The following is a 111,374-nucleotide window of genomic DNA, read 5'->3' as shown; positions in this document are numbered from 1 at the left end:
CATGGAGGTGAGCAGGACGACGGTCAGGAGCGCGTTGAACCAGTACAGCTCGGGGCGCAGCGTCTCGCGTGCGGAGTCGAGCCCCTGGAAGTCGTCGTCCCCCTCGGGGGCGTCCGCACCGGCGCCGCCGCCCGGGGCGCGCGGGGTCTCGCCGGGACCCCCGGCCCCGACGAGCACCGTCTCGGTCTCCGGCTCCAGGACCTTGTCGAGGGACAGGTAGCCCACGCGCTTGCGCTCGCGCATGCCGAGTACGTACGACAGGACGAGGACGGCGACCAGGCCGGTCGCGAGCGCGGGGATCATCGGCACGAAGATGTCGGAGGCGTCCAGCTTCAGGGCGGTCGCGGCACGGGCGGTGGGGCCGCCCCAAGGGAGCGTGTTCATCACGCCGTTGGCGGTCGCCGCCACGCCGGTCATCACCACGAGGCTCATGCCGAGCCGCTTGTACAGCGGGTACATCGCCGAGACGGTGATCATGAACGTGGTGGAGCCGTCGCCGTCGAGCGAGACGATCGCGGCGAGCACGGCGGTGCCGACGACCACCCGCATCGGGTCGGCCTTGCAGAAGCGCAGGATGCCTCGCACGATCGGGTCGAAGAGGCCCACGTCGATCATCACGCCGAAGTAGATGATGGCGAACATGAGCATCGCGGCGGTCGGCGCGAGCGAGCCGACACCGCTGATGACGTAGTCGCCGAGATGGGCTCCCTTGCCGACGAGGACGCAGAAGAGAGCGGGGATCAGAACCAGCGCCGCGATGGGCGACATCTTCTTCAGCATGATCAGGACCAGGAAGGTCGCGATCATGCCGAAGCCGAGGATGGTCAGCATTCAGGACACCTAACGTTCACCCTTGAACTGGCGCCGGGGGCCGGCGGTGCGGATGACGTTAGGTCGCCGTTTCAATCCTTAACAAGATGTTGACACCTGAGCAATACGAGCAAAACTCCAGGTCACGATAGGGGTACGAGTTCGACGGGGAAGCCGTTGAGCACGGCGGTGCCCGACAGCGGGTCGAAGCGCGAGCCGTCGAGGAGCTGGTTGACGTTGACCCCCGGCCGGTCGGCGGCCACCGCGAGCCGGCTGCCGGGGCGGCTGTGGCCCCAGCCGTGCGGCAGGCTGACCACGCCCCTGCGCACGCTGTCGGTGATCTCCACGGGGGCCGCGACCGCACCCCCGTCCGCCGTGATCCGTACGCCGGCGCCGTCGGTGAGGCCGAGCCGGGCCGCGTCCTCGGGGTGGATCTGGAGGGTGCAGCGGTTGGAACCCCCGTTCAGCGCGGGGATGTTGTGCAGCCAGCTGTTGTTGGAGCGCAGATGACGCCGGCCCACCAGGACCAGCGCGGCGGGCCGTTCGTCGAGGGCGGCGCGCAGCCGGGGCAGGTCGGCCGCGATGGGCGCCGGGAGCAGTTCGATGCGGCCGCTGCGCGTCCTGAGCACCTGCGGCAGACGCGGCTTCAGCGCGCCGAGGTCGATGCCGTGGGGGTGCGCGAGCACGCGGTCCAGGGTGAGCCCCTCGGGGTCGGCGCCGAATCCGTCGCCGTAGGGGCCGAGCCGCAGCATGAGGTCCAGGCGGCGCTCGGGGCCGCTCGCGCCGGTGAGTTCCGCGGCGAGCGCCGTCGCGTCGCGGCCGTGCACGGGTGAGTGCGGGTCGGCGACGGCCTTGGCCAGGGTGCGCTCGACGACCATCGCGTCCACGGCGGCGGGTTCGGCGCCGTGCAGGCCGCTCACGGCGAGCACGAGCCGGGCGTGGATCTCGCACTCGTCCATGCGCCCCTCGGCGAGCGGCACGGCGGGCCGGGTGTAGCGGACCTGGTTGCGGACGGCGAAGCCGTTGAAGGCGAAGTCGAAGTGGGCGCTCTGCGAGGGCGGCGGCGGGGGCAGCACGACATCGGCGTGCAGCGAGGTCTCGTTCAGGTAAGGATCGATGCTGACCATGAAGTCGAGCCCGGCAAGGGCCCGGTCGAGCCGGTCTCCGTCGGGCGCGGAGAGCACCGGGTTGGCGGCGGAGGCGATGAGCGCGCGGATCCGCCCCTCGCCCGGCGTCTCGATCTCCTCGGCGAGGGCGGCGAGCGGCAGTTCGGACTTCACCTCGGGGTGGCCGCCGACCCGGCTGTGCCAGCGCCCGAGCGCGAAGCCCTTGCCGGGGCCTGCCGGGCCGGGCGCCCGGTCGGTGGCGGAGAGCGGGAAGAGCGCGCCACCGGGCCGGTCGAGGTTGCCGGTCAGCACGTTGAGTACGTCGACGAGCCAGCTGGCCAGGGTGCCGTGCTCGACGGTGCAGCTGCCGATCCGGCCGTATACGGCGGCGGTGGGGGCGGCCGCGAGTTCACGGGCGATGGCCCGGATGGTCTCCGGTTCCACATCGCAGACCGGGCCGACCGCCTCGGGCGTGAACTCCCTTGTGGCAGCGGCCACTTCGGGCACGCCCTGGACCTGCGCTTCGAGCGTGCCGAGTGCGGTGAGCTTCTCCTCGAAGAGCACCTGGGCGATCGAGGCGAGCAGCAGGGCGTCGGTGCCGGGCCGGATCGCCACGTGCCGGTCGGCGAGCTTCGCGGTGCGGGTGCGGCGCGGGTCGACCACGGTGAGGGTGCCGCCGCGCCTGCGCAGGGCCCGGAGCTTTCCGGGGAAGTCCGGTGCCGTGCACAGGCTGCCGTTGGACTCCAGCGGGTTGGCGCCGAGCAGCAGCAGGTGGCCCGCGCGGTCGAGGTCGGGCACCGGGATGGCGAACGGGTCGCCGAACAGGAGCCCGCTGGAGACGTGCTTGGGCATCTGGTCGAGGGTGCTCGCGGTGAAGAGGTTGCGGGTGCGCAGCGCGCCGAGCAGGGCGGGCGGGTAGAGAGCGCCGGCCATGGTGTGCACATTGGGGTTGCCGAGGACCACGCCGACCGCGTCCGGCCCGTGCTCCTCGACGATCGCCGGCAGGCGGGCCGCTATCAGGTCGAAGGCCTCGGCCCACGTGGCCGGCACCAGCTCGCCGTCGCGGCGCACGAGGGGCGTCGCGAGCCGGTCGGGGTCGGCGTCGATCTCCCCGAAGGAGGCGCCCTTGGGGCAGACGAACCCCTGGCTGAACACGTCGTCCGCGTCCCCCCGGGCACCGGTGACCCGCGTGCCCTCCACGGTGAGGCTCAGCCCGCAGGTGGCTTCGCAGAGCGGGCAGATACGCAGGGCGGTGCGGGACATTCGTCCTCCCGGGGCGACGGCGCGCGAGCCCTTGGAGCATACCGACCGGTAGGCATGTCCGGGAGGTCCCGGCCGGGGTCAGTCCAGGGTGCGGGCGAGGTAGGCGTGAAGGAGCTGCCGGGTCTCCGCCACGATCTTGGGGTCGCCCTGCGGGTCGGTGCGGAAGGCCAGGCGCAAGGTGGCGTCGGCCGCCTCCACCGCGACCAGGATCACCCGGCGCAGCTCCGCGTCCAGGGTGCGGCCGAACTGGGCCGGAAGCAGCTCGGCGAGGCGGGCGGCGAGGAGGTGGTTGGCGTCCGCGTCCGGGTCGGGCACCGGCTGGGGGCCGCCGAAGTCGACCAGGTTGAACCCGGGCACCGTCTGCTTCAGGACGAGGTACTCGTCCAGGACCGCGTCGACGGCGCCCCGCCAGTCGGCCGCCTCGATCGTTTCGAGACGGGCGTTGATCATGCCGGCGTAGCGGTCGAGGTTGCGGGCCGCGAGGGCCTCGGCCATGGCGCGCTTGTTCCCGAAGAAGCGGTAGACCGAGCCGATCGGCACCCCGGCGCGCTGGGCGACGGCCCGCGTGGAGAGGTCTTCGTAACCGGTCTCGTCGAGGAGTTCGGCACAGGCGTCGAGTATCCGGGAGAGCCGCTCGGCGCTGCGCTGCTGGACGGGCGCCCGGCGGAGATTGGCGTGGAGATCAGGAGCAGGAGGCACCCGACCATCATCTCCCGCCCGGCCGGTTTTCCCGTTGACGCGACCGCATCGTAATCCTACGGTTGACCATAGGATTCCGGCACGGGAGCAGGAGAGCGCACGATGACGACAGCTAGCGGCGGCCAGGCGGGGAAGATCGCGGAGGGCCTCGGCTACTCCCGTGGATTCGGCAATGAGCACAGCTCGGAGGCCGTCCCCGGCGCTCTCCCGCACGGGCGCAACGCGCCGCAGCGCGCCCCGCTCGGCCTGTATGCGGAACAGCTGAGCGGCTCCGCCTTCACCGAGCCGCGCGCCACCAACCACCGCTCCTGGCTGTACCGGATCCGGCCATCGGCCGCGCACCCGCCGTTCACCCGCACCGACAACGGGCACCTCCGCTCGGCCCCCTTCACCGAGTCCGTCCCCGACCCCAACCGGCTGCGCTGGAACCCGCTGCCCGAGCCCCCGGCGGGCACCGACTGGCTGGCGGGCCTGTGGACGCTCGGCGGCAACGGCGACGCCGCCCGGCGCACCGGCATGGCCGTGCACCTCTACCACGCCAACTCCTCGATGGAATCGAGGGTGTTCAGCGACGCCGACGGCGAACTCCTGATCGTGCCCGAGCACGGCGGGCTGCTGCTCCGCACCGAGCTCGGCCTGCTCGCCGCCCGCCCCGGCGAGGTCGCCCTGATCCCGCGCGGCGTGCGCTTCCGCGTCGAGCTGCTCGACGCGAGTGCCCGCGGCTACGTCTGCGAGAACTACGGCCGCCCCTTCGAGCTGCCCGAGCTCGGCCCGATCGGCGCCAACGGCCTCGCCAACGCACGGGACTTCCGGGCGCCGCTCGCCGCGTACGAGGACGTCGAGGGCCCGGTGGAGGTGGTCAACAAGTTCTGCGGCAACCTCTGGACCGCGACCTACGACCACTCCCCGCTCGATGTCGTCGCCTGGCACGGCAGCCACACGCCGTACGTCTACGACCTGCGCACCTTCAACGTGATCGGCAGCATCAGCTACGACCACCCCGACCCGTCGATCTTCACGGTGCTCACCTCGCCGTCGGACACCCCGGGCCTGGCCGGCGTGGACTTCGTGGTGTTCGCGCCGCGCTGGCTGGTCGGCGAGGACACCTTCCGGCCGCCGTACTTCCACCGCAACGTGATGAGCGAGTACATGGGCCTCATCGAGGGCGCGTACGACGCCAAGACTGCCGGAGAAGGGGGCTTCGTGCCCGGCGGCGGCTCGCTGCACAACATGATGTCGGCGCACGGCCCGGACCGGGAGACCTTCGACCGGGCGAGCGCCGCCGAGCTGAGGCCGCAGAAGATCGACGACGGACTGGCCTTCATGTTCGAGACGCGCTGGCCGGTCACCGCCACCGAGCAGGCGGCGAGCGCCGGACACCTCCAGCCGGGCTACGACGACGTGTGGCAGGGTCTTCAGCGCCACTTCCGCTCATGAAGCGCCCCTTCCGCTCCTGAGCACCACCTGATACGGAATCCCTGTGACCTCCTCCTTCGCACCCGACTCCCTGGTCCTGAACCGGAAGCTGCCGCTCTGGTACCAGGTCTCCCAGTCGCTGCGCGCCTCGATACTGGGCCGCTCCCCCGACGCCTCGCTGCGGCTCCCCACCGAGGAACAGCTCGCGGCGCACTACGGGGTGAGCGTTCTGACGATGCGTCAGGCCCTCAAGGAGCTGGAGGAGGAGGGCCTGATCAGCAGGCACCGGCGGCGCGGCACGTTCATCGAGCCGGCCGCCCGGCGGGCCTCCCCGGTCCGGCTGCTCGGCTCGATCGACGCGATCGTGGCCCAGCAGTCGGGCGAGCGCACCACGGTCCTGGGCCACGGCCCGGAGCAGGTGCCGGGCGACCTCGCCGAGTACTTCCCCGGCTGCGCCGAGGTGGTGGCGTACCGCAGGCTGCGGTGCGACGACGAGAGCGGCGAGCCGACCAACTGGGCGCACAACGCGGTGCGTCCGGAGGTGGCCGCCGCGATCGACCTCGCCGATCTCACGCGCTGGCCGATGACGAAGGTGCTGCGGGACGCGGTCGGGGTGGACATCGCGCGCATCACGGACACCGTGGAGGCCCGGCTCGCCGATCCGGTCACCGCCGAGCTGCTGCGGGTCCCGCTGCTCTCGCCGATCCTGCACTACACGGGCGTCACCTACGACGGGACGGGCCAGGTCGTCGACGTGGCCCGCATCCACTACCGCGGCGACCGCTTCTCGTTCTCGGTGACGGTCGAGGCCCGCTGAGCGTTCTCACTAGCATGCTGGCTGTGAGCGATGACGTGCCTCTCCTCGACGATCTGATGCCCTGGTCGGTGGCCCCGCTGCGGCTCGGACGCCCCTGGGTGGTGGCGCCGGACGAGCGCACCCTGCGCGCCCGCTGGGACCTGCTCGTACGGTCCGAAGGGGCCGAGCGGGAGCGGCTGTTCGGCCCGAGCCGGGCCCGCACCCTGCGCTCCGCGGTGGCCGCCCTGCCCGGCAGCGCCCGGGGCACCGGCCCGTTCGCGCGGGAGCGGGGCGCGTGCCCGGATCCGGTCCGCGTCCAGCACGGGCCCTTCGACGAGCAGTGGCTGATACCGGACCAGCGCCTCATCGACGCCGCCCGGCCCGAGCTGTGGCGGGTCGCCGACGGGCACCAGCTCTTCGTGGTCGAGCAGGGATACGTGCCCAAGGCCGCCGGGCCCGCCCTGACCGTCTCGGCCGTGCTGCCCGACGGCCGCTCCCCCGCCGGGCGCCCGGGCCGCGTCCGCCCGCTGTACCGCCGCCCCGGCGGCCTCGAACCGAACCTCGCCCCGGGCCTGCTCGCCTTCCTCACCGAGGCGTACGGCCACGCCGTCGCCCCGCACGATGTGGCCGCCTGGGCCCTGGCAGCGGGCCGCCCGAGCGCGGCGGGATGCCTGGTTCCGCTGCCGGAGGATCCCCGACTCTGGTCCACGGGCGTGGAGTTGGGGCATCGGATGAGTGCGCTGATGACACGCGGGGCACACGGCGGCGAGAAGCCGCGGCTGCCCGGCGGACGGCGGCCCTATGTGCGCGCGGCCGTACCGGCCCGGCCACGGGAGCTGCGCTACGACGCCGCCGAGGAGACCCTGCACATCGGCGACGGCGGCCGCATCGCGCCGGTGCCGCCCGAGGCCTGGGAGTTCCAGGTGGGCGGGGTGCGGATGCTGGAGCTCTGGTTCGAGCGGCGCACCGAGCCCGCCGAGGCGGACACGCTCGCGGCGATCGGCCCGGCCGGCTGGCCACAGGAGTGGACCTCCGACCTCCTTGAGCTGATCACGGTCCTGGCCCTGCTCGGCGAACTGCGCCCACGGCAGGCCGAGTTGACGACCGGCCCGCAGGTGACGCGCGCGCGGCTCACGGCAGCCGGGGTCCTTCCGGTGCCGGACGGGGTGCGCCGCCCGGCCTCCGTGTTCGACCACCACGAGGAGGGGCCCGGGGGCCAGTTCGCCCTGGTGTGAACGCGGGGGCGGGCTGACGTGAGGTCAGGCGGCGTACTCCGTGAGGTCGATGGTGTGGATGTGCAGCGGGGTCTTGTGCTCCGGGTGCGTGGTCTCGCTCGCGAGGTCCATGCCGAGCTTGCGCGAGACGTTCTCGGACGCGGTGTTGCTCAGGTGGGTGATGCTGATGACCCCGTCGAGGCCCCGGTCCTGGAGGGCGAACTCCAGGACGGCGTGGGCGGCTTCGGAGGCGTAGCCCTGGCCCCAGAACGGGCGGCCGAGCCGCCAGCTGATCTGCACGTCGGGCACGCCGGAGGGCTGGAACTCGGGGACGGAGAGCCCGGCGAACCCGATCAGTTCACCGGAGGCGAGCAGTTCGACGGCGAACAGGCCGAAGCCCTCGTCGCCCCACTCCTCCTCCCAGTTCTCGATGTCCTCGGCGGTCTCCTCCAGGTCGCGCACCGAGCCGTCGCCGATCCAGCGCATGACCTCCGGGTCGGCGTTGATGTCCGCCAGGGGGACGAGGTCGTCGTCGGTCCAGCGGCGCAGCAGGAGGCGGGGGGTGCGGATCTCGGTCATGGGGCCATCCTGCCCGGACCAGGGGCCCAGCCGGAAATCCGCCGCCCGCGCCCCCGCTATTCGCCGAAGGCGTCGAGCGTCCTGGTCAGGGCCCGAACGAAGACCGCGTCCAGGTCGATGGGGCCGGAGTCCTCGGCGAAGGCGGCGGCCAGCCGCGGATAGCGGCCGGTGGCGACCTGGCTGAGGAGGTAGGCGATCCGCACGCTCTGCTCCTGCTCGGGCGACCAGGGCAGCGAGCGGGTCCGCTCGGCGGTGGCGATCTCGTTGGCGACGTAGGTGGTGACGACGCCGTTCACCGAGGCGATCAGCTCCATCTTGGCGCCGTACCTGGCCTCCAGCGGGTCGAGGCAGGTCATGCAGTGCTCCAGGTACCGCAGGGCGTTCGGGCTGAAGCCGTACACCGGGGACATCAGGCGCGGCACCCAGGGATGGCGGTGCATGAGCGCCCGGGTCTGGTGGGCGAGGCCGAGCATGTCGGCCCGCCAGTCGCCGGTCGGCTCGCTCAGGTCGTACTCGGCGCTGACCGCGTCCACCATCAGCTCGTACAGGTCCTCCTTGCGCGGCACGTAGTTGTACAGCGACATCGTTCCGCAGCCGAGTTCGGCCGCGACATGGCGCATGGACAGCGCGTCGATGCCCTCCGCGTCCGCGATGCGTACGGCGGCGGCCGCGATGTCGGCACGGCTGAATGCGGGCCTGGGGCCCCGTCCGGCGCGCTCGGGGCGCGCCCAGATCACTTCTGGTTCAGCAGGTCGCCCCGCCATGGATCATCACCTCGCCCCCCATCGTAGTTACGTACACCGTACGTAGTGCGCTATGGTGAGCCACATGACGACTACGTACGCTGTACTTAGTGAAGGTCTGGAGAAGCGCTTCGGCGCTGTCCACGCCCTGCGCGGGCTCGATCTGGCCGTGGCCGAGGGCACGGTCTGCGGGGTGCTCGGGCCCAACGGCGCGGGCAAGACGACGGCCGTACGCCTGCTGACGACGCTGCTCGCGCCGGACGCCGGCTCCGCCCGGGTGGCCGGGCACGACGTGGTGCGCGAGCAGGACGCGGTCCGCCGCGCCATCGGGGTGACCGGCCAGTCCGCCTCCGTCGACGTCGAGCTCACCGGGCGGCAGAACCTGTGTCTCTTCGCCAAGCTGCACGGCATGCGCGGCGCGGCGGGCCGCGAGCGGGCCGGTGAACTCCTGGAGCAGTTCGAGCTGACGGACGCGGCCGACCGGGCCGCGAGCACCTACTCCGGCGGCATGCGGCGCCGCCTCGATCTCGCGGCGAGCCTGCTCACCCGTCCCCGCGTGCTGTTCCTCGACGAGCCCACCACCGGGCTCGACCCGGCCAGCCGCAACCAGATCTGGGCCGCCGTGCACGCCCTGACCGCCGAGGGCACCACGGTGCTGCTCACCACCCAGTACCTGGAGGAGGCCGACCGGCTCGCCGACCACATCGTCCTCGTCGACCAGGGCCGCGCCGCCGTCACCGGAACCCCGGCCGAACTCAAGTCGCGGATCGGCTCCTACGCCCAGGTCGTCGTCGCGGACGAGGGCTTCCTGCCTCAAGCAGCCGCGATCCTCGACCAGTTGACGGGCGCCCGCCCCCAACTCGACCCCGCCACCGGGACGGTGGGTGCCGTGTCCATGGACCCGACGCTCACCCTGCCCCGCCTCGTGCGCGAGCTGGACGGCGCCGCGGTGCCGATCCTCGACGCGAGCCTGCGCCCGCCCACCCTCGACGAGGTGTTCCTGCGCCTCACCGCCGCCCCCAACTCCCGCAAGGAGCTTGTGACATGACCTCGCTCGCGTACGACAGCACCGCCATGCTCGGCCGTCAGCTCCAGCGCATCAAGCACGCGCCCGGCGTGCTCATCCTCACCCAGACCATGCCGATATCGATGCTGCTGTTCTTCGGCTACGTCTTCGGCAGCGCGCTCGCCATGCCCGGCGAGGAGTACCGCGCCTATCTGGTGCCCGGCCTCCTCGTCGCCACCGCCGCCAACGGCCTGATGACCGGAATGTTCCACGCCGCGCAGGACTCGCACCGCGGCGTGATGGACCGCCTGCGCACCCTGCCGATGAGCCGGGCCGCGGTCCCGGTGGGCCAGAGCGCGGCGGACCTGCTGACCACCGCGCTCGGCATGGTCCCGCTGATGCTCGTGGGGCTCGCGGTGGGCTGGCGGATCGACTCCGGGCTCCCCGGCGCGCTCGGCGCCTTCGGGCTCCTGATGCTGCTGCGCCTCGCGACGACGTGGGCGGGCCTGTTCCTCGGCCTGCTGACCCGCAGCGAGGAGGCGGCCGGGCAGCTGGGCTCGGCCACCTTCATGCTGCCGCTGCTCTCCAACGCCTACATCCCCACCGACCACCTCCCCGGCTGGCTGCGCACGATCGCCGAGTGGAACCCCATCAGCGCCGTCGCCTCGGCCGTCCGCGACCTCTGCGGCAACGCGTCGCCCGCCGCGGACGCCGCCTGGCCGGTGGCCCATCCGGTGGCCGGCTCGCTCGCCTGGTGCGGCCTCCTGCTGCTGGTCTTCGTGCCGCTCGCGGTGCGCCGCTACGCCAACAACGGCCGCTGATCAGCGCCGCGAGGTGACAGGAGCCGCCCGTACGCGATAAGTACGGCCATGAGCACTCAGCCCCTGCCCCTCGAAGGCATCACCGTCGTCGCCGTCGAACAAGCCGTCTCCGCACCCTTCGCCACGCGGCAGCTCGCCGATCTGGGAGCCCGCGTCGTGAAGGTGGAGCGCCTCGACGGCGGCGACTTCGCGCGCGGCTACGACACCGCGGCGCGCGGCCTCGCCTCGCACTTCGTGTGGTGCAACCGGGGCAAGGAGTCGGTCGCCCTGGACCTGAAGGACCCGCGCGGCCTCGACGTCCTGCGCCGGCTCGTCGCGGACGCCGACGTGTTCGTGCAGAACCTCGCGCAGGGCGCCGCCGCCCGGCTCGGCCTGGACGCGGCCACGCTGTGCGCGGCGCACCCCCGGCTCGTCGCCGTCGACATATCGGGATACGGCGCCGGCGGCCCGTACGCCCACAAGCGGGCCTACGACATGCTGGTGCAGTGCGAGGCGGGCCTGGTGTCCGTCACCGGGACGCCCGAGCGGGCCGTCAAGGCGGGGATCCCGGCCGCCGACATCGCGGCCGCCATGTACGCCTTCTCGGGCGTCCTGGCGGCCCTCGTGCGGCGCGGCACGACCGGCCGCGGCGGACCGGTGGAGATCTCCATGCTGGAGGCGCTCGCCGAGTGGCTCGGGCATCCGCTGCACCACGTGATGCACGGGGGCACCGAACCGGCGCGCACCGGCGTCGCGCACGCCGTGATCGCGCCGTACGACGCCTACGACACGGCGGACGGCGGGCAGGTGCTGCTGTCGGTGCAGAACGACCGGGAGTGGCGGCGGCTCGCCGAACTGGTCCTGGGGCGACCCGAGTTGGCACACGATCCGGACTTCGCCACCAACGCGGCGCGGGTGGCGCACCGGTCGAGGACGGACGAGGCGGTGGCGCGGGCGATGGCTGCCTTCACGGCGGACGAGGCGGTCGCCCGGCTCGAAGCGGCGGGGATCGCGTGCGCCCGGATCAACACGGTCGCGGACGTCGCCGCGCATCCCCAGCTGGCGGCACGCGGCCGCTGGCGGGAGGTGGAGTCACCGGTGGGGCCGCTGCGGGCACTCCTGCCGCCCATCAATCTGGGCGGCGGTCAGGAGGCGTACATGGGTGCGGTGCCCGCGCTCGGCGAGCACACCTGCGCAACGCTGCGGGCCCTGGGAATGACGGACGAGCAGTTGGCAGAGTTGCGCCGGGACGGCGTGATCGCCTGAACGCGGGGCGCCTGGTGTCGGGAGTGGGTTCAGCCGCGGCTGCCGAAGAGCGAGCGGCGCAGCCGCCGCAGCGGCGCGAAGAGCGAGACGCGAGCGCTCTTGCTCCTGCGGGTGTGTGCGATGTCACGCGAGGTCAGCTCGCGCATCAGCAACGTCGCCTCGGCCGCCTCGCGCTGCGGGACGGCAGGACCGCCGAGCACCGAGAGATGGCGGTCGAGCCGCGAACTGGTCGCACTGCTCCCGCAGGTGATGGCAGGCACTCGCGCCCTGCTGTGCATCGTTATCTGTTCCATGTCACTCCCCACCCGTACGAGGGCACCCGGCCCCGGGCAGGGTAACCCTATCGCCCCCGCGTCACACTCGTGAATCCGGTGGCAGGATTCACCTTCAGGGGGCCCGGGTTGACGACTACGCTCCGAATACATCTGATTCCAGGGCGAGTTGGACACATTCCTGACTGGCCATCACGCAGAGTCGCGACCCATGTTCGCACGCGCTGTGCAATGCCGTTCAAGGGGGCGGCAGCGGCGCGGCCCTGAGCTAACTTGGAAGGGTTTCTCCGCCGCGGATGGGGGGCTCGCCAGTGAGCGAAGTGCCGGGCAGTGAGCAACGTCTGATCGCGGGGCGCTACCGGCTCCTCTCCTCGCTCGGCCGGGGCGGCATGGGCATCGTGTGGCGCGCGCGGGACGAGGTCCTGGGGCGCGAGGTGGCCGTCAAGGAGGTCCGGGCCCCCGCCTCGCTCGACTCCCCCGAGGTGGTCCGCCTGTACGCCCGCCTGGAGCGCGAGGCCTGGGCCGCGGCCCGGGTCTCGCACCGCAACGTCGTGACCGTGTACGACGTGGCCACCGACGAGGGGCGGCCCTGGATCGTCATGGAGCTGGTCCGCGGCCTCGCCCTGTCCGACGTCCTGGACGCCGAGGGGCCGATGCTCCCGCAGCGCGTCGCGCGCATCGGCGCCGAGGTGCTCGCGGCGCTGCGGGCCGCGCACGACGCGGGGGTGCTGCACCGCGACGTCAAGCCGGCCAACGTGCTGCTCGCCAACGACGGCCGGGTGGTCCTGACCGACTTCGGCATCGCGACGGTGGCGGGCAGCCAGACGCTCACGATGACCGGCGAGGTCGTCGGCTCACCCGAATTCCTGGCTCCCGAGCGGGCGTTGGGCCGCACGCCCGGCCCGGCGTCCGACCTCTGGTCGCTCGGCGTGCTCCTCTACGCGGCCGTCGAGGGCAACTCTCCGTTCCACCAGGACACCCCGCTGTCCACGCTGCGGGCGGTGGTGGACGATCCCCTGGAACCGCCGCTCCGGGCCGGCCCGCTGACGCCGGTCATCGAGGGGCTGCTGCGCAAGGAACCGGGCGAGCGGCTGCCCGCCGAGGAGGCGGAGCACCAGCTGCGGCTCGTCGCGGCGGGCGGCACCGTGCGCTCCCCGATGGACCGGTACGAAGCCACCACGGTGCCGGGCGGGGCGCCCGTCCTGCCGCCCACCTCCGTGCTGCCGCCCGCGGCCGCCGGGGGTACGACCACGACGGCGCCGGGCGCCGGGCGTTCCCACACCGGGGCGGTGGTGCTGGCCGGGGTCCTGGTGCTGCTGCTCGCGCTCGGCCTGCTGCTGTACATGCTGCTGCGGGACAACGGGCAGGGGGATCAAGGGGGTTCGTCGGCCACCGGCGCACCCGCGCCCACCCCGCCGCACTCCTCGACGGCTCCGGGGACGAGCGGCGCCACGCCCAGGAGCAGTCCGCCGACCGCCTCGGCGTCGGCCTCGGCCTCGGCCTCGGCGAGCAGGAGCGCCGGCCCTTCGCCGACACCCGAGCAGTCGGTGTCCGTCAACGTCCGGGTGGTACGCGGGAGTTACCGGGGCGCGTGCCCGGCACCGAACACCTCGGCGCCCTCGATGGTCGCCGTCTTCACCGTGGGGCGCGCGCCGGCGGAAGTGGAGTACCGCTGGGTCACCCGGGACGGCCAGTCGTCCGACCCGGAGTGGAAGACGCTCTCGTTCGCCTCGGGCGGGGCGCGGACCCGGCAGGTCGTGCACACCGAGTCGCCGGCGCGCGGCGGCTCCAACGAGGTCCACGTCGAGGTGCGCGGGCCGGCGAAGGCGGTGTCCGACCCGGTGGCGTACGAGGTGACGTGCGAGGAGGAGACACCGACGGGCGGGGCCTCCTCCCCCGGGTCACCGACGGGCTCCTCCTCGCCCTCCGGCTGAGCGGTTTCAGGCCGCGCGGGTGAAGGTGGGCAGGTAGGCGCCCGACTGTCCGGCGGCGGTGGGGTGGTAGGACTCGCCGATGTTGGTCCACACGACGCTGTTCAGCCACGGGCTGCTGGAGCAGATTTCGTGACCGGTGAAGCCCGCCACCACGTCCGCGAAGCTGAAGCCGTGGTCGGCGGCGCGCTTGGCGGTCACCGAGTTGAGCTCGTCGGCAGCGCCGTTGATCGCCGAGCGGGAGTTCTCGCTGAGGCCGGCGATGCAGCTGCCGCCGATCTTGTAGAAGTGCGGGTAGCCGATGACGACGACATGCGCGTTGGGCGCCTTGGATCTGATCGCCGAGTACACCGAGTCGAGCAGTCCGGGCAGCGTCGAGTCGACGTAGGCGCGAGCCGACGCCACCTTGCTGAGGCAGGTGGACTCGGAGTACAGGACGCAGTTGGTCATGACGTCCGAGAAGCCGGCGTCGTTGCCGCCGATGGTGATCGAGACGAGGTCGGTGGTCGAGTTCAGCGGGCCGAGCTGGCTCGACGTCACATCACCCGTACGAGCGCCGGAGCACGCGGTGAAGTTGAACGAAGCGGGTGAGTGGGCTGCCGCCCACAGGGCCGGGTAGGCCTTCGTGGAGCGCTTGCAGCTGCCGCTCGAGCTGTCGTAACTCCCGGAGCCGACGCCGGACGAGTACGAGTCGCCGAGGGCCACGTAGTGGGATCCGGCCGCCTGGGTTGCCGCCGATGCCACGCCGGCCCCGGTGAGGGAAAGCGCGGTGGTCAGCACGAGCGCCCATGCATATGCCGCGATTCGGGACAGTTTCATGGAACCTCCTTGTAGCGGGTTTTCCGCCACGGCAGTGGTACCAGCCCCCACAGGCCGCGGGAAGTGTCCATGCCAAGAACAACCGACGGACATCTGCGGCTATCTGGCGATCCGTCAGTAACTCGCGAGTAATCCTTCACCGGAGCACCACACTCCGCTGACGGTGCGTCAACCTCCGTTCACCGCAAGCGAGTCGGCGTCTTGACGGGACTGTCCGAACTGCGTCACATTGAAGCCTCGCATCCGGCGCATCGGGGGGAACCGTCGCCAATGCAGACCATCAGTGACAGATCGGCAGCGGGCGTGCCCGTCTCCGCCGATCTGGTGCCCGTCCTCGCGGGAGCGGTCTTCGCCGCCTCCGCCGTCGGCGCCGCCCTGGCGTACACCGGCCTGGACTCTCCGCTGCGCGCTCCGCTCGCGCTCTTCTATCTGGTGGCCGCGCCCGCGGAAGCGGCCGCATTCTCCCTGCGTCGACTGGAACCGCTCGACCGCATGGTGGCGTCTTTGTCGGGAGCGGTACTCATCGATCTGCTGACCGCCGAAAGCATGGCAGGTCTGCACCTTTGGTCGACCCGGAACGGCGTTACGGCGGTGGGCGCGATCAGCCTTCTCCTCTTCCTGTCGGGAACGGGGGTGAATCACTCCGGAGCCGGCCGTGAAAGAACGGTCAAAAACAGCGAAACGTGAGGCCTCGGCCGAGGTCTTGCCCTACAGTCCCCATCATCAATAGCGTCTTACATCCACCCGCAACGGTCCATTGGCAAGCGGCACTGGGGGAGGGCTCAAGCGTCGCGATGGATACCGGTGCGGGGCGCGGTAGGGGGGTGCCGTGGTCGGTCTTCGCCTTGCGGGGACCGGAGCACGGGCCGCGCGGCCAGCAAAGCCAGCTCACCCGGAGAGTGCGGTGTGCCATGCCGTCATGACCGGGGCGAGAACCCCCCTTTCGTAACCGGAAACTCATCCGGACCGCCCGGGGGCGGGCGGTCCACCGGACGAGAGGGACAAGAGACTCATCATGATTCCTTCCGTGCGCCCGGCCGTTCCGGGCCAAGATCAATTAATTGCGGATTCGCCGAACAGTCATTCGGAATCCGTCACCGCCGGTCGAATATCCGGGGCCTATCGACCGGTTTCGGCGAATCTTGCCATTGCGCCGCCGGTGAGCGTCGTCATCCCGGCGATGAATGAGGCAGAAAACCTTCCGCACGTCTTCAAGACGCTTCCCGACTGGATCCACGAAGTCGTCCTGGTCGACGGGAATTCCACCGACGACACCGTGCAGGTCGCCCGCGAACTGTGGCCCGACGTCGTGGTCGTCAAGCAGGTCGGCAAGGGCAAGGGCGACGCGCTGATCAGCGGCTTCGCCGCCTGCACCGGCGACATCATCGTCATGGTGGACGCGGACGGCTCGGCGGACGGCGACGAGATCGTCAGCTATGTGTCCGCCCTGGTGGGCGGCGCCGACTTCGCCAAGGGCTCCCGCTTCGCCAACGGCGGCGGCACCGACGACATGACCCCGATCCGCAAGCTCGGCAACGCCGTCCTGTGCGGCATCGTCAACCGCAAGTTCGGGGCCCGTTACACCGACCTCTGCTACGGCTACAACGCCTTCTGGAAGCACTGCCTCGACAAGATCGTGCTCGACTGCTCGGGGTTCGAGATAGAGACGCTGATCAACATCCGGATCGTCAAGGCGGGCCTGCGCGTGCAGGAGGTCCCCAGCTACGAGTACAACCGGATCCACGGCGTATCCAACCTCAGCGCGGTGCGCGACGGCATCCGGGTCCTGAAGGTGATTCTCAGAGAGAAGGCGGTGCCCCGAGCCCGTCGGCGCACCCAGGCCGTCTTCCTCAACGCACGGCGAGGAGAGGTGACTTGACGGAGCGTCAGTTCTCCGTGGTGATCTGCGTGTACACCGAGGAGCGCTGGGAGGACATCCTGGCGGCGGTCTCCTCGGTGCGCGCGCAGTCGCTGCCGGCCCTGGAGACGCTGCTCGTGGTGGACCACAACGAGCAGCTCCGGGAACGGCTCACCCGGGAGTTCAAGGAGTACGCGGCGTCCGGGGAGGTGCGGGTGCTCGCCAACGCGGGCCCCCGCGGCCTCTCGGCCGGCCGCAACACCGCGATCGCGGTGGCGCGGGGCGCGTTCGTGGCCTTCCTCGACGACGACGCCGTGGCCGAGCGGGACTGGCTGCGGCACTTCGCCGAGGGCTACGACGACCCGCGCGTGATGGCGGTCGGCGGCCGCACCATGCCCGCCTGGGCCTCGGGACGCAGGCCCGCCTGGTTCCCCGAGGAGTTCGACTGGATCGTCGGCTGCACCTACCGCGGCCTGCCGCCCGGCCGGGTCGAGGTGCGCAACGTCCTCGGCGGCAACGCCTCCTTCCGCACGGCCGCGTTCGACGCGGCGGGCGGCTTCGCCACCGGCATCGGACGCGACGGCGACAAGAGGCCGCTCGGCTGCGAGGAGACGGAGCTGTGCATCCGGCTCAGCAAGGCGCTGCCGGGCGCCGTCCTGCTCATCGACGACCGCTCGGTGATCCACCACCGGGTACCGGCGGCCCGTGAACGCTTCGGCTACTTCCGCGAGCGGGCGTACGCGGAAGGTCTCTCCAAGGCGCTGGTCGCCCGAAGCGTGGGCTCCGGCAAGGGACTTGAGTCCGAGCGCCGCTATACGAGCCGGGTCCTGCCGGCCGGTGTGGCGCGCGGTGTGCGGGACGCGGTGCTCGGCCGGGCCGGGGGCGCGGGCCGGGCGGGCGCGATCGTGACCGGGGTGGCGGTGGCGGCCGGCGGCTATCTGCTCGGCACCGTACGGGCGCTGCGCGGCGGGGTCACCTTCAGCGTGGCCCCCATCGAGCGCACGGGCTCCGCCCGGCCGGGCGAGCGGGGGGAGGCGGCATGAACGCGCCCGGGCCCGTGCCGATCCTCATGTACCACTCGGTGGCGCACAGCCCCACGAAGGAGGCGTTCGGCCTCTCCGTCTCGCCGGACGCCTTCGCCGACCAGATGGAGCTCATCGCCGAGTTCGGGTGCACTCCGGTCACCACGGCCCAGCTGGCGCACGCCTGGCGCACGGCGGGGGCGCTGCCGCGCCGTCCCGTGCTGATCACCTTCGACGACGGCTACGAGGGCGTGCACCGGCACGCCCTGCCGGTGCTCTCCAAGTACGGCTTCGCCAGCACGCTGTTCGTGTCGACGGGCTGGCTGCGCGGCCCGCACGACGAGGGGGGCGCCCTGGACACCATGCTGGACTGGAACCAGGTGCGCGACCTCGCGGCGGCCGGAACCGAGATCGGCGGACACAGCCACAGCCACCCGCAGCTGGACCAACTCCCCGACGAGCGGCTCTGGTTCGAGACGCTGCGCTGCAAGGAGATCATCGCCGACGAACTCGGCGCGCGCCCCGTCTCGTTCGCCTACCCCTACGGCTACTCCAGCCGCCGGGTGCGGCGCACGGTGCGCTCGGCGGGCTTCGCGCAGGCGCTCGCCGTGGGCAACGCGCTCGCCGAGCGGCGCCAGGGCCCGTACGCCCTGGAGCGGGTGACCGTCCGGCGCTCCACCGGCCTCGACGAGTTCGAGCGGCTCCTCGTCGGCACCGGCCGCGACATCGCCCGCACCTTCGCCCGCGACCGCGTCCTGACCAAGGGCCATGCCGTGATCCGTGGGGCCCGCCGAGCCGGGCGCGGGCTCGGCGGCGACTGACGGACGACCAGAAGGCGAGCGGTACCCGTGACCGAGGTGAGCACCGCCCAGGACGCAAGCACCCCACTCCCGGACGAACGCCGGGGCACCCCGCTGTTCCGCAACGCCTACGCCCTGATGCTCAACACCGGCATCAGCGCGGTCCTCGGGCTCGGCTTCTGGCTGCTCGCCGCCCGGTACTACACCGACGACGCGGTGGGCCAGGGCTCGGCGGCGATCGCCGCCATGAAGTTCCTCGCCGGGATCACCGCGCTGACCCTGACCGGGGCGATGGCACGCTTCATCCCGGTGTCGGGCGCCGCCACCGGCCGCCTGGTGCTGCGCACCTACGCGCTGAGCGCCTGCGTCGTGGGCGTGGCCGCGCTCGTCTTCATGGAGACGCTGGACTTCTGGGGGCCCTCGTACCGCTTCCTGCACGGACCGCTCAAGGGCCTCGGCTTCATCGCGGCGGTCATCGCCTGGTCGGTCCTCACCCTCCAGGACGGGGTGCTGACCGGGCTGCGCAGCGCGTTCTGGGTGCCGGTCGGCAACACCGCGTTCTCCGCCGTCAAGCTGCTGCTCCTGGTGCTGATCGCGGCCTCGCTGCCGGCCAGCGGCGTCTTCGTGTCGTGGGTGGCGGCGATCTCGGTGTCCGTACTGCCGCTGGGCTGGCTGGTGTTCCGGCGGCTGGTCCCCCGCCATGTGGCGCTCACCGTGCACACCGCGAGGCCGCCGGGCTTCCGGGAGGTGGGCCGCTTCCTGGCCGGTGACTGCACGGGTTCGCTGTTCGCGCTCGCCGTGGTCTACCTGGTGCCGGTGGTCGTGGCCTCGCAGATCAGCTCGGCCGACAACGCGTACTTCTACATCGCCGCGACCATCGGCGGCACCGTCGAACTGCTCGCCATCAACATGGGCGCCTCGCTGACCGTCGAGGGCGCGCACGACCCGGCGCGCCTCGGCCGCAACGCGCGGGCCGCGCTGCTGCGCATGGTCAAGATCGTGCTGCCGATCTGCGCCTTCCTCTTCGCCTGCGCGCCGTACATCCTGAGCGTGTTCGGCGAGGGGTACGCCGGCCATGCCACGGCGCTGCTGCGCTGGCTGGTGGCCGGGGCGCTGCTGCGGGTGGTGATCGAGCTGTACTTCGCGGTGCTGCGGGCGCAGAGCCGTACGGCCGGACTCGCCCTGCTCCAGGGGCTGTTGTGCGCTCTGGTGCTCGGATCCACCCTGGCGCTGCTGCCGCCCCTCGGCCTGACCGGGGTGGGCATCGCCGAGGTCGCCAGCCTTGCGGTGATCGCGGCGGTCGCCGCGGTGAAGCTGTTCGGGGTGCTGCGCCCGGCCTCGGCGGAGCCTCGGCGGGGCGGCCGGCGCGTCTCATAGGCGGGGCGTGGCGCCGCAGCGGGCCGGCCGGCGTGCCTCGCGGGCGGGGCGTGGCGCCTCAGCGCCTGAGCCGGTCAGCGGGTCAGCGGGTCAGCGGGTCAGCGGGTCAGCGGGTCAGCGGGTCAGCCAGCGCACCTCGTAGGCGGCCATCGGGAACGACCTGCCGTCGACCTTCGCGTCGATGGCCCGGCCGAGGGTGTTGACCACCAGCAGGTCCTTGGCGCTCGCGAGCACCCGGACGTTCGGCACGTCGTCGGCGGCGATGTCGACGGTGGTGAGGCGGGTGCCCGGCGGAAAGGCCTTCGCGAACCTGGCGATGAGCGCGTACATCGGCAACTCCCGCCCTCCGTCGCTCTGTTGGGTCGGCGTCCAGAGACACCCGGGGCACGGGCCGCCGCGCTGCTGCGGGCTCCAGTACAGGGCGGTGCCGGTGCCGCCGCGCGCCAGGGCCATCAGGCCCGCGGCCTGGGTGGCGACGCGCTGCCGCTCGCTCCAGCCGGACCTGTCGGGCTCGACGTAGTACTCGGCCCACCACAGCGGCAGACCGCTCCGGTCGCGCACCCACTCGCTGACGGCGGTGAACTTGTCGGTGGCGGCGAACGCGTCGGGGATGAGCTGGTTGGTGCGGGTGAAGCTGGCGCCGTCGACGACCACGAAGTCGGCACCCTCCTTGTGCTTGTTCCAGTAGGTGAAGGCGTCGAGCACCCGCTGGTCGACCGAGCCCCAAGGGCCCTTGAGCGAGGACGCGAAGGACTGGTCCTGGGGGCCGTAGCTGTCCATGACCAGATAGGGGCCGCCGACGAGATTGCGCCGGTCGGCCTTCTTCAACGCGTCGTAGACCTGGTTGTAGAGCCGGGTGTAGCCCTCGTAGTTCCAGCGCTGGGCGCCGTCGTCGAAGAAGCCCTTGAACTCGTTCCAGACGATGAAGTGCCGCACGTCCGGATAGCGGCGGGCGATCTTCGCGGCCAGGGCGGCGAAGTCCGCGTAGTGCTCGGGCAGCGGCGCCGACTCCAGGGACCGCACGCTCCAGTCCGTACCGCTCGCCCCGGCCCGGCCGCCCTTCATCCAGTCGGGCGCGCAGCACAGGGTGATGACGGGGGTGGCGCCGGTGGAGCGGATGTAGTTGACGCGCCGGTCGAGGTCCGAGAAGTCGTAACTGCCCGGCGACGGTTCGGGGTTGCCCGCGCCCCAGCCCATCATCGCCTGGTCCTGTGGCAGGCCCTGCGCCGAGAGCAGCTCACGGGCACGCGCGACCGCCGCGTCGTCGCCGGTGTCGGCGCTGTACTGGGTGTGGGTGAAGCCCCAGCCGAGCGCGGCGGCGGTGTTGCTCGCCCCGGTCCGCCCGGGTCCCGCCCCGCCCTCGTTCCGGCTCGTGCAGCCGCTCGCCGCCAGGAGCAGGGCGAGCGTGGTGAGCAGGACCGCGGCCAGGGTCGCGGCGGTCCTGTGCCGGGGCGCCCTGCCGGGCGGCCCCGCGCTCCGGACGGCCATTCCGCGGTGACGTTCCATCACGAGGCAGCGTACGGGCGGTAGTTGACGTTCCGGCCGGTTTTTCCGGAACGGGTACAGAACGTCCCCGGCCGTCGTGTCGGCCGCCGTGTCGGCCGCCGGGCGGGCCACGGGCCCGTCGACCGGGCGAGGCGACCGGGCCGTCGACAAGGTCATTGGCCGGGCCGTCGGCGGGGCCGCTGGCCGGGCCGTCCATCAACGGGACAAAACACGTGCGCGTGTGGACGTGTTGCCGGATCATGGGCGGCATGTCCGCGAACCCAGAGGCCACGCTGCCGATTCGGCTGACCATGGACGACAGCGATTCGCCGTCCGACGTCGTCGACGCCCTCTTCCTCGGCCGCTTCGCCACGGGCGAGCAGCCGTTCTCGCACAGCTCCTCCATCGACCGGGTCAAGAAGGGCCTCACCCTGCTGCCGCCCGCCGCGAAGGTGCTGCGCGCCGCCCGCGACGACGACCGCAGCGCGACGCTCGCCGAGGGCCCGGGCTGGACGCTGCTCGTGTCGCGCTGGAACCGGGGTGCGGACGTGACCGTGACGGCGACCAGCGAGGAGCTGGCCGAGCAGGTACTGAAACAGGCCACCGACGGGGCCGAGGACGAGCCGGAGCCGCAGCCCGAGAACGTCACGATGGGCTTCTGGTACGTCTCTCCCCGGCGCGGCCCGCACCGCACGACACGACAGATCGCGGCCGGCACCTGGGACGAGGTGCGGCCCAACTACACGGCCCCGGTGGCCGATGCGATGGACCGCCTGATGAAGGTGACCCCGGACGACATCGCGGGCCGGCTGCTTCTGCTCCACGGTCCGCCGGGCACCGGCAAGACGTCGGCGCTGCGCACGCTGGCCCGGTCCTGGCGCGACTGGTGCCAGGTCGACTGCGTGCTCGACCCGGAACGGCTCTTCAACGACGTCGGCTATCTGATGGACATCGCGATCGGCGAGGACGACGGCGGCGCGAAGGGCCGCTGGCGGCTGCTCCTCCTGGAGGACTGCGACGAGCTGATCCGCGGCGAGGCCAAACACACGGCGGGCCAGGCGCTCTCCCGGCTGCTCAACCTGACCGACGGCCTGCTCGGCCAGGGCCGCAACGTGCTGGTGGGTGTCACCACCAACGAGGACCTGGAACGCCTGCACCCCGCGGTCGTACGCCCCGGCCGCTGCCTCGCCCGCATCGAGGTCGGCCCGCTGACCCGGGCGGAGGCGGTCGGCTGGCTGGGCACGGAGGAGGGCATCGGACGCGAAGGCACCACCCTGGCCGAGCTGTTCGCCCTGCGCCGCGGCACGTCCCCGACCTCGGTCCCGGACCAGCGCCCCGGGGCGGACGAGGGGCTGTACCTGTAGCCCGGGCCCCGCAGGGCTGTACCTGTAGCCCGGCCCGCGCAGGGCTGCACCTCCAGCCCGGGCCGCGCGCGGCCGCCCGGGGGTGCGGGCTCGTGGTCCTGGCTCGCCGCGGACCCGGCGCCGCGGCCCCTACTTCCCGTACGCGGCCCGCAGCGCGTCCTCGACCGCGGCGCGGGCGGCCTCCCGGCCGAGGCCGAGCCTGCGGGCCTCCCCCGCGTAGGTGGCCGCGGCGGCCGCGGCCAGCCGCTCCGAGGCGTCCCCCGCCGCCGCGACGAACGTGCCGTTGCGGCCCCGGGTCTCGATGACCCCGTCCGCCTCCAGGGCGCGGTAGGCCTTGGCCACCGTGTTCGCGGCGAGCCCGAGGTCCTCGGCGAGGCCACGGACCGTGGGCAGTTTGAAGCCCACCGGCAGCTTCCCGGAGCGGGCCCGGTCGGCGATCTGGGCGCGCAGTTGCTCGTACGGCGCGGTGGCCGCGCCCGGGTCGATCACGATCTTCAGGGTCACGGGCCGATTCTCCCCCGCGCCGGAGCCTGCCGAGAACACGTGGGGCGCGGGTCCCGGAATTCGAAGCAGCCGGAAATTCGAAGGCGCCGGCCCCGGCGTCCCGCGTACCGTGCGGCGGTCACCCCGGGCTCCGCCGTCGACCCGGGCTGCGGTTACGAGCTGTGTGCCATGGAGGTACGTCATGTCCGCGATGTCCGCGCGTTCGGCCGGGGCCGGCACCCGTATCGAGATCGTCCTGGTCAAGGCCGGGCGTACGAAGCTGCGTTACCCGGCGTCGGTGGTGTCCGACGACGGGACCCGGCTGACCGTCCGCGCCCCCTGGGCGGCCGAGGGCGTGCGCGACTTCGGGTTCGTCCGGTTCGAGCCGGGCGATGTGTTCACCGAGCACTACTGGCGCGACCGCTGGTACGCGGTGAAGGAGGTCCGCGATGCCGACTCGGCGCTGAAGGGCTGGTACTGCGACATCGCGCGGCCCGTGGTGGCCCGGGACGGCGAGCTGATCTCCGAGGACCTGGACCTCGACCTCTGGGTGTCGGCCGACGGCGCGACCGTACTGCGCCTGGACGAGGACGAGTTCACCGAGAGCGGGCTCACCGAACGCGACCCCGAGGCGGCGGCCCACGCGCTGGCCGCCCTGGAGGAGCTCGAACTCCTGGCGAAACTGGGCCAGTTCACCGCGCTGATCGATTGAGGGCGGGTCGGCTGAGGGCTGGCTGACTGAGCGCTGGTCGGCTGAGGGCTGACCGGCCGAGCGCTGGTCGGCCGAGCCCCTCCCCCCCCGTCGCCGCCCGCCGCCCGACGCCCGGCGTCAGGCCGCGGCCGCCGTGGCGACCACCACGTACCGTTCATCGTCGACCTCGCGTCCCCACAACCGGGCGTCCCCCGACAGCCGTTCGTAGCGCGCCTCCGCGCCCAGCGGGGTGAGGGCGGCGGTGAGGCGTTCGGCGGGTATGCCCGTGCCGCCCCACACCCCCTCGACCAGGATCAGCCGGCCGCCCGGACGCAACAGGGACCACCAGTGCCGCAGCGCCGCTTCGTGGTCGGGCAGGGCCCACACCACATGGCGGGCCAGGATCACGTCGAAGGTGCGGCCCTCGACGGGCGGCCGCGCCGCGTCCCCGGTCAGCACCTCGGCACCGGTGCCGGCCAGCTTGGCGCGGGCCCGCTCGGTCATCCTGGGCGACAGATCGACCGCCGTGACGCGGTGACCCCGGGCCGCGGCGAGGAGCGACAGGCTTCCGGTGCCGCACCCGAGGTCCAGGAACCCGCCCGCGCGCTCGGGCAGCCAGCCCGCGAGGCGCTCGTCCCACGCGGCCCGCACCAGGGGATCGAGCAGGCCGTGATCGGGCTCCTTGTCGAAGGTGGCCGCGGCTTCGTCCCAGTCGATGTCCATGCCCCGATCGTGCCAGCCGCCACTGACAACCGGCCGGGCGATCAGCCCCGGCCCGCCTCCCCGCCGGGCCGGGAGCCGAGCAACTTGCGGTAGTGCAGGCGGTCGTAGGGCCCCTGGACGCGCCGCTCCACGAGCTCGTACCCGTACCGCGGATAGATCTTCTGGTTCTCCCACATCATCGCGTTGGTGTAGAGCCGGACCTCCGGCAGGCCGAGCGCCCGCGCGTGCTCGTCCACGAAGCGCAGCAGCCGGCCCCCAAGTCCCGTGCCCCGTACGTCCGGATGGACGGAGATCGAGTCCAGGAAGAGGTGGTCCGGCTCCGCGACGAGCACCAGGACCCCGACGACCGGGTCACCCGCGACGAAGACGCGCCCCGCCGCGACGTCGGCCGCGTGGTCGGCCTCCATGGGGGCGGGCACGACGCCGATGCGTTCGATGTAGTGGTGGTAGGCGGCGTCGGTGACCTCCTTCACCCGGGGCACGTCGTCGGCGTTCGCGAGCCGGATCACATCGTTCATGGGGTCACCGTACGTCGCGCGCGGGCCTCGTTCTTAATCACTTCTGAGTGGGTCCTTAAACGCACCATAAGGATCGCCACCACCCGCTCCCAGCAGGGGATTTCACGGTTTCTTGGGGCTAGCGTGCTGATCGCCGGACGGGACATCCGGCCGTCGGAAACCCCCACGCCCCCCCATGCCCGTGCACCATCGAAGGAGTACGTCACGATGACCTTCCCCCAGCTCTCCACCGCGTTCGAGCAGCGGGGTCCCCGTCGGCGCAGGGCCGCCGTCGTCGCCGCTGTCGGCTTCGTGCCGCTCGCTCTGACCGGGCTCGCGGCCGGGCCCGCCGCGGCCCACGGTTCCATGACGGACCCGGTCAGCCGGGTCTCGGCCTGTTACGCGGAGGGGCCGGAGAGCCCGAAGTCGGCCGCGTGCAAGGCCGCCGTCGCGGCCAGCGGCGCGCAGGCCTTCTACGACTGGGCCGCGGTGAACATGGCCAACGCCGCGGGCAAGTCGAAGGAGATCATCCCGGACGGCCAGCTGTGCAGCGGAGGCAACGACAAGTACAAGGGTCTCGACCTGGCGCGCGCGGACTGGCCGGCCAGCAAGCTGTCGGCGGGCAACCACACCTTCCACTACAAGGGAACGGCCCCGCACAAGGGCTCGTTCGAGCTGTACATCACGAAGGACGGCTACGACCCGTCGAAGCCGCTCAAGTGGTCGGACCTGGAGGCGACTCCGTTCGTCAAGGTCACCGACCCGCCGATGCAGGGCGGCGACTACGTCTTCGACGGGAAGATCCCGGCCCGGTCCGGCCGCCACCTGATCTACTCGATCTGGCAGCGCTCGGACAGCCCGGAGGCCTTCTACACCTGCTCCGACGTGGTGTTCGGCAAGGACAGCGGTACGGCGGGCGCCCCGGCGCCGGCGCCCTCCGCACCCACCGACCAGGAGATCGCCGACGGCGCGGACAAGTCGTCGGTCCAGCACCACCACGACGCCGCCACCCCCGGTACGCAGCCGGGCACCGCACCCGCGGCGGAGCCGGAGGCCGCCGGCAACCAGCCGCAGCCGGACGGGGCCGCGGCCAGCACCCCGGTCACCACCACGGGCGGGACCGGCACGACCGGCACGACCGGCACCACCGGTACGCAGAACCTCGCCGAGACCGGGGGCAACAGCAGCACCCCGTACCTCGCCATCGGCGGCGCGGGCGCGATCGCCGTCGGTGCGGCGGCGTTCTTCGGGACGCTCCGCCGCAAGGCGGTGGCCACCGGCCGGCACGGCCGCTGACCCCCTTCTCGCACGGCACACCGCCCCCTCCCGGATCCCGGGAGGGGGCGGTCGCGTGGGGGCGGGCGGCCCGACGGCGGGTCAGCCGACGGCGGAGGCGCAGGTGGTGGGGGTCGCGTGCGCCGGATCCAGCGCGTTGGTCACCTCGTGGTAGGCGACGCGGTCGGTCAGACCGATCGCCACGTGCTCGGAGAGGTCGAGCGCGCACTTGTCCTGGAGGAGGACGTTGTGGACGTCCGGGCCGTCGAGGAACTGCGTGCGGTAAGGGGTGACCACCTCGTCGTACTTGGTCGCGATGACCGTGTAGTGAACTCCGGGGACGGTGTCGCCGCCCTGGTTCAGCTTGGTGACGAAGGGCGATCCGGCGATCTGGTCGGCGAGCCCGGGGGTGGCGAGCGTCAACAGGTCCTGGGCGCCGGGGAAGTAGGGCAGCAGCTGGGTGAGGCCGTCGAGGGTGGTGCCGTGGTTGTCGGGGGCGATGCCGACGAGCGCGTTGACCTTGGAGGCGCCGCCGAGGAACTTCAGGTACCAGCGCGGCATCATGCCGCCCTGGGAGTGGCCCACCAGATCGACCTTGGACTTGCCGGTCGCGGCGAGCACCTTGTCGACGAAGGTGGAGAGCTGGGCCGCCGACTTGTCGATGGGGCCGAGGCCGTCGAAGAGCGGGACGCCGGGGAGCTGGCCGTAGTCGAGGGAGAAGACGCAGTACCCCCGGCCGACCAGGTACGGCGCGAGGGCCAGCCAGTTGTCGGTGCCGTTGCCGAAGGTGCCGTGCACCAGGACGACGGGCCGGGGGTGGGCGGCGGACGGCTTGCAGGAGTAGTCGTTCCAGCCACTGCTCGGAGCGGACTGGGCGTGCGCGGCGGTGACCGGGGCGAGCGAGGCCGCGGCGGCGAGCAACAGCGCCGACAGCGGTCTGAGCACACGTTTCCAGGGCAGCATCGGGTGATCTCCTTGCGGCTCAAGGGAGTTGCGATGGGGGATTCGCCCTGCGGCCCGGACCACAAGTGAGTGCCGTACTGGGTATGTACGGGGCGTGCTCACGCCAAATTACGCACGGGTAGCCGAGGAGAGAAGTTACGCGTCAGTAAAAACTGTCGTGCCGCGTCGTCAACACCCTCCCGGTGGTGCGGGACGGCCTCTGTCCTGCGCCTCCCGCGCCGCCTCGCGCCCCCGCCCTTGAGACGCACGGGGCGCCCTCCGCACGCCGCCCTCCACCCTCCCCGGCCCCGGGGCCCCGGCACCCGGCACCCGGCACCCGGCACCCGGCACCCGGCACCAGCACCAGCACCAGCACCAGCACCAGCACCAGCACCAGCACCAGCACCAGCACCAGCCGATTGTGTACGTCAGCGGCGCGGCGCGGCCTCGCTTCCGAGGAGCGGGCCCAGCGCGGCGGCGATCTCCTCGGCGAGGGGGCCGTCGACCGGGGCGTGGCCGCTGAGGAGGCGGTACCACATCACGCCGAAGGCGAAGTCGACCGCGAGGTCGAGGGAGGCGGGGCCGTCCTGCCTCAACTCGCCGCGCGCCACGCCCCGTTCGAGGATCTCGCGAAGGGCCGCCCGGCGCGGGGCGATCACCTCCGACTGGAGCCTGCGCGCGAGCGAGGCGTCCGCCTGCGCGTCGGCCATCAGGCCGACGACGGCCCGCCCGATGGCGCCACGGGTCAGGCGGAAGGTGTGGCCGAGGAGCTCCTCGATGTCCCGGTACACGTCCCCGGTGTCGGGGAAGAGCTCGGCCGGGCTGCGGTGCGGAAGCTCGGTCAGGACTTCGAGCAGCACGTCCTGCTTGGTGGGCCACCAGCGGTAGACCGTCTGCCGGCCGACCTGGGCCTCGTCCGCGATGCCTTTGATCGTCAACTCCTGGTAGCCGTCGCGCCGGCAGAGCTCGAGGGCCGCGTCGAGCACCGAGCGCCTGGCCGTCTCGCTGCGGGGGCGGCCGCGCGGCGGGGAGCCGTCGACGGGCTCGCCGCCCGATCCGTTCTCGATTTTCTTCATGCGGACAGTTTACAAGACACCCTGCCTCGGAATACTCTTTACGAGACAGCGAGCCTCGAAAAGCACGGAGGCCCGTACGAGAGGGCCTGGAAGGACAGCACCATGAATGAGCGAGTTGTGATCGTCGGCGGCACCTCCGGCATCGGCCTGGCTACGGCGCGCCACCAGCTCGGGGCGGGCCGGGACGTCGTGGTCACCGGCCGCGACCCCGAGCGGCTGCGGGCCGCGCTTGCCGATCTGACCGCGATCGAGGGTGCGTCGGGCACGGCGAGCGGCTCGGTCGTCGACGCCCGGGACGAGACGGCCACGCGGGAGTTCTTCGCCGGGCTCGGCCGGGTCGACCATGTGGTGGTCGCCGCGACGGGCTCGACGGCCGCCGGGCCGTTCCGCTCGGTGACCACGGACGCCCTGCGCGCGGCCTCCGAGGGCAAGTTGATCGCGCACAGCCTCACCGCGCGGGCCGCGCTCGACGTCCTCTCCCCCACCGGGTCGATCACCTTCGTGACCGCCGCGTCGGCAGGCGCCGCGATGCCCGGCACGGCCGGCCTGGCGGCGGTCAACGCCTCGGTGGCGGCCATGGTCCCGGTCCTGGCGGTGGAGCTGGCCCCGGTCCGCTTCAACGCGGTGTCGCCCGGGGTGGTGGACACCCCTTGGTGGGACTGGATGGACGAGGACGCCAAGGCGGAGACCTTCGCGGCCTACGCCAAGTCCACTCCCGCCGGCCGCTGCGGCCGCCCCGAGGACATCGCGGACGCGATCTCCTTCCTGGTGGGCAACAGCTTCACGACCGGCGTCGTACTGACGGTGGACGGAGGTGCCCGCCTGGCCTCGGGAGCGTAAGGAATCCGGGCGGGCGATTCCTCTCAACTACGGTCCAGTTGTCGGGAGTTCGCAACGACAGGGCGCCCGTTCGTCCCAGTCCGGTCACTTCACGCTGGGTGCCCCCTCCATCGCGGTACGTTCGCGACGAGTGCCAATGCCTTGGGGGGAACCATGCGCAAGACCCTGCTCGTGACCACTGCCACCGCCGCCGCCACCGCCTGCCTCGCCCTGACCGCCTGCGGCCCGGGAGGAGGCAGCTCCGAAGGCAAGCCGTCCACCGGCGGAGCCGCCGCCGGGCTTCCGTCCGCCACCGCGCCAACGGCCGCCGCACCCACGGCCGCCGGCCCCTCGGGGAGTGGCTCGGCGACGCCGAGTGCGGACCCCGGAGCCGGGCAGACCGCCCTTGAGCTCGGCGTGCCGTCCCGGACCGTCGGCACCAAGCTCGTCGGCATCCTGGAGATCACCCCGACCACCGTCGTCTACACCAAGGAGGGAAATGGCACGACTTCACGGTTCGGCACCTTCGCCGTCATCACGACCAAGGACGCGTCGCTGACCGCGAACGCGGCGGACGAGGAGCCCGCGAGCGCCAACGGCACCAAGGGAGGCTGGCGTTGGATCGCCGCCGACGGACAGCGCGTCGCCGAGAGCAACGGGAGCGCGTACAAGGTCCTGGTGCGCGGATACGACGGCACCGGCAAGATCGAGCCGGGCACCTCCCAGTTGCGCTCCGAGGTCTTCGACCTGACGCCGCAGCAGGCCAAGGGAGGCGGCACGCTCGTCTACACCGACGCCACCGGGGCCGAGAACCGCTGGAAGATCCCGGCCGTCGACGCCGGGCCCCAGGTGGCGGACGTCAAGAAGCGGCTGGCTTCCTGAGGCACGGTCGCCGCTCGGGACGGACGAGCGGCACGGGTGCCCCTCGGTTCGGGCCGAGGGATCCCCCTCTCGGCTCAGGCCGGTTCAGGCCCGGCTCAGGGCTACCTCAGGCCCGCCTGAGGCCGCCTCAAGTCCGGTTCAGGCCCACCTCAGGCCGCGTCGGACAGGGAGCCCGGGACGATGGCGCGGGGGCCGAACTTGGCCCGGGCCCGGTCGGCCACCGCCTCGATGCGGCGGGCCCGCTCGTCCTCGGGGGCGAACGTCAGCTGGTGGGCGGTGTGTTCGGCCGCCAGCAGGCCCTCGGCCCGCAGCGAGATGCCACGCACCCTGGCCCGTTGCAGACCGAGCGCCGCATGGAGGGCGCGGGCCAGGTCGGCCAGCGCGGGCGAGTGGGCCGAAGGCTCGCGCAGGGCGCGGGTGCGGGTGGTGGTGGACCGGTCGGCGTAGCGCACGGTGAGGGTGAGGGAGCGGCACGCCTGACCGGAGCCGCGCAGCCGGACACCCAGCTCCTCGGCGAGGGAGAGCAGCGCCCGGTGATGGCGCACCGGGTCCAACTCATCGCGGGGGAAGGTCCGTTCGGCGGCCAGCGAGCGGGCTGAGGCGTTCGGCACGACAGGCGTGCGGTCGATGCCCCGGGCGCGCTCCTGGAGGTCGCGGCCCTGCCGGGCGCCGAGGATCCGCTGGACGGTGCCCGGCGGCGCCCCGGCGAGGCGGCCCACCGTGTCGAGTCCGTACGCGCAGAGGCGGCCGGCGGTCGTGCGGCCGACGCCGTCGAGCGCGCGGACCGGCTTCGCGGCCAGGAAGCGGTCCACCTCGTCGGGCCGCACCGTGCGGGTCGTGCCGGGTCCGGCGTCCCGCGCGGCCATCCCGGCCAGCATCGGGTTGGGTGCGAGCCCGATGGCGCAGTCCAGGCCGAGATGGGCGAGCGCGCGGACCCGCAGGACGGCGGCGAGCTGCCCGGCGTCCTGTCCGAAGTACTTCTCGGCGCCGCCCAGGTCGGCGAGGAGGCCGTCGGGCGGGAGTGCCTGGACGACCGGGGTGAGGTTCTCGGCGAGGGCGACGAGTGCGAGAAGCATCGTTCCGGCGTCGTCCGCGAGGCCGAAGTGCGCACAGAGGATCATCCCGCGCTCCCCGGGCTCGAATGCCACAACTTCCGCCCGGTGGCGGCCCGTTCGCCTGCGGGTTGCAGGTCGGCCCAGGGGTTCAGTTCGTAGCCGGTGGACAGATGGATGCGGCGGCCGTTGTCGGCGGCGGGCCCGGTCACGCCGTCGGGCGCGGGCCCGGTCGCGGTCGCACCCCCGGCCGCGTCCCCGGGCGTGGCCCCGGGCGTGGCCGTCGGTTCGGGCGGGGTCGCGAGGCGGGCCGAGACCGCGTCCAGGCCGCCTTCGCGGCGCAGTTCGACGAGTTCGGCGAGGTTCCAGGCGCGGGCGCCCACGACGCTGAGGCTGCGTGGGCCGCGTCGCTGCACCACGCCCCGTACGAGGAGGAGCCAGGAGTGGAAGACCGTGTAGGCGCAGGCGTCGTGGCTGTCGTCGAAGAAGGCCAGGTCGACCAGGCCCGTGCCGTCGTCGAGGGTGCTGAAGACGACCCGCTTGCCGGAGCGGATCGGCGGGGTCTGGGTGGCGGCCTTGGCGCCCGCGACCAGAACGGTCTGGCCGTGCTTGGCGTCGCGCAGCCGCTTGGCGGAGACGACACCGAGTTCGTTCAGGAACGTGGTGTGGTCCTCCATCAGGTGGCGCGAGGCGTCCATGCCGAGGACGCCGAGTTCGGCGCTGAGCCGCTCCGCGTCGTCGAGGTCGGGCAGCCCGGCGCGCGCCGTCAACATGCCGCCGTCCAGCGGCAGTTGACCGCCGGTGGCGCGGCGGGAGCCGTGCAGTTCGGAGAGGTGGAGCAGCAGGTCGCGGCGGTTGGCGCCGAACGCGTCGAGCGCGCCGATCCGGGCGAGCCGTTCGGCGACCGGGCGGCCCGGCCTGGCCCGCTGCCAGAAGTCGCGCAGCGAGGCGTAGGGCCGGCCGGCCTCGATGCGGGCGCTCTCGGCCTCGCTGATGCCGTGGACGTCGGCGAGTGCGAGCCGCACTCCCCATTTACCGGACACCAGTTCGATTATGTGTGCGACCGAGGACCGGTTCACATCCACCGGCAGGATCGGCACCCCGCGGCGGCGCGCGTCCGCGAGCAGCAGGCGCTTCGGATACATCCCGGGGTCATGGGTGAGCAGCCCGGCGTAGAAGGCGGCCGGGTGGTGCGCCTTGAGCCAGGCCGACTGGTAGGTCGGCACGGCGAATGCGACGGCGTGCGCCTTGCAGAAGCCGTACGACCCGAAGGCTTCGACGATCTCCCAGGTGCGGGCGATCACCTCGGGCGAGTAGCCGCGCTCCTGGGCCAGTTGGGCGAACCAGACCTTGATGCGCGCCTGCGACTCCGGGTCGGAGAGCCCGCGTCGCACCCGGTCGGCCTCGCCCCGGCCGCAGCCGGTCATGACGTTCACCATCTCGATGATCTGCTCGTGGAAGACGACCACCCCGTAGGTGTCGCGCAGCGCGTCCGCCAGGTCGGGGTGCGGGAAGCGGACCGGGGCGCGGCCGTGCCGCGCCTCGATGAACGGGCGCACCATGTCGGCCGCGACCGGTCCCGGGCGGAACAGCGAGATGTCGACGACGAGGTCGTGGAAGGTCGACGGCTGGAGCCGGCCGACCAGGTCGCGCTGGCCGGGCGACTCGATCTGGAAACATCCCAACGTCTCGGTGGAGGTGATGAGTCGATAGGTCTTCGCATCGCCCGGCGGGACCTGTGCCGGGTCGTCGATGTCGAGTTCCTCGCCGGTGGCCCGGCCGATCTCGGCGACCGCGTGGGCCATCGCGGACTGCATCCGCACCCCCAGGACGTCCAGCTTGAGCAGCCCCAGGTCCTCCACGTCCTCCTTGTCGAACTGGGACATGGGGATGGGGGCACCTCCCTGGCCCTTGAGGCCCAGGGGGATCTCGCCGCTGGTGGGCATCACCGGGGTGCGGCGCAGCAGGGAGGCGTCCGAGAGGAGCACGCCGCACGGGTGCATGGCGATGCCGCGCGGCAGGGCGTCCAGCGCCTCGACGAGCTCCCAGAGCTTGCCGTACTTCTCCATCTCCCCTGCCAGGGAACGCAGTTCGGGGAGTTCCCGCAGTGCGGTGCGGGCGTCGCGGGCCCGGATGTGGGGGAAGGACTTGGCGATCCGGTCGGTCACCGCCGGGTCCATGGACAGGGCGGCGCCCACGTCCCGGATGGCATGCCGCACCCGATAGGTCTCGGGCATGGCGACGGCGGCGACCCGCTCGGTGCCGAAGCGGTCGATGATCGCGCGGTAGACGTGGAGCCGGCGGGCGGACTCCACGTCGATGTCGATGTCGGGCAGCACCGGCCGCCGCTTGGACAGGAAGCGCTCCATCAGGAGCCCGTTCTCGACCGGGTCGGCGTGCGCGATGCCGAGGAGGTGGTTGACGAGCGAGCCCGCGCCGGAGCCGCGCGCGGCCACCCGGATGCCCATCTCCCTTACGTCGTCGACGACTTGGGCGACGGTGAGGAAGTACGAGGCGTATCCCCAGTGCGCGATGATGTCCAGCTCGTGGTGCATCCGCTCCCAGTACGCGCGCCGCCCCTCGTAGCCGCGCAGCACCATGCCGGCCGCGGCCCGGGAGGCGAGGACCCGTTGCGGGGCGCGGTGGGCGGCGCCGACGAGATGCGGCTCGGGGTAGCTCGCGGTGCCCATGCCGAGGTCGTCCTGGGGGTCGACGAGGCACTCGGCGGCGGTTTCCTCGGTCATGGCGAGGAGCCGGTGGGCGACGTCGCGCCGCCACCCGGCCGCCTCGGCGACCCGCTCGGCGATCTTGAACATGGCGTCCGGGTCCTTGAGCCAGCGCTCGCCGCTGTCGAACGGCGCCCGCACCGGCACCAGGCGGCGCGCGGCGTCCAGCACGTCGGCGACGGGGCCCTGCCCGGGGTCGGCATAGCGAGCGGCGTTGGTCAGGACGGCGCGCACGCCCTGTTCGGCGGCGAAGCCGACGGTGCGTGCGGCCAGCCGCAGTGAGCCGGGGCCGGTGCCCCGGAGCCCGTGGTGGACGGCTTCGAGGCGGAGCGCGTCGCCGTAGATCTCCCGCCAGGGCGCGAGCAGGCGCGCGGCCCGGTCGGGGCGGCCCGCGCTCAGGGCGCGGCCGATCTCGGAGGCCGGGCCGAGCAGCACGGTGAGCCCTTCGGCGGGCAGGTCGGCGTGGGCCAGGAGCGGGCGGCCCCCGGCGGTGTGGGCGGCGCTGACCAGGCGGCAGAGCTCGGCCCAGCCGGCCGCGCCGTCGCGGGCGAGGAAGGTGACGCGGGGGGCGGACTCGTCGACGAAGGCGCCGCCGCGCACCGGGGTGCGCCGGGCGGGGCCGTGGGCGTGCCCGGCGCCCCCGAGGTGCTCCGGCACGGCGAGTTCGGCCCCGAACAGCGGCCGGATCCCCGCCTTGGCGCAGGCCTTGGCGAAGCGGACGGTGCCGGCCAGGGTGTCCCGGTCGGTCAGGGCCAGGGCGTCCATACCGCGCTCGACGGCACGTTCGGCCAGCCGTTCCGGGTGGGAGGCGCCGTAGCGGAGGGAGAATCCCGAGACGGTGTGCAGGTGCGTGAAGCCTGGCATCCGCGCCTCCTGCCGATCACCGATCCGTTTCTCACCCCCTCGCTTCCCACCATAGACCAGTTCGAACGTGCGTGCGACACGCCTGTTCGAATACCCGTGTCTGCGGTCCCGGCGCTTCGGGAAGGTCAGGCCCTGGCGCTGGTGATCACCGCGAACGCGGCACCGAACGGGTCGAGCAGCATCGCGATCCGCCCCACGCCCGGGGCGTCCATGGCCGGGATGATCACCGCGGCGCCGAGCTCCTGGGCACGGGCCGCCGTGGTGTCGCAGTCCTCGACCTCGAAGTACGGATGCCATTCGGAGGTCGAGCCGGCGTCCAGGTTCGCCTGGGGCAGCTGCATGATGCCGCCGTGCATGGTCCGCTCTCCCCCGCCCGCGGGCCCGGCGATGACGTAGACGAGGCCTTCGCCCATGGGCATGCCACGGGTCTCCCACGACAGGACGGAACCGTAGAACGCCTCGACCGCTGCCGCGTCGGTGGTGTACAGCTCGATCCAGCTGACGCTGCCCGGCTCGTTGACGATCTCGATGCCGTCGGTGTCCCCGGGTTCCCACACCGCGAACTCGGCACCCGTCGGGTCGGTGAACCCGGCCATCCGGCCGGCCGTGAAGACCTCCATCGGCGGGAAGCGGACCGTGCCGCCCGCCTGTTCCACCGCCTTGGCGGTGGCGTCGGCGTCCACGGTGCGGAAGTACACCGTCCAGGCGGAGCTCGCGCCCTCGTCGGTCAGCGGGCCGACGGCACCCAGCGTCCTGCCCCCCTTCCGCAGGAAGCCGTAGCCCCCGGCCTCCGGCCCCGCGGACTGGAACTCCCAGCCGAACAGACCGCTGTAGAAGGCGACGGCCGCGTCGATGTCGGGGGTGCCGAGGTCGAGCCAGTTCAGGCCGCCCGGTACCTGGGTGGAGGTCAGCATGGAAGTGCTCCTGTCACGTGCGTCCACCGCGCGGGGCGACGGCCCCGGCAGTCCGTTCCCAGCGTGGCAGCAGCTGCCCCGCCCCGACAGCCGAACGCCACGGGTCAGCCGTTCGGCCCGCCCCAACTGCGTGAACGCGCAGGGCGGCAGAGCGTGGGGGCATGACATTCGTCGACGAGGTGAAGAGCGCCGTCTCCGTACGGGCCGCCCTGCTGGTGATCGGCGTACTGGGGCTGATGGTCGCCTTCATCGCGTCCTACGCCGGCGCCTTCCACAGCCCGAAACCGAAGGACATCCCCTTCGCGGTGGTCGCCCCCGCGCAGATCAGCGGGCAGCTCACCCAGCAGCTGGGCTCGCTGCCCGGCGATCCGCTGGACGTGCGGACGGCCAAGGACGAGGCGGACGCCACCCGCCGGCTGCGCGACCGCAGCATCGACGGGGCCCTGCTCGTCGACCCCCGGGGCACCACCGACCGGCTGCTCGTGGCGAGCGGCGGCGGGGCCTCGCTCGCGCAGGCCGTGGAGGCCATCACGACGGCCGCCGAGAAGGCCCAGCAGCGCACCGTCACGGTGACCGACGTCGCCCCGGCCGCCGCGGGCGACTCCCGCACGCTGTCCGCGTTCTACCTCGTCGTCGGCTGGTGCGTGGGCGGCTATCTGTGTGCCGCGATCCTGGCGATCAGCGCCGGTGCCCGGCCCGCCAACACCCACCGCGCGCTGATCCGGCTCGCGGTGCTCGCGGTGTACTCGATCGCCGCCGGACTGCTCGGCTCGCTCATCATCGGGCCGGTGCTCGGCGCGCTGCCGGGCAGCTACCTCGGCCTCGCCGGGCTCGGCGCGCTCGTCGTGTTCGCGGTGGGCGCCACGACCCTCGCCTTCCAGGGGCTCGCCGGTGTCGTCGGCATCGGCCTGGCGATCCTGGTCATCGTGGTGCTCGGCAATCCGAGCGCGGGCGGCGCCTACCCGTATCCGCTGCTCCCGCCGTTCTGGCGGACGATCGGCCCGGGGCTGCCACCCGGCGCGGGCACGTGGGCGGCCCGCTCGATCGCGTACTTCAGGGGCGAGGCGGTCACCGGCCCGCTCCTGGTGCTCTCGGTCTGGGCGGTGGCCGGCGCCGCCGTCACCATGGTCCTCGCCGGTCTGCGCCGCGACCGCGGTGAGCGGCCGGTGGGCGCATGAGCATCCCCCGCCGCTCCGGCCCGGCCGAACAGGCCTTCTCCGTAAGGCGGATGGAGCCGAGCGCGCAGGCGCAGCTCGGTCCGCTCGGCCTGACCGGGTTCATCGTGGTGACCACCATCGCCACCGGCATCGACGCCGGGGTCTTCCCCGAGAAGCTCGCGTCGTCCGTGGTGCCGCTGGTCGGCTTCTTCATCGGCGGCCTGGCCCAGCTGCTCGCCGGGCTCTTCCAGGCCCAGCGCGGCGACACCTGGCACGCCACGGTGTTCGGGGGCTTCGGGGTGTTCTGGATGGCGAAGGCGCTGATGCTCCAGTGGGTGGTGCCGGGGCTCGATCCGTCGCTGCGCGGCGACGCGATGGGGCTGTTCACGCTGCCCTGGGTGTTCGTGGTGTTCGTCCTGTGGCTGGGCAGCTTCCGCATCCATCTGGCGCTGCTCTCCACCTTCACCTGCGTGCTCGTCGTCTTCGTCGGGCTCGTCTGCAACGGGTTCACGGGCGAGGTGGTCTGGAACCGGATCGCCGGGTGGGCCGGGCTGTGCGCGGCGCTCGGGGCGACCTACCTCCTCGCCGGCCAGATCCTCGCCTCGACCTGGGGCCGGCCGGTGCTGCCGATGGGCCGCTTCCTGTCGCCGCCCGAGCACCCGGAGACCTGACCGGCCGGCCGGAGACATGCGGCGGGGCCGCCCGGCGAAGGGCGGCCCCGCATGCGGCGGACCTGTGGGACGCGGGGGCCTACTTGCCGTAGTACGCCCGCGTCATCAGCTCCAGCATGTCGTCGATCATCGGCATCCGCGGGTTGGCCGGGGCGCACTGGTCGGCGTAGGCGTTCATCGCCTGGACCGGCAGGGCCTCGATGAAGGCGGTCTCGTCCACGCCCTCCTCCTGGAAGGAGGAGGGGATCCCGCACTTGGCGCGCAGTTCCTCGACGGCCCGGGCGTAGGACTCGACGCCCTCCTCGGGGGTCGCGGCCGGCAGGCCCAGCATCTTGGCGATCTCCTGGAAGCGCTCCGGGGCCCGGTAGACCTCGGCCTTCGGCCACGGGGTCGCCTTGCCGGACACCTGGCCGTTGTGCCGGATGACGTGCGGCAGGAGCAGCGCGTTGGTGCGGCCGTGGGCGACGTGGAAGGTGTTGCCGAGCGTGTGCGCCATGGCGTGCACCAGACCGAGGAAGGCGTTGGCGAAGGCCATGCCCGCCACCGTCGAGGCGTTGTGCATCTTCTCGCGCGCCTCGGGGTCGGCCGCCCCGTCCACGACGCAGCGCTCCAGGTTCTCGAAGATCAGCTTGATGGCCTGGAGGCAGAGGCCGTCGGTGTAGTCGTTGGAGTAGACCGAGACGTACGCCTCGGTGGCGTGGGTCAGGGCGTCGAAGCCGGAGTCGGCCGTCACGGTGGCGGGCAGGCCCATGGGGAGCACCGGGTCGACGATCGCGACGTTCGGGGTGAGCGCGTAGTCGGCGAGCGGGTACTTCTGGGCGGCCTCCGGGTCGGAGATGACGGCGAAGGGGGTGACCTCGCTGCCCGTTCCCGAGGTGGTGGGGATGGCGACCAGCTGGGCCTTCTCGCCGAGCGCCGGGAACTTGTAGGCGCGCTTGCGGATGTCGAAGAACTTCTCCTTCGTGTCCGCGAACTCGACCTCCGGGTGCTCGTACATCAGCCACATGATCTTGGCGGCGTCCATGGCCGAGCCGCCGCCGAGCGCGACGATCGTGTCCGGTTCGAAGTCGCGCATCATCGCGGCGCCGGCCCGTACCGTCGACAGCTCCGGGTTGGGCTCGACGTTGTCGATGACCTGGAGGACGACCGAGCCGGGGCGGGCCTGGAGGATGTCGGTGACCTTCTGGACGAAGCCGAGCCTGCCCATCGTCTTGTCGGTGACGATCGTGACCCGCTTCAGGCCGTCCATCTCGCCGAGGTAGCGGATGGAGTTGCGCTCGAAGTAGATCTTCGGCGGGACCTTGAACCACTGCATGTTGTTGTTGCGCCGTCCGATCCGCTTGACGTTGACGAGGTTGACCGCGGAGACGTTGTTGGACACCGAGTTGTGTCCGTAGGAGCCGCAGCCGAGGGTGAGGGAGGGCAGGAAGGCGTTGTAGACGTCGCCGATGCCGCCGAAGGTGGAGGGCGCGTTCACGATCACGCGGATCGCCTTGACGCGCTTGCCGAACTCCTCGGCGAGCTCGTCGTCCTCGGTGTGGATGGCGGCGCTGTGGCCCAGGCCGTGGAACTCGACCATCTGCGCGGAGAGTTGGAGGCCGTGCTCGGTGGAGTCGGCCTTGAGGGCGGCCAGGACCGGGGACAGCTTCTCGCGGGTGAGGGGTTCGCCCTCGCCGACCTCCGCGCACTCGGCGATCAGGATCGAGGTGCTCTCCGGCACCTCGAAGCCGGCCTGCTCGGCGATCCACCGGGGCGACTTGCCGACGACCGCTGCGTTCAGCTTGGCGCCCGCGCAGTTGCTCGCGAAGGCGGTGGTGCCGAAGACGAACTCCTCCAGCTTGGTCTTCTCGGCCGCACTCAGGACGTACGCGCCGAGCCGCTCGAACTCGGCGAGGCCCCGCTCGTACACCTCCTGGTCGAGGATGACGGCCTGTTCGGAGGCGCAGATCATGCCGTGGTCGAAGGACTTGGAAAGCACGATGTCGTGCACGGCCCGGGCGAGCTTGCCGCTCCTGGTGACGTACGCCGGTACGTTGCCCGCGCCGACGCCGAGGGCGGGCTTGCCGCAGGAGTAGGCGGCCCTGACCATCGCGTTGCCGCCGGTGGCCAGGATGGTGGAGACGCCCTCGTGGTTCATCAGGAGGCCGGTGGCCTCCATCGACGGGGTCTCGATCCACTGCACACAGCCCTCGGGCGCCCCGGCCGCGATCGCGGCGTCGCGCACCACGCGGGCGGCCGCGGCCGAGCAGTCCTGCGCGGAGGGGTGGAAGGCGAAGACGATCGGGTTACGGGTCTTCAGGGCGATCAGCGCCTTGAAGAGGGTCGTCGACGTGGGGTTGGTGACCGGGGTCATCGCGCAGATGACGCCGACCGGTTCGGCGATCTCGGTGATGCCGTTCAGCTCGTCGCGGCTGATCACCCCGGCGGTCTTCAGGCCCCGCATCGAGTTGACGACGTGCTCGCAGGCGAACAGGTTCTTGACGGCCTTGTCCTCGAAGAGGCCGCGGCCGGTCTCCTCGACGGCGAGCCGGGCCAGTTCGCCGTGCTCGCCCAGCGCGGCCAGGGAGGCCTTCTTGACGATGTGGTCGACCTGCTCCTGGGTGAACGTCTCGAACCGGCCGAGGGCCTCCTGGGCCCCTCGCACCAGTGCGTCGACCATGGCCCCCGCGGTCGTGACGTCCTCGGCGTTCTTGGCCTCCATGGCAGGAACTCCTTCTTGTCGAGCGCTACGAGCATTGCGAGCGTTGCGATGCTTTTCCGATGTCTCAATTCGACACCTGTTCGCCGCACTCGCGGGCCCGACAAAGCCCTGTCCTCAGGGGTAGAACGTCCTTTCAGGTGACCTGACGTCATCAAAAACACGCCTCTGAGCTGCATGGATATCTGGGGACTTAAGACCCATGCGCGCTTGTGAAAACTTTCACAAGTTTTTCGGAGATTCGCTTTCGCCGCCCTCTCCCACGATCTCCGAATGTGCCTGCGCCGGGGGAATCTCCGCTGCGGCCGGTTCTTCCGGAGGCGTCACGGACGGCACTGCGGGCGCGGCCGGCGTCTCGGCGGGCGCGGCCGGTGACGGCTGGGCGCGTTCCAGGAACCTCAGGAGTTCCACCGGGAACGGCAGGACCAGCGTGGAGTTCTTCTCGGCGGCCACCGCCACCACCGTCTGCAGCAGCCTCAGCTGGAGTGCGGCCGGCTGCTCGGACATCACGCCCGCCGCCTCGGCCAGCTTCTTCGAGGCCTGGAGCTCGGCGTCCGCGTTGATGACCCGGGCCCGGCGCTCGCGGTCGGCCTCCGCCTGGCGGGCCATCGAGCGCTTCATCGTCTCCGGCAGCGACACGTCCTTGATCTCGACGCGGTCGATCTGCACGCCCCAGCCGATGGCCGGGCTGTCGATCATCAGCTCCAGGCCCTGGTTGAGCTTCTCCCGGTTCGACAGGAGGTCGTCGAGGTCGCTCTTGCCGATGATCGAGCGCAGCGAGGTCTGCGCCATCTGCGAGACCGCGAACTGGTAGTCCTCGACCTGGATGACCGCGTCCGCCGGGTCGATCACCCTGAAGTAGATGACCGCGTCCACCCGGACCGTGACGTTGTCCCGGGTGATGCCGTCCTGGGCGGGCACCGGCATCGTCACGATCTGCATGTTCACTTTCCGCAGCCGGTCGACGAAGGGGACGATCAGCGTGAGGCCGGGCCCGCGCACCGAGTCCTTCAGCTTGCCGAGCCGGAGCACCACCCCGCGCTCGTACTGCTTGACGACGCGTGCCGCGGCCAGCGCGTAGACGACCCCGCCGGATCCGACGGCGATGCCGGCCGCCACCAGTGCCTCGACCATCACGGCCCCCAAGGGTCCGAATCGGACGTGTACCTCGACGGTAACTCCGCATCACCCCCAGGGGGAGACCCCTGCCGGGCCCCCTGCCCGCGAGTAGGCCGCGGCCGGACGGGCTGGAGCGTCGGTCAGGGCCCTGACCGGGTGAGGGGGCCGCGGTGCGCACGGCCGGCGGCCGGGTGCTCGCGGTCGAGCGGTTCGGCGACCCGCTGGGCAGCCCGGTGTTCCCGCTGCCCGGCACCCCCGGCAGCGGACTCGGCCCCGCGCCCCGCGGCGTGGTGCTCCACCACAGCGCTGCCCGGGGGTGCCCGCGCCGCCGCCGGCGGGGGCGCGGCCGGGGAAAGAAGTACGGGCCGTCGCTCACGGGCTCCCACCGCCCTTCGCGGTTGCCGGTCAGTGCCGGTGCCGGACCATCCAGGCGGCCGCGTGCTCGACGGCCACGCCGATCGGGAAGAGCCGGGCGGTGCGGCGTCCCAGCGGGCCGTGACACACGTGCGCGGCGGGGAAGTCGGCGCCGATGCGGGCGAAGTCGCTGTCGTCGAGGGCGGCGTCCTGGTACTCGAACCACATCGCGGTGCCGGCCTCGTCCCTGATCACCGCCCGGTAGCTGCGCGTCGGGGCGGCGGGCACCAGGTATTCGGCGTGGTGGAAGGCGGAGCACACCGCGAAGCCCACGTTGACGAGCAGGACCTGGGCGTCGGCCGCGACGAGCTTGGCGAGGGGCGACTCCGGGCCGAAGTGGCAGTCGAGGGCGTGGCCCTTCATGAGCTCGGCGGCGCGGGCGCCGAGCGCCGCGAAGGAGGTCTGCGGGTGGTCGCTGCGGACGGCTCCCCCGGTGGTCCTGACCCGCTCGGCGAGGCGGCCCGTCCCCGGGGACGGGGTGTGGTCGGGGTCGAAGGGCGGCATCGCGGCCCGGAACGCCACCGGGTCGGGGGCGTCCCGCACGAGCGCCAGATGGGCCGGGGACGTGTCGGAGTTCTCGGGGGTGAACGCGGGTACCACCAGCGTCCCCTCGGGGCCGAGCACCGTGCGCAGCGCGTCCAGGAGGACGGCGCTGCGCAGCCCGGTGTCGCGCAGCGAGGCGTGCACCAGGAGGATGCCGCCCTCGCGCACCCCGAGGGCGCGCAGTTGGCCTCCCAGGTCCCCCACGGTGTGCTTCCCCCGGTCCTCAGCGGTGTTCTCGGGCACGCGATGCCTCTTCCCACTCCTGGCGCACGGCCTGGACCAAGCGCCTTCCGGTGACGGTGAGTTCGGCCGCCCGCTCCAGGGAGTCGAGTGCCGGGCCGAGTGCCGCCAGGGCCCGTGCGTCGCCCTGGTAGGCGGCGACCGCGACCCCTTCGTACGTCTCGGCGAGCAGCCGGGAGACCGGGAGCGGCCCCCGGGGCGTCGGATGCTTCCACGCCCCGTCCATGGCGTACAGGTCCGCCACGTCGAGCAGGGCGCGCAGCGTCGCCGCGCGCCCGCCGCGCAGCAGGGCGACGTCGAGCGCCCGGCCGGTGAGGGCGGGGGGCAGGCCGAGCGCGCCGAAGCCGTGCCGCCCCACCACCGGTCCCGCTCCCCCGGCCAGCGGGGTGAGGGTGGTGAGCGGGCCGGGCGGTGCGCAGGGCGCGCCGGCCCCGGCCAGACGTGCGCGGGCGCGGGCCACCCGGCGCCCCCACTCCGCCGCCTCGCGTGCCCCGAGCCGGGGTGCCACGGGGGTGCCGAAGCAGTCGCGGTAGGGGTCGAGGTCGTCGAGGACCAGCCCGTCGATCCTGGTCAACGGCCGCCAATGGAGGGCGGGCCGGTCCGGGTGGGGCACGTGGTGCTCGGTGTGGGCGTGCCGCACCGAGAAGCCGGGGCTCCCCACGGTGACCTCGGCGACCCCTTCGGTGCCGGGGTCGGACAGGCGAAGTTCGCCCAGGGCCGGCAGGTGCAGCCGGCCGTCGGACCAGGGGACGGCCAGGGTCAGCGGGACACCGTCGCGCACGGCCGCGGCGACCGTGTACGCGGCGAGGCGGCGGGCCGTCGTCCCGGCACCGGGGCGCCCCGACTCCAGCGCCTCCAGGGCATCGAGCAGCCAGCCCCGGGCGTACGGGGTGGCCAGGGCGGCGTCGAGCCCCGGGCCGTCGAGGGAGGTGGCGCGCTCCCAGATCCGGGCCCATTCGACCCCGCCCCGCCCGTCGAGCGCGGTGTGCAGCCGGGCGAGCAGGAGGCGGTTCAACTCCCGTGCGGATACGGCCAGTTGTCCGGCGTCCGGGAGTACGGCGACGGGCGTGCGGGCCTCGATGCCGCGCACCAGGGCCATCAGGTCGGGGCAGTACACCGAGGGGTTGTCGAAGCCCCGGTCCGCGCTGTAGCGGTGGGTGTAGTGGCCGCCTCCGCAGGAGCGGACGACGGGGCAGCGGCGGCACCGCGCGCTCACGCCGGCGAGTCCGCGCTGGCGGGCCCGCACGCCGGGGTGGGCGGCGACCGCGTCGAGGTCGTCCCGGAACACGGAGAATCCGGTGGCGGCGGCACCCTCGTAGGCCGTTTTCAGGGAGTCGACCTGTTCGAGGGAGCCGTCGGTCTCCACCACGACGATGTCGGCGGGGGCCAGGCCCAGGGACTCGGTGAGGCTGGGCCCGCCGTGCAGAGTGGAGAGCACCGAGTCGAAGAGCCGCACCGGGACGGTCCTGCCCCGCTCGTCCCAGCGGTCGAAGACCGCGAGCAGCCAGTCCGCGTAGGGCGCCGCGGCCTCCCCCGGCCGCGCGGGCGGGGTCTGCCAGGTGGCGTGCGGCAGCAGGTAGTCGATGCGGGGCGGGTCGAGCGCCATCAGGGCGTCGTGCACGGCGACGGGGTCGTTGGCGAGGTCGACGGTGCAGAGCAGGCCGAGGAACAGCGGCCGGTAGCGCGGCTGTTGGAGCAGGGCGACGGCGGCCAGGACCTGGGGGTGGCTGCTGCGGCCGTCGGCGAAGCGCCGGTGGCGGTCGTTGGCGGCGCGGTCGCCGTCGAGGGAGATGCCGACCTTCACGCCGTACTCCTCGAACAGGTCGAGGTAGGGCGGACCGAGGAGCACGCCGTTGGTGTGGATGCGCAGATCGAGTTCCGCGACCGGGGCGACGGCGGCGGTCAGCTCCTCGCAGACGCGCCGCAGCCGCCGGGGGCCGGCGAGCAGGGGCTCGCCGCCGTGCAGAATCACCGAGACGGACGGCAGACGGTGTTTTTCGGCGTGCTCGGCCAGCCGTCGCGCGGTGCGGGAAATGACGTGGTCGGAGACCGCCCGGGGCTGTTCGCGCCAGGTCTGGTCTCCGGCTTCGTACACATAGCAGTGATCGCAGGCAAGATCGCACCTGCTGTGCACCTTCAGTACGATCTCGCGGAATGGGACCAGGGGTCCTGTCATTGCGCCAGTTTAGCGAGAACGCGAATTGGGGCGCCCGGTCCGGGAGTTCTTCCGCTCGCCGCCCGAACGTCCCCGTACGGCCCGCCCGTCACCCGTTCCCCGCCGGGCACCCGGCGGGGAGGACAGTCAACTCGCCTGTCACAGAGCGGAGTTGAACGACGCGCCTTCCATGGGCGGGCGGTCGCCCGAGGCGGACACCACCCTGGCGATCCTTCTCTCGGCGGCCGGGTCCATACCCTTCGCGGCCAGTTCGGCCAGCGACACCCGGTCCTTCTTCACGGTGCTGAATGAGACTGCGTTTACGGAGGTTTTCACGTTCGTCCCTGGGGTGAGTGATAACCGCGCGTGGACAGTGGCACCGGCACATGCACCGTTGCAGTGTCGGCAGGACGACTTTACTCTCATCCCCACCGGGGGATGGAGTGCGCAAAGGGAGCGCACAACTGCCGCCCTCGGCAGGGAATTCAGGTATAACCGCAGACGGGGGTGCATGTGACGGCGATTCCCGGCCCACTGCAGAGCATGGTCTTCCGGAACGCTGATCTGCCGGGCCTCTTCCACCACGCGGACGCGCTGGCGATCGGCCGGCAGCAGTCGGCGGTCAAGCTGACCCGCACCCAGCTCTCGCTCCTGGTCGTCGGCGCGGCCGCCGCCGCGCTGCCCCAGGTCCGCGTCGGCGACGGCTTCCAGCTGCTCGGCGCGGTGAGCGCGCTCGCCTATGCCGGGGTGCTGCTGGCCGCCTTCGGCGCGGCCAGGCGCCATGCCGCCTCACACTGGCAACTCAACCGGTCCGCCGCCGAGTTCATCAAGTCGATGTGCTGGCGCTACGCCGTGCACGGGGCCCCCTTCGACCTGGCCGCCCCCGATCCGGACGGCCTGTTCGTCGCCCGGGTCGAGGAGGGCCTGCGCGAACTGAAGAAGGTCGGCTGGCGCGACCCCCGCGACGAGGGCGGGCCCGCCGCCGGGGGGCTCGTCACCCCGAGCATGCGGGAGTTACGGGCCAAGTCGTTCAACGTCCGCAAGGAGACCTACGTACGCGACCGGCTCATCGAGCAGCGCAACTGGTACCGGCGCCGCCAGGAGACCTCGCGGCGGGCCACCCGGCTGTGGTCGACGGCGATCACGCTGCTCACGCTGCTCGCCCTGTTCTTCGCCGTCCTGCAGACCTTCTCGGTCGCACAGCGGGCGAACACGGCGGGCCTGCTCTCGGCCGCGGCCGCGGCCTGTCTCGCCTGGAGCGAGATCCGCCGCCACCAGCCGTTGATCTCGGCGCACTCGCTGGTGGAGCAGGACCTGATGGAGATGCACGTGGCGATGGAGAATATGGTGACCGAGCGGCAGTGGCCGCAGGCCGTGTACGAGACCGAGCGGATCGTCTCGCCGCAGCACACCGACTGGCTTGCCCGGCTGCGGAGTTGACGCGAAAACGCCTTACGCCCGGCGGACTCCGTCGCGCCAGATGACCGTGACGGGCCGGCCGAGGCTGCGGGCGTAGCGCACGATGTCGCCGGTGCCGCCGAGGCCCCGGGCGGGCAGCCCGTCCCAGACGGCGACGAGCCGGTCGCAGTTGTCCGCGATGTAGGCGCCGGCGGCGTAGTACGCCTCGTCCGTGGAGTGCGGGTAGCCGAGGTCGACCTCCTGGCTGGCCCGGCGTTTCAGGCCCCGATAGCGGGCCAGTTCGGCGGCGTCCGCGAAGCCCGTCTCGTAGTCACCGCTGGGGATCACCACGGTGAGGGCGGCGCCGCACTCCAGGGCGATCGCGGCGAAGAGCTGATCGGCGCCGGTGGCCAGGCTGGACAGCGCTTCGAGCGAGCCGTCGTGGCCGCACAGCAGCGCGCGCAGGCGGTCGCGGATCTCCGCGACGGCCTCGGGCGGGATGTCCCGGTGACCGGTCACTCCGATGCGCTTCAATGCGTCTCACCCCGTGTGTCCGGCGCGGGTCATCGGCGGACCCGTATTCCGTCCTGCCCTTGCACATCCTCTCAAAACCGCGCATCACGTCCAGCCGGAAGCCCCCGTCCGGTTGTTCCCGGGCGGGGGCTCGGGGCCGCGTGCGGCCACAGCTGGGTGATGAGCCGTCAGAACAGCGTCACGCCATAGGCGTTCATGGCCTCGACGACCGGCTGGAAGAACGTGGTGCCGCCGGAGGTGCAGTTCCCGCTGCCGCCCGAGGTGAGGCCGAGGGCGGTGGAACCGGCGTACAGCGGGCCGCCGGAGTCGCCGGGCTCGGCGCACACGGTGGTCTTGATCAGGCCGGAGACGATGTCGCCGCTGCCGTAGTTGACCGTCTGGTTGAGCGCGGTGACCTTGCCGCTGTGGACGCCGGTGGTCGAGCCGCGCCGGGTGACCGTCTGGCCGACCGTCGGATTGGCGGCGCTGGTGATCTGCTGGCTGCCCACCGCGCTCGGGTGCGCGAGCGAGGTGTTGGTGTACTGCACGAGGCCGTAGTCGTTGCCCGGGAAGCTGGTGCCCACCGTCGGGCCGATGCTCGTCGAGTGCGAGTAGTTGGTGTAGTAGTTCGGCTTGCCCTCCGTGCAGTGACCCGCCGTCAGGAAGTAGTAGGTGGACCCCTTCTTGACGTTGAAGCCGAGGGAGCAGCGCCAGCTGGTGGTGTAGATGGCGTCGCCGCCGGAGAGCAGTTTGGTGAACTTGCCGGGGGTGCGCTCGATGCGTATCGCGCCCGCGTTGGGCCCGGCCTCGTGCCTGATCTTCGCCAGGTCGGCGGCCGTGACGGTCGAGTCGGCGGTGACGACGACCTCGCCGCTCGCGCTGTCCACGCTCCAGGCGGTTCCGGCCACGTCCGCGCCGCGCACGGCGTCGCTCGCGGCGGTCAGCGCGGCGGCGCCGAAGGTCTGGGCGGGGGCGGCGCTGGCGTGCGGGACGGCGATGGCCGCCGCGGCGAGCAGGCCGGCGGCGACGGCGGCGAGCCTGGTGCGTCTCGCGAGACCGGAGGGGGCTGTGGGGGTGGTGCGCTTGATCCTCACTTCTTTTCCTCCCGAGGGGAATCGAGGGGCCCATGGGTGGGGGGACCCCGTGAGGCGCAGCCGAGGAGCACGGCCGCACGACAGGTCGTGCGGCCGTGCTCCTGACAAGCGCTGCGGAGGAGTATTGGGGGGCCCGGCCGGGGCGCGCAAGGGGGCCTTTTGGCCGGGCGCCCGCGAGGGGGTGCGCTCCGGGGTCAGTTGGTGCGGATGGTGCGCTCCCCCGCCGGAACATCGATGGGGAGGGTGTTGCCCGGGGGCGGGAAGGGGCAGATGAAGTGGTCCGCGAAGGCGCAGGGCGGCAGTTGGGCGCGGTTGAAGTCGACGGTCACCGAGTGGTCGGCGGCGGGCGCCTCGGGCCGCAGGAAGCGGAACCGGAAGGTGGACTTCCCGCTGGTGCCGTCGGCGAACACGGCCCACAGCGAACCGTCGGCCTCGACCGAGACCTGAAGGGTGTGCTCCTGGCCGCCGAGCGTGAAGGCGATCTCCCCGGCCAGTTCGAGCCCGCGCTCGACCCCGTCGGCGTTGGGCACCCTCACCTGCCGCCCCTCGTACGGGCGGAAGGTGCCGGGCAGGCGGAACCGCTCCTCGTACTCGGCGGCCTCGATGCCCGCGAAGGACCGGCGTGCCGGGGACTCCGGGTCCCACACCCGGACCGCCCACAGCCCCTCGCGGCGCAGCACCACGAGCCGGCGGTGCCCCTGCGCGAGCCGGGAGCCGTCCACCGGGCCGGAGTCCGCGCCGAGCCGGGCCTCGCCCGTCAACGGGCCGCCGTCCAGGGTCACTTGGTGCTCGGCGGCAGCGGTCACGACCACCTCGTCACCGTCCTCGCGCCACTGTCCGAACTCCTCGGGCACGCCGTCCGCGAGCCAGTGGGTGGCGGTCAGGGCGAGCGGCCCGTACGGCGCGGAGACCGTCGCGAGGCGGTGCTCGTGCCACTTCTTCCAGGCGAGCTCGTGGTCGGACCCGGGGCCCTTGTGTGCTTGCGTGCTCATGCGATCAACCTTTCCATACCGGATGGCGCAGCCCGAGGTGCGAGCGCAGCGTCGTTCCGGTGTATTCCGTGCGGTACGCGCCGCGTTCCTGGAGCAGCGGCACCACGTGGTCGACGAAGTCGTCCAGGCCGCCGGGGGTGAGGTGGGGGACGAGGATGAAGCCGTCGGCGGCGTCGCTCCGCACGAACGTGTCGAGCTCGGCGGCGACGGCGGCGGGGGTGCCGATGAAGGACTGGCGGCCGGTGTTCTCGATGACGGTCTGCCGGATGGAGAGCCCCTTCGCCTCGGACAGGGCGCGCCACTTGTCCGCGGTCTCCTGGGCGTTGGTGATTTTCACCCGGCCCTGGACCAGCGCGGACTCCGGGTCGGGGTCGATGGCGGGCAGCGGCCCGTCGGGGTCGTAGGCGGACAGGTCGCGGCCCCAGACCTGTTCGAGGGCGAGGATGGCGTTCTGCGGGGAGACCTGCTGCTGGCGGATCTCGGCGGCCTTCTCCTGCGCCTCGGCGGCCGTGTCGCCGAGGACGACGGTGACCCCGGGCATGATCTTGAGGTCGTCGGGCTCCCTGCCGTGGCGGGCGAGGCGCCCCTTGACGTCGGCGTAGAAGGCGCGGCCCGCCTCCAGGGTGCCGTGCCGGGTGAAGACGACGTCGGCGGCCGAGGCCGCGAACTCGCGGCCCTCGCCGGAGTCGCCCGCCTGGATGACGACCGGGTGCCCCTGCGGGGAGCGCGGCACCCCGAACCGGCCCTCGACGGAGAAGTGCCGCCCGTGGTGGACGAACGGCTTCGGCGCCTCGCCCTCCGGCCAGGAGTCCCACAACTCCCTTGCGGTGGAGAGGAATTCGGCGGCGCGGCTGTAGCGGTCCGCGCGGTCCAGGTAGCCGCCGCGGCGGAAGTTCTCGCCGGTGAAGGCGTCGGGCGAGGTGACCACGTTCCAGGCGGCCCGGCCGCCGCTGAGGTGGTCGAGCGAGGCGAAGCGGCGGGCGGTCTCGTACGGCTCGTTGAAGGTCGCGTTCACGGTGGCGGCGAGCCCCAGCCAGTCGGTGACGGCGGCCAGGGCGTTGAGCAGGGTGATCGACTCGGGGCGGCCGACCACGTCCAGGTCGTGGACACGGCCCTTGTGCTCGCGCAGCCTGAGCCCCTCGGCCAGGAAGAAGAAGTCGAACCTGCCGCGTTCGGCGGTGCGCGCGAGGTGTTCGAAGGAGGAGAAGTCGATCTGTGAACGGGAGCGCGGATCGGCCCAGACGGTGGTGTTGTTGACGCCGGGGAAGTGGGCGGCGAGGTGGATCTGTTTCCTGCCCGTGGTCGTGTTCCTACCCGTGGCCATGGCGGATCCCCCCGGCGGTGGCGTACTGGTTGACGGGCCGTGCGAGGCCCAGGTGTTCGCGCAGCGTGGCGCCCGGATAGAAGCGCCGCAGCAGACAGCGGTGCTGGAGGACGGGGACGGTGGCCTTCACGATGAGCGCGAGGTCGCGTTCGGGGTCGGCGAGGCGCAGATGGAAGCCGTCGACGGCCCGTTCGTCGTGCCAGTCGCCGATGAGCCCGGCCAGTTCGACGGCGTCCGCGGTGGTTTCCAGGGCGACCGGGATCGAGCCGAGCACCCGCAGCCGCTCCGGGTCCCGGCCGTGTGCGCGGGCCCGGTCGCGCAGTTCCTCGCGTGCGGTGCGCGCGGCGAGCGGGTCCTGGGTGCGGATCAGGGCGACGTCGGCGTGCCGTACGGCGGCGGCCCTCGGGTCGGCGGCGGTCGCGTCGATGACGGTGACGGGGTGGCCCTGGGGCGGCCGGGGCACGATGGCGGGGCCGCGCACCGTGAAGGCGCGGCCCTCGAAGTCCACGTAGTGCAGTTTGTCCCGGTCGATGAAGCGCCCGGTCGCCTCGTCGCGTATCTCGGCGTCGTCCTCCCAGGAGTCCCACAACTTGGCCGCCACATCGGCGACTTCGCGTGCCTCGTGCCATGCCTCGGCGCTGCGGACGGCGGGCCGGCGGCCGAAGAGGCGGGCCTCGGCCTCCGTGGTGGACACCTCGGGGCTCCAGCCGGCCCGGCCCCGGCTCACCCAGTCGAGCGTCGCGACGGCGGAGGACACGTGGAACGGCTCGGTGTGGGTGGTGTTCACGACCGGCACGAGCCCGATGCGCTCGGTGGCGGGGGCGACCCGGGCCAGGACCGCGAGCGCGTCGAGGCCGGGCCGCGTGAAGGAGTCCCCGAGCGTGACGAAGTCGAGCGTGCCCTGTTCGGCGAGCCGCGCGAGGGCGGTGAAGTGCCCGGCCTCGTAGTGCCCGCCCCCGTCGAGGGAGGCGGCCAGGTGCACGGGGCTGCGGACGGGGGGTGCGGGCATGGAGGGGCCTTTCGCGTGAGGGGCTGCGGGTGCGCCGCCGCTCCTGGCGGCGGCGCCCCGGGTCAGGACGTGGGCTTGGGCAGGCCCGGCGGGTTGATCTCCGAGCGCGCGACGGCCTCCCCGGAGAGCCCCCAGCGCGCGAGCACCTTCGCGTAGGACCCGTCCTGGATGACGTGGTCGAGGGCCGCGGCATACGCCTCGACCAGGCCGCTGCCCTTCTTCGTCGTCGCGGCGATCTCCCCCTGGAGTCCCGCTCCGCCTCCGGAGTACGTCCCGGCGATCTCGGTCTGTCCGGCCGACGCCACGTGGTAGGCGGCCGACGGGTTGGGCCCGAGGTAGGCGTCGATGCGGCCGGACTGGAGGGCCAGGTAGTAGTCCGTGGCCGTCTGGTAGTACTTCACGTTCACCGGCCCCAGCCCGGCCTTGACGTCCTGAGCGCTCCAGTCGAGGAGGATCTTCTCCTGGTTGGTGCCCGAGGACACCGCGATCGTCTTCCCCGCCACGTCCCGCGGCCCGTTGACCTTCCAGCCGGCGCCCTTCTTCGTCTCGAAGGCGAGCTGGTCCTTGCGGTAGGTGGCGAAGTCGTACTTCTCCTTGCGCTCCTCGGTCACGGTGACGTTGGAGAACACCCCGTCGAACTTGCCGCTGTCGAGGCCGACGAAGAGGTTCTCCCAGGAGACCGGCTGGAACTTGGCCTGCACGCCGAGGGTGTCCGCGACCAGCGTGGCGATGTCCAGCTCGACGCCGATGGGCGTCTTGTCGTCGGTGGCGTAGAAGCTGAGCGGCGGCACCGAACCGGTCGCCACGCCCACGGTGAGGGTGCCGCGGCCGCGCACGGCCGCCGGGAGCTTGGCGGCGATCGCGTCGACCTTCTGCTCCCTGACGCGCTTCTGGTCCGGGCCGAGGTTGATGCCGGTGCCCTTGGCGCCCTTGGGGGCGACTTCGTCGGCGGTGGCGGTGTCCCCGGAGCCGCAGCCGGCGAGGAGCCCGGCGGTGGCGATCGTGGCGACGAGGGCGGCGAGGGTGCGGCGCGTGGACACGTACGTTCTCCTGAGGAAGAGGGACATCACAGCACCTTGGAAAGGAAGGCGCGGGTGCGCTCGTGGCGCGGGGCGTCGAGGACCTCGGCGGGCGGGCCCTGCTCGACGATCGCCCCGCCGTCCATGAAGACGACGGTGTCGGCGACCTCGCGGGCGAAGCCGATCTCGTGGGTGACGACGATCATCGTGGTGCCGGACGCGGCCAAGTCCTTGATGACGTCGAGGACTTCACCCACCAGCTCGGGGTCGAGGGCGGAGGTCGGCTCGTCGAAGAGCAGCAGCTTGGGTTCGAGGGCGAGCGCGCGGGCGATGGCGACGCGCTGCTGCTGTCCGCCGGAGAGCTGCTTGGGGTACGCCTCCGCCTTGTCGGACAGGCCCACCCGGGCGAGCAGCTTCTGTGCCGCGGCCACCGCGTCCTTGCGCGGCCGCTTGAGGGCGGCCACCGGTGCCTCGACGACGTTGTCGAGGACGGTGAGGTGCGGGAAGAGGTTGAAGTTCTGGAAGACGAAGCCGATCTGGGTGCGCTGCTTCAGCACCTCGCGCTCGCGCAGCTCGTACAGCTTGTCACCGGAGCGGCGGTAGCCGACGAGCGTGCCGTCGACGGTGATCCAGCCGCTGTCCACCTTCTCCAGGTGGTTGATGGTGCGCAGCAGCGTCGACTTGCCGGAGCCGGAGGGCCCGAGGACGACGGTGACCTCGCCGGCCCGCACGTCGAGGTCGACGCCCCGCAGGACTTCGAGGGAGCCGAAGCTCTTGTGCACGGACCGGACTTCGACCATGGCGGTGCTCATCGGGTGGCCCCCTTCGCGTAGTGGCGTTCGACGTAGTGCTGGAGGACGGAGAGCACGGTGGTGAGCAGCACGTACCAGACGGTGGCGACCATCAGGAGCGGCACGACCCTGCCGTTGCGGCCGTAGATGACCTGGACCTGGTAGAAGAGCTCGCCGATCGCCATGACGGAGACGATCGAGGTGCCCTTGAAGAGCGAGATGATCTCGTTGGCGGCGTTCGGCAGGATCGAGCGCATCGCCTGCGGCAGCACGATCCGCCGGATCTGGCGAAGGCGCGGGATGCCGAGGGCGGCCGCCGCCTCCAACTGGCCGCTGTCGACGGCCAGTACGCCGCCGCGCACGATCTCGGCCGCGTACGCCGCCTGGTGCAGGGCGAGCCCGAGGACGGCCGCGCTCATCGCGCCGACGAGCCCCACCGTGTCGAAGGTGAAGAAGCCCGGCCCGAAGGGCACGCCGAACGTCAACTCCTTGTACAGGTAGGCGAGGTTGAACCAGAACAGGAGCTGCACGATCAGCGGGATCGAGCGGAACGCCCAGATGTAGCCGAAGGCGACCGCCCGCAGGAACCGGCTGCCCGACAGGCGCATGAAGGCGAGGACGACGCCGATGGCGAAGCCGAGGGCCGTTCCGTAGAAGGTCAGCTGAAGGGTGATCCAGACGGCCTTGAGGATGGTCTCGGTGGTGAAGAAGCGGGCGAAGACGTCCCACTCCCAGGCCGGGTTGGTGAGCAGCCCGTGCCCGAACTGGGCGACGAGCACCGCGGTGACGGCGACCGCGACCCAGCGCCAGGGCCGGCGCACGGGCACCACGGTGAGCGAGGCGTAGTCGGGCCGCGGGGCGGGTGGGGCATCGGCGAGGGGTGGATCGCTGGTGAGAGACATGGGGGTCCTTCGGAAACGCGGGGCGGCGGGCGGACGGCGGTCAGGCGCTGACGGGACGACACGCGAGATCGCGCAGGAAGCGCAGCGCGGCGCGGGCCGTGGCGTCGTTCTGCCGGAACGCGGCGCCTCCGGTGCGTGGCCTGGTGAACGCCCCCGAGGCCCGGGCGACGGTGAAGGGGCCGAGCGCGAACCGGCGCGGATGGGGCTGTCCGTCGCGTCCGACGACACGCCCGTCGGCGGGGTCCACCTGGAGCAGGCCGGTGTCGGCGGCGGCCGCCCCCTCCTCGTACAGCGCGCGCAGCAGGGGGCTTCCCGGGCGTTCCGCGCTGGGTTCGGGGAGCCGGGCCTCGATGAGCGTCGCCGCCTCGATCCACTGCCCGGGCACGCTCGCGCTGCCCGCCCGGAAGACCCCGGCCCCCTCGTCGGCCTCGACGGTGACGCCCGCGCCGAGGAACCGTACGACGCCCGCGTCGGACAGGGCCAGCAGCTGCCGCAGCCGGGGCCCGGGCGGGCCGGAGGCGAGGAAGCTGAAGAAGCCGTGCCACCAGCCGCCGACGTCCCCGATCCGCTGCAGCTGCCCGTAGACCGAGAGCAGCCCGAGGAACACGGCCAAGTCCGGACTCCAGGACGGATCATGACGTCGTGTCAGATCGTTCTGGATGTACGTCCGCAGCCCGTCCTGGAGGCTCGCGTACGAGCCGAAGCGCAGCCCGTCGAGCGGGTGGTCGAGCGCTTCGAGGTCGAGGCGGTCGGCGGGGTCGGGTACGGAGGCCGCGACCAGCGCCTGGAGCTCGGGGCTGCCGGGGTCGGCCGCGGCGTACTTCTCCTCGAAGTCGGCCCAGTTGACGGCGGTGCGTTCGGGGTGGGCGGCGAAGAGGCGGTGGTAGTGGGCGAAGCCCAGCTCCTTGTCGATCAGGGGCCAGATGTCGCGGCGGAAGTCGGGCCGGTGAGGGCGGGCGAGCAGGGCGTCGACCTCGGCGGGGCCGAAGAAGCGGGGCAGCGGGGGCCGTTCGCCGGTCCAGGTGTAGCCGATCTTGGAGTGGTAGGGGACGCCCCGCCGGGAGCCGACGTACAGCACGGGCTCCCGGCCCGAGGGGCGGTAGGCGCCGTCCGCGTCGTAGCGGCCGCCGCGTCCTTCGGTGAGCAGGGCCATGAGGTCGACGAAGGCGAGCCCGAAGCCCCGCACGATGACCGTCTCGCCGGGCCGCACCGCCGACAGGTCGCTGTCGGCGGTGAAGGCGGGCGGCAGGTGCAGCAGGCCGTGGCGTGCCGCGAAGTCGGCCAACTCATGCTGTTCCGCGTCGAGTTCGGCGTCCAGGTGGCCGAGGGCCAGGACGACCAGGTCGGCGAGGAGCGGCTCGCCCCGGCCCTCCAGCCACACCTGCTGGCGCCCTGCGCGCGGCCCGCCGACCCGGGTGGCGCGGGTGCGGTGCTCGTGCACGGTGACGCTGGGCGGCAGCGCGGCCACGGCATCCTCGTACACCCAGCGCAGGTACGCGCCCTGGGCCCGCCGGCTGGGGAAGGTCCGGGCGTCCAGACCGGACCACTCGGCGAGGGTGGGACCGGGGCGGACCGGACCCTCCTGCTGGACGGTGTCGTCGGTGAACATGGTGACGTCCTCGGCCATGGAGTTCATCCACAGCAGCGGCGACTGGTCGGCCCGCCAGATCCGTCCGCCGCCGGCGGGATGCGGGTCCACCAGATGGACGTCCAGGGGCTCGTCCCCGTACAGCAGGGGCAGGTTGGCGGCGAGCCGCTCCAGGAACCCGGTCCCCCGCGGTCCCGCTCCGACCACGACGATCGAGGCGTTCACCGGGCGTCCGCCGAGCCGCGGGCGTAGTACCGCTCGACGTAGTACTGGGCCACCGAAAGGACCGAGGTCACCACGACGTACCAGAGGGTGGCGACGAGGAGGAGCGGGACCACCTGGTAGGTCCGGTGGTAGATCAACTGGGTCGAGTACAGAAGGTCGTTGACGGCGATGATGGAGACGATCGAGGTGCCCTTGAGGGTGCCGATCAGCATGTTCCCGGCGGGCGGCACGATGGAGCGCATGGCCTGCGGAAGCACGATGCGGCGCAGCCGGCGCGAGCGGCTCAGGCCGAGCGACTGCGCGGCCTCCAGCTGGCCGCGCGGGACCGAGAGGATGCCGCCGCGCACGACTTCGGCGGCGTAGGCGGCCTCGTGCAGGGTGAGTCCGACGACGGCGACGGTCACCGGGCCCATCAGGTCGACCGTGCGCACCCCGAGGATGTGCGGGTACAGCGCCCCGATGTTGAACCAGAAGAGCAGCTGCACCAGGATCGGCGTCGAGCGGAACAGCCAGACGTACCCCCAACTCACCGCCCGCAGAACGGGGTTGGCGGAGAGGCGCAGGACCGCGAGGAGCGTGCCGAGCGCGAAGCCGAGGGCCATGACGACGGCGGTGAGCCACACGGTGAGCCAGAGCCCGCGCAGGACGGCGGTGGTGGCGAAGTAGTCGGCGACCACGCCCCACTGGAAGGCCTCGTTGCGCACGACGGAGTTGAGCGCGAGACCGAGCAGCACCAGGACGGCAACTGCCGTGATGCGCTGTCCTGTTCGGCGTGCGGGGACTATGCGCGGGGTTTCGGGAGCGCCGTCGTCGGTCGCCGTGGACGGGCGTTTGGGGAGGGTGAGGGACATGCGAAGGCTCCGTGGATACAGGGATCGAACACGGGAAAGGCCTTCACGGACGCTTGGCGCGGGTGGTGCGGAACCGAGCCCCTCAGCACGGCTTCCGCTCCCGAGGCTATGCGGTGGGTGCTGGAGGTTGTCAAGCTTGTCCGCACTGTGAGCAGTACGTCTCAGCGCAGTTGACGCGGAAACGGATGCCTGTTCCACTTGGGCCATGCATCCGCAGCAGTGGCTGGTCACGCGCTCCCACATCGACTTCGGTCGAGTGTGGTCCTCTTCCTGTTGAGCTGACTCCCTGCGCGGTTTCCCCCGCGTCCCGCGCGCCCGGCGCGCCTCGCGTCCTTCGTGCGCCTTCGCGCCGTTCCCTTCGCGCCGTTCCCTTCGCGTCTTCACGTCTTCGCTCTCTCGCGCACCCCTCCCCTCGTCACACCCCGCGACGCTCTTGTCGCACCTCTCCCCCGGCACTTCCGCCTGCCCGAAAACCCTGGAGCACATCCCGCCATGAGCCGGTCCCGAAGCCTGAGCCGATCGCGCGGCCTCGCCGCGTTCGCCCTCATCACCGCCGCGGCCCTCGGCCTGACCGCCTGCGGGTCCGGGGAGGCGGGCGGGACGGACGCGGTGGGCGCCGGGCCGGCCGCCGGACAGCAGGGGAAGATCCCCACCGCCGATGTGGTGTCGGCCGTACGCAAGGACGACGCCGCGGCGGCGCTGCTGCCCGCGAACGTCCGCGCCGCCGGCACCCTCACCATCGCCACCAGCGTGGGCACCCCGCCCGGGGCGACCTATCTGGAGGACGGGAAGACGGTCGTCGGCCAGGACGTCGACTTCGCGGACGCGGTCGCCAAGGTGCTGGGCCTGAAGCTGAAGCGCGAGGTGGCGGCGTTCGAGGTGATCCTGCCCGCGCTCGACAGCGGCAAGTACGACCTGGGCACCGGCAACTTCGGCGTGACCGACGCCCGCCGCAAGACCATCGACTTCGTGACGTACATCAACGACGGCCAGGGCTTCGCCGTCCGCAAGGACAGCAAGCTGACCTCCGTGACCGACCTCGCCCAGCTCTGCGGACTGAACGTGGCCACGGGCGCGGGCACCACCTTCGAGGCGACGCTGGAGCAGAACAAGGCCAAGTGCGTGGACGCGGGCAAGAAGCCGTACGCGGTGCAGACCTACAGCGACCAGGGCGCCCTGTGGATCTCGCTCCAGCAGGGCCGCAGCGATGTCGTCATGTCGACGATCAACGGGCTGCGGTACGCGGTGGGCCGGCAGGAGGGGCTGAAGTTCCTCAACGAGTACCACCGCCTGGACGTGGGCTTCGCCTTCAAGAAGGGCACCCCGCTGGCCCCGGCCTTCCAGGCCGCGGTGAACCGGCTCAGGAAGGACGGCACGTACGACCGGATCCTGGCGAAGTGGGGCACCACGGGCTCGGGCATCGAGCAGTCCCAGATCTCCCCGCCCGAGCACAAGTAGCGTTTCGCGGCGGCAGCTTGGGGGGCACTCCCCGCCGCCCGCGCGCCCCGGCCGGGGCGGCTTCGGCGTTCCCCGTCCCGCCGCCGTCGTCCTGAGCCTCCGTCAGGACCGCGCCGATCAGGCCGTCCTGGCGGCCGGGGGCACCGAAGGCGCCCCGCTCACGCCTCGTTCTTCAGTACGGCAGGCACCGTATCGAGCCATCCGTTCACCCGTACGACCCCTGTGTCACTCATGTGGAGGGACATACATAATTTTGTTACTCCGGGCTTCACGTACCGGGCGTATCCCAGAAGATTCCTGACGAATCGCCACATGATCTGTGCCAGTACCGTCACGAATCACCTGCGCGGCGACTATCCACTTGGCGCGGTATCCGCATCATGGACGACCATAGGGATAGGGAACTGAAGAAGCAGCAAGAAGCTGACCGCAGTGAGAGGAGGCGTCCATGGGATCGGTGCGCAAGGCCAGTGCCTGGCTGGGGCTTGTCGAGGACAACGACGACCGCTACTACGACGACGAGTACACCGAGGGTGCCGCCGAGTCCGGCGAGGCCTGGGTGACCGACCCGCGGGTGCGGGTGGCCTCCGAGACGGCCGAGGAGCAGGGCCGCCGGATCGCCACCGTCACGCCGGACGGCTTCCGGGACGCGCGGGGCATCGGCGAACTCTTCCGCGAGGGCGTGCCGGTGATCGTGAACCTCACGGCCATGGACGCCGGGGACGCCAAGCGCGTGGTCGACTTCGCGGCCGGGCTCACCTTCGGTCTGCGCGGCTCCATCGAGCGCGTGGCGACGAGAGTCTTCCTGCTCACCCCCGCCGACACCCAGATCGTCAGCGGCGAGGCCGCGGGCCGCCAGACCGGCGGCTTCTTCAACCAGAGCTGAACCCCGGTGCGTTCCGGCCGGGGGCCCGGGGGCCTTGGCCCCCGGGGGAGACGGGTGACCGCCGGGCCCGGGCGTTCCTAGCGGAACGCGTCGAGTCCGGTGAGCGCCTTGCCGAGCACGAGCTGGTGCATCTCCACGGTGCCCTCGTAGGTGAGCACCGATTCGAGGTTGGTGGCGTGCCGCATCACCGGATATTCGAGCGAGATGCCGTTCGCGCCGAGGATGGTGCGTGAGGTGCGGCAGATCTCGATCGCCTCGCGCACGTTGTTGAGCTTGCCGAAGCTGACCTGCTCCGGGCGCAGCCGCCCCGCGTCCATGCGGCGGCCCAGGTGGTGGGCGAGCAGGATCCCCTTGTGCAGTTCGAGCGCCATGTCGGCGAGCTTCGCCTGGGTGAGCTGGAAGCCGCCGATGGGCCTGCCGAACTGCTCGCGGGTCTTCGCGTAGCCGACCGCCGCCTCGAAGGAGGCCCGGGCCGCGCCCATCGCGCCCCAGACGATTCCGTACCGCGCGTGCGAGAGGCAGCTGAGCGGGCCCTTGAGCCCGGTGACCTCCGGGAGCACGGCGTCGGCGGGCAGCCGCACCTCGTCCAGGACCAGCTCGCTGGTGACGCTGGCCCGCAGCGACCACTTGTGTTTGATCTCGGGGGCCGAGAAGCCGGGCGTTCCGGTCGGCACGGCGAAGCCGCGGATGCCGTCGTCGGTCTGCGCCCAGACCACGGCGACGCCCGCCACCGAACCGTTGGTGATCCACATCTTGCGGCCGTTCAGGACCCAGTCGGTGCCGTCCTTCTTGGCGTACGTGCGCATGCCGGCCGGATCGGAGCCGTGGTCGGGCTCGGTGAGGCCGAAGCAGCCGATGATCTCGCCCGACGCCATGCCCGGCAGCCACCGCTGCTTCTGCTCCTCGGAGCCGAACCGCCAGATCGCGTACATCGCGAGGGAGCCCTGTACGGAGACGAGCGAGCGGATGCCGGAGTCCGCGGCCTCCAGCTCCAGGCAGGCCAGGCCGTACTGGACGGCACTGGCGCCGGCGCAGCCATAGCCCGTCAGGGACATGCCGAGCGCGCCGATCGAGCCGAGTTCACGGGCCAGTTCGCGGATGCCGGGCAGTTCGCCGTTCTCGTACCACTCGGCGATGTGGGGCAGGACCCGGTCGGCGGCCCACGAGCGCACGGTGTCGCGGACCGCGAGGTCCTCGGGGCTCAGCAGGTCGTCGATGCCGAGCGGGTCGGCCGGGTCGAAGGGGGGCAGCTTGGAGGAAGGAGCGGACATGGGGGCGCCTCCGCGGCTCTCGCTCAACTAAAACTAGCAGTGTTAGTTATTACCTGAGCGCTGACGTTACGGGTCAGTGTCCCGTGCGTCCAGACTCCACGGCCGCCACATCGCCGGGCCGGGCCGGGGCGGGCACCTTCACGTCGCGCTGCCGCGCCGGGCGCGCCCGCTCCTCGTGGCCGGGCTCCGGCTCGGCGTCCCGGTCCTGTCCGGCCACCGAGCAGTCCATGATCCGCGGCAGCCGCAGGCCGGCCACCGCGCCGAGGAGCAGCAGCGCGGCGCTGACGAACAGCGTGACGTGCACGCCGTGCACGAAGGAGGTCCGGGCCGCGGCGCGCAGCGCCTGACCGGCCGAGCCGCCGAGGCGGGCGGCGACGTCGTAGGCCTCGCCGAGCGAATTGGCCGCGGCGGCGGAGGACGCGGCGGGAACCCCACGCACGGAGGCGAGCCCGGGCGCGTAGGCCGCGTTCATGACGCTGCCGAGCAGCGCGATGCCCATGCCGGCGCCGAGTTGGTAGGAGGTCTCGCCGATGGCGGCCGCGCCGCCGGCCCGCTCGGGCGGGGCCTCGCTGAGCATCGACTCGTACGCGGCGAAGAGGGTGGTCTGGAGGCCGAAGCCGAGCATGACGAACGAGACGATCATCAGGGCCGGCCAGTCGGTCTGGCCCATCAGGACGAGCAGCAGCACGGCGCCCGCCGTCAGCACGAAGCCGGTACAGACCATGCGGCGCGGGCCGAGCCACCGCAGGGTGTACGACCCGGTCGCGCCGGCCGCCATCGCGGCGAAGGTGAGCGGCAGCATGCGCAGACCGGTCTGGAGCGGGGAGAGCCCGAGGACGAGCTGGAGGTACTGGACCGCTATGAGTTCCAGGCCGACGAGCGCCAGCATGGCGACGATGATGCAGCCGACCGAGGTGGTGAAGGCGGGCCGGGAGAACATGCCGATGTCGATCAGGGGATGCTCGCGGCGGCGCTGCCTGCGGACGAACAGGACGAGCAGGGCGGCGCCGACGCAGAGGGCGGCGAGGGTGCGGCCGTCGAGGACGCCGGTTCCGGTGCCGAGCCGCTTCACTCCGAAGACCACCGCGAGGATGCCGCCGGCCGCCATCAGCGCGCCGAGCACGTCCCAGGGTCCGTCGGAGCTGCCCTTGGACTCGGGCAGGATCCAGCGGCCCAGCGGCAATATCAGGGCCATCAGCGGGATGTTGATGAGGAAGACCGAACCCCACCAGAAGTGCTGGACCAGGAAGCCGCCGAGCACCGGCCCGGTGGCGGCGCCGATCGCGGCGACCGCCGTCCAGATGCCGATGGCGGTGGCCCGCTCGCGGCGGTCGGGGAAGACGACGCGCAGGATGGAGAGGGTGGCGGGCATGATCATCGCGCCGCCGATGCCGAGCAGCGCGCGGGCCGCGATGAGCACCGGCGCCGACTCGGCGAGCGCCGCGACCGCGGAGGCGGCGCCGAAGATCGCGTAGCCGAGCAGCAGCACCCGGCGCCGGCCCACCCGGTCGCCGAGGGTGCCGAAGAGGATGAGGAGGGCGGCGCAGACCAGCGGGTAGGCGTCGACGATCCACAGGAGTTCCACCGAGCCCGGCCGCAGGTCCTCGGTGACCGAGGGGATCGCGACGTGCAGGACGGTGGCGTCGAGCGCCACGAACAGCAGGCTCACGCACAGGACGACGAGGATGACCCAGCGGTTGGCGCCACCGGCATGGGCGCGCGGTTCCGCACCGGTCATGGTCGTCCCTGTCATGTACGTACCTCCCAGTACTGCGGACCGAGCGGGTCCGGGACGGTGCGGCCGGGGCGGACCGCGCCGTCACCACTCTCGCGGTCGGCGGGCCGGGCGGACCAGTGACCAGCCCTGATCGAGGTCCCCGAAGGCCCGGCATCGACGGGCGAGTGGTTCGTCAGCGTACGCGAGTTCGCCCGCGTGGCGCGTGGTCCACCTCTCACCGTGCGGCCGGCCCCGGTGTGGTGTGCGCCACGCCCGCCCGCTCCATGGAGTGATCTTTACGCTCCGTACCGGACCGGTGACCGAAGCATGAATTCCGCTCACCCGTCCGGCAAACGGAATTCCGCCGGATAGAAACAGTCCTTCCGGAGGCGAGTCGAATGAATAGAGGACAAGGACCCGGGGTATTCGGAGGGGCTCGGGAATAAAGGCGGGCGTGAGACATACTCCACATCACATCGTCATCACAAAGACCCCGGATCGGCCTGGGCCGTCACTCACTCGCTGTAACGTCGATTGAGTGCGTACTGACCGAATCTTCGCCCGCCTGGACCGGGAGCCCGAGCCACCGAAGATAGAGATCCCGCGGATGAGCCGTCACCGCGTGGTCCTCTTCGGGGCGACGATGGCGTTCTACCTCGCCATCGTCGTCGCCGTGCTGGGCTCCTCCTGGCTCGTCGAGCTGGACTGGAAGGTCATGCTGTACCGGCCGTACGAGCAGTGGCCGCAGCTGCACGCCTTCCTGGACTACTTCGTGGTCCTCGGCCAGCGCGGTCCCACCGCGGTGATGGTGATGGCCTGGCTGGGCTGGCGCTCCTGGCGTCAGCACACACTGCGGCCGCTCCTGACCCTCGGGGCGGCCCTTCTGCTGCTCAACATGACGGTCGGTTCGGTCAAGCTCGGCCTCGGACGGCTCGGGCCGCACTACGCCACGCAGATAGGGTCCGCCGAGCTCTTCGCCGGCGGCGACATATTTCCCTCGGGCCACACCGCCAACGCGGTCGTGACCTGGGGCATCCTCGCCTACCTCGCCACCACCCCCCGCGCGAGACGCTGGCTGTCGGTCATTTCGGCCATGGTCGCCCTGGGAGTCGGGGCGACCACCGTGTACCTGGGCACCCACTGGGTGAGCGATGTCCTCCTCGGCTGGGCGGCCGGGCTGCTGATCCTGCTGGCCCTGCCCTGGTTCGAGCCGCTGATCGCCCGCGCCGAGGCCTTCGTCTTCGCGGTGCGTGCCAAGGTGCGCGAGCGCCGGCGGCCCCGCGCGGCCGCCGCCCCGGCCCCGGTGCCCGCCCCCGCGGCGCCCGCGATGGTCCCCCAGCGCGGGCACGACGAGGACGACGTCCCGGTGCGCGAGCCGGTGGGCGCGGCGAGCGGACGCGGCTCCGGCCGGCCGCTCCCGGCCCGGCCCTACCAGCCGGCCCGTTCGGAGCGGCCCCCGGCCGTCCCCGCCGGCACCCGGCGCTCCCCGCACACCGAGCGCGCGCCGCGCACCGCCCCGGCCCGCCCCCTGGGCGGCTGACGGCACCGGCGACGCGCACGGTACGCACGCGGCACGAAGGCCCCCGGCATCAGCCGGGGGCCTTCGTCGTGTCCGCCGGCGAAGGCGGGGCGGGCAGGGGTCTCAGCCGTGCCAGCAGCGCCGCACGCTGCCGTTCTCGACCTCGAAGTTCAGCCGGCCCGCCAGGTACTCCATGGTGATGATCGAGCCCGGCGCGAGCGACCTGACGGTGGACCAGCCGCGCGACCTGGCCAGCCGCTCGGCCTCCTGCGCGTCGAGGCCGACATAGGTCTCGGGGGCGTCGTCGGGGTGGGCGGAGTGGGACGGTATGGGTGCCATGCACCCCACCGTAGGCGGGGCGCGGCGCGGACGGAAGCGGGGGGCCCGGCGGCCCGGCGGACCCGCTGGTTGTCCGCCCCCGGTACCCCACCAGTCACACTTCTGTCACAGGATCGGGGCTCGACTTCGCCTCGAACTCCGTCACTCGTACGGGCAGTTCCTGACCCCTTGCCCAGTTATCGCACATCACGGTTTCGGCCACTCGAACGCATTTTTCGAAATGCTGCAATTCCCTCGCGCGGCATCCGGTCAATTCCCACTCGACGGGCCACAGGACGGAATTGACAGAGCGTAGGCAATTCACCGCACCCTTACACGATCCCTACTTTCGCCCCCGTGACCCGCACCGATCGATGGCGCGGCCGGATGACGCACGCCCTCTGTTGCGGCGGCCCGGAGCGCGAGCATCATGTCCCCTGGCCTGACGCCAGACACCTCTGGGGGTGCGATGGGTACGGAGACGGTGACCCCGGCGGCGGAGCCCGCACGGGCCGGCCGGCCGGGCGCGGTGATCGTCGACTGGCTGACCACCACGGACCACAAGAAGATCGGGCACCTCTACCTGATCACGTCGTTCGTCTTCTTCCTGATCGCCGGTGTGATGGCGCTCCTGATGCGGGCCGAACTGGCCCGGCCGGGGCTGCAGCTCATGACCAACGAGGAGTACAACCAGCTCTTCACGATGCACGGCACGATCATGCTGCTGCTCTTCGCGACGCCGACCTTCGCCGGGTTCGCCAACGCGATCATGCCGTTGCAGATCGGCTCCCCCGATGTGGCGTTCCCGCGCCTGAACATGCTCGCGTACTGGCTGTTCCTGTTCGGCGGGCTCATCGTGCTCGGCTCGGTGCTGCTGCCCACGGGGCCCGCGAGCTTCGGCTGGTTCGCCTACGCGCCGCTCAACTCGCTGACCCGCTCCCCCGGCGCCGGCGCCGACCTCTGGATCATGGGCCTCGCGCTCTCCGGCTTCGGCACCATCCTCGGCGCGGTCAACTTCCTGACGACCATCATCGGCATGCGCGCGCCCGGCATGACGATGTTCCGGATGCCGGTCTTCACCTGGAACGTCCTGTTCACCTCGATCCTGGTGCTCATCGCGTTCCCGGTGCTCGCGGCGGCGCTGCTCGTCCTGGAGGCGGACCGCAGGTTCGGCTCGGTGGTCTTCGAGGCGCAGTACGGAGGAGCGCTGCTGTGGCAGCACCTCTTCTGGTTCTTCGGCCATCCCGAGGTCTACATCATCGCGTTGCCGTTCTTCGGCATCATCACGGAGATCATCCCGGTCTTCTCGCGCAAGCCGATCTTCGGCTACACGGCCCTGATCGGCGCGACGGCGGCCATCACCGGGCTCTCCGTCGTGGTGTGGGCGCACCACATGTTCGCGACCGGGGCGGTGTTGCTGCCGTTCTTCTCGTTCATGTCGTTCCTGATCGCGGTGCCCACCGGCGTGAAGTTCTTCAACTGGACCGGCACGATGCTGAGGGGCTCACTGAGCTTCGAGACCCCGATGCTGTGGGCGGTCGGCTTCCTGGTGAGCTTCCTGTTCGGCGGCCTCACCGGCGTGATCCTGGCCTCGCCCCCGCTGGACTTCCACGTCACGGACTCGTACTTCGTGGTGGCCCACTTCCACTACGTGGTGTTCGGCACGGTGGTCTTCGCGACCTTCGGCGGCTTCTACTTCTGGTGGCCGAAACTGACCGGCAGGATGCTCGACGAGCGGCTCGGCAAGATGCACTTCTGGACGCTCTTCATCGGCTTCCACACCACCTTCCTGGTCCAGCACTGGCTGGGCGCGGAGGGCATGCCGCGGCGGTACGCGGACTATCTGGCGGCGGACGGCTTCACGGCGCTCAACACGCTCTCGTCGATCGGCGCGTTCCTGCTCGGCCTGTCCACGCTGCCCTTCTTCTACAACGTCTGGAAGACGGCGAGGTACGGCGAGAAGGTGGAGGTCGACGACCCGTGGGGGTTCGGCCGCTCGCTGGAGTGGGCGACCTCGTGCCCGCCGCCCCGGCACAACTTCGTGACCCTCCCGCGCATCCGCACCGAGTCCCCGGCGTTCGATCTGCACCACCCCGAGTTCGCGCCGTTCCGCGACGACCTGGAGCCGGCGGCCGAGCAGGTGGCCGTGCCGGGACCGGAGGAGCCAGGGGCCTGAGCGACGGCGGGTCCGCTCAGCTCCGCACCGCGTCGACCCGCACGCTCAGGTCGTTGGCGCCGGTGTAGTACGGGCGGACCACGGCGGCCCCCGCCTTCGAGCCCGGGTAGACGAAGATCGCCTGCTTCAGCGGTACGTCGTCGAGGATGCGGGCGAGGCGGACGGCGGGGCCGTCGGCGCCGGTCAGGAGCCACAGGTCCCAGAGCCATTCCTTGGCGTCCAGCCCTTCGGCGAGCGGCGCGTACGGCAGCGTGAAGGTGAAGCCGTCGCCCTCCGCGCTCGCCGCGACCCGGTGGACGCGGCCGCCGCCCCGCAGCCGTGCCTCGACGGCCGCGCCGGGGCCGAGCTCCGTTCCGTACAGGCGGCCCTGGACGGTGACCGCGGCCCCGTCGAAGCCGATCGTGCCGGTCTCGGCGTGCGGCCTGCGCAGCCAGCTGCGGACCACGAGCTCGCCGGAGCGGCCCGGGTAGGGGATGCGCACCGCGATCCGTTCCGCGTCCGCCCCCGGCTCCCGGTCGACCAGCGCGCGCAGGTCCCGGACGCCCGGCTCGAGGCGCCGCTCGGCACCCTCTCCGAAGCGCAGCCACGTGTCCCACACGCCCTCGGCGACGTCGACCGTGCTGGGCAGCACGGCCCGCAGCAGTCCCTCGGCGGCCGGGGTGAGCGGAAGCAGTACATCGGCGCCGGGGTTCGGGCCGCGCCGGCGCAGGACGAGCGTGGCGTCGGTGTCCGCGGTCGCGATGACGTCGAAGGTCACCCCGCCCGCGGAGTCGGCTATGCAGTCGACGCGGGGCGCGGCGGAGGCGCTTCCGGTGCCGGGTGACTCGGCGGTGGTGGTCATGCGGTCTGCCCTTTCCGGAGCGCGGAGGCGGCCTTGTGGCGCAGGGCGTAGGCCCCGTCGAGGGCCGTGCTGCGGGCGCGGTGGAGGCCGTCGCGCAGCGCCCCGGCGGAGCGGCTGCCGCCGCCGCGGGCATGCAGTTCGCCGAAGATCGCCTCGTGCCGTTCGGCGATCCGGGCCGGGTCGAAGCGCTGGGAACTGTCCAGGGCCGCCTTCGCCATGCGGTGGCGCAGCGCGTCGTCCTGGATCAGTTCGAGCAGGCCCGCGGCCACCGCGTCGACGTTGCCGGTCTCGACGAGCCGGCCGTCCACTCCGTCGTCGATGATCTCGCGTGGTCCCTGGGGGCAGTCGGTCGAGACGACCGGGAGGCCGCAGCGCATGGCCTCGACGATGGTCATGCCGAAGGACTCGTGGCTCGAGGTGACGGCCGCGAGGGATCCCTTGATCCACTCGCCGTCGAGGTCGCCTGCCACGCCCATGAGGAACACATGGTTGTAGAGGCCGAGATCGTCGATGAGGTTGCGCAGGGCGTCGCGTTCGTTGCCGAAGGCGTCCCCGGAGCCGTGGATCCGCAGCCGCCAGTCCGGCCGCACGGCGACCACCTGCGCGAAGGCCCGTACCAGGAGGTCGTACCGCTTGACGGGGGTGAGCCGCCCGGCCGCCACCACCAGCCTGCTGTCGCCGGACGCGGGCTCCACCAGGGGGGCGGGCACCGAGTTGGGCACCGCGTCGACGCGGACCCCGCTCAGGCGCAGCGCGCGGTAGGCCTCGGCGTCGGCCCGGGTGACCGTGGTGATCGCGTCGAGCAGCGGATAGGAGTGGGTTATCTCGCTGCGCAGCCGGTAGCTGTGCCCGGCCAGGGTCAGGTGTTCCTGGCCGACCCGGACCACGCCGGGGCGGGTCTCGCGCGCGATGTGGACGTTGAGGCCGGGCCGGGTGCCGATGACGACGTCGGCCTCGGTCGCCGCGAGGTGGGCGCCGATCCGGGCGTCGGTGAGGCGGCTGTACTGGCTGTGGCGGCCGTCGCCGCGCGGGAAGACCTTGGCGGGCCGCCGGTGCTCGGGGTGCTCGCCCTCGTAGCCGGGGCCGTTCTCGCGGAGGTCGACGAGGTGCCTCAGGCGGACGCCCTCGGGGGCGGGCAGGGTGGGCTCGTCGTGGTGGCGGAAGACGGAGACGATCTCGACGTCGTGCCGCCGGGCGAGCTCACCGGCGAGGTTGAAGGTCGACCGTATGGTGCCGCCCAGGCTGTACGCGTTGTGCAGCAGAAACGAGAGGTGCATGGGCCAGACGTCCCTTGGTCGTTCGATCGGTCAGTCGATCGTGGACTTGATCATTTGACCGTCCGGGTGGGTCGGGACCGAAATCCTTCGGTCAGGTACGGACTGTACTTGGCCTGTCCGTCACCTGTACTCCAGGACCTGATCACCACTGGTCCACCCGGGAACGGGGGCGAGCGGGTTCCGTGGCGGAGCGAAGCCCCGTCCGGGCGGCCGGACGGGGCTTCGGCCCTCAGACCTTCAGCCGCTGCCCGGGCAGGATGAGATCCGGGTCACCGCCGATGACGGCCCTGTTGGCCGCGTACAGCGCCTCCCACGCCGTGCCGTGGGCCGCCGCGACGGCGGAGAGCGTGTCCCCGCTCCTGACCGTGTAGGACCCGGCCGGAGCGGCGGGCGCGCTCGCGGCGCGGAGCGGGGCCACGGGCCGCTGCTCGGCCGCCTGCCGCTGGGGCTCGGGGGCCTTGTGCGGTTCCGGCGCCGCCTCGCGGGGGCGCTCCGCCTGACGGGGCCGCTCGGCCTGCTTCTTCGGCCGGGCCGGTGCCGCCGCTCCCGGGGCGCCGCCGGTCGCGCCCGCCCGGCGCGAGCAGACCGGCCAGGCTCCCCAGCCCTGTGCGTTCTGGACCTTGGTGGCGATGGCTATCTGCTCGGCCCTGCTGGCCCGGTCGGCGGTGGCCGCGTACGCCCCGCCGCCGTGCGCCCGCCAGGTCCCGGCGGCGAACTGAAGCCCGCCGTAGTAGCCGTTTCCGGTGTTGATGTGCCAGTTTCCGCCGCTCTCGCACTGGGCGATGCGGTCCCACACGCCGGCGTCGGCCGCGGCGGCCGGGCCGGTGGCGACGCCGAGCAGGGCGGCCGGGGCCGCGATCGCGGCGCCGATCAACGCTGCCGTGCCACGCCTGCGTACGGAGCTGGAACCACTGGTACCAACGGACATGAAATCCCTCTCGAAGGACCCGGGGTCCCCCTGGGCGGCCCGGCCCTCGGCGCGTCCTGCGCCGCGTTCCGTGCCGCCCCCGCCCACCGGAAGGTCGTAGCTGGCTGTGCGGCCGGCGGGCGTTCCCGGGCGGTGCTCGATGCACACGGGGCTGGAATCTAGGGACCCGCGGGCTCCGGCATCAACCAACGGCCCGTCCGGCAAGGCCAGTTGCCCGTTACCGGCAGTAGCGGCAATTTCCGGTCACCCACTGAATGGCAGGATTTCAGGATTTGTCGACCTGTCGGCCAAGCGATCTGTGAGCCAGTTCACCGCCCCAACTTCCATGTCCCCCACACGCGTTGACAGGGAGTGAGGGGTTCCGGGGGCGAATTCACCCTCCGCTGGGCGCGGTTCGATTCCGTCCGGCGCCGCGCGTGACTCCGGCCACAGATCGCCCGTTGTCGTTTGTACGAGAGAAGCCGGGAACCGCCCGGCGCATCCACTCAGTTCCTAGGAGCCACCCGTGCCGCGCATGCTCGACGTCAGTGAGGACGTCCGCGCCGAGATCGGCGACGAAGAAGCCGAGCGGCTGCTCGCCGGCGAGAACGCCCCGGGCAGCTACGACTGCACCTCCTGCCGCACGCCGGGCGACTCCGAGCAGGAGCGCACCAGCACCGTCCTGTTCGTCGGCGAGGAAACGGCCGTGCTCGCCTTCGCCCACGCCAGCTGCATCCCCTCCCAGGTCGTCCAGGTCGCCGAGGAGCAGCTCCAGGGCGCCGTACGCTCCATCACCGGCGAGGACCCGGTCGCGGTCGGCGGTTCGCCCGAGCAGGCCGTGCTCGGCATCACCAGCGGTCTGGTCCTGATCGAGGGCGATCTGCATCCGGCGCTCGTCGTCGAGCCGACCGGCCCGATCGCCCGGGCCGGCTCGGGCGGCAGCACCGACGAGTTCCTCCCGCTCCTCATCGAGCAGGGCTTCGTGCCGGTGACCGACATGGCCCGGCTGCCCGCGGTGCTGCCGGGCTGGTCCGTGCTGCTCGCCATGGGCCAGCTGCACGCGGTCCTGCAGCCCGGCACCGGCGGCGGCAGCAGCTCGGTGTCCTGGTGGCAGGCCCATCAGCCGCTCCAGGTGACGGAGGGCTGGCGCGCGGCCGCCAACAAGTCCCAGCGCGTCCTGGTCTTCGCGGCCCCGGTCGGCATGATCGGCCAGCAGCCGCGCGAGGACCTGCTCAGGGACGCCCTGGAGAAGGCCGCCGCCGACGGCCGGCTGGTCGCCGCGGCCATGCCGCTGGCCGGCACCTGAGGATGCCCGCGGACCCGCCCCGGCAGCTCCGGGGCGGGCGCGGGAAGGGGCGTGGGGCACCCGGCGGCGCGCAACCGATAAGCCGGAACGCCCCGCATCCCCGGCCCTACGGGGTCGTTGGCACATACGTGCACACATACGACTCCTCCCGCCAGCCGTACCAGTCCCAGATCCCCGCCATGCGTCCCTCGGGCGAGGCGTCGGGAGCCCAGTCCCCCACGCCGATCTACGACGCGCTGTACTCGGAGTACCTGCGGTCCTTCCGGGCCCTGCCCGGTGACCGGTCCGGCGAGGAGGACCTCGGCTTCACCGGGTTCGGCGTCATCGGCGGCTTCGGGACGGGGATGCACAGCGCCCGCACCGGCCACCAGACCGGCCATCAGACCCAGCACTTCCCGGCCACCTACGCCGGGAACTGGCATGTGCACCCCGCGATGAACGCGAACGGGCGGCAGTACGCCGGGCAGCACCAGCTCCCGGCGGCACTGCCGCCCGGCCCCCGCAGGGGGCTCTGACCTTCTCCCGCAAGGGAGTTACTCCCTTGCGGGCTCCCGTGGGGGAGTTACTTCTTACGCCCGCGCTTCTCGCGCACCCGCACCGAGATGTGGATCGGGGTGCCGTCGAAGCCGAACTCCTCGCGCAGCCGGCGCTCGATGAAGCGCCGGTAGCCGGCCTCGATGAAGCCGGAGGCGAACAGGACGAACCGCGGCGGCTTGGTGCCCGCCTGCGTGCCGAACAGGATGCGCGGCTGCTTTCCGCCGCGGATCGGGTGCGGGTGACCGGCCACGAGCTCGCCGAGGAAGGCGTTGAGGCGACCGGTGGGGACCCGGGTCTCCCAGCCCGCGAGCGCCGTCTCGATCGCCGGGACCAGCTTCTCCATGTGGCGGCCGGTCAGCGCGGAGACGTTGACCCGGGGCGCCCAGGCGACCTGCTGCATCTCGGTCTCGATCTCGCGCTCCAGGTAGTAGCGCCGCTCCTCGTCGAGGGTGTCCCACTTGTTGTACGCGATGACCAGCGCGCGCCCGGCGTCGACGGCCATCGTGATGATGCGCTGGTCCTGCACCGAGATGGACTCGCTGGTGTCGATGAGGACGACCGCGACCTCCGCCTTCTCGACGGCGGCGGCGGTACGCAGCGAGGCGTAGTAGTCGGCGCCCTCCTGGAGGTGGACGCGGCGGCGGATGCCGGCCGTGTCGACGAACTTCCAGGTGATTCCGCCGAGTTCGATGAGCTCGTCGACCGGGTCGCGGGTGGTGCCGGACTGGGCGTTGACGACGACCCGGTCCTCCTTGGCGACCTGGTTCAGGAGCGAGGACTTGCCCACGTTCGGGCGCCCGATGAGGGCGATGCGGCGGGGGCCGCCCACCGAGGTGCCGAAGCGCTGCGGCGGGGCCTCGGGCAGGGCCTTGAGGATCTCGTCGAGCAGGTCGCCGGTGCCGCGGCCGTGCAGCGCCGAGATCGGGAAGGGCTCGCCGAGGCCGAGCGACCACAGGGCGGCGGCGTCGGACTCGCCGGACATGCCGTCGACCTTGTTGGCGGCGAGCACGACGGGCTTGCCGGCCCGGCGCAGCAGCCTGACGACGGCCTCGTCGGTGTCGGTGGCGCCCACGGTGGCGTCGACGACGAAGACCACGGCGTCGGCGGCCTCGATGGCGTACTCGGCCTGGGCGGCGACGGAGGCGTCGAGGCCCAGGACGTCCTGCTCCCAGCCGCCGGTGTCGACGACCTTGAAGCGGCGGCCCGCCCACTCGGCCTCGTAGGTGACGCGGTCGCGGGTGACGCCGGGCTTGTCCTGGACCACGGCCTCGCGGCGGCCGATGATGCGGTTCACCAGGGTCGACTTGCCGACGTTGGGGCGGCCGACGACGGCGAGGGCCGGCAGCGGGCCGTGGCCGGCTTCGCCGAGGGCCTCCTCGACGTCCTCGACGTCGAAGCCCTCTTCGGCGGCGAGCTCCATGAACTCCGCGTACTCGGCGTCGCCGAGCGCTCCGTGTTCGTGCTGGTCGTTCATGAAGTCCGTACCTCGTTCATCGTGGTGATCGGTGGACCGCGATCGAGCGGTCCACTACTGAAAGTCTGGCCTAGCGCCCGGTCAGGCGCCTGGCGGTGTCCAGGTGGCCGGTGAGCCGGTCCTGGATGCGGACGGTGGCCTCGTCCAGGGCTTTGCGGGTGCGTCTGCCGCTGCCGTCGCCCGCTTCGAAGGGGTCCCCGAAGACCACGTCCACGCGGCTGCGCAGCGGCGGCAGCCCCTTTATCAACCGGCCGCGGCGCTCGGTGCTTCCCAGTACCGCCACCGGCACGATGGGCGCGCCCGACCGCACGGCGAAGTAGGCGAGGCCGGCCCGCAGCGAGGCGAAGTCGCCGTCGCCGCGCGTGCCCTCGGGGAAGATCCCGAGGACGCCGCCCCCTTCGAGCACGGCGAGCGCGTCGGTGATCGCGGTGCGGTCGGCGACCGACCGGTCCACCTTGAGCTGGCCGATGCCTTCGAGGAAGGACCCGAGCGGCCCGACGAAGGCTTCCTTCTTGATCAGGAAGTGGGTGCCGCGCGGGGCGGTGCCCATCACCATGGGGCCGTCGATGTTGTGCGAGTGGTTGACGGCGAGGATCACCGGGCCGCCCGCCGGGACCCGCCAGGATCCCAGCACGCGCGGCCGCCACAGGCCGTACATCAGGCCGACACCGATCCGGCGTCCGATCTCCGCGCCCCGCTCCGCGACAGGTACTGCTGCTGTCACTTGGCGGCCCGCTTCTCCTCGATGAGGGTGACCACGCACTCGATGACCTGGTCCAGGGTGAGCTCGGTGGTGTCCACCTCGACCGCGTCGTCCGCCTTGGCCAGCGGGGAGGTCTTGCGGCCGGAGTCCGCCGCGTCCCGCTTGACCAGGGCTTCCCTGGTGGCCGCCACGTCGGCGCCCTTGAGCTCGCCGCTGCGGCGGGCCGCCCGCGCCTCGGGGGACGCGGTGAGGAACACCTTCACGTCGGCGTCGGGCAGCACGGTGGTGCCGATGTCACGGCCCTCGACCACGATGCCCTGCCCGGCGGCCGCCGCGATGTCGCGCTGGAGCTGGGTGATCAGGGCCCGCACCTCGGGCACCGCGCTGACCGCGCTGACCTTGGAGGTGACCTCCTGGGTGCGGATCGGTCCCGAGGCGTCCTCGCCGTCGACCGTGATGGTCGGCGCCGAGGGGTCGGTGCCGGAGACGATCACGGGCTTGGCGGCCGCGACGGCGATCTCCGCCGGGTCGTCGATGTCGATCCCGTTGCCGATCATCCACCAGGTGATCGCCCGGTACTGGGCGCCGGTGTCCAGGTAGCTCAGGCCCAGCTTGGCGGCGACGGCCTTGGAGGTGCTGGACTTGCCGGTGCCGGAGGGGCCGTCGATGGCGACAATCACTGCTGCCGGAGCGGTCCGGGCGGCGCTTTCCACGGTGACGGACACCTTCCTGGTACGGGGCGGGGATGCTCGGGGCGCAAATCCGCCCCCCACAAGGTTACTGGCTCGTGCGAGCCCCCCGTCCCGCCCGGTCGGGACGACCGCGTCACTGCCTGATCGACCAGCCCCGCTCCCGCAGCGCCGCGGTGAGACCCGGGGCCGCGGCCGGCTCGACCATCAGCTGGACCAGGCCCGCCTGCTGGCCGGTGGCGTGCTCGATGCGGACGTCCTCGATGTTGACCCCGGCCCGGCCCGCGTCCGCGAACAGCCGCGCGAGGCCGCCCGGCTCGTCGCTGAGCAGCACGGCGACGATCTCGTACGTGGCGGGCGCGGTCCCGTGCTTGCCGGGCACCCTGACCCGGCCGGCGTTGCCGCGCCGCAGCACGTCCTCGATGCCGAGGGCGCCGCCGCGCCGCTTGTCCTCGTCGGCGGACTCGAGGGAGCGCAGTGCGCGCACGGTCTCGTCGAGGTCGGCGGCGATCCCGGACAGGACGTCGGCGACCGGGCCCGGGTTGGCGGAGAGGATCTCCACCCACATCCCCGGGTCGGAGGCCGCGATGCGGGTGACGTCGCGGATGCCCTGACCGCACAGCCGGACCGCCGTCTCGTCGGCCTCTTCGAGGCGGGCGGCGACCATGGAGGAGACCAGCTGCGGGGTGTGCGAGACGAGCGCGACGGCCCGGTCGTGGGCGTCGGCGTCCATGACGACCGGCACGGCCCGGCACAGCGCGACCAGTTCGAGCGCCAGGTTGAGCACCTCGGTGTCGGTGTCCCGGGTCGGCGTGAGCACCCAGGGCCGGCCCTCGAAGAGGTCGGCCGTGGCGGCCAGCGGGCCCGAGCGCTCCTTGCCCGCCATGGGGTGCGTGCCGATGTAGGAGCTCAGGTCGCAGCCGAGCGCGAGCAGCTCGCGGCGCGGGCCGCCCTTGACGCTGGCCACGTCGATGTACGCGCGGGCGATCCCGCCCCGGATCGCCTCGGCCAGGGTCGCGGCCACGTGCGCGGGCGGCACGGCGACGACGGCGAGGTCGACCCGGCCCTCGGGTGCCTCGTCGGTGCCGGCGCCGAGCGCGGCGGCGGTGCGGGCCTGGCCCGGGTCGTGGTCGACGAGGTGGACGGTGATCCCCCGGCCGGCGAGGGCCAGGGCCGCGGAGGTGCCGATGAGTCCGGTACCGATGACGAGGGCGGTTCTCACTGGGCGATGTCCTTGCGGAGTGCGGCGGCGGAGCCGAGGTAGACATGGGCGATCTCGGAACGGTCGAGATAGGTCTCGACGTGCGCGAGGATCCGCACCACCCGGGGCATGGCCCCGGTTATGTCGAGCTCCTGCGCGCAGATCAGGGGTACGTCGGTGATGCCGAGGCCCCGCGCGGCGGCGGCCGGGAAGTCGCTGTGCAGATCGGGGGTGGCGGTGAACCAGATGCTGATGAGGTCGTCCGGCGTCAGGCCGTTGCGCTCCAGGATCTCGGTGAGCAGCGACCCGACCTGCTCGTCCATGTGCCCGGCCTCGTCCCGCTCCAGCTGGACTGCCCCACGGACCGCTCGTACCGCCACGACGTGCTCCTAGCCTCGGTCTTCGTTCCCGTTCAGCGTAGTCAGCGCCGCCGGTGGACGTACGCGGCGGCCGACCTCCGGACGAGGACGGCCGCCGCGTGCGGTGCTCGTTACAGGTTCTGCTGCTTGATCAGGTCCTCCAGCGAGGTGCCCGCCTGCGGCAGCTGCCCGCCCGGGGTCAGCTTGTCGACGGCCTGCGGCAGGTGCTGCGCGATCTGGTCGGCGGCCTCCTCGGGGGAGACGCCGGCCTGCTGGGCGGCCTGCTGGAGCGCTTCGTCGGGCAGTGCCTCGGCGATCTGGGCGCCGCTCACCGGCTGGTTGTCGCCGTTGCCGACCCAGGACTTGGCCTGGTCGACGAGTCCGGACTTGGTGAGCATGTCCATGAGGCCGCCGAGCGGGTTGCCGCCGTTCTGGCCGCCTCCGGCTCCCGCGGCTCCGCCGCCGCCGAGGGCGCCGAGCAGCGCGCCGAGGATGTTCCCGGCGCCGCCGGAGGAGGATGCTCCGCCGCCGCTGCCGCCGAGGAGGCCGCCCAGAAGGCTGCCCAGGTCATTTCCCGCCATTGTCGTGCCTTTCGGATGGAGGGTACGCAGGAGAACAGGGCCAATCTCACCCGGCCGGGGCACCTGCGCCACCTGGGCGAACCGCCGCCGCCCGCCGCGTCCGGCCCGGGCCCGGTGTAGAACCGACGGATGATCCTGCATGTGGTTCCCCTGGTCGAGTGGTCGGCCGGGCCCGGCCTCCCCTACCGTCCGCCCTCGCTCGCCGCCGAGGGCTTCGTGCACTGCTCGGCCGACGAGGCCTCGGCCCTGGCCGTCGCCGATGCCCGCTACCGCGCCGTTCCCGGCCCGCTCGTGGTCCTGTGCGTCGAGGAGTCGGCGCTGGCCGCCGAGGTCCGCTGGGAGGGCCCGGGGGATGTGCTGTTCCCCCATGTGTACGGGCCCATCGAGCGGGCGGCCGTGACGGCGGTCCTGGAAGTGCGCCGGGACGCCGAGGGCCGCGCGCTGGGTCTCGCGCCCCGAACCTGACGCGTCCCTGGCCCGAAGCGCCCCGGCCGTGGCCCGGCGCGGGGGACATGCGACCCGCCGGTGCTTCGTCCCGGGCCCCTTCGGCGCCAGGATGCTCCTGCCGCGCGCCGTCCGGGCGCCCGGTGCGACGACTTCACGTGCGGGACGGTTCCGCGTCCGGCGTGACGACGATCTGAGGAGCACACGGTGGACGCAGTCAACAGCCGCAGGACGGTACTCGTGGCGGCGGCGGGGGCGGCGGCCCTCGCCGGGTGCTCCAACTCCGGTGACAGCGGCGGGAGTTCGACCCCGGCCTCCAGCGCGTCGACCCCCGGCGCGCCGAGCGGCAGCGCGTCCGCCGCGCCGGGCGAGTCCAGCCCTCCCGCGGCCTCCGGCCAGTCCAGCGCGCCCGCGCGGGCAGGACAGGTCCTCGCCAAGGTCTCGGACATCCCGGTGGGCGGCGGCAAGGTGTTCGCGGAGCAGAAGGTCGTCGTCACCCAGCCGACGGCGGGCACCTTCAAGGGCTTCTCGGCGATCTGCACCCACCAGGGCTGCACGGTCTCCACCGTCGCGGACGGCACCATCGACTGCCCCTGCCACGGCAGCAAGTACCGGATCGCGGACGCCTCGGTGGCGCACGGGCCGGCCACGCGTCCGCTGCCCGCCCGGCAGATCACCGTCGATAAGGATTCGATCCGGCTGCCCTGACCAGCCACAATGACCGCCATGACGCCCGAGGAGCTGATCGCCGACCACACCGTGTACTCCTGTGTCATGGGCTCGCGCGCCTTCGGGCTCGCGACCGAGGGCAGCGACACCGACGTACGCGGGATCTACCTCGCGCCGACCGCGCTGTTCTGGCGGTTCGAGAAGCCCCCGACCCACATCGAGGGGCCGGCCGACGAGCAGTTCAGCTGGGAGCTGGAGCGGTTCTGCGAGCTGGCCCTGCGCGCCAACCCGAACATCCTGGAGTGCCTGCACTCCCCGCTGGTCGAGCACCTCGACGACACCGGGCGTGAACTCCTCTCCCTGCGCGGGGCGTTCCTCTCCCGCCGGGCCCACGAGACGTTCGCGCGTTACGCGCTCGGCCAGCGCAAGAAGCTCGACGCCGATGTCCGGCAGCACGGGGCGCCCCGCTGGAAGCACGCGATGCATCTGCTGCGGCTGCTGATGAGCTGCCGCGATCTGCTGCGCACCGGGGTGCTCACCATCGACGTCGGCGCCGAGCGCGAGCGGCTGCTCGCGGTCAAGCGCGGCGAGGTGCCCTGGACCCGGGTGGAGTCCTGGATGGCCGGCCTCGCCGCCGCGTCCGACGAGGCGGCCGCCGCCTCTCCCCTGCCGGCCGAACCGGACGGGGCCCGGGTCGCGGACTTCCTGTTCCGGGTGCGCCGGGCGTCAGCCCTGGAGGCGGACGCGTACGACGAAGTCGTGCAGCGCGTCGTGCCCGGCGGCGGTTTCGGGCAGTAGCGAGGCGGCCTGCGCCTCGTCCAGAACGGCGTGCAGCGCCTCGATGTCCTCGGCGAGGCGCTCGCGGCCCGGTCCGCTCGCGGCGCCGTGCTCGGCCTCCGCCTTGGCGGCGATCAGCTCGGGCAGATAGCCGGGGGCGGCCACCTCGCCGACGAGGGCCGTCAGGTCGGCCTGCACCCGGCCGCTGCGCATGAGGTGGATCCCGGTGAGCAGCACCCTGAACGCGTAGAGCAGCGGCTTGAGTTCACCGGTCCTCTCGAACAGCCGCCACTGCGTGGTGGCGAACCCCCGGTAGTGGTGGGCGTGGTGCGAGGTCAGCACCGAGGGTGCCAGCGCCACGAGTTCGGCGTGCGCGTCCGTCGTGTGCACGACCAGCGGCGAGAGCAGCTGCTCCAGTACGTAACCGTTGCGGCGCAGCATCAGGCGGACGAACTTGCGCAGATCGTGCGTGACGAGGTCCATCTCCACGCCGTCCTCGAACCACATCCGCGTCCGCGTCTCCTCCGGTTCGCGCAGCCCCACCAGGGCCTCGGCCGGCAGGACGTGGACGCCGCGCAGGTCGACGTCGGAGTCCCGGGAGGGGAAGCCGTACAGATGGGCGCCCGAGACCGTGGCGAACAGCAGCGGGTCGGGCTGTTCGGCTATCACGGGCGCGAGGTCGGCGGTTCGGAGGTCGATCATGGCTCAAGCATCCCAGAGCGCCCCCAGGGTCAGGAGTTCGCTGCGGTACTCGATGCGCTCGGCCCACTCCTTGGGCCAGGCCGCGGCCCCCAGGTGGGCGCCCGCGAAGGCGCCGGCCAGGCAGGCGATGGAGTCCGAGTCGCCCTGGGTGCAGGCGGCCCGGCGCAGCGCGGTGAGCGGCTCGTCGGGGAAGAGCAGGAAGCACAACAGAGCGGTGGCGAAGGCCTCTTCGGCGATCCAGCCGTCGCCGGTATCCAGGCACGGGTCGGTCTCCGGCGAGGGGTCGCGCAGCGCCTTGAGCACCCGGTCGAGGGCGTCGAGGCAGTCGTCCCAGCCGCGCGCGATGAAGTGGCCGGGCGTCGGGTCCTGCGAGTGCGTCCACAGGTCACCGAGCCAGCGGTCGTGGTAGCGGCTGCGGTTCTCGTACGCGTACGAGCGCAGCTGGCCGACCAGGCCCGTCGGGTCGGCGCCCTGGGCGAGCAGGAAGACCGCGCGCGCGGTGAGGTCGGAGGCGGCCAGCGCGGTGGGGTGGCCGTGGGTGAGCGCGGACTGCAACTGGGCGGCGCCCGCGCGCTGTTCCTCGCTCAGGCCCGGCACCAGGCCGACGGGCGCGACCCGCATGTTGGCACCGCACCCCTTGGAGCCGAGCTGGCTCGCCTGCTGCCAGGGCAGCCCGCTGTCCAACTGGGCGCAGGCCACCAGGCAGGTGCGGCCGGGTGCCCGGTTGTTCTCGGGCGAGTGGTACCAGTCGATGAACTCGGCGCGGACCGGCCCTTCGAGCCGGTCCGGGCCGAGCAGCCCGCGGTCCATCGCGGTGCGGATGCCCCGGCCGAGCGCGAGCGTCATCTGGGTGTCGTCGGTGACGATCGCGGGGTCCGGCAGCGCCATCTCGCGCCACGGCCCGCACTTGGCGAGGATCGCGGGCACGTCGTTGAACTCGGTGGGGAAGCCGAGGGCGTCCCCCAGCGCGAGGCCGACCAGGGCGCCGGTCGCCGTCTGTTTCGCGGCACGGTTCATGTCTGTCGTCCCTCCGGGCGCAGAAGGGGCGGATGCAGCGCGGTGGCCGGACCCGCCCGGTGGAGCGCGGCCGGTTTGCCCCGGCCGCCGGTCAGCCGCGAGGCACCTGTCACCTGCTCGACGAAGCCGGGCGTGGCAAGCACCTTGCGGCGGAAGTTGGGGCGGTCGAGGACGGTGCCCCAGACCGTCTCGTACACCTGCTGGAGCTCGCCGAGGGTGAACTCGGGCGGGCAGAACGACGTGGCGAGGCAGGTGTACTCGAGCTTGGCGCCGATGCGTTCACGGGCGTCGGCGAGGATCTCGGCGTGGTCGAAGGCGAGCTGCCCGTAGCTGCCGAAGGCGACCCACTCGGCGTGCGCCGCGTCGCCGCCGCCGTGCGGTTCGGGCAGGTCGGGCACGAGCGCGGTGTACGCCACCGACACGACCCGCATCCTGGGGTCGCGGTCCGGCTCGCTGTAGGTGCGCAGCTGTTCCAGGTGGAGCCGGGCCACCAGGTCGTCGGGCAGGCCGGTCTCCTCGGCCAGTTCGCGCCGGGCCGCGAGCTCGGTGGACTCGCGCGGCAGCACGAACCCGCCGGGCAGCGCCCACGCCCCCGCGTACGGGTCCTGGCCGCGCCGGATGAGCAGGGCGTGCAGGACGCCCTCGCGCACGGTGAAGACGGCCAGGTCGACGGTGACGGCGAACGGCTCGAAGGCGTGCGGGTCGTACCCCTCGGGCACCTGGCCCCGGGGCCCCCGGGCTCCCCCCTCCTGAGCCCGGGGGCCGGCCGCGGTCATCGTCGCCCCGCGGGCCGCGCCGGGCCGGCGCCGGGACCTGGTCCACCCCCGTGGGCCCAGGTCCGCCTGCCGTGCCCGGCGACGCCGAATGTCTCGGTCCAGGTGAGGCTCACGCCGTACCCCCCTTAATGGTCACTGTGACTATAAAGGCGTCCTGGGCGGGCGCACAAGGCTTCGGACGCACGAGGCTTCGGGCCCGCGCATGTCCGCGTGTACGCGGCCTCGCGTGCATGCGGCCTCGCGTATGCGTGGCCACCCGTGCACGCGCACGAAAGAGCCCGGCTCCCCCGCGAACGGGGAAACCGGGCTCTTCTCGCGACTGCCCGGGGTGCCTAGAGGTCGACCTCGCGCATCAGCATGCCGACCTCGGTGTTGGTGAGGCGGCGCAGCCAGCCGGACTTCTGGTCGCCGAGCCCGATCGGGCCGAACGCGACGCGGACCAGCTTCTCGACCGGGAAGCCGGCCTCGGCCATCATGCGGCGCACGATGTGCTTGCGGCCCTCGTGCAGCTCGATCTCGACGAGGTAGTTCTTGCCGGTCTGCTGGACGACCCGGAAGGCGTCGGCCCGCGCGTAGCCGTCCTCCAGCTGGATGCCCTCCTTGAGCCGCTTGCCGATCTCGCGCGGCAGCGGGCCCGTGATGGCGGCCAGATAGGTCTTCTTCACGCCGTACTTGGGGTGCGTCAGACGGTGGGCCAGCTCACCGTGGTTGGTGAGCAGGATGATGCCCTCGGTCTCCGTGTCGAGCCGGCCGACGTGGAAGAGCCGGGTCTCGCGGTTGGTGACGTAGTCACCGAGGCACTGGCGCCCGTCCGGGTCCTCCATGGTGGAGACGACACCGGCGGGCTTGTTCAGCGCGAAGAACAGGTACGACTGGGTGGCGACGGTCAGGCCGTCCACCTTGATCTCGTCCTTCTCGGGGTCGACGCGCTTGCCCTGCTCGAGCACGATCTCGCCGTTGACCTCGACACGGGCCTGCTCGATCAGCTCCTCGCAGGCGCGGCGCGAGCCCATGCCGGCCCGGGCGAGGACCTTCTGCAGCCGCTCGCCCTCCTGCTCGGCGCCCGGGAAGGTCTTGGGGGTCTTCACGTCCGGCTTGTCCGCGTACCGGTCGCGGTTGCGCTGCTCGATCTTGGCGTCGAGCTCGCGCGGGCGGGCCTGGCCCAGGCGCTGGCCGTGCGGGCCGCGGCGCACCGGGGTGCCGCCCTGCGGCGACTTGGGTCCGCCCTTGGCGCCGCCGCGCGCGGAGGCACCGCGACCGCTGCGAGGGGCGTCGTTGCCCACGTCGTAGGTGCGCTCCTCGGGGCGCAGCGGGCGCGGCTTGCCGCTGCCGCTCTGGCGCGGGCCGCCGCCCTGGCGCTGGCCGTCGCGACCGCCACCGGCACCCCGGTTGCCGCCTCGGCCACCGCCGCCGCCACTGCTGCCGCGGCCGCCGCTGTTGCCACCACGGCTCCCGCCGTTGTTTCCGCTGCTGTTGTTGCCGCTGCTGCTTCGCATCACATTTCCGTCTTGTCGTCCGCATGGGTATCCGGAGCGTCAGGCGCGTCCGGATCGAACGACGGAACACCCTCCAGCGTCTCGGCCTCGATCGCGTCCGCCTCGGGGAGGAAGGGCGCGAGCTCCGGGAGCTCGTCCAGGCCGCGCAGGCCCATCCGCTCCAGAAAGTAGTTCGTCGTCCTGTACAGGATCGCACCTGTTTCGGGTTCCGTGCCCGCCTCGTCGACCAGACCCCGCTGGAGCAGGGTCCGCATGACCCCGTCGCAGTTCACTCCGCGCACCGCGGAGACCCTCGACCGGCTCACCGGCTGGCGGTACGCGACGACCGCCAGGGTCTCCAGGGCCGCCTGGGTGAGCCGGGCGTGCTGGCCGTCCAGGACGAAGCCCTCGACGGCGTCCGCGTAGGCGGCCCGGCTGTAGAACCGCCAGCCGCCCGCCACGAGCCTCAGCTCGAAGCCGCGGCCCTGGACGGTGTACTCGTCGGCCAGCTCCCGCAGGGCGTCCGCCACGGCCCGTCTGGGCCGCTCCAGGACCTTGGCGAGGTGCTCCTCGGTGGCGGGCTCGTCGACGACCATGAGGACGGCTTCCAGGGCCGGCTTCAGCTCCAGTTCCTCACGCGGGCCCTCGCTCACGCCTTCTCCTCCGTCACGACTCGGTCGAACTCGTCGGTCACCGTCGGCACGCCGTCGCCCTCGCCCCCGCTCCAGCGCACCCTCAGCTCCCCCAGCGCCTCGTCCTGGTCCAGGACGACGGCCTTCTCGCGGTACAGCTCCAGGAGGGCCAGGAACCGGGCCACCACGGTGAGGGTGTCCGGGGCGTCCTCGGCGAGCACCTGGAAGCTGACCTCGCCCGCCTCCCGCAGCCGGGCCACCACGATGTCGGCCTGCTCCCGCACCGAGACGAGCGGGGCGTGGATGTGGTCGACGTACACCTGCGGCTCGGCCCTCGGCTGCATGGCCTTGACGGCCAGCTTCGCGAAGCCCTCGGCGCCGATGCTGATGACGACCTCGGGAAGCAGCTCGGCGAGGTGCGCCTCCAGGCCGACGGTACGCGGATACCGGCGCGCCTCGGTGTCGAGCCGCTCGCTGAAGATGTCCGCGATCCGCTTGTACGCCCGGTACTGGAGCAGCCGCGCGAACAGCAGGTCCCGGGCCTCCAGGAGGGCGAGGTCCGCCTCGTCCTCCACCTCGGCGACGGGCAGCAGCCGGGCCGCCTTGAGATCGAGCAGGGTGGCCGCGACGACGAGGAACTCGGTGGTCTGGTCCAGATCCCAGTCCGCCCCCATGCCCCTGATGTGCGCCATGAACTCATCGGTCACCTTGGAGAGGGCGACCTCGGTGACGTCCATCTTGTGCTTGGAGATCAGCTGGAGGAGCAGATCGAACGGCCCCTCGAAGTTGGCGAGCCGAACGGTGAACCGCCCGTCACCGGGCTCGGGGCCGCTGCCGGCCGCGCGCTCGGTACCGGCTTCGCGCTCGGCGTCGGGCTCGGGCTCGGCTTCGGCTTCGGCTTCGGCGAGCACCAACTCGTCGTCGGCGGAAGCCGATTCAGCCCCGGCCGGCGAGAAGTCAGCCCCTCCGGCGTCTGAGGAGCGGGGGTCCGGGGGCGCTGTGCTCATTGGCGGCTCCGCCGCGGCCCCCGGCCCCCGCCCCAGCGCACGCCGCACCCCACGCGCGGCGGAAACGTCGGGCTCGTCAGCAGTCGGCAAGGGTGGTCCAGGGGAGGGAATGGCGGGCGGGGCGAGGAGGGCTCCGCCGCAGGCTAACGGCTACCGCCCCCGAAGACGCCGTACGAGAATGCTCGCGTCGCCCCGCGATTCCAGGTCGGCGAGGACGACGGCCACCGCCTCGCGGACGATCCGCCCGCGGTCGACCGCGAGCCCGTGCTCCCCGCGCAGGACCAGGCGAGCGTGCTCCAGGTCCATCAGCTCCTCGGCGGAGACGTAGACCGTGATCTTCTCGTCGTGCCGCTCCCGCCCGCTGGGCCGCCGGTTGGCGGCCCGCTGGCGGCGCCGCTGCTGCGCGGTGCCGGAGCCGCCCTGCGCGGGCGTACGCCGGGCCTTGCCGGCCTCCGCCTCCGCGGCGCCCCGGCTGCGCGGCTCGCCGGAGCCGGAGTCCTCGTCCGCGGCGGTGTGCTCCGCCTCGGCGGGCTCGGCGACGGGGTCGCTCTCGCCCGCCGGGGACGGCACCCGCGCCTCGCCGTTGGTCCCCCGCCTCGGGGCGGACGGCGAGAGCGCCATCCCCCCGGTCGTACGGAACAGCTCGTCGGCCCCGGGCAGACTCACTCGGCGTGACACCGGGCGAGCACCTCCCTGGCGAGCTGACGGTAGGCGGCCGCGCCGACGGAGTTGGAGGCGTACGTCGTGATCGGCTCACCGGCGACCGTGGTCTCCGGGAAGCGCACGGTCCGGCCGATGACCGTGTGGTAGACGTGGTCGTCGAAGGCCTCGACCACACGGGCCAGGACCTCACGGCTGTGCACCGTGCGGGAGTCGTACATCGTGGCGAGGATGCCGTCCAACTCCAGGTCGGGGTTGAGGCGTTCCTGCACCTTCTCGATCGTCTCGGTGAGCAGCGCGACGCCGCGCAGCGCGAAGAACTCGCACTCGAGCGGCACGATCACCTTGTGAGCCGCCGTCAGGGCGTTCACGGTGAGCAGGCCGAGCGAGGGCTGACAGTCGATCACGATGTAGTCGTAGTCCTGCATCAGCGGCTTGAGCGCCCGCTGGAGCGTGGACTCGCGCGCGACCTCGCTCACCAACTGCACCTCGGCGGCGGACAGGTCGATGTTGCTCGGCAGCAGGTCCATGTTGGGGACCGCGGTCTTGAGCAGCACCTCGTCGGCCGACATGCCCCGCTCCATGAGCAGGTTGTAGACGGTGAGGTCGAGTTCCATCGGGTTCACGCCGAGGCCGACCGACAGGGCTCCCTGCGGGTCGAAGTCGACGAGCAGCACGCGCCGTCCGTACTCCGCGAGCGCGGCACCCAGGTTGATGGTCGACGTCGTCTTGCCCACGCCGCCCTTCTGGTTGCACATCGCGATGATCTTCGCGGGACCGTGGTCGGTCAGCGGACCCGGGATCGGGAAGTACGGCAGCGGCCGTCCGGTCGGACCGATCCGCTCGCGGCGCTGGCGGGCGGCGTCGGGTGCGAGGGTGGCCGCGTACTCGGGGTCGGGCTCGTACTCGGCGTCGGGGTCGTAGAAGTGCCCCTGGGGCACTTCGTCAAAGTCGGCGAGAGCGGCGGTGTCCCGGCCGCTCTCGTTGCCGGCCGTGGCGTTCACGTGTAGGCCGTCCATCATCCGTGGGGCTGTCGTCATGTGCTGGGTGGGGACCATCCCCGCGTGGGCGGGGAGCGGAGTGGTTTCGAAGGTGCGGACCGCGACGGAGCCGACAGCCTCGGGCCCCGAAGGGCTCTGGCCCCGTACGGACGTCCCCGCAGGGAATCCAGACTGACCACCTCCGGGAGTAAATGTCGACTCATTCACAAGTCGTCTTACCTCCTTGGACGTGACCAGGAAACTTTATCGATAGGTCAGCGTGGCACCATGCCGACGGTTGGCGACTCTATGGCGTGTCACCGGTCCGCAGCAACACAATCCGCCGGACCCGGCCCGATGTGTCGGCAACCGAACACCCCTCTGTCAAGGGCGTACGGGCACTCAGGCACACGTTTCACCAGTGCGCGAAACGGTTAAAGAGTTACGTTCGAGGCGAGTTGAGCAAGCCCGGCACAGGCGGGCGGAAGTGTCGTGACACACATCCGGCCGGACCTTGGTCGACAAGGTCCGGCCGGATGTACGAGGTTGACGGTCCGGGTTGACGAACCGGCTTTTGACTAGCCGATGAGCGTGTGCAGCTCGACCTGCTCCAGGCCGTGCGCCTCGGCGACGGGACCGTAAACCACCTGGCCGTCATGGGTGTTGAGGCCCAGCGCGAGGGCGGCGTCGCGGCGCAGCGCCTCGGCCCAGCCGTTGTTCGCCAGCGACACGATGTAGGGCAGCGTGGCGTTGGTGAGTGCGTAGGTGGAGGTGTTCGGCACCGCGCCCGGCATGTTGGCGACGCAGTAGAAGACCGAGTTGTGGACCATGAAGGTCGGCTCGGCGTGGGTGGTCGGACGCGAGTCCTCGAAGCAGCCGCCCTGGTCGATCGCAATGTCGACAAGAACACTTCCGGGCTTCATCTTGGCGACGAGCTCGTTGGTGACCAGCTTCGGGGCCTTGGCTCCGGGGATGAGCACCGCGCCGATGACGAGGTCGGCCTCGATGACGGCCTTCTCCAGCTCGAAGGCGTTGGAGACGATCGTCTGCACCTTGGTGCCGAAGACCTTGTCGGCCTCGCGGAGCTTGTTGATGTCCTTGTCGAGCAGGGTCACGTGGAAGCCCATGCCGACGGCGATCTGCGCCGCGTTCCAGCCGGAGACGCCGCCGCCGATGACGACCGCCTTGCCGGCGTGGGTGCCGGGGACGCCGCCGGGCAGCACGCCGCGGCCGCCGGCCGAGCGCATCAGGTGGTAGGCGCCGACCTGCGGGGCGAGCCGGCCCGCGACCTCGGACATCGGGGCGAGCAGCGGCAGCTGGCGGTTGGCGGTCTCGACCGTCTCGTACGCGATCGCGGTGGTGCCGGACTCCAGGAGGGCGTCCGTGCACTCGCGGGAGGCGGCGAGGTGCAGGTAGGTGAAGAGCGTCTGGTCCTTGCGGAGGCGGTGGTACTCCTCCGCGATCGGCTCCTTGACCTTGAGCAGCAGGTCGGCGGTGGCCCAGACCTCGTCGGCGCTGCCGAGGATCTCGGCGCCGGCGGAGACGTACTCGGCGTCCGTGATCGACGAGCCGACGCCGGCGTTCTGCTCGACGAAGACCTGGTGGCCGTGGCGCACCAGCTCGTGCACGCCGGCGGGGGTGATGGCCACCCGGAACTCGTTGTTCTTGACCTCGCGGGGGATACCGACCTTCACGTCGATCACGGTCCTTGGCTCAGGGAAAAAGGGGGGCAATGCCATACATACCCGGAAGCACGACGGCACACCGGGAGGTACCGCAGGACGTTGCGGCAGAGCCAGTCTAATGAAGGTTTTCTCGCTGTCTACCCTTACAAAGCTTCAATCTTTGGCTGAAGCGCTACGGATTTCGCAGGCCCCCCGGCGCTGCAGCCTCATCTTCCAGAAGCCGGTCGGCCGTCGCGCGGTGCAATCGCGCCGCCGCGGGGTCGCCGAGCCGGTCCAGGGTGTCGGCCAGCCTGAGCTGGAGCGCGGCCTGGAGTCGCAGATCACCGGCGGTGCGGGCCAGCTCGACGGCCTCGCGGCAGGTGCGCAGCGACTCCTCGGGCCGCCCCGCGTACTCCTGGACCCGGGCCGCCTCGCTCAACGCCCTTGCCTGGCTTGGGAGATCACCCAGGCGCCGGTATCCGGCCACCGCGGCCCGCCAGCAGCGCAGCGCCTCGCCGTAGCGGCCCGCGTAGGTGTGCACGGTGGCGAGCCGGCCGTACAGCCGGGCCTCGTCGGCGCGCTCGCCGCGCGCGAGCCGCTGGGACAGCGCGCGCCCGTACCAGTCGGAGGCCCGGTGCCAGTCCCCCAGCTCCTGGTGGGCGCCGCCTACGGATTCCATCGCGCGGCCCGTCGCGTACGGGTCGTTCGCGGCCCGCCCGGCGTCCAGGGCGAGCCGGTAGCGGGCCAGCGCCTCGGCCGTGCGCCCGTTCCCGGCGTCCAGGTCGCCCAGGTTGAGCAGGGCCGCGGCCTTCTCGCGGTGCAGCTCGCGGCGCTCGGCGACGTCAAGGACCAGCTGGTGCAGGCCGTACAGCTCGGGGGCCGCGGCCTCGGCGCCGCGGTGCGCGGCCAGCGCGCGGACCAGCGCGGCCACCAGGCGCCGGGCCAGGGTGTCGAGCTCGCCGTCCCGCACCGCGAGCCGGGCGGCGGCGAGCAGCGCCGGCTGGCGGGTGTCGAGCCAGGCGGCGGCGACGGCGGCGCTGGGGAAGCGCAGGGCGCGCGGCAGCCCGGCGAGCTTCTTGCGGGCGGCCGAGCCCTCCGGCTCGGTGACCGCGCGGCAGGACTGGAGCAGCCGGACCGTCCGCTCCAGCATCCGGGCGCGGGCCAGCTGCACCTCGCCGGGCCGGTCGACCCGCTCGCAGAGCGCGCGCAGCAGCGGCGCGAGAGCGCCGGGCACCCGGTACTGCTCGGGCACGCCCGGGTCGCGCCGCAGCAGGCCGTACGTCACGAAGTCGGCAAGGGCCGTCTGGGCGCCCGAGACCGAGCAGCCGGCGAGCGCGGAGGCGGTGTGCGCGTCGGCGACCCCGGCGGGGGCGAGCGCAAGCAGTCGCAGTATCCGCGCGGCCGGCTGCGAGAGGGACTCGTACACGAGCCGGAAGGAACGCGCCAACGGCCTTGTGGCGTCCGGGACTTCGTCCCCGTCGTCCGCCATCGCACGCAGTCGCTTGGCCACGTCGGCGACGGCGGCCTTGGGGCGGGCCGCGAGCCAGCCGCCGACCAGGACGAGGGCCGCGGGCTGTCCGCCGCAGACCTCGACGAGCGTCTCGGCGGCGCGCGGGTCGACCGTGACGCGCACCGAGCCGGTGTAGCCCTCCAGGAGTTCGACGGCCGACTTCACGTCGAGTCCGCCGAGGGTGCACGGGCGCACGTCGGGGATCCCGGTGAGCGGTCCCTGCGCGGTCGCCACGATCAGGCACCGGGAGGTGTCGGGAAGGAGCGGGCCGACCTGTTCGGCGTCGGCCGCGTCGTCGAGCAGCACGATCGCCCGGCGTCCGGCGAGCGCCTCGCGGACCAGCTGGGTGAGCTCGCCCTCGCCCGCCCCGGGCGGCGCCGGGACCTCCAGGGCGTCGAGCAGGTCCCGGGCGACCCGGGCGACCGGGACCGGGGCGCCGCCGGGTTCGGTGAGCGTGGCGCGCAGCACCCCGTCGGGGTAGTCGGCGGCCACCCGCCGGGCCAGTTCGGCGGCGAGCGCGGAGCGTCCCGATCCGGGCCGGCCCGCGATCAGCAGAACCCTGGCCCGGGGCGACTTCTTTCCTGACAGTGTGTCAAGTCCGGCCCGTTCGATGTCGGCCCGGAGTTCCTTCAACTCCCGCTGTCTGCCCAGGAATTGGTCCACGCACTGCCCGGCGGCAGCGCCACCCACGTCCACCGCCTGATCCGTCACGGGCCACGCTCCGTCCGCCTGAGCACCTGGAGACCGTGCGGGTCTCCGCACGGGCAGTCCGAGCGTAGTTCACGCTTCGTGACCGTTTGGGCGGAGCGCGGCGGAGATGTCGCCCGATCGGATCAGCGGATTTTCAGATCGGACGGGATCGGGTGCGATCAAACATGACCGGCGGCACGGGCCACGGCACGGCTCGGCTCACGCCTCGAAGGGCCGGGCCGGCCAGGGCGCGTCGGCCGGACGCAGCGCGTCCACGCCGTCGCCCCGCAGCACGGCCGAGAGGGCGAGCGCGCCGACCACCAGGCAGGTGTTGTGCAGCTCCCCCGCGAGCGCGCCGCGTACGAGTTCGTCGAGCGGGATCCGGGCCAGCTCCATGTCGGCCTCCTCCTCGGAGACCTCGAAGCGCTCGCCGTCCGCCTCGGACAGACCGCGCGCCAGGAAGATCCGTACGGCTTCGTCGCTGCCGCCGGGCGAGGTGTACACATCGGTCAGGACGTGCCACTGCTCGGCCTTGACGTGCGCCTCCTCGTACAGCTCGCGCTGGGCGGCGTGCAGCGGATTCTCGCCGGGCACGTCCAGGAGCCCGGCCGGGATCTCCCAGAGCTTGTGGCGCACCGGGTGGCGGTACTGGCGCAGCACCAGGACCCGGCCCTCGTCGTCCAGGGCGCAGATCGCCACCGAGCCGGGGTGGACCTGGTAGTCGCGCTGGTGCACCGAGCCGTCGGGCATCACGACGTCGTCGGTGCGGACGCTGGTCTTGTGGCCGGTGAAGGGGGTGGCACTCGCCACGACCTGCCAGTGTTCGGCGGTGTCCTCGATGGCCATGTCGGCGTCCTCCCACAGTGCGCGCGCAAAAACAGAAACCGGGGTACGGGCCCTGGTGAGGACCCCGTACCCCGGCAACGTTAACTCGCGCGGGACCGCACGCGACTACTTGACGGGCTTGCCCGTCTTGCGCTCGACGGCGGCCTTGACCAGGCCCGCGAAGAGCGGGTGCGGGCGCGTCGGACGCGAGCGGAGCTCCGGGTGCGCCTGCGTGGCGACCAGGTAGGGGTGCACCTCGCGCGGGTACTCGACGTACTCGACGAGCTTGTTGTCCGGGGAGGTGCCCGAGAAGACGAGGCCCGCCTTCTTCTCCAGCTCCGCGCGGTAGGTGTTGTTCACCTCGTAGCGGTGGCGGTGGCGCTCCTCGACGTAGGGCTGGTCGTCGTAGACCTCACGCACGATCGAGCCCTCGGCGAGCTTCGCCGGGTACAGGCCCAGGCGCATCGTGCCGCCCAGGTCGCCCGCGCCCTCGACGTAGGCCAGCTGCTCCTCCATCGTCGAGATGACGGGGTGGGCGGTGGCGGCGTCGAACTCGGTGGAGTTGGCGTCCGGGATGCCGGCCAGGTTGCGCGCCGCCTCGATGACGATGCACTGCAGGCCCAGGCAGATGCCGAGCAGCGGCACCTTGTTCTCGCGGGCGTACTGGATCGCGCCGATCTTGCCGTTCACACCGCGGTCGCCGAAGCCGCCGGGGACCAGGATCGCGTCCACGTCGCCGAGGTTCTTCTTGGCGCCCGCCGGGGTCTTGCAGTCGTCCGAGGTGACCCACTTGACCTTGACGCGGGCCTTGTTGGCGAAGCCGCCGGCCCGCATGGCCTCGGTGATCGAGAGGTAGGCGTCGGGCAGGTCGATGTACTTGCCGACCAGCGCGACGGTGACCTCGTGCAGCGGGTTGTGGACCCGGTCGAGCAGGTCGTCCCACTGCGTCCAGTCCACATCGCGGAACGGCAGGTCCAGCTTGCGGACGACGTAGGCGTCCAGGCCCTCGGTGTGCAGCACCTTGGGGATGTCGTAGATCGACTTGGCGTCGATGGCGGCGACCACGGCCGCCTCGTCGACGTCGCACATCAGCGAGATCTTGCGCTTGATGGACAGCGGCACCTCGCGGTCGGCGCGCAGCACGATCGCGTCGGGCTGGATGCCGATGTTGCGCAGGGCGGCGACCGAGTGCTGGGTCGGCTTGGTCTTCAGCTCGCCCGAGGGGCCGATGTAGGGCAGCAGCGAGATGTGCACCACGAAGACGTTGTCGCGGCCCACCTCGTGGCGGACCTGGCGGACCGTCTCCAGGAACGGCAGCGACTCGATGTCGCCGACCGTGCCGCCGACCTCCGTGATGACGACGTCGACGTCGTCGGTCGCCATCCGGCGGATGCGGTGCTTGATCTCGTTGGTGATGTGCGGGATGACCTGGACCGTGTCGCCGAGGTACTCGCCGCGCCGCTCCTTGGCGATGACCTGCGAGTAGACCTGGCCGGTCGTCACGTTGGCGGAACCGTCGAGGTCCACGTCGAGGAAGCGCTCGTAGTGGCCGATGTCGAGGTCCGTCTCGGCGCCGTCGTTGGTGACGAACACCTCGCCGTGCTGGAACGGGTTCATCGTGCCGGGGTCGACGTTCAGGTACGGGTCGAGCTTCTGCATCGTGACCCGCAGGCCGCGGGCCTTGAGGAGCGCACCCAGGCTGGAGGCAGTCAGACCCTTGCCGAGGGAAGAGGCGACACCCCCGGTGACGAAGATGTGCTTGGTCGTCGTGGCTGCGCTGTTTCGCAAAGCCGTGGGCTGCATGGCCAAGAGGGGGCTCCCGTGGTCGCTGTCTGGAGTGCGTACCGGTCACCCTGTGTGGATCTTGTGCGAGATTACGCGAGATTCAGAGGGTGCCGTCGCTGCGGTTCGGGGCTTTTTTCAGCACCCGGCCACGGGCTACCAGGGTATCAGCGACAGCGGGAGACCGCGTCCGGCCACGCTCTGTATGCCGCTGGTCAGCCCTGAGTACGAGCCTCACTCGTTCGGCCCAGCGGCGTTCGAGGAAGGCTTAAGCGGATCACTAAGGTGCGTCGTATCCTGCTCGGACACTCGCTTGCCGAGCCACCTGGTAGCACGGCACCACCCAGCCCGTCACCCGGAACATGCGCTCGTTGGCGAACCCTTGACCGCTGTCGCTGTAAGCGCCCCCAGGGGGCGGACGTGGCCGTTCGACTGGAGATTGCACGTGGCCGGGCGCATCGAGGATTACGCACTCATCGGAGACATGCAGACCGCGGCACTGGTCTGCCGGGACGGCACGGCGGACTGGCTCTGCCTGCCCCGCTTCGACTCGCACGCCGTCTTCGCCGGACTGCTCGGCACCGAGGAACACGGTTTCTGGCGGGTCGGACCGGCACACGGTACCGACGACCCGCCCCCGGCGGCCGACCGCCGTCGCTACCGGGGCGACTCGCTCATCCTGGAATCGGAGTGGGACACCCCGCGCGGCACGGTCCGAGTGACCGATTTCATGCCGCCGCGTGACGGCGCCCCGCAGCTGATCCGCATCGTGGAGGGCGTCACCGGCCGGGTGCCGATGCGCTCCATGCTGCGCATGCGGTTCAGTTACGGCCGGATCACCCCCTGGGTGCACAAGGTCGACGCGCGCACGGTGGCCGTCGCGGGCCCCGACTCGGTCTGGCTGGACACCGAGGCGGAGACGTACGGCAAGAACCTCACGACGTACTCCGACTTCACCGTCTCGCCCGGCGAGCGGGTCGCGTTCACCATCAGCTGGCAGCCCTCTCACCAGAAGCCGCCGGCCCTTCCGGAGCCCGAGGCGTCCCTGGAGGCGACCGAGGACTTCTGGCGGGAGTGGGTGGACCACTGCACCTACCACGGGCCCTACCGCGAGGCCGTGGTCCGCTCCCTGATCACCCTCAAGGCGCTCACCTACGCGCCGACCGGCGGCATCGTCGCCGCCCCCACGATGTCGCTGCCCGAGCACATCGGCGGCGAGCGCAACTGGGACTACCGCTACACCTGGCTGCGGGACGCGGCGATCACGCTGTCCTCGCTGCTGCGCACCGGCTACCGCGAGGAGGCCCGCGCCTGGCGCGAGTGGCTGCTGCGCTCGGTGGCCGGCGACCCGGAGAACCTCCAGATCATGTACGGGATCGCCGGCGAGCGCGAGCTCGGCGAGACCGAGCTGGACTGGCTGCCCGGGTACGAGAACTCGACCCCGGTACGGGCCGGCAACGGCGCGGCCCACCAGCTCCAGCTCGACGTGTACGGCGAGGTCACCGAGGCGCTGCACCTGGCGCACATGACGGGCCTGGCCCGCAACGACTACGCGTCCCTGCTCCAGCTGAAGCTGATCCGCTACCTGGAGAGCCACTGGGACCAGCCGGACGAGGGCATCTGGGAGGTGCGCGGCCCGCGCCGCCACTTCGTGCACTCCAAGGTGATGGCCTGGGTGGCCGTGGACCGCACGATCAAGCTCATCGAGTCCGGCGACGCGGACGGCCCGCTCGACAAGTGGCGCGAGCTGCGCGACGACATCCACCGGGACGTCTGCGAGAAGGGCTACGACAAGGAACGCAACACCTTCACACAGTCCTACGGCTCGCAGGAGCTGGACGCGTCCTTGCTGCTCATCCCGCAGATGGGCTTCCTGCCGCCGGACGACAAGCGCGTGATCGGCACCATCGAGGCGATCCAGCGCGAGCTGTCCACGCCGGACGGGTTCATCCTGCGCTACCCGACGACGGGCGGCGACGACGACAACCTGGACGGGCTCCTCGGCGAGGAGGGGGCCTTCCTGGCCTGCTCGTTCTGGATGGCGGACGACCTCGCGATGATCGGCCGGGTCGACGAGGCCCGCAAGCTCTTCGAGAAGCTGCTCGCCCTGCGCAACGACCTGGGTCTGCTCGCCGAGGAGTGGGACCCGCACCTCCAGCGCCAGGTCGGCAACTTCCCGCAGGCCTTCAGCCACGTCCCGCTGATCGACACCGCCCTGCGGCTGACCGCGTCCGGCGCGTACGGCGGCTGACGGTCCGGCCCGGCCGCCCCGCGTGACGTATGCCACAAGGGGCGGATCCCGGGACGTAACCGCAGGTAGCGTCCGCCGCAAGCGGTGTCGTCCCGGGGTCGGGCCCCGGGTCCCGCAGGACGAGAGGTGGGCGCGATGGACACGCAGGGCGGGATCACCGTGCAGCGGGCCCTTGAGCTGCCGGGGCTGCGCGGCGGCCTCCCCGAGGTCGTCGCCGGCGCCGAGCGGCTCCAGCGCACGGTGCGCTGGGTGCACGCCGGCGAGGTGCCCAACATCGCCTCGCTCCTCAAGGGCGGCGAGCTGCTCCTGACCACCGGGCTCGGCCTCGGCTCCCGTCCCGCCGAGCAGCGCGCGTTCGTGCGCCGGCTCGCCGACCGGGGCATCGCGGCCCTGGTCGTCGAGCTCGGCCCGCGCTTCGCCCGCCTTCCGGCCACCCTCGTCGAGACCGCGCGGTCGGCCGGTCTCCCGCTGGTCCAGCTGCACCGCGAGGTGCCGTTCGTGGCGGTGACCGAGGAGATCCACACCGAGATCGTCAACGGCCACTACGCCCTGCTGCAACGCGCCGAGGAGGTCCACCGGCGCTGCACCGGAGCACTCCTCGGCGGCGGCGGAATCCCCCAAGTACTCGGCATCCTGGCCGACTTCACCGCCAACCCGGTCTTCCTCGAAACCCCCGACGGCCAGCTCCTGTACGCCGCCGCCTGCGATTCCGGCGAGGCGGCGGCCGACCCCCTCCAGGTCTGGGAGGGGCTGCGCGGCCAGCGCGAGGCCCGCGCCTCGGGGCCGCCGACGGGCGCGGTCCTGGTCGACGTGCCGGGCGGCGGCCACGGCGTGGGCTCGGTACGGGCCCGCCTCGCGCTGCTCGCGGTCGGCCCGCCGCTGCTTCCGGTGCACCGGATGGCGGCCGAGCGGGCGGCGGGCATCCTCGCCGTCGTCCTCATGCAGGCCCGCCAGGAGGAGGAGCTGGCCGCGCGCGGCCGCGGCGACTTCCTGACCGACCTCGCCGAGGGCCGCATCACCCCCGAGGACGCCCCGGCGCAGGCCAAGGTCCTCGGCTTCAAGCCCGGTGACGGGCCGCTCCTGCCGGTCGTGATGCGCCTCGCATCCGAACTGGCCCCGACGGGCAACTGGGCGGTCCTGGCGAGGGCGGTCCTCGAAGAGCTGTCGTCGGTCGGCGTGCCGGTCCTGCTCGGCGTACGCCCCGTCGAGGGCCGGGTGCCGCTGCTGCTCGGCCTTCGCTCGGAGCCGGAGCGCACCGCGGTCGCCGACCGGGTCGCCGCCGCGCTGCGGGCGGGTGTCGAACGGGCCGGGCTGATGGGCGCGCGGGCCGGGACGCAGCCGGTGGTCGTGGTCGGGGTGGCGGGCGGCTGGGCGGCGGCCGGCGCCGGGCTCCGGCACGCGGCGGAGACGGCGGCCGCGGCCCAGGGCCTGCCCGAGCGGCCCTGGTACGACGCCCGCCGCCTCGACATCGACCTCCTCCTGTGGCGGCTGCGCGAACACCCCGACCTGGCGGCATTCGTGGAGCGGGCGATCGGCCCCCTCCAGGCCCACGACCGGGCCTCGCGCCCGCCCCTGCTGCCCACCCTGGAGACGTACCTCGCGCACGCGGGCCGCAAGGCGGAGACCGCCCGCGAGCTCCACCTCAACCGGCAGACCCTCTACAACCGCCTGGCCCGCATCGGGGACCTCCTGGGCACGGATCTGGACGACCCGCAGACGGTGCTGGCCCTGTCGCTCGCGCTGCGGGCCCGCCGGCACGCGGCGGGCCAGTAGGGGCGTACCGCCCACGAGCGGCTCAGGCGCCCGCCAACTCGTCGTACACGGCGAGGACTTGGGCCACCGTCTCGTCCTCGGTGGGCCAGGTCCCGGCCTGCGCCCGCCCCGCATCGGCCAGCGCGCGGCGGGCCCCGGGATCCGCGAGGAGGCCCACGACCGCGCCCGCCAGCGCCCCGGCGTCCCCGTACGGCACGAGCAGCGCCGCGTCCCCGACCAGCTCGGGCACCCCGCCCACCGCCGTCGCGACCAGCGGCACGCCCAGGCGCAGCGCCTCCTGGGCGAGCAGCGAGCGGGCCTCCCAGCGGCTGGGCAGGACCGCGACATCGGCGGCGGAGAGCAGCTCGGTGATGTCGTCGCGCCGCCCCACGAGCCGCACCGGCAGGGCCTCCGCCTCGATGCGCCGCTGGAGCGCGGACCGGCCGGGCCCCTCCCCCGCGATGACGAGCAGCGGCGCCGGGTCGAGGTCGCGCCAGGTGCGGGCGGCGTCCAGGAGCACGTCATAACCGCGGTGGGCGACCAGACTGCCCACCGCCATGAGCAACGGCCGGTCCACGGCGCCGAGTTCGGCCCGCGCCTTGCCGTCGAGGAACCCGGCGGCGAGGCGGGGCGCGGGGACCGAGACCGGGGCGAGCCGGGCGTCGCGGGCGCCTCGGCTGCGCGCCCGGTCGACGAGGTCGGACGACGTGGCGAGGACCACCGCCGCGGCCCGCGAGACCCTGCGCTCCACCAGACGCAGTACCTGGCCACGGGCTCCCTCGGCGTGCGCGCGGGTGTGCCAGGTGACGACCAGCGGGACGCCCTTGCGGCCGCGCAGCGCGAGGGCGGCGCGGACGGCGGCGTGCAGCCCGTGCGCGTGCACCACGTCCGCGTCGGCGCAGGCGGCCCGCAGCGCGCCGACCGCCGCCGGGTCGCCGCGCCGCGAGACCGGCACGAAACGGGCCCCGGCGGCGGGGAAGTCGTACTCCCGCTCCAGTTCGGCGGGGGCGCAGACGGTGACGCGCACCCCCCGCGCGACCAGACCGGCCGCGAGCGACCTGACATGTGCGCTGCTGCCCGCACTGCCCCCGCCCAGCACTTGCACCGTACGCAGCTGTGACACGTGAACAGGCTCCCGGAGCGGCCGAGTCGGTGGGCGGAGGTCGGTGTTTCCCGGCCAAGGATGCCAGTCCGCACGGGCGTTCCGGGACCGTCCGGGGGTTCCTCCCGTGTCGTGCCGGGAAGATCACCGCACCGGAAACACCCCCACGGGTGAACCTGGGAGGCGGGGGCGGGCCCGTGCCCCGTGCGGCTGGGCCGCGATGCCCACGACCGCCCGCGCCACAGCCCCCAGAAGGGGCGCGGGGAACCGCGCGCCCGGCCACGCACGGCCCGCGGCCGAACCCGCCGGCGCCGACGCGGCCGAACCCCACACCCGCACCGCGGCCGAACCCGCAACCGCTCTGCCGACAGCCGCAGGCGCAGCCGCTCGCTCAGCGGGAGCGGGATATGCGGAACTCCGCCCACGCGGCCACCGCGAGCAGTCCGGCGGCATGCAGGGCGAGACCGGCGCGCCCGTTACCCTCGGCGATGGCGACCCCGAGCGCCGCACCCAGCGCGTGAGCCCCACTGTCACCGATCATCGTGCGTTCGCCGAGGTCATCGGCGAGCACGGCCACGGCCGCTCCCATCGGCACGGCCGCCTCGGCACCGCGCAGCAGGCCGGGGGCGGCGAGCGCGAGCACGGCTCCGGTGGCGCGGCCGGGCCGCAGGTCCACCAGGTTGACGAGGTGCGCGGATCCGGCCACGACCACCCCGGCGAGCACCTTGTCCAGGGGCCGCTCCTTGAGCAGCGCCCCGGCCACCAGCGCGCCCCCGCCGATCCCGATCAACTTGACGGATCCGCTGGTGACTTCGCCCTTCCGCAGCGCCGAGAGGTGGTCGCGGAAGCCGCGTCGGTGGTCCTTGTGGAGATCGTCGTATGCCCCGCACAGCGCGCCCGCCCCGACCGCGAACAGCCCGGCCGCCCGGGTGGGCAGGGTCGCGCTCCCGGCGAGCGTGCCGAGTGCGACGGCGGGCCCGGAGTACAGGTCGACACTGCGCCCCGCGTAGTTCGTGCGCCGGAAGCGCTCGTCGCGTCGGGTCCGCAGCCCCGCGTAGACGCCCCGCGCCACCACGCCGGCCACCCCGAATGCCCTGATCCCGCGCCCTGTTCCAGCCATACGGGTCACCCTACGAGAGGCGCGGGGCGACCCGGACAGGCCCTATCCGTCGGCGCGGGCGGTGGCGAGGAGTTCCTCGGCGTGCGCCCGGGCCGTCTCCGAGTCCTCCTGGCCCGCCAGCATCCGCGACAGCTCGCGCACCCGGTTCTCGCCCTCCAGGACGGTGACGCCGGACCGGGTCACGGTGCCGTCGTTGGTCTTCTCGACCAGGAGCTGACGGTCGGCGAACGCGGCCACCTGCGGCAGATGGGTCACCACCACGACCTGCGCCGACTTGGCGAGCTTGGCGAGCCGGCGGCCGATCTCGACCGCCGCCTTGCCGCCGACGCCCGCGTCGACCTCGTCGAAGAGGTAGGTCGGCACCGGGTCCGTGCCCGCGAAGACGACCTCCACCGCGAGCATCACCCGCGAGAGCTCACCGCCGGACGCGCCCTTGGCGATCGGCCGGGCCGGTGCGCCCGGGTGCGGGGCCAGCAGCAACTCGACCTCGTCGGCGCCGGTCGGCCCGTACGCCACGGTCCGCCCGCCCACCTCCACACCCTCGGGGTCCTCGCTCTGGCCGACCGCGAACGAGACGCGCGCGTGCGGCATCGCGAGGGAGGCGAGTTCGGCGGTGACGGCCTCGGCGAACCGGGCCGCGGCCTCGGTCCGGGCGTCCGTCAACTCCTGCGCCAGGAGCGACAGTTCACCGCGCAGCCCGTCCCGCTCGGCCGTCAGCTGCTCGATCCGGTCGTCGTCGCCGTCCAGTTCGGTCAGCCGGGCCGCGCCCTCCTGCGCCCAGGCGAGCACGGCCGTGATGTCCTCGCCGTACTTGCGGGTGAGGGCGGTCAGGGCGGCCCGGCGCTCCTCGACGGCGGCCAGCCGCAGCGGGTCGGCGTCCAGGTCGTCGGCGTATCCGGCGAGTTCGCCGGCCACGTCACCGAGCAGGATCGCGACCTCGCCGATGCGTTCGGCGAGCGCCGCGAGCGCCGGGTCGTGGGACCGTACGCTCTCCAGGGCCCGGTGCGCGCCGGCGACCAGGGTCGCCCCGTCCACGCTCTCGGGGTCCTCCGGGTTCCCGGCCAGGGCCGCGTGCGCGAGGGCCGCGGCCGATGCGAGGGCCTCGGCGTGCCCGAGCCGCTCGGCCTCGGCCGCGAGTTCGGCGTCCTCGCCCGGCAGCGGCTCGACGGCGGCGATCTCGTCGAGCCCGAACCGCAGCAGATCGGCCTCCTGGGCACGCTCGCGCGCCCGGGTGATCAGCTCCTCCAGCTCGACGGCCACGGCCCGCAGCCTCCGGTAGGCCCCGGCGTACTTGGCGAGCGGGCCCGCCACCGCGTCCCCGGCGTACCGGTCGAGGGCCTCGCGCTGCCGGGCCGGACGCAGCAGGCCCTGCTGGTCGGTCTGGCCGTGCACCGCGACGAGTTCGTCGGCGAGTTCGGCGAGCACCCCGACCGGCACCGACCGGCCGCCGAGGAACGCCCGGGAGCGCCCCTCCGCGGAAACGGTACGGCTCACGAGCAGCGTGCCGTCGTCCAGCTCGGCCCCGGCCTCCTCGGCCCGCAGCACCGCCGAGCTGCCGGGCCGCAGCGCGATCCGGCCCTCGACGACCGCCGCCTTGGCGCCGATCCGCACCAGGGCGGGGTCGGCGCGTCCGCCGAGCAGCAGCCCCAGGCTGGTGACGACCATGGTCTTGCCCGCGCCGGTCTCGCCGGTCACCGCGGTGAAACCGGGTGACAGCTCCACGACAGCGTCGTCGATGACCCCGAGCGACCGTATCCGCATCTCCTCCAACACGGACACGACCTTACGAGGTCCAGAGCCCTGTGTGCGACGCCCCCCGTGCCGTCACCCTCTCGTGGAGCCCTCTCGTGGAGCCCGGACCGCCGTTGCGGGGGAAAACCCCAGCATGATCGGGAGGCCCGCCGGATGGTCCCGGCACCACCCCCGACGGGAGCCTTGCCGCATGAGTACAGGACTGGCCCACTGCGCCCTGCGCGGCCACCGCCCGGCGTTCGTCGGCACGTTCGTGGCGGCGCTGTTCGCGGCGACCGTGGTGAGCGCGTCGATGACCCTTCTCCTCAGCACGTCGGCGGACGGCCTGTCCCCGGGCGCCCGTGCCGAGATGTCGGCCCATGGCATAGGCGACATGGCGGTCGTGATGCTCATCGGCTCCATCTACATGTCGATCTTCGTGATCGCCTCGACGATGGGCACCGCGGTGACCCAGCAGCACCGCGAGTTCGCCCTGGTGCGGGCCATCGGAGCCCGGCCCCGGCAGGTGCGGCGGGCCGTGGTGGCCCAGGCGGTCGCCGCCGCCGTACCGGCCGCGGCGGGCGGGTTCCTGCTCGGCGGCGGGCTGTTGAGCCGGGTCTGGTTCACGGGGCTGCGCGAGCACGGCCTGATCCCGGCCGAGGTGACGTACCGCTTCACCTGGTGGGCGCTGCCGGTCTGTCTCGCCGTCGCCGTGGTCACCTCCGCGCTCGCCGCGTTCCTGGCCGCGCTGCGCTTCTCGGTCCTGCGTCCGGCACGGGCCCTGGAGGAGGCGTCGGCGGGCCGGCGCGGGCTCGGCAGGGTACGGGCCCCGCTGGGCGTGCTCGCGGTGGCGGGCGGCGCCGCCCTGTCGGTGACGCTGGCCCGGCAGTCCTCGGACGACGCGGCACAGGCCTCGTTCCTCGTCCTGCTGCTGTTCTGCGCCGGTGCGGGCCTGCTCGGCCCGAAGGTGGTGGGCCCGGCCGCCCGGCTCGTCTCGGCGCCGGCCCGCGGGTTCGGCGGCAGCGCCCGCCTGGCGATGCTCAACGTCCGCTCGCAGCCGCGCCGCTTCTCGGCCGCGGTGGTCCCGCTGGTCCTGGTCACGGGCTTCGGCCTCACCAAGATCGCGATGCATACGACGGCGGCCCACTACACCGGTTCGGCGGGCAGCCCGGGCGAGGTCTGGCTCGACTACTTCGGTACGGGCCTCTACGCCGGCTTCGCCGCGATCGCGGCGGCCAACACACTGGCGATGATCTCCTTCGAGCGCCGCCGCGACATCGCCCTGCTCCGCGTGGTGGGCACGCTGCCCCGGCAGGTCCGCTCGATGGCCGCGTGGGAGGCCGGCATCGTCGCGGCCACGGCTCTGGTGCTCGGCGCGGTGATCGCGCTCGCGACCCTGGCCCCGATGCTGGTGGCCGCGTTCGGCTCGTGGATCCCGTTCCTGCCGTGGCCGACCGCGCTCGCCATCACGGGCGGCACGCTCGTCCTCACGCTGCTCGCCACGGGGATCCCGGTGCGCGCGGCGCTGCGGCGGCGGGCGATCAGGACGCTGGCCCTGTCCTGAGGCCCGCCGCGCGCGGACCGATCAGTGCGGCGCGCCGCGCCAACCCGACACCGGCAGGGCGAACTTGGCGACGAGCCGGTCGGTGAACGAGGCGTGGTGCAGCCGGGCGAGCCGTACCGGAACGGCTCCTCGCCGCACCTCCACCCGCGCGCCCGAAGGGAGTTCGACCGTACGGCGACCGTCGCACCACAGCACGCCGTGCGGGGTGCCCGGCTGGACCTCGACCGCGAGGACCGAGGTCGGCGAGGTGACCAGCGGCTTGGCGAACAGGGCGTGCGCGCTGATCGGGACCATGAGCAGCGCCTCGACCTCGGGCCACACCACGGGCCCGCCGGCCGAGAAGGCGTAGGCGGTCGAACCGGTCGGGGTCGCGCACACGATGCCGTCGCAGCCGAACCCGGTCACCGGACGGCCGTCGATCTCCAGGACGACCTCCAGCATCCGCTCGGGCGACACCTTCTGGACGGCGGCCTCGTTCAGCGCCCAGTCCTCGTGCACCACATCGCCGTTGTTGTGCACGACGACGTCGAGCGTCATGCGCTCCTCGACCTCGTAGGCCCGGGTCACGACCCGGTCGACGACCTTGTCGAGGTCGTCGCGCTCGGCCTCCGCGAGGAAGCCGACCCGGCCCAGGTTGACGCCGAGCATCGGCACGCCGGACGCCCGGGCGAGCTCGGCGCCGCGCAGCAGCGTGCCGTCGCCGCCGAGGACGATGAGCAGTTCACAGGCGTCGAGGCACTCGGGGGTGGCGTCCTCGACGATGTCCGCCTCGGCGGGCAGCGGCAGATCGGCCGCCTCCGCCCGCAGCACCCGCACGCCGAGGCCGCTGCGCAGCAGCCCCCGCACGACCAGCTCCGCACTGCGGATGGCGGCGGGTCTTCCGGTGTGCGCGAGCAGGAACACGGTACGGGTCGCCGTACCGCTCTCCGGGGTGTTCTCCAACGAGCTCACTGAGGTCCCTCCGCCACCGCGCGTTCCACGTCCGCGGGATCCAGTGCGGGCGCCCCGGCCCGCAGCCACAGAAAGTACTCGACGTTGCCGGAGGGCCCGGGCAGCGGGCTCGCGGTGACCCCGACCACGCCGTGGCCGAGCCCGGCCGCCTGGGCCGCCACGGTCCGCACGGTCTCGGCCCGCAGCTCGGGGCTGCGCACGACGCCGCCGCTGCCGAGCCGCTCCTTGCCGATCTCGAACTGCGGCTTGACCATGAGGACCAGGTCCGCGTCGGGCGCCGAGCAGCGCACCAGGGCGGGCAGGACCAGGCCGAGCGCGATGAAGGAGAGGTCGCCCACGACGAGGTCGGCGGGCTGTCCGTCGAGGTCGTCGAGCGTCAACTCGCGTACGTTCGTACGGTCCTTCACGGTGACCCGGTCGTCGCTCTGCAGGGACCAGGCGAGCTGTCCGTAACCGACGTCGACGGCGACCACGTGGCCGGCTCCGGCGCGCAGCAGCACGTCGGTGAAGCCGCCGGTGGAGGCGCCCGCGTCGAGCGCCCGGCGGCCCTCGACCTTCAGGCCCCGCGGGACGAAGGCCGCGAACGCCCCGGCGAGCTTGTGCCCGCCGCGCGACACGTAGTCCGGATCGCTGTCGTCCTCGACGACGACGATGGCGGCAGCGGTCTCGACCTGGGTCGCGGACTTCGTGGCGACGGTCTTGCCGACGCTCACCCGCCCCGCGGCGATCAGCTGGGCGGCGTGCTCCCGCGACCGCGCGAGTTTCCGGCGCACCAGCTCGGCGTCGAGGCGGCGGCGTGCCACTCCTGCCACGTTCGGTTCAGCTCCTGTAGTCGTAGTTCGTCGACGGTCCGGCGGACCGCTAGGGCCGTTGACCGGCCAACGGCCGGACCGGCCCGGAGGTTCCCCCCTGGCCGGCGTCCAACGCGGTCAGCGCGTCGCGCAGCCCCCGGTGTACATCCTCGTACACCTCCAGGTGGCCGTCCGTACCGAGGTGATCCACGTCCCCGAGCCGCTCGACGAGGGCGTCGGTGTCGGCGTCGCCGGTGGGCGTACGGGCCACGCCCAGCGGAAGGGGCCCGCCCGCCTCGGGTTCCGTCCGGGATTCCACCTCGGGTTCCGCCTCGGGGCCCGGCATCGAGTCGCTCATGCCAAGACGCTACCGCGAAGCCCTGGGGTACGGTCGGTCACGATGGCGACCATGGAGGAGTGCCGCGACGCACTCGACAGACTTTCGGACAACCTGGCCCGCGCGCGGGGCGACGTGCGCGCCGCGGCCACCCTTGACCGCTCGCTGAGCTGCCACATCACGGACCTGGACGTCACGTTCGCGGGCCGGCTGCGGGGCGGCCGCATCGAGGTCCTCGACACGGCGCCGGGACGCCCCCGCGAGAAGGCCCAGATCCGCCTGGCGATGAAGGGCGACGACCTGGTCGCCCTGGTCGCCGGCGACCTGAACTTCGCGAAGGCGTGGGCCTCGGGCCGAGTCCGCCTGGAAGCGGGACTACGAGACCTCCTCCACCTCCGCACCCTGCTCTGACCGGGGCCGTTCGCGCAGTTCCCCGCGCCCCTGAAAGCCCCGGGTACGGGCGAACGGGGGGCTGCGGGGCACAGCCCCCAGGAGACCAGCTCACCCACCCGCACAGGGGCGGGGCGGGGAAGACTCAGCCCACCAGCGCGGAGCGACGCGGCGCGGCCGGCACCACGAGCGGCGTCCCCGTCTCCGGATCCGGGATCACCTGACACCGCACCCCGAACACCCGCTCCACCAGCTCCGCCGTGACCACGGAAGACGGCGGCCCCTCGGCCACCACCTCCCCGTCCCGCATGGCAATGAGGTGAGAGGCATACCGCGCGGCCTGGTTGAGATCGTGGAGCACGGCCACCAGCGTCCGGCCCTGCGACTCATGGAGCTCCGCACAGAGATCCAGCACCTCGATCTGGTGCTGGATGTCCAGGAACGTCGTCGGCTCGTCGAGCAACAGCAGCGGCGTCTGCTGAGCCAGCGCCATGGCGATCCAGACGCGCTGGCGCTGCCCACCGGACAGCTCGTCGACGTACCGCTCCCCCAGTCCCCCGACCCCCGTCGCCTCCATGGACTCCTGGACGATCCGCTCGTCCTCGGGCGACCACTGCCGCAGCAGCCCCTGGTGGGGGTAGCGCCCGCGCGCCACGAGGTCGCCCACCGTGATCCCGTCCGGCGCGATGGACGACTGCGGAAGCAGCCCGAGGGTCCGCGCCACCTTCTTCGCGGGCAGCGAGTGGATGGTCTGCCCGTCGAGCAGCACCCGCCCCTCGCTGGGCTTGAGCATCCGGGACAGGGCCCGCAGCAGGGTGGACTTACCGCAGGCGTTGGGCCCGACGATCACCGTGAAGGAGTGGTCCGGGATCTCGACCGACAGGTCCTTGGCGATCACCCGCTGGTCGTAGCCGAGGGTGACCGACTCCGCGCTGAGGCGCTGCATGCTCGTACTCCTGCCAGAAGAACCGGAAGCCGTAAGGGAGTTGGGGGTTGGGGTCGCGGGACGACGGCTCATATCCGGCCCGCCCGGCGCTCGGTGACCAGGAGCCACAGCAGGTAGACGCCGCCGACCATGCCGGTCAGGACCCCCACCGGCAGCGTGCTCTCGCCGAACAGCCGCTGCGCACCCCAGTCGGCGACGACCAGCAGGGCCGCGCCCATGCAGGCCGACGCGAGGATGTTCGGCCCGGTGGCCCGGGTGAGGCGGCGGGCCAGCTGCGGCGCGGTCAGCGCCACGAAGGAGATGGGCCCGGCGGCCGCCGTCGCCGAGGCGTTGAGCAGCACGGCACAGAGCATCAGGACGGTGCGGGTGCGCTGCACCGGCACGCCGAGCGCGTACGCCGCGTCGTCGCCCATCTCCAGCATCCTGAGCGGCCGCCCGTAGGCGAGTACCACCGGAAGCAGCACCACGAACAGCACGAGCAGCGGCCAGACCTGCGCCCAGTCGCGCCCGTCGAGGGAGCCGGTGAGCCAGACCATCGCGCGGGTGGCGTCGACCAGGGTGGACTTGGTGAGGAGGTAGTGGATGCCGGCGGTGAGCATCGCGGCCGCGCCGATGCCGACGAGCACCAGCCGGTAGCCGTGTACGCCCTTCTTCCACGCGAGGAGGTAGACGGCGAGGCCGGTGGCGAGGCCGCCGGCGAGCGCCCCGAAGGAGACGGCGACCGTGCCGCCGTGGAAGAACACGATGACGGTGAGCGCGCCGACCGAGGAGCCCTGGCCGAAGCCGATGACGTCCGGACTGCCCAGCGGATTGCGGGAGATGGACTGGAACAGCGCCCCCGAGATCCCGAGCGAGGCCCCCACCAGGAGCGCCACGAGCACGCGCGGCAGCCGCAGTTCGTTGATGATGAAGTCCTGCGCCGGGGTGCCGGAGCCGAGCAGACCGCTGATCACGTCGGCGGGCGGGATCGTGAAGTCGCCGGTGCCGATCAGGACCACGGCGGCCGCGAGCGCCACCACCACGAGCCCGCCGACCACGGCCATCGCGCGCGGCTCGGCCCGCAGCGAGAAGCCGCCGGGGATGCGTATCGCCTTCACAGCTGGGCCATCCTCTTGCGCCGTACGAGACAGATGAAGACGGGCCCGCCGATGAGCGCCGTGACGATGCCGACCTGGAGCTCGGCGGGCCGGGTGACGACCCGGCCGACCACGTCGGAGCCGAGCAGCAGCACGGGCGAGAGCACGGCCGCGTACGGCAGGATCCACCGCAGGTCGGGCCCGGTGATGGCGCGCACGATGTGCGGGACCATGAGCCCGATGAACACGATGGGCCCGCAGGCGGCGGTCGCCGCCCCGCACAGCAGGGTGATCACGACCATCGACAGGACACGGGTACGGGTCAGCCGGGCGCCGAGCGCGCGGGCGGTGTCGTCGCCCATGGCCATCGCGTTCAGCGGCCGCGCGAGCAGCAGGGCGACGACGACACCGGCCAGGATGAACGGCGCGACCTTGGTGACGGTCGCCATGTCCGCCGCGGCCAGCGAGCCGACCTGCCAGAACCGGAGCTGGTTGAGGGCGGCCGAGTCGGTGAGCTGCACGGCGTTGATGTAGCCGTAGAGCGCGGCGCTCGCGGCCGTTCCGGCGAGCGCGAGCCGCACGGGTGTGGCGGCCCGGCTGCCGCCGAGGAGGTACACCGCCGCCGACACGACGCCCGCGCCCAGGAACGCGAACCACACATATCCGGTGAGGGAGTTGACCCCGAGGAAGCTGATGGCGGACACCACGGCGGCGGCCGCTCCCGCGTTGACGCCGAGGATGCCGGGTTCGGCGAGCGGGTTGCGGGTGAGGGCCTGCATGACCGCTCCGGCGAGCCCGAGCGCGGCCCCGACGAGCAGTCCGAGCAGCGTCCGCGGCACCCGTACGTCATGAACGAGGACGTCGTTGGCGGTGCCCGAGGCGTGGAAGAGGCCGTGCCAGACATCCCCGAGCGGCATGGGTTTCGCGCCGACCGCGATGCTCGCGACGGCGACGAGCGCGAGCACGCCCACGGACGCGAACAGACCCGCGGCGCGCAGCGTACGGCGTTTCGCGGTCGGGGCCGGGGGCGCGGACGTGGTCCCGTCGCGCTGCTGAGGGGGGCTGTCTACCAACACGCAGGTTAGGTTAGCCTACCCTGCACTTCACTTGCGGCGCCCCCGGCCCGGGCTCAAAGGCCCAGGCGCTCAAGCACCTTCGCCGCGTCCAGCTCGCAGGCCCCGTCCCCGGCGTGGCTCCAGGCGGCCGCGCACAGCGCCCGCAGCCCGTCCAGCGCCTCCCCGTCCCCGTCGAGGGCGAACTCCCCGTCCGTCACGGAAGCGGTCCAGCCGCCGCACGCGAACCGGCCGCCCTCGCCCTTCACCTCGGACTGCCCGGTCAGCAGGCCGCGCAGGTCCGCGTCGACATAGGTGGGCCGGTGCTCGGGCCGCGCGGCCAGGAGCTGGGCGCCGTCCGTCACCCCGGTCAGCACGAGCAGCGAGTCCACCTTGCCGTTGGAGGCACCCTCGATGTCCGTGTCGAGCCGGTCCCCGACCACCAGCGGCTTCTTGGCGCCGGTCCGCAGCACCGTCTCGCGGTGCATCGGGGGCAGCGGCTTGCCCGCGACCTGGGGCTCGGCTCCGGTCGCGATGCGCACGACCTCGACCGCGGCGCCGTTGCCGGGCGCGATGCCCCGCCCGCTGGGAATGGTCAGATCGGTGTTGGAAGCGAACCACGGCACCCCGCGAGCCACCGCGTAGGAGGCCTCCGCGAACCGCGACCAGGTGATGTCCGGACCCCCGTAGCCCTGCACCACGGCGGCCGGATCGTCGTCCGCCGACTCCACCGGGACCAGCCCGCGCTCCACGAGGGCGACCCGCAGCCCCTCGCCACCGATGAGCAACACCCTTGATCCCTGCGGGAGTTGATCGGAGACGAGCCGTGCCACCGCCTGCGCCGAGGTGATCACATCGCCCGCCTCGGCGGGCACCCCGAGCTCGGTCAGGTGCTCGGCCACCGCGTCCGGTGTCCGCAGCGCGTTGTTCGTCACGTACGCGAGGTGCATCCCGCCGTCCCGCGCCTCGGCCAGCGCGTCCACGGCATGGGCGATGGCCTCGCCACCCGCGTAGACGACCCCGTCCAGATCCAGCAGCGCCGTGTCGTACGCCTCGCTCAGCGCCCGCTCGCTGCCGCTCGTCATGATCCGGCCGGTCTGGCTCATCCTCATCCACTCCTCTTTCGATGCTCTGCCCCCGATCATCGCGCATACCCGTCTCCCACATACGATGCACAGATGAGCACAACTGGGCGTGCGGACCTCGGGCTGCGCCTGATCCCGTTCCGCGGACTGCGCTATGTTCCCGAGCGGGTGGGCAGCCTCGCGGCGGTGACCTCACCGCCGTACGACGTAGTCGTACGCCCCGACGGGCTGCTGCACCTGGAGTCGGCGGACCCGTACAACATCGTCCGGCTGATCCTTCCGCAGGCCTCCTCACCGGCCGCCCGCAACCAGAAGGCCGCCCTGACCCTGGACGACTGGCTCGACGAGGGCGTCCTCGCGCCCGACCCCGTGCCCGCCCTCTACGTGTACGAGCAGGAGGGCGACGGCATCCTGCAACGCGGGCTGATCGGCGCGCTCGCCCTCTCCGAACCGGCCGAGGGCATCGTCCTGCCGCACGAGGACGTGATGCCGCACGTCGTCGAGGACCGCGCGGCCCTCATGCGGACCACCGCCGCCCATCTCGAACCGCTGCTCCTGACCTACCAGGGCAGCAGCACCCCGCCCGGCGCGACCGCCGTCATCGACCGCGCCATCCTGCGCGAACCGCTGCTGCGCACCACCACGGAGGACGGATTCCGCCACCGGCTGTGGGCACTCACGGATCCGGCCGATCTCGCGGAGGTGCAGGCCGACCTCGCGGCGCACCAGGCCGTGATCGCCGACGGCCACCACCGGTGGGCCACCTATCTGCGCCTGCGCGACGAACAGAGCTCGCCGGGCCCCTGGGACTTCGGCCTCGTGCTCCTGGTGGACACGGCCCGCTATCCGCTGCGGGTCCGCGCGATCCACCGCCTCCTGCACCGGCTCCCGGTGTCCAAGGCCCTCGCGGCGGTCACCGAGTCCGGCGCCTTCCGCGTCCGCACCCTCGACGTGCCGCTCGCCGGCGCCTTGGAGACGCTCGCCGAAGCGGCCGCGCGGGGCAACGCGTTCCTCCTCGCGGGCGACGGCCGCTTCCACCTCCTGGACCACCCGGACGAGGCCCTGCTCGCCCGCACGATCCGCGCCGACCGGCCCCCGGCCTGGCGCTCCCTCGACGCGACGGTCCTGCACTCGACCCTGCTCGACGAGATCTGGCACACGCCGGACACCCCGGACGAGATCGCGTACATCCACGACACGGCCGCGACGGTCGAGCAGGCGGAACGCCACGGCAAGACGGCGGTCCTGATGCATCCGGTACGCGAGGAGGTCGTCCGGGACCTGGCCCGCCAGGGCGTCACGATGCCCCGCAAGTCGACCTCCTTCGGCCCGAAGCCGGCGACGGGCCTGGTCCTGCGCAGCCTGACGGTGAACTGACCGCCGAACGGCGAGCGGGACGAGAGGCGAAACGAAAAGAGGCGGTGCCCCGGATGGGGCACCGCCTCTCTCGCTCAACTACCGGCTGACAACTGACCATTCGCAGAAGCCAGTTGTCAGCTATCAGCTATCGGCTGTCAAACACCGTCATCTGTCAGGCGTTCTTCTCGCCCTCGACCGGCTGGACCGGCTCGGCCGACGGAACGGACTCGGCCGACACGGCGGACTCGGACTCGCCCGGCGCGGGCTCCACCAGGTCGGCGTCGACGATCTCGGCGGCGCGCACGACGTCGGTGTCGTCGCCCTCGAAGTCGTCCTCCTCCTCGCCCTCGTCGTCGAAGTCGGGCTCGTCCTCGACATCGGCGCGCGGCGCGTCGATGTCGCCGTCCACGTCCTCGTCGTCCTCGACCATGGCGTCGACGAAGTCGACACCGTCGAGCTCGGCGAGCCGGTCGGAGGCGTCGGTCGAACCGTCCTTGTCCGCCTCGAGAGCCTTGGCGAACCACTCACGGGCCTCGTCCTCACGCGTGGCCGCCAGCAGCGCATCGGCGTAGGCGTAGCGCAGGCGCGCGGTCCACGGCTGTACGGAGTTCGACGCGAGCTCGGGGCTCTGCAGGGTCACGATGGCGGCGTCGAGCTGCCCCATGTCCCGGCGCGCACCGGCCGCGACCAGGCGCATCTCGACCTGTCCGGCCTTGTCGAGCTTCTGCACCTCGGGCTCGCCGGCCATGGCAAGCGCCCGCTCGGGACGGCCGAGACCGCGCTCGCAGTCCGCCATGACGGGCCACAGCTCCACGGTGCCGGTCATCCGACGCGCCGCACGGAACTCCGCGAGCGCCTCCGAGTACTTCTGCGTGGCGTACGCGGCGAAGCCTGCGGCCTCGCGAACGGCGGCCACGCGGGAGGCGAGCCGCAGCGCGATGCGGGAGTAGGCGTAGGCCTGCTCGGGGTCCTCGTCGATGAGCCGCGCCACCATGACCAGGTTGCTCGCGACGTCCTCGGCGAGACCCTTGGGCAGGCTCATCAGCTCCTGGCGCACATCGGCGTCGATCTCGTCGCCGGTGATGTCCTCGTCGATCGGCAGCCGCTTGATGGGCTCACGGTCGCGGTCCCGGTCGTCCCGACGCCCGAAGCCACCACGGTCGTCACGGCCACGGTCGCCCCGGTCGTCGCGCCCACGGTACCCACCGCGGTCACCCCGGTCGTCACGCCCACGGAATCCGCCACGGTCGTCGTCCCGGCGCGGGGCCGGACGGCTGTCATCGCGGCGGCCGTAGCCACCACGGTCGTCATCACGACGGGGAGCCGGACGGCTGTCATCGCGACGGAAACCGCCGCCACCGCCACGGTTGTCATCGCGACGGAACCCACCACGGTCATCGTCCCGGCGCGGAGCCGGACGGCTGTCATCGCGACGACCGTAGCCACCACGGTCGTCATCACGACGGGGAGCCGGACGGCTGTCGTCACGACGCCCGTACGAGCTACCGCCACCACGGTTGTCATCACGACGGAAACCACCGCCGCCACCGCCGCCACGGTTGTCATCGCGACGGAAGCCACCACGGTCGTCATCACGACGCGGGGCCGGACGGCTGTCATCGCGACGACCGTAGCCACCACCGGAAGAGCCACCACGGTTGTCGTCGCGACGGCCGTAGGAGCCACCGCCGCCACCGCGATTGTCGTCGCGGCGGAAGCCGCCACGGTCGTCGTCACGACGCGGAGCCGGACGGCTGTCATCGCGGCGGAAACCGCCGCCACCACCACGGTTGTCGTCGCGGCGGAAACCACCACGGTCGTCATCACGACGCGGGGCCGGACGGCTGTCATCGCGACGACCGTAGCCACCACGGTCGTCATCACGACGGGGAGCCGGACGGCTGTCGTCACGACGCCCGTACGAGCTACCGCCACCACGGTTGTCATCACGACGGAAACCACCGCCGCCACCGCCACGGTTGTCGTCACGACGGAAACCACCACGGTCGTCATCACGACGCGGGGCCGGACGGCTGTCGTCACGACGACCGTAGCCACCACCGGAAGACCCACCACGGTTGTCATCGCGGCGGAAACCGCCGCCACCGCCACGGTTGTCGTCACGGCGGAAACCACCACGGTCGTCATCACGACGCGGGGCCGGACGGCTGTCGTCACGACGACCGTAGCCACCACCGGAAGTGTCGTCACGACGGAAACCACCGCCGCCACCGCCACGGTTGTCATCGCGACGGAACCCACCACGGTCGTCATCACGACGCGGGGCGGGACGGTCTTCACGGCGGCCGAACGAGCTGCCACCGCCGGCGGGGCGACCGCCGCGGTCGTCGCGGCGGGGGTAACCACCGCCGGAGGAGCCACCACGACTGTCGTCACGACGCCCGCCGTAACCGCCCCGGTCGTTGTCGCGACGCGGACCGCGGTCGTCTCGACCACCGCGGTAGCCGCCCCGGTCGCCACCGTCCTGACGGCGCGGCTCGCGCTCCGGACGGTCGTCGGGAGAGTTGGTGGGCATCGTGACTCCTAGTCTTCGGGTACTGCAGTCATTCTCGCGCAGTCGGCTGCCCGACGCGCTTCGGCAAAGAAAAGCGGAAAAACAAAAGGACCCTTGGTCCCAGCGTGAACGCTGGGACCAAGGGTCCTGAAATATTGTTCGGCGGCGTCCTACTCTCCCACAGGGTCCCCCCTGCAGTACCATCGGCGCTGAAAGGCTTAGCTTCCGGGTTCGGAATGTAACCGGGCG

The 111,374-nt window shown here is 72.4% G+C and carries 100 protein-coding genes, 1 rRNA gene and 1 pseudogene (1 of these 102 running past the window's edge); 34 read left to right on the top strand and 68 right to left on the bottom strand.

Annotation, left to right across the window (positions count from 1 at the left end):
- The 3 genes from ACFYZA_RS24535 to ACFYZA_RS24525 form a co-directional block, all read right to left on the bottom strand.
- Positions 1 to 831: the 5' portion of a CitMHS family transporter gene (locus ACFYZA_RS24535; protein WP_388492793.1), read on the bottom strand. The gene continues 552 nt to the left of window position 1, outside the view; 831 of the gene's 1,383 nt are visible here — the first part of the coding sequence; it begins with the start codon at positions 829 to 831; its stop codon lies off the left edge, out of view.
- Between the two features lie 122 nt (positions 832 to 953).
- Entirely contained in the window at positions 954 to 3,179 is a 2,226-nt protein-coding gene (locus ACFYZA_RS24530; protein WP_388492791.1) for a molybdopterin oxidoreductase family protein, read from the bottom strand.
- 78 nt (positions 3,180 to 3,257) lie between these two features.
- On the bottom strand, positions 3,258 to 3,878 hold the full coding sequence (locus ACFYZA_RS24525; protein ID WP_382592676.1) for a TetR family transcriptional regulator: 621 nt from the start codon (positions 3,876 to 3,878) through the stop codon (positions 3,258 to 3,260).
- A gap of 102 nt (positions 3,879 to 3,980) precedes the next feature.
- On the opposite strand from ACFYZA_RS24525, the gene hmgA reads away from it, so the two are divergent.
- From hmgA to ACFYZA_RS24510, 3 genes are read left to right on the top strand one after another with little or no spacing between them, the layout of a single operon-like run.
- Complete coding sequence (gene hmgA / locus ACFYZA_RS24520; protein ID WP_388492790.1) at positions 3,981 to 5,315, top strand: homogentisate 1,2-dioxygenase; 1,335 nt, start codon at positions 3,981 to 3,983, stop codon at positions 5,313 to 5,315.
- 43 nt (positions 5,316 to 5,358) lie between these two features.
- Positions 5,359 to 6,111: a GntR family transcriptional regulator gene (locus ACFYZA_RS24515; RefSeq protein WP_382592670.1), complete on the top strand. Its 753-nt coding sequence runs from the start codon at positions 5,359 to 5,361 to the stop codon at positions 6,109 to 6,111.
- 14 nt (positions 6,112 to 6,125) lie between these two features.
- On the top strand, positions 6,126 to 7,325 hold the full coding sequence (locus tag ACFYZA_RS24510) for a type ISP restriction/modification enzyme (RefSeq protein ID WP_388492788.1): 1,200 nt from the start codon (positions 6,126 to 6,128) through the stop codon (positions 7,323 to 7,325).
- Positions 7,326 to 7,349: 24 nt separating this feature from the next.
- Here ACFYZA_RS24510 and ACFYZA_RS24505 read toward each other — a convergent pair whose 3' ends face one another.
- Both ACFYZA_RS24505 and ACFYZA_RS24500 read right to left on the bottom strand, forming a co-directional pair.
- Positions 7,350 to 7,883 carry a GNAT family N-acetyltransferase gene (locus ACFYZA_RS24505; RefSeq protein ID WP_388492786.1) on the bottom strand — a complete coding sequence of 178 codons (534 nt, stop codon included), beginning with the start codon at positions 7,881 to 7,883 and terminating at the stop codon, positions 7,350 to 7,352.
- A 56-nt stretch (positions 7,884 to 7,939) separates the two neighbouring features.
- Positions 7,940 to 8,647: a TetR/AcrR family transcriptional regulator C-terminal domain-containing protein gene (locus tag ACFYZA_RS24500; RefSeq protein WP_382592661.1), complete on the bottom strand. Its 708-nt coding sequence runs from the start codon at positions 8,645 to 8,647 to the stop codon at positions 7,940 to 7,942.
- 64 nt (positions 8,648 to 8,711) lie between these two features.
- On the opposite strand from ACFYZA_RS24500, the gene ACFYZA_RS24495 reads away from it, so the two are divergent.
- The 3 genes from ACFYZA_RS24495 to ACFYZA_RS24485 are packed head-to-tail and all read left to right on the top strand — an operon-like array spanning position 8,712 to position 11,698.
- Entirely contained in the window at positions 8,712 to 9,674 is a 963-nt protein-coding gene (locus ACFYZA_RS24495) for an ATP-binding cassette domain-containing protein (RefSeq protein WP_388492785.1), read from the top strand.
- Positions 9,671 to 10,453 (top strand): ABC transporter permease, encoded by a 783-nt coding sequence (locus ACFYZA_RS24490; RefSeq protein WP_382592656.1) that lies wholly within the window; start codon positions 9,671 to 9,673, stop codon positions 10,451 to 10,453. Before ACFYZA_RS24495 ends, ACFYZA_RS24490 begins: the two co-directional genes overlap by 4 nt.
- A 48-nt stretch (positions 10,454 to 10,501) precedes the next feature.
- Entirely contained in the window at positions 10,502 to 11,698 is a 1,197-nt protein-coding gene (locus tag ACFYZA_RS24485) for a CaiB/BaiF CoA transferase family protein (protein WP_388492783.1), read from the top strand.
- A gap of 29 nt (positions 11,699 to 11,727) precedes the next feature.
- Here ACFYZA_RS24485 and ACFYZA_RS24480 read toward each other — a convergent pair whose 3' ends face one another.
- Positions 11,728 to 11,991, bottom strand: a complete 264-nt coding sequence (locus tag ACFYZA_RS24480) for a hypothetical protein (protein WP_199846542.1) — start codon at positions 11,989 to 11,991, stop codon at positions 11,728 to 11,730.
- A 275-nt stretch (positions 11,992 to 12,266) separates the two neighbouring features.
- Between ACFYZA_RS24480 and ACFYZA_RS24475 the strand changes: the two genes are divergently transcribed.
- Positions 12,267 to 13,904 carry a serine/threonine-protein kinase gene (locus ACFYZA_RS24475; RefSeq protein ID WP_388492781.1) on the top strand — a complete coding sequence of 546 codons (1,638 nt, stop codon included), beginning with the start codon at positions 12,267 to 12,269 and terminating at the stop codon, positions 13,902 to 13,904.
- Positions 13,905 to 13,910: 6 nt separating this feature from the next.
- Here ACFYZA_RS24475 and ACFYZA_RS24470 read toward each other — a convergent pair whose 3' ends face one another.
- On the bottom strand, positions 13,911 to 14,720 hold the full coding sequence (locus tag ACFYZA_RS24470; protein ID WP_388492780.1) for an SGNH/GDSL hydrolase family protein: 810 nt from the start codon (positions 14,718 to 14,720) through the stop codon (positions 13,911 to 13,913).
- Between the two features lie 270 nt (positions 14,721 to 14,990).
- On the opposite strand from ACFYZA_RS24470, the gene ACFYZA_RS24465 reads away from it, so the two are divergent.
- From ACFYZA_RS24465 to ACFYZA_RS24445, 5 genes are all read left to right on the top strand, one after another.
- Positions 14,991 to 15,407 carry a hypothetical protein gene (locus tag ACFYZA_RS24465; RefSeq protein ID WP_388492778.1) on the top strand — a complete coding sequence of 139 codons (417 nt, stop codon included), beginning with the start codon at positions 14,991 to 14,993 and terminating at the stop codon, positions 15,405 to 15,407.
- A 328-nt stretch (positions 15,408 to 15,735) separates the two neighbouring features.
- Positions 15,736 to 16,599 carry a glycosyltransferase family 2 protein gene (locus ACFYZA_RS24460; protein ID WP_382592641.1) on the top strand — a complete coding sequence of 288 codons (864 nt, stop codon included), beginning with the start codon at positions 15,736 to 15,738 and terminating at the stop codon, positions 16,597 to 16,599.
- Positions 16,596 to 17,621, top strand: coding sequence for a glycosyltransferase family 2 protein (locus ACFYZA_RS24455; protein ID WP_388492776.1), 1,026 nt, complete (start codon positions 16,596 to 16,598; stop codon positions 17,619 to 17,621). The genes ACFYZA_RS24460 and ACFYZA_RS24455 overlap by 4 nt, the downstream gene beginning before the upstream one ends.
- On the top strand, positions 17,618 to 18,421 hold the full coding sequence (locus ACFYZA_RS24450; RefSeq protein WP_382592635.1) for a polysaccharide deacetylase family protein: 804 nt from the start codon (positions 17,618 to 17,620) through the stop codon (positions 18,419 to 18,421). Before ACFYZA_RS24455 ends, ACFYZA_RS24450 begins: the two co-directional genes overlap by 4 nt.
- A gap of 27 nt (positions 18,422 to 18,448) precedes the next feature.
- Positions 18,449 to 19,777 carry a lipopolysaccharide biosynthesis protein gene (locus tag ACFYZA_RS24445; RefSeq protein WP_388492773.1) on the top strand — a complete coding sequence of 443 codons (1,329 nt, stop codon included), beginning with the start codon at positions 18,449 to 18,451 and terminating at the stop codon, positions 19,775 to 19,777.
- A gap of 114 nt (positions 19,778 to 19,891) precedes the next feature.
- On the opposite strand, the gene ACFYZA_RS24440 is transcribed toward ACFYZA_RS24445, so the two are convergent.
- Complete coding sequence (locus ACFYZA_RS24440; RefSeq protein WP_388492967.1) at positions 19,892 to 21,265, bottom strand: xylan 1,4-beta-xylosidase; 1,374 nt, start codon at positions 21,263 to 21,265, stop codon at positions 19,892 to 19,894.
- A gap of 257 nt (positions 21,266 to 21,522) precedes the next feature.
- Here ACFYZA_RS24440 and ACFYZA_RS24435 point away from each other — a divergent pair, with 257 nt between their 5' ends.
- Entirely contained in the window at positions 21,523 to 22,626 is a 1,104-nt protein-coding gene (locus ACFYZA_RS24435) for a DUF5925 domain-containing protein (protein WP_388492965.1), read from the top strand.
- A gap of 129 nt (positions 22,627 to 22,755) precedes the next feature.
- Here the strand turns inward: ACFYZA_RS24435 and ACFYZA_RS24430 are convergent, their stop codons facing one another.
- Positions 22,756 to 23,130, bottom strand: coding sequence for a GntR family transcriptional regulator (locus ACFYZA_RS24430; protein WP_382592629.1), 375 nt, complete (start codon positions 23,128 to 23,130; stop codon positions 22,756 to 22,758).
- Positions 23,131 to 23,320: 190 nt separating this feature from the next.
- Between ACFYZA_RS24430 and ACFYZA_RS24425 the strand changes: the two genes are divergently transcribed.
- Entirely contained in the window at positions 23,321 to 23,821 is a 501-nt protein-coding gene (locus ACFYZA_RS24425) for a DUF402 domain-containing protein (RefSeq protein WP_388492963.1), read from the top strand.
- 129 nt (positions 23,822 to 23,950) lie between these two features.
- Here ACFYZA_RS24425 and ACFYZA_RS24420 read toward each other — a convergent pair.
- Together ACFYZA_RS24420 and ACFYZA_RS24415 are read right to left on the bottom strand one after the other, a co-directional pair.
- Positions 23,951 to 24,523 (bottom strand): annotated as a pseudogene (locus ACFYZA_RS24420) (class I SAM-dependent methyltransferase); the annotation flags it as partial.
- Between the two features lie 41 nt (positions 24,524 to 24,564).
- Positions 24,565 to 25,041, bottom strand: a complete 477-nt coding sequence (locus ACFYZA_RS24415) for a GNAT family N-acetyltransferase (RefSeq protein ID WP_388492772.1) — start codon at positions 25,039 to 25,041, stop codon at positions 24,565 to 24,567.
- A 207-nt stretch (positions 25,042 to 25,248) separates the two neighbouring features.
- Here ACFYZA_RS24415 and ACFYZA_RS24410 point away from each other — a divergent pair, with 207 nt between their 5' ends.
- Positions 25,249 to 26,316 (top strand): lytic polysaccharide monooxygenase, encoded by a 1,068-nt coding sequence (locus tag ACFYZA_RS24410; RefSeq protein ID WP_388492771.1) that lies wholly within the window; start codon positions 25,249 to 25,251, stop codon positions 26,314 to 26,316.
- 81 nt (positions 26,317 to 26,397) lie between these two features.
- Here the strand turns inward: ACFYZA_RS24410 and ACFYZA_RS24405 are convergent, their stop codons facing one another.
- Both ACFYZA_RS24405 and ACFYZA_RS24400 read right to left on the bottom strand, forming a co-directional pair.
- Positions 26,398 to 27,258: an esterase/lipase family protein gene (locus tag ACFYZA_RS24405; RefSeq protein ID WP_382592608.1), complete on the bottom strand. Its 861-nt coding sequence runs from the start codon at positions 27,256 to 27,258 to the stop codon at positions 26,398 to 26,400.
- 407 nt (positions 27,259 to 27,665) lie between these two features.
- Positions 27,666 to 28,313, bottom strand: coding sequence for a TetR/AcrR family transcriptional regulator (locus ACFYZA_RS24400; protein WP_388492770.1), 648 nt, complete (start codon positions 28,311 to 28,313; stop codon positions 27,666 to 27,668).
- A gap of 102 nt (positions 28,314 to 28,415) precedes the next feature.
- Between ACFYZA_RS24400 and ACFYZA_RS24395 the strand changes: the two genes are divergently transcribed.
- Both ACFYZA_RS24395 and ACFYZA_RS24390 read left to right on the top strand, forming a co-directional pair.
- Positions 28,416 to 29,153, top strand: a complete 738-nt coding sequence (locus tag ACFYZA_RS24395) for an SDR family oxidoreductase (RefSeq protein WP_382592602.1) — start codon at positions 28,416 to 28,418, stop codon at positions 29,151 to 29,153.
- A 153-nt stretch (positions 29,154 to 29,306) separates the two neighbouring features.
- The gene (locus ACFYZA_RS24390) at positions 29,307 to 30,014 is read left to right on the top strand and encodes a hypothetical protein (RefSeq protein ID WP_388492769.1); all 708 of its coding nucleotides are present in this window, start codon (positions 29,307 to 29,309) and stop codon (positions 30,012 to 30,014) included.
- Positions 30,015 to 30,163: 149 nt separating this feature from the next.
- Here ACFYZA_RS24390 and ACFYZA_RS24385 read toward each other — a convergent pair whose 3' ends face one another.
- The 3 genes from ACFYZA_RS24385 to ACFYZA_RS24375 all read right to left on the bottom strand — a co-directional run bounded on the left by ACFYZA_RS24385 (position 30,164) and on the right by ACFYZA_RS24375 (position 35,570).
- A complete protein-coding gene (locus ACFYZA_RS24385; RefSeq protein ID WP_388492767.1) occupies positions 30,164 to 31,135 on the bottom strand; it encodes a hypothetical protein in 972 nt (323 codons plus the stop codon).
- Complete coding sequence (locus ACFYZA_RS24380; protein ID WP_388492766.1) at positions 31,132 to 34,656, bottom strand: DNA polymerase III subunit alpha; 3,525 nt, start codon at positions 34,654 to 34,656, stop codon at positions 31,132 to 31,134. Before ACFYZA_RS24380 ends, ACFYZA_RS24385 begins: the two co-directional genes overlap by 4 nt.
- Positions 34,657 to 34,781: 125 nt before the next feature.
- On the bottom strand, positions 34,782 to 35,570 hold the full coding sequence (locus tag ACFYZA_RS24375; protein WP_388492765.1) for a VOC family protein: 789 nt from the start codon (positions 35,568 to 35,570) through the stop codon (positions 34,782 to 34,784).
- A gap of 161 nt (positions 35,571 to 35,731) precedes the next feature.
- Between ACFYZA_RS24375 and ACFYZA_RS24370 the strand changes: the two genes are divergently transcribed.
- Both ACFYZA_RS24370 and ACFYZA_RS24365 read left to right on the top strand, forming a co-directional pair.
- Positions 35,732 to 36,748, top strand: coding sequence for a DUF3533 domain-containing protein (locus tag ACFYZA_RS24370; protein ID WP_382592587.1), 1,017 nt, complete (start codon positions 35,732 to 35,734; stop codon positions 36,746 to 36,748).
- On the top strand, positions 36,745 to 37,398 hold the full coding sequence (locus ACFYZA_RS24365) for an acetate uptake transporter (RefSeq protein WP_382592584.1): 654 nt from the start codon (positions 36,745 to 36,747) through the stop codon (positions 37,396 to 37,398). The genes ACFYZA_RS24370 and ACFYZA_RS24365 overlap by 4 nt, the downstream gene beginning before the upstream one ends.
- Positions 37,399 to 37,477: 79 nt before the next feature.
- Here the strand turns inward: ACFYZA_RS24365 and adhE are convergent, their stop codons facing one another.
- The 5 genes from adhE to ACFYZA_RS24340 form a co-directional block, all read right to left on the bottom strand.
- The gene (gene adhE / locus ACFYZA_RS24360) at positions 37,478 to 40,099 is read right to left on the bottom strand and encodes a bifunctional acetaldehyde-CoA/alcohol dehydrogenase (RefSeq protein ID WP_388492763.1); all 2,622 of its coding nucleotides are present in this window, start codon (positions 40,097 to 40,099) and stop codon (positions 37,478 to 37,480) included.
- A 219-nt stretch (positions 40,100 to 40,318) separates the two neighbouring features.
- A complete protein-coding gene (locus tag ACFYZA_RS24355) occupies positions 40,319 to 41,230 on the bottom strand; it encodes a slipin family protein (RefSeq protein ID WP_388492961.1) in 912 nt (303 codons plus the stop codon).
- Between the two features lie 390 nt (positions 41,231 to 41,620).
- Positions 41,621 to 42,415 carry an aminoglycoside N(3)-acetyltransferase gene (locus ACFYZA_RS24350; protein WP_388492762.1) on the bottom strand — a complete coding sequence of 265 codons (795 nt, stop codon included), beginning with the start codon at positions 42,413 to 42,415 and terminating at the stop codon, positions 41,621 to 41,623.
- The gene (gene fxsBH, locus ACFYZA_RS24345) at positions 42,396 to 44,588 is read right to left on the bottom strand and encodes a radical SAM/SPASM protein FxsBH, inactivated beta-hydroxylase extension form (protein WP_388492761.1); all 2,193 of its coding nucleotides are present in this window, start codon (positions 44,586 to 44,588) and stop codon (positions 42,396 to 42,398) included. The genes ACFYZA_RS24350 and fxsBH overlap by 20 nt, the downstream gene beginning before the upstream one ends.
- 138 nt (positions 44,589 to 44,726) lie before the next feature.
- The gene (locus tag ACFYZA_RS24340; protein ID WP_382592573.1) at positions 44,727 to 44,867 is read right to left on the bottom strand and encodes a hypothetical protein; all 141 of its coding nucleotides are present in this window, start codon (positions 44,865 to 44,867) and stop codon (positions 44,727 to 44,729) included.
- Between the two features lie 243 nt (positions 44,868 to 45,110).
- Between ACFYZA_RS24340 and ACFYZA_RS24335 the strand changes: the two genes are divergently transcribed.
- Positions 45,111 to 46,007: a DUF4231 domain-containing protein gene (locus ACFYZA_RS24335; RefSeq protein WP_388492759.1), complete on the top strand. Its 897-nt coding sequence runs from the start codon at positions 45,111 to 45,113 to the stop codon at positions 46,005 to 46,007.
- 12 nt (positions 46,008 to 46,019) lie between these two features.
- Here the strand turns inward: ACFYZA_RS24335 and ACFYZA_RS24330 are convergent, their stop codons facing one another.
- The 10 genes from ACFYZA_RS24330 to ACFYZA_RS24285 all read right to left on the bottom strand — a co-directional run bounded on the left by ACFYZA_RS24330 (position 46,020) and on the right by ACFYZA_RS24285 (position 56,273).
- A complete protein-coding gene (locus ACFYZA_RS24330; protein ID WP_382592567.1) occupies positions 46,020 to 46,499 on the bottom strand; it encodes a hypothetical protein in 480 nt (159 codons plus the stop codon).
- 167 nt (positions 46,500 to 46,666) lie between these two features.
- Entirely contained in the window at positions 46,667 to 47,572 is a 906-nt protein-coding gene (locus tag ACFYZA_RS24325) for a S1 family peptidase (RefSeq protein WP_388492757.1), read from the bottom strand.
- Positions 47,573 to 47,766: 194 nt separating this feature from the next.
- Positions 47,767 to 48,564, bottom strand: coding sequence for a DUF1684 domain-containing protein (locus ACFYZA_RS24320; RefSeq protein ID WP_382596671.1), 798 nt, complete (start codon positions 48,562 to 48,564; stop codon positions 47,767 to 47,769).
- A 4-nt stretch (positions 48,565 to 48,568) separates the two neighbouring features.
- Complete coding sequence (locus tag ACFYZA_RS24315; protein ID WP_382596673.1) at positions 48,569 to 49,888, bottom strand: NtaA/DmoA family FMN-dependent monooxygenase; 1,320 nt, start codon at positions 49,886 to 49,888, stop codon at positions 48,569 to 48,571.
- Positions 49,875 to 50,897 (bottom strand): LLM class flavin-dependent oxidoreductase, encoded by a 1,023-nt coding sequence (locus ACFYZA_RS24310; protein WP_382596675.1) that lies wholly within the window; start codon positions 50,895 to 50,897, stop codon positions 49,875 to 49,877. Before ACFYZA_RS24310 ends, ACFYZA_RS24315 begins: the two co-directional genes overlap by 14 nt.
- A gap of 62 nt (positions 50,898 to 50,959) precedes the next feature.
- On the bottom strand, positions 50,960 to 51,937 hold the full coding sequence (locus ACFYZA_RS24305) for an ABC transporter substrate-binding protein (RefSeq protein ID WP_388492755.1): 978 nt from the start codon (positions 51,935 to 51,937) through the stop codon (positions 50,960 to 50,962).
- Between the two features lie 26 nt (positions 51,938 to 51,963).
- Positions 51,964 to 52,728, bottom strand: coding sequence for an amino acid ABC transporter ATP-binding protein (locus ACFYZA_RS24300; RefSeq protein WP_382596679.1), 765 nt, complete (start codon positions 52,726 to 52,728; stop codon positions 51,964 to 51,966).
- Positions 52,725 to 53,609, bottom strand: coding sequence for an amino acid ABC transporter permease (locus ACFYZA_RS24295; RefSeq protein WP_382596681.1), 885 nt, complete (start codon positions 53,607 to 53,609; stop codon positions 52,725 to 52,727). The genes ACFYZA_RS24300 and ACFYZA_RS24295 overlap by 4 nt, the downstream gene beginning before the upstream one ends.
- A 40-nt stretch (positions 53,610 to 53,649) precedes the next feature.
- Complete coding sequence (locus tag ACFYZA_RS24290) at positions 53,650 to 55,422, bottom strand: FAD/NAD(P)-binding protein (RefSeq protein WP_388492753.1); 1,773 nt, start codon at positions 55,420 to 55,422, stop codon at positions 53,650 to 53,652.
- On the bottom strand, positions 55,419 to 56,273 hold the full coding sequence (locus tag ACFYZA_RS24285; RefSeq protein WP_382596685.1) for an amino acid ABC transporter permease: 855 nt from the start codon (positions 56,271 to 56,273) through the stop codon (positions 55,419 to 55,421). The genes ACFYZA_RS24290 and ACFYZA_RS24285 overlap by 4 nt, the downstream gene beginning before the upstream one ends.
- A 492-nt stretch (positions 56,274 to 56,765) precedes the next feature.
- Between ACFYZA_RS24285 and ACFYZA_RS24280 the strand changes: the two genes are divergently transcribed.
- Both ACFYZA_RS24280 and ACFYZA_RS24275 read left to right on the top strand, forming a co-directional pair.
- The gene (locus ACFYZA_RS24280) at positions 56,766 to 57,731 is read left to right on the top strand and encodes an ABC transporter substrate-binding protein (RefSeq protein ID WP_388492751.1); all 966 of its coding nucleotides are present in this window, start codon (positions 56,766 to 56,768) and stop codon (positions 57,729 to 57,731) included.
- Positions 57,732 to 58,179: 448 nt separating this feature from the next.
- The gene (locus ACFYZA_RS24275) at positions 58,180 to 58,617 is read left to right on the top strand and encodes a cell division protein SepF (RefSeq protein ID WP_382596687.1); all 438 of its coding nucleotides are present in this window, start codon (positions 58,180 to 58,182) and stop codon (positions 58,615 to 58,617) included.
- Positions 58,618 to 58,694: 77 nt separating this feature from the next.
- Here ACFYZA_RS24275 and ACFYZA_RS24270 read toward each other — a convergent pair whose 3' ends face one another.
- Positions 58,695 to 59,888, bottom strand: coding sequence for an acyl-CoA dehydrogenase family protein (locus ACFYZA_RS24270; protein WP_382596689.1), 1,194 nt, complete (start codon positions 59,886 to 59,888; stop codon positions 58,695 to 58,697).
- Between the two features lie 73 nt (positions 59,889 to 59,961).
- Entirely contained in the window at positions 59,962 to 61,641 is a 1,680-nt protein-coding gene (locus ACFYZA_RS24265) for an MFS transporter (RefSeq protein ID WP_382596691.1), read from the bottom strand.
- A gap of 502 nt (positions 61,642 to 62,143) precedes the next feature.
- Between ACFYZA_RS24265 and ACFYZA_RS24260 the strand changes: the two genes are divergently transcribed.
- Positions 62,144 to 63,145, top strand: coding sequence for a phosphatase PAP2 family protein (locus ACFYZA_RS24260; RefSeq protein WP_382596693.1), 1,002 nt, complete (start codon positions 62,144 to 62,146; stop codon positions 63,143 to 63,145).
- 102 nt (positions 63,146 to 63,247) lie between these two features.
- Here the strand turns inward: ACFYZA_RS24260 and ACFYZA_RS24255 are convergent, their stop codons facing one another.
- Complete coding sequence (locus ACFYZA_RS24255) at positions 63,248 to 63,463, bottom strand: I78 family peptidase inhibitor (RefSeq protein WP_382596694.1); 216 nt, start codon at positions 63,461 to 63,463, stop codon at positions 63,248 to 63,250.
- Positions 63,464 to 63,911: 448 nt separating this feature from the next.
- Here ACFYZA_RS24255 and ctaD point away from each other — a divergent pair, with 448 nt between their 5' ends.
- Positions 63,912 to 65,618 (top strand): cytochrome c oxidase subunit I, encoded by a 1,707-nt coding sequence (gene ctaD, locus ACFYZA_RS24250; protein ID WP_382596696.1) that lies wholly within the window; start codon positions 63,912 to 63,914, stop codon positions 65,616 to 65,618.
- 16 nt (positions 65,619 to 65,634) lie between these two features.
- Here the strand turns inward: ctaD and ACFYZA_RS24245 are convergent, their stop codons facing one another.
- The 3 genes from ACFYZA_RS24245 to ACFYZA_RS24235 all read right to left on the bottom strand — a co-directional run bounded on the left by ACFYZA_RS24245 (position 65,635) and on the right by ACFYZA_RS24235 (position 68,664).
- Positions 65,635 to 66,459, bottom strand: a complete 825-nt coding sequence (locus tag ACFYZA_RS24245) for a hypothetical protein (RefSeq protein ID WP_382596698.1) — start codon at positions 66,457 to 66,459, stop codon at positions 65,635 to 65,637.
- Positions 66,456 to 67,736 carry a glycosyltransferase family 4 protein gene (locus ACFYZA_RS24240; RefSeq protein ID WP_388492747.1) on the bottom strand — a complete coding sequence of 427 codons (1,281 nt, stop codon included), beginning with the start codon at positions 67,734 to 67,736 and terminating at the stop codon, positions 66,456 to 66,458. The genes ACFYZA_RS24245 and ACFYZA_RS24240 overlap by 4 nt, the downstream gene beginning before the upstream one ends.
- 229 nt (positions 67,737 to 67,965) lie before the next feature.
- Positions 67,966 to 68,664: a transglycosylase family protein gene (locus ACFYZA_RS24235; RefSeq protein ID WP_388492745.1), complete on the bottom strand. Its 699-nt coding sequence runs from the start codon at positions 68,662 to 68,664 to the stop codon at positions 67,966 to 67,968.
- A gap of 505 nt (positions 68,665 to 69,169) precedes the next feature.
- On the opposite strand from ACFYZA_RS24235, the gene ACFYZA_RS24230 reads away from it, so the two are divergent.
- A complete protein-coding gene (locus ACFYZA_RS24230) occupies positions 69,170 to 69,949 on the top strand; it encodes a hypothetical protein (protein WP_382596704.1) in 780 nt (259 codons plus the stop codon).
- 128 nt (positions 69,950 to 70,077) lie between these two features.
- The gene (locus ACFYZA_RS24225; protein ID WP_382596706.1) at positions 70,078 to 70,464 is read left to right on the top strand and encodes a hypothetical protein; all 387 of its coding nucleotides are present in this window, start codon (positions 70,078 to 70,080) and stop codon (positions 70,462 to 70,464) included.
- A 47-nt stretch (positions 70,465 to 70,511) separates the two neighbouring features.
- On the opposite strand, the gene der is transcribed toward ACFYZA_RS24225, so the two are convergent.
- The 6 genes from der to ACFYZA_RS24195 form a co-directional block, all read right to left on the bottom strand.
- Positions 70,512 to 71,960 (bottom strand): ribosome biogenesis GTPase Der, encoded by a 1,449-nt coding sequence (gene der / locus ACFYZA_RS24220; protein WP_388492743.1) that lies wholly within the window; start codon positions 71,958 to 71,960, stop codon positions 70,512 to 70,514.
- A 70-nt stretch (positions 71,961 to 72,030) separates the two neighbouring features.
- Positions 72,031 to 72,723 carry a lysophospholipid acyltransferase family protein gene (locus ACFYZA_RS24215; protein WP_388492741.1) on the bottom strand — a complete coding sequence of 231 codons (693 nt, stop codon included), beginning with the start codon at positions 72,721 to 72,723 and terminating at the stop codon, positions 72,031 to 72,033.
- A complete protein-coding gene (cmk, locus tag ACFYZA_RS24210) occupies positions 72,681 to 73,388 on the bottom strand; it encodes a (d)CMP kinase (protein WP_388492740.1) in 708 nt (235 codons plus the stop codon). Before cmk ends, ACFYZA_RS24215 begins: the two co-directional genes overlap by 43 nt.
- Before the next feature lie 100 nt (positions 73,389 to 73,488).
- Positions 73,489 to 74,574: a prephenate dehydrogenase gene (locus tag ACFYZA_RS24205; protein ID WP_382596714.1), complete on the bottom strand. Its 1,086-nt coding sequence runs from the start codon at positions 74,572 to 74,574 to the stop codon at positions 73,489 to 73,491.
- On the bottom strand, positions 74,571 to 74,933 hold the full coding sequence (aroH, locus tag ACFYZA_RS24200; protein ID WP_382596716.1) for a chorismate mutase: 363 nt from the start codon (positions 74,931 to 74,933) through the stop codon (positions 74,571 to 74,573). Before aroH ends, ACFYZA_RS24205 begins: the two co-directional genes overlap by 4 nt.
- A gap of 110 nt (positions 74,934 to 75,043) precedes the next feature.
- Positions 75,044 to 75,493 carry a YidB family protein gene (locus tag ACFYZA_RS24195; RefSeq protein ID WP_382596718.1) on the bottom strand — a complete coding sequence of 150 codons (450 nt, stop codon included), beginning with the start codon at positions 75,491 to 75,493 and terminating at the stop codon, positions 75,044 to 75,046.
- Between the two features lie 129 nt (positions 75,494 to 75,622).
- Here ACFYZA_RS24195 and ACFYZA_RS24190 point away from each other — a divergent pair, with 129 nt between their 5' ends.
- The 3 genes from ACFYZA_RS24190 (at position 75,623) to ACFYZA_RS24180 (ending at position 77,404) form a co-directional block, all read left to right on the top strand.
- A complete protein-coding gene (locus ACFYZA_RS24190) occupies positions 75,623 to 75,958 on the top strand; it encodes a DUF952 domain-containing protein (RefSeq protein WP_382596720.1) in 336 nt (111 codons plus the stop codon).
- A 186-nt stretch (positions 75,959 to 76,144) separates the two neighbouring features.
- A complete protein-coding gene (locus tag ACFYZA_RS24185; protein WP_388492738.1) occupies positions 76,145 to 76,645 on the top strand; it encodes a Rieske (2Fe-2S) protein in 501 nt (166 codons plus the stop codon).
- A gap of 18 nt (positions 76,646 to 76,663) precedes the next feature.
- Complete coding sequence (locus tag ACFYZA_RS24180; protein WP_388492736.1) at positions 76,664 to 77,404, top strand: DNA polymerase beta superfamily protein; 741 nt, start codon at positions 76,664 to 76,666, stop codon at positions 77,402 to 77,404.
- Here ACFYZA_RS24180 and ACFYZA_RS24175 read toward each other — a convergent pair.
- From ACFYZA_RS24175 to ACFYZA_RS24120, 12 genes are all read right to left on the bottom strand, one after another.
- Positions 77,333 to 78,085: a DNA polymerase beta superfamily protein gene (locus ACFYZA_RS24175; RefSeq protein ID WP_382596726.1), complete on the bottom strand. Its 753-nt coding sequence runs from the start codon at positions 78,083 to 78,085 to the stop codon at positions 77,333 to 77,335. The two genes, ACFYZA_RS24180 and ACFYZA_RS24175, sit on opposite strands and share 72 nt — an antisense overlap.
- A 3-nt stretch (positions 78,086 to 78,088) precedes the next feature.
- Entirely contained in the window at positions 78,089 to 79,102 is a 1,014-nt protein-coding gene (locus ACFYZA_RS24170; protein WP_382596728.1) for an ADP-ribosylglycohydrolase family protein, read from the bottom strand.
- A complete protein-coding gene (locus ACFYZA_RS24165) occupies positions 79,099 to 79,878 on the bottom strand; it encodes an NUDIX domain-containing protein (protein WP_382596730.1) in 780 nt (259 codons plus the stop codon). The genes ACFYZA_RS24170 and ACFYZA_RS24165 overlap by 4 nt, the downstream gene beginning before the upstream one ends.
- A gap of 332 nt (positions 79,879 to 80,210) precedes the next feature.
- Positions 80,211 to 81,374, bottom strand: coding sequence for a pseudouridine synthase (locus ACFYZA_RS24160; RefSeq protein WP_388492733.1), 1,164 nt, complete (start codon positions 81,372 to 81,374; stop codon positions 80,211 to 80,213).
- Positions 81,374 to 82,006, bottom strand: coding sequence for an SMC-Scp complex subunit ScpB (scpB, locus tag ACFYZA_RS24155; protein ID WP_382596734.1), 633 nt, complete (start codon positions 82,004 to 82,006; stop codon positions 81,374 to 81,376). Before scpB ends, ACFYZA_RS24160 begins: the two co-directional genes overlap by 1 nt.
- Complete coding sequence (locus tag ACFYZA_RS24150; RefSeq protein WP_388492731.1) at positions 82,003 to 83,082, bottom strand: segregation and condensation protein A; 1,080 nt, start codon at positions 83,080 to 83,082, stop codon at positions 82,003 to 82,005. Before ACFYZA_RS24150 ends, scpB begins: the two co-directional genes overlap by 4 nt.
- 60 nt (positions 83,083 to 83,142) lie before the next feature.
- The gene (locus ACFYZA_RS24145; protein WP_388492730.1) at positions 83,143 to 83,670 is read right to left on the bottom strand and encodes a hypothetical protein; all 528 of its coding nucleotides are present in this window, start codon (positions 83,668 to 83,670) and stop codon (positions 83,143 to 83,145) included.
- Positions 83,655 to 84,860 carry a ParA family protein gene (locus ACFYZA_RS24140; protein WP_382596740.1) on the bottom strand — a complete coding sequence of 402 codons (1,206 nt, stop codon included), beginning with the start codon at positions 84,858 to 84,860 and terminating at the stop codon, positions 83,655 to 83,657. Before ACFYZA_RS24140 ends, ACFYZA_RS24145 begins: the two co-directional genes overlap by 16 nt.
- A gap of 350 nt (positions 84,861 to 85,210) precedes the next feature.
- Positions 85,211 to 86,326 carry an alanine dehydrogenase gene (gene ald, locus ACFYZA_RS24135; protein ID WP_382596777.1) on the bottom strand — a complete coding sequence of 372 codons (1,116 nt, stop codon included), beginning with the start codon at positions 86,324 to 86,326 and terminating at the stop codon, positions 85,211 to 85,213.
- Between the two features lie 163 nt (positions 86,327 to 86,489).
- On the bottom strand, positions 86,490 to 88,517 hold the full coding sequence (locus ACFYZA_RS24130) for a tetratricopeptide repeat protein (RefSeq protein ID WP_388492729.1): 2,028 nt from the start codon (positions 88,515 to 88,517) through the stop codon (positions 86,490 to 86,492).
- Positions 88,518 to 88,715: 198 nt separating this feature from the next.
- Positions 88,716 to 89,342, bottom strand: a complete 627-nt coding sequence (locus ACFYZA_RS24125; RefSeq protein ID WP_382596744.1) for an NUDIX domain-containing protein — start codon at positions 89,340 to 89,342, stop codon at positions 88,716 to 88,718.
- A gap of 105 nt (positions 89,343 to 89,447) precedes the next feature.
- Positions 89,448 to 91,124, bottom strand: coding sequence for a CTP synthase (locus ACFYZA_RS24120; protein WP_382596779.1), 1,677 nt, complete (start codon positions 91,122 to 91,124; stop codon positions 89,448 to 89,450).
- A 424-nt stretch (positions 91,125 to 91,548) separates the two neighbouring features.
- Here ACFYZA_RS24120 and ACFYZA_RS24115 point away from each other — a divergent pair, with 424 nt between their 5' ends.
- Together ACFYZA_RS24115 and ACFYZA_RS24110 are read left to right on the top strand one after the other, a co-directional pair.
- Positions 91,549 to 93,354, top strand: a complete 1,806-nt coding sequence (locus tag ACFYZA_RS24115) for a glycoside hydrolase family 15 protein (RefSeq protein WP_382596746.1) — start codon at positions 91,549 to 91,551, stop codon at positions 93,352 to 93,354.
- Positions 93,355 to 93,489: 135 nt separating this feature from the next.
- Positions 93,490 to 95,127, top strand: a complete 1,638-nt coding sequence (locus tag ACFYZA_RS24110; RefSeq protein WP_382596748.1) for a PucR family transcriptional regulator — start codon at positions 93,490 to 93,492, stop codon at positions 95,125 to 95,127.
- A gap of 22 nt (positions 95,128 to 95,149) precedes the next feature.
- On the opposite strand, the gene ACFYZA_RS24105 is transcribed toward ACFYZA_RS24110, so the two are convergent.
- From ACFYZA_RS24105 to recN, 3 genes are all read right to left on the bottom strand, one after another.
- Complete coding sequence (locus ACFYZA_RS24105) at positions 95,150 to 96,229, bottom strand: glycosyltransferase family 4 protein (RefSeq protein WP_382596750.1); 1,080 nt, start codon at positions 96,227 to 96,229, stop codon at positions 95,150 to 95,152.
- 370 nt (positions 96,230 to 96,599) lie between these two features.
- Positions 96,600 to 97,328: a hypothetical protein gene (locus ACFYZA_RS24100; RefSeq protein ID WP_388492726.1), complete on the bottom strand. Its 729-nt coding sequence runs from the start codon at positions 97,326 to 97,328 to the stop codon at positions 96,600 to 96,602.
- 42 nt (positions 97,329 to 97,370) lie between these two features.
- Positions 97,371 to 99,089 (bottom strand): DNA repair protein RecN, encoded by a 1,719-nt coding sequence (recN, locus tag ACFYZA_RS24095; protein WP_388492959.1) that lies wholly within the window; start codon positions 99,087 to 99,089, stop codon positions 97,371 to 97,373.
- A 181-nt stretch (positions 99,090 to 99,270) separates the two neighbouring features.
- Between recN and ACFYZA_RS24090 the strand changes: the two genes are divergently transcribed.
- Positions 99,271 to 100,623 carry an FtsX-like permease family protein gene (locus tag ACFYZA_RS24090; RefSeq protein WP_382596754.1) on the top strand — a complete coding sequence of 451 codons (1,353 nt, stop codon included), beginning with the start codon at positions 99,271 to 99,273 and terminating at the stop codon, positions 100,621 to 100,623.
- Between the two features lie 21 nt (positions 100,624 to 100,644).
- Here ACFYZA_RS24090 and ACFYZA_RS24085 read toward each other — a convergent pair whose 3' ends face one another.
- From ACFYZA_RS24085 to ACFYZA_RS24075, 3 genes are read right to left on the bottom strand one after another with little or no spacing between them, the layout of a single operon-like run.
- Positions 100,645 to 101,574 carry an NAD kinase gene (locus ACFYZA_RS24085; protein WP_382596756.1) on the bottom strand — a complete coding sequence of 310 codons (930 nt, stop codon included), beginning with the start codon at positions 101,572 to 101,574 and terminating at the stop codon, positions 100,645 to 100,647.
- A complete protein-coding gene (locus tag ACFYZA_RS24080; protein WP_388492724.1) occupies positions 101,571 to 102,386 on the bottom strand; it encodes a TlyA family RNA methyltransferase in 816 nt (271 codons plus the stop codon). Before ACFYZA_RS24080 ends, ACFYZA_RS24085 begins: the two co-directional genes overlap by 4 nt.
- 49 nt (positions 102,387 to 102,435) lie before the next feature.
- Positions 102,436 to 102,723 carry a hypothetical protein gene (locus tag ACFYZA_RS24075; protein ID WP_382596761.1) on the bottom strand — a complete coding sequence of 96 codons (288 nt, stop codon included), beginning with the start codon at positions 102,721 to 102,723 and terminating at the stop codon, positions 102,436 to 102,438.
- A 42-nt stretch (positions 102,724 to 102,765) separates the two neighbouring features.
- Between ACFYZA_RS24075 and ACFYZA_RS24070 the strand changes: the two genes are divergently transcribed.
- Complete coding sequence (locus ACFYZA_RS24070; protein WP_382596763.1) at positions 102,766 to 103,113, top strand: SCP2 sterol-binding domain-containing protein; 348 nt, start codon at positions 102,766 to 102,768, stop codon at positions 103,111 to 103,113.
- 124 nt (positions 103,114 to 103,237) lie between these two features.
- On the opposite strand, the gene ACFYZA_RS24065 is transcribed toward ACFYZA_RS24070, so the two are convergent.
- The 4 genes from ACFYZA_RS24065 to ACFYZA_RS24050 all read right to left on the bottom strand — a co-directional run bounded on the left by ACFYZA_RS24065 (position 103,238) and on the right by ACFYZA_RS24050 (position 107,272).
- Positions 103,238 to 104,038 carry an ABC transporter ATP-binding protein gene (locus tag ACFYZA_RS24065; RefSeq protein WP_382596765.1) on the bottom strand — a complete coding sequence of 267 codons (801 nt, stop codon included), beginning with the start codon at positions 104,036 to 104,038 and terminating at the stop codon, positions 103,238 to 103,240.
- A gap of 68 nt (positions 104,039 to 104,106) precedes the next feature.
- Positions 104,107 to 105,081 (bottom strand): FecCD family ABC transporter permease, encoded by a 975-nt coding sequence (locus tag ACFYZA_RS24060; RefSeq protein WP_382596783.1) that lies wholly within the window; start codon positions 105,079 to 105,081, stop codon positions 104,107 to 104,109.
- Between the two features lie 50 nt (positions 105,082 to 105,131).
- Positions 105,132 to 106,187 (bottom strand): iron chelate uptake ABC transporter family permease subunit, encoded by a 1,056-nt coding sequence (locus tag ACFYZA_RS24055; RefSeq protein WP_382596785.1) that lies wholly within the window; start codon positions 106,185 to 106,187, stop codon positions 105,132 to 105,134.
- Between the two features lie 56 nt (positions 106,188 to 106,243).
- Positions 106,244 to 107,272 (bottom strand): HAD-IIA family hydrolase, encoded by a 1,029-nt coding sequence (locus tag ACFYZA_RS24050; protein ID WP_388492721.1) that lies wholly within the window; start codon positions 107,270 to 107,272, stop codon positions 106,244 to 106,246.
- Between the two features lie 72 nt (positions 107,273 to 107,344).
- Between ACFYZA_RS24050 and ACFYZA_RS24045 the strand changes: the two genes are divergently transcribed.
- Positions 107,345 to 108,628, top strand: a complete 1,284-nt coding sequence (locus ACFYZA_RS24045; protein ID WP_382596769.1) for a DUF1015 domain-containing protein — start codon at positions 107,345 to 107,347, stop codon at positions 108,626 to 108,628.
- 154 nt (positions 108,629 to 108,782) lie between these two features.
- Here ACFYZA_RS24045 and ACFYZA_RS24040 read toward each other — a convergent pair whose 3' ends face one another.
- From ACFYZA_RS24040 to rrf, 3 genes are all read right to left on the bottom strand, one after another.
- Entirely contained in the window at positions 108,783 to 109,667 is an 885-nt protein-coding gene (locus ACFYZA_RS24040; protein WP_388492720.1) for a hypothetical protein, read from the bottom strand.
- Entirely contained in the window at positions 109,652 to 111,067 is a 1,416-nt protein-coding gene (locus ACFYZA_RS24035) for a hypothetical protein (protein ID WP_388492719.1), read from the bottom strand. The genes ACFYZA_RS24040 and ACFYZA_RS24035 overlap by 16 nt, the downstream gene beginning before the upstream one ends.
- 215 nt (positions 111,068 to 111,282) lie before the next feature.
- Positions 111,283 to 111,374 (bottom strand): 5S ribosomal RNA (gene rrf, locus ACFYZA_RS24030); the annotation flags it as partial.

The organism is Streptomyces sp. NPDC001828, assembly GCF_042892175.1.
Lineage (GTDB): Bacteria > Actinomycetota > Actinomycetes > Streptomycetales > Streptomycetaceae > Streptomyces.
Note: the sequence above shows the minus strand (reverse complement) of the source record. Positions and strands in the feature narration are given on the sequence as shown.

What these genes read in the sequence shown, in the direction of transcription:
- ACFYZA_RS24530 (WP_388492791.1), bottom strand. Translation starts at nt 3,179, where the DNA reads ATGTCCCGCACCGCCCTGCGTATCTGCCCGCTCTGCGAAGCCACCTGC.
- hmgA (WP_388492790.1), top strand. Translation starts at nt 3,981, where the DNA reads ATGACGACAGCTAGCGGCGGCCAGGCGGGGAAGATCGCGGAGGGCCTC.
- ACFYZA_RS24510 (WP_388492788.1), top strand. Translation starts at nt 6,126, where the DNA reads ATGCTGGCTGTGAGCGATGACGTGCCTCTCCTCGACGATCTGATGCCC.
- ACFYZA_RS24505 (WP_388492786.1), bottom strand. Translation starts at nt 7,883, where the DNA reads ATGACCGAGATCCGCACCCCCCGCCTCCTGCTGCGCCGCTGGACCGAC.
- ACFYZA_RS24500 (WP_382592661.1), bottom strand. Translation starts at nt 8,647, where the DNA reads ATGGCGGGGCGACCTGCTGAACCAGAAGTGATCTGGGCGCGCCCCGAG.
- ACFYZA_RS24495 (WP_388492785.1), top strand. Translation starts at nt 8,712, where the DNA reads ATGACGACTACGTACGCTGTACTTAGTGAAGGTCTGGAGAAGCGCTTC.
- ACFYZA_RS24490 (WP_382592656.1), top strand. Translation starts at nt 9,671, where the DNA reads ATGACCTCGCTCGCGTACGACAGCACCGCCATGCTCGGCCGTCAGCTC.
- ACFYZA_RS24485 (WP_388492783.1), top strand. Translation starts at nt 10,502, where the DNA reads ATGAGCACTCAGCCCCTGCCCCTCGAAGGCATCACCGTCGTCGCCGTC.
- ACFYZA_RS24480 (WP_199846542.1), bottom strand. Translation starts at nt 11,991, where the DNA reads ATGGAACAGATAACGATGCACAGCAGGGCGCGAGTGCCTGCCATCACC.
- ACFYZA_RS24475 (WP_388492781.1), top strand. Translation starts at nt 12,267, where the DNA reads ATGGGGGGCTCGCCAGTGAGCGAAGTGCCGGGCAGTGAGCAACGTCTG.
- ACFYZA_RS24470 (WP_388492780.1), bottom strand. Translation starts at nt 14,720, where the DNA reads ATGAAACTGTCCCGAATCGCGGCATATGCATGGGCGCTCGTGCTGACC.
- ACFYZA_RS24465 (WP_388492778.1), top strand. Translation starts at nt 14,991, where the DNA reads ATGCAGACCATCAGTGACAGATCGGCAGCGGGCGTGCCCGTCTCCGCC.
- ACFYZA_RS24460 (WP_382592641.1), top strand. Translation starts at nt 15,736, where the DNA reads ATGATTCCTTCCGTGCGCCCGGCCGTTCCGGGCCAAGATCAATTAATT.
- ACFYZA_RS24450 (WP_382592635.1), top strand. Translation starts at nt 17,618, where the DNA reads ATGAACGCGCCCGGGCCCGTGCCGATCCTCATGTACCACTCGGTGGCG.
- ACFYZA_RS24440 (WP_388492967.1), bottom strand. Translation starts at nt 21,265, where the DNA reads ATGGCCGTCCGGAGCGCGGGGCCGCCCGGCAGGGCGCCCCGGCACAGG.
- ACFYZA_RS24435 (WP_388492965.1), top strand. Translation starts at nt 21,523, where the DNA reads ATGGGCGGCATGTCCGCGAACCCAGAGGCCACGCTGCCGATTCGGCTG.
- ACFYZA_RS24425 (WP_388492963.1), top strand. Translation starts at nt 23,321, where the DNA reads ATGTCCGCGCGTTCGGCCGGGGCCGGCACCCGTATCGAGATCGTCCTG.
- ACFYZA_RS24415 (WP_388492772.1), bottom strand. Translation starts at nt 25,041, where the DNA reads ATGAACGATGTGATCCGGCTCGCGAACGCCGACGACGTGCCCCGGGTG.
- ACFYZA_RS24410 (WP_388492771.1), top strand. Translation starts at nt 25,249, where the DNA reads ATGACCTTCCCCCAGCTCTCCACCGCGTTCGAGCAGCGGGGTCCCCGT.
- ACFYZA_RS24405 (WP_382592608.1), bottom strand. Translation starts at nt 27,258, where the DNA reads ATGCTGCCCTGGAAACGTGTGCTCAGACCGCTGTCGGCGCTGTTGCTC.
- ACFYZA_RS24400 (WP_388492770.1), bottom strand. Translation starts at nt 28,313, where the DNA reads ATGAAGAAAATCGAGAACGGATCGGGCGGCGAGCCCGTCGACGGCTCC.
- ACFYZA_RS24395 (WP_382592602.1), top strand. Translation starts at nt 28,416, where the DNA reads ATGAATGAGCGAGTTGTGATCGTCGGCGGCACCTCCGGCATCGGCCTG.
- ACFYZA_RS24390 (WP_388492769.1), top strand. Translation starts at nt 29,307, where the DNA reads ATGCGCAAGACCCTGCTCGTGACCACTGCCACCGCCGCCGCCACCGCC.
- ACFYZA_RS24385 (WP_388492767.1), bottom strand. Translation starts at nt 31,135, where the DNA reads ATGATCCTCTGTGCGCACTTCGGCCTCGCGGACGACGCCGGAACGATG.
- ACFYZA_RS24380 (WP_388492766.1), bottom strand. Translation starts at nt 34,656, where the DNA reads ATGCCAGGCTTCACGCACCTGCACACCGTCTCGGGATTCTCCCTCCGC.
- ACFYZA_RS24375 (WP_388492765.1), bottom strand. Translation starts at nt 35,570, where the DNA reads ATGCTGACCTCCACCCAGGTACCGGGCGGCCTGAACTGGCTCGACCTC.
- ACFYZA_RS24370 (WP_382592587.1), top strand. Translation starts at nt 35,732, where the DNA reads ATGACATTCGTCGACGAGGTGAAGAGCGCCGTCTCCGTACGGGCCGCC.
- ACFYZA_RS24365 (WP_382592584.1), top strand. Translation starts at nt 36,745, where the DNA reads ATGAGCATCCCCCGCCGCTCCGGCCCGGCCGAACAGGCCTTCTCCGTA.
- adhE (WP_388492763.1), bottom strand. Translation starts at nt 40,099, where the DNA reads ATGGAGGCCAAGAACGCCGAGGACGTCACGACCGCGGGGGCCATGGTC.
- ACFYZA_RS24355 (WP_388492961.1), bottom strand. Translation starts at nt 41,230, where the DNA reads ATGGTCGAGGCACTGGTGGCGGCCGGCATCGCCGTCGGATCCGGCGGG.
- fxsBH (WP_388492761.1), bottom strand. Translation starts at nt 44,588, where the DNA reads ATGACAGGACCCCTGGTCCCATTCCGCGAGATCGTACTGAAGGTGCAC.
- ACFYZA_RS24335 (WP_388492759.1), top strand. Translation starts at nt 45,111, where the DNA reads ATGGTCTTCCGGAACGCTGATCTGCCGGGCCTCTTCCACCACGCGGAC.
- ACFYZA_RS24320 (WP_382596671.1), bottom strand. Translation starts at nt 48,564, where the DNA reads ATGAGCACGCAAGCACACAAGGGCCCCGGGTCCGACCACGAGCTCGCC.
- ACFYZA_RS24315 (WP_382596673.1), bottom strand. Translation starts at nt 49,888, where the DNA reads ATGGCCACGGGTAGGAACACGACCACGGGCAGGAAACAGATCCACCTC.
- ACFYZA_RS24310 (WP_382596675.1), bottom strand. Translation starts at nt 50,897, where the DNA reads ATGCCCGCACCCCCCGTCCGCAGCCCCGTGCACCTGGCCGCCTCCCTC.
- ACFYZA_RS24300 (WP_382596679.1), bottom strand. Translation starts at nt 52,728, where the DNA reads ATGAGCACCGCCATGGTCGAAGTCCGGTCCGTGCACAAGAGCTTCGGC.
- ACFYZA_RS24295 (WP_382596681.1), bottom strand. Translation starts at nt 53,609, where the DNA reads ATGTCTCTCACCAGCGATCCACCCCTCGCCGATGCCCCACCCGCCCCG.
- ACFYZA_RS24285 (WP_382596685.1), bottom strand. Translation starts at nt 56,273, where the DNA reads ATGTCCCTCACCCTCCCCAAACGCCCGTCCACGGCGACCGACGACGGC.
- ACFYZA_RS24280 (WP_388492751.1), top strand. Translation starts at nt 56,766, where the DNA reads ATGAGCCGGTCCCGAAGCCTGAGCCGATCGCGCGGCCTCGCCGCGTTC.
- ACFYZA_RS24275 (WP_382596687.1), top strand. Translation starts at nt 58,180, where the DNA reads ATGGGATCGGTGCGCAAGGCCAGTGCCTGGCTGGGGCTTGTCGAGGAC.
- ACFYZA_RS24270 (WP_382596689.1), bottom strand. Translation starts at nt 59,888, where the DNA reads ATGTCCGCTCCTTCCTCCAAGCTGCCCCCCTTCGACCCGGCCGACCCG.
- ACFYZA_RS24265 (WP_382596691.1), bottom strand. Translation starts at nt 61,641, where the DNA reads ATGACAGGGACGACCATGACCGGTGCGGAACCGCGCGCCCATGCCGGT.
- ACFYZA_RS24255 (WP_382596694.1), bottom strand. Translation starts at nt 63,463, where the DNA reads ATGGCACCCATACCGTCCCACTCCGCCCACCCCGACGACGCCCCCGAG.
- ctaD (WP_382596696.1), top strand. Translation starts at nt 63,912, where the DNA reads ATGGGTACGGAGACGGTGACCCCGGCGGCGGAGCCCGCACGGGCCGGC.
- ACFYZA_RS24245 (WP_382596698.1), bottom strand. Translation starts at nt 66,459, where the DNA reads ATGACCACCACCGCCGAGTCACCCGGCACCGGAAGCGCCTCCGCCGCG.
- ACFYZA_RS24240 (WP_388492747.1), bottom strand. Translation starts at nt 67,736, where the DNA reads ATGCACCTCTCGTTTCTGCTGCACAACGCGTACAGCCTGGGCGGCACC.
- ACFYZA_RS24235 (WP_388492745.1), bottom strand. Translation starts at nt 68,664, where the DNA reads ATGTCCGTTGGTACCAGTGGTTCCAGCTCCGTACGCAGGCGTGGCACG.
- der (WP_388492743.1), bottom strand. Translation starts at nt 71,960, where the DNA reads ATGAACGACCAGCACGAACACGGAGCGCTCGGCGACGCCGAGTACGCG.
- ACFYZA_RS24195 (WP_382596718.1), bottom strand. Translation starts at nt 75,493, where the DNA reads ATGGCGGGAAATGACCTGGGCAGCCTTCTGGGCGGCCTCCTCGGCGGC.
- ACFYZA_RS24190 (WP_382596720.1), top strand. Translation starts at nt 75,623, where the DNA reads ATGATCCTGCATGTGGTTCCCCTGGTCGAGTGGTCGGCCGGGCCCGGC.
- ACFYZA_RS24180 (WP_388492736.1), top strand. Translation starts at nt 76,664, where the DNA reads ATGACGCCCGAGGAGCTGATCGCCGACCACACCGTGTACTCCTGTGTC.
- ACFYZA_RS24175 (WP_382596726.1), bottom strand. Translation starts at nt 78,085, where the DNA reads ATGATCGACCTCCGAACCGCCGACCTCGCGCCCGTGATAGCCGAACAG.
- ACFYZA_RS24170 (WP_382596728.1), bottom strand. Translation starts at nt 79,102, where the DNA reads ATGAACCGTGCCGCGAAACAGACGGCGACCGGCGCCCTGGTCGGCCTC.
- ACFYZA_RS24165 (WP_382596730.1), bottom strand. Translation starts at nt 79,878, where the DNA reads ATGACCGCGGCCGGCCCCCGGGCTCAGGAGGGGGGAGCCCGGGGGCCC.
- ACFYZA_RS24160 (WP_388492733.1), bottom strand. Translation starts at nt 81,374, where the DNA reads ATGCGAAGCAGCAGCGGCAACAACAGCAGCGGAAACAACGGCGGGAGC.
- ACFYZA_RS24125 (WP_382596744.1), bottom strand. Translation starts at nt 89,342, where the DNA reads ATGGCCATCGAGGACACCGCCGAACACTGGCAGGTCGTGGCGAGTGCC.
- ACFYZA_RS24120 (WP_382596779.1), bottom strand. Translation starts at nt 91,124, where the DNA reads ATGCAGCCCACGGCTTTGCGAAACAGCGCAGCCACGACGACCAAGCAC.
- ACFYZA_RS24110 (WP_382596748.1), top strand. Translation starts at nt 93,490, where the DNA reads ATGGACACGCAGGGCGGGATCACCGTGCAGCGGGCCCTTGAGCTGCCG.
- ACFYZA_RS24100 (WP_388492726.1), bottom strand. Translation starts at nt 97,328, where the DNA reads ATGGCTGGAACAGGGCGCGGGATCAGGGCATTCGGGGTGGCCGGCGTG.
- recN (WP_388492959.1), bottom strand. Translation starts at nt 99,089, where the DNA reads ATGCGGATACGGTCGCTCGGGGTCATCGACGACGCTGTCGTGGAGCTG.
- ACFYZA_RS24090 (WP_382596754.1), top strand. Translation starts at nt 99,271, where the DNA reads ATGAGTACAGGACTGGCCCACTGCGCCCTGCGCGGCCACCGCCCGGCG.
- ACFYZA_RS24075 (WP_382596761.1), bottom strand. Translation starts at nt 102,723, where the DNA reads ATGAGCGACTCGATGCCGGGCCCCGAGGCGGAACCCGAGGTGGAATCC.
- ACFYZA_RS24070 (WP_382596763.1), top strand. Translation starts at nt 102,766, where the DNA reads ATGGCGACCATGGAGGAGTGCCGCGACGCACTCGACAGACTTTCGGAC.
- ACFYZA_RS24065 (WP_382596765.1), bottom strand. Translation starts at nt 104,038, where the DNA reads ATGCAGCGCCTCAGCGCGGAGTCGGTCACCCTCGGCTACGACCAGCGG.
- ACFYZA_RS24060 (WP_382596783.1), bottom strand. Translation starts at nt 105,081, where the DNA reads ATGGCCGTGGTCGGCGGGCTCGTGGTGGTGGCGCTCGCGGCCGCCGTG.
- ACFYZA_RS24050 (WP_388492721.1), bottom strand. Translation starts at nt 107,272, where the DNA reads ATGAGCCAGACCGGCCGGATCATGACGAGCGGCAGCGAGCGGGCGCTG.
- ACFYZA_RS24045 (WP_382596769.1), top strand. Translation starts at nt 107,345, where the DNA reads ATGAGCACAACTGGGCGTGCGGACCTCGGGCTGCGCCTGATCCCGTTC.